We start from the raw sequence: 100,812 nt of genomic DNA, 5'->3' as shown, positions 1-100,812 counted from the left end.
AGCGCGGCCCTGCGGCTGGCCGAGGAGCGCGGGCTCGACCACGTGACCGTGGAGGAGATCAGCGAGGCGGCGGCCCACCGTCCACGACCCGCCGTCCGCGGCCCGCCGCCCCCGGTCCGCCCACCGTCCACGACCCGCCGTCCGCGGCCCGCCGCCCGCCGTCCGCGGCCCGCCGCCCCCGGTCCGCCCACCGTCGCAGCCCGCCGCCCCCGGTCCGTCCACCGTCCACCGTCCACCGTCCACCGTCCGCCGCCTGCCGCCTGCCGCCCCGGTCCGCCCACCGTCCGCGACCCGCCGCCCGCCGCCCCCGGTTCGCCCACCGTCCGCGGCCAAGCGCCCGCCACCCACCGTCCGCGGCCAAGCGCCCGCCACCCACCGTCCGCGGCCAAGCGCCCGCCACCCACCGTCCGCGGCCAAGCGTCCGCGGCCAAGCGTCCGCGGCCAAGCGTCCGCGGCCCGCCGCCCACCACCCGCGGCCCGCCGCACGCTGCACGTCGCGCGCTGCTCGTCGCCTGGTGGTTGCTGCTGATTGGGTGGGCTTGGTGGTGGGCTGTTGTAGCGGTCCGGGCCCGGCGGCGGTGGGGCGGGGGTGCGTACAGGGCTGGGATTTAAGGTTATTTAAGGGTTTGACCTGCCACGGAGGCTGCCGAGGCATCGATGGGTGGCTTTATTGTTAAGCGTCTTGCCAATCCCCCTGAGGCAAAGGTGCTTCTCATGAACAGACGCAAGCTGCTCGCCGGTGTGGTGTCCACGGCTGTGGTCGGGACGCTCGGTGTTCTCGGTATCACGAATGCGAGTGCGGCCGCCCTCGATCCGGCGCTGCCGCCTGGTGGGAACTTCAATCTGGCGGTGTGGCAGCTGCAGCTGCCTGTCGGGTCGCCGGGTAAGCCGGACACGATCTCGCCGGCGCAGCTCAAGGGTGCGAACGGGTACAGCAACCCGGCGTACTTCTGGACCGACAAGAATGACGGCTCGATGACGTTCTGGGCGCCGGAGAAGGGTGTCACGACGCCGAACTCGAACTATGCGCGGTCCGAGCTGCGGGAGATGAACGCCAACGGCTCGGCCGCCGACTGGCCGCTGGCGGGCAATCACACGCTCAGCGCGCAGCTGCGGATCCCGCAGGTGACCAAGAACGTGGCGGTCGGGCAGGTGCACCTGGGCTCGGGTGGCAGCTCGACCAAGCCGCTGCTGGAGCTCTACTACCGGCCCAACGGCGACATCTACCTCGGTACGGAGAACTCGCCGGCCGGCGGTCAGACGCTGCACAAGGTCGGCAACGTGGCGCTCGGCGTGAAGTGGACCTACGTCATCAACGTCAGCGGCAACAAGATCAACCTGACCGTGAACGGGTCGAAGACGACTTACACGATTCCGTCGTCGTTCAACCCGTACAAGCAGTATTTCAAGGCCGGCTCGTACAACCAGTCGTCCTCGAACAGCACCACCAACGGCGCCAAGGTCAAGTTTTACAGCCTGGTCGTCTCGCACAGCTGAGGGCCTCGGCGCCGCCGTTTGCCTACGACGGCGGCGCCGGGCCGTACGCGTGTTACGCGCCGGAGTTGCGCTTGTCGGCATCCAGGTCGGCCTCGCCGACCGGGGTGCCGTCGGTGTCGCGGCTCGGGTTGGTGAGATCGGCGTCCGCGCCCGAGCGGGCCGCGTCGGCCTCCGCGTCCGAGGCCCCGACGGCGGGACCGGTCGCGTCCGTGCCGCCGCCGGCGGCTTCGTCCCTCGTCCGTTCCGCGGCCAGCTCGGCGGCGACGGGCAGTCCAGGCACCTGAGGATTGGTCATGGCGGTTCCTTTCGTCCACCATGGGATACCCGGAATCGTCAGACTTGAACGAGTCAGGCCGACGGCGCCCGCAGCAGCAAGGTCGCCCAGACGACCTTGCCGCCGTAGGCCGGCAGTGTTCCCCAGCGCAGAGCCATGGAGTCGACCAGAGCAGGCCGCGGGGCGCCGCCGGGCCGGGGGAGTCGGGGGGCGACATCACCGGCGGGTCGGTGCTGCCGTCGCGTACGGCGATCACCAGGTAGCGCCGTCCCCGGGTGAGCCGCAGGTCGGCCATGGTCTCGGCGTGCGACACGGCGTTGTCACCAGCTCGGCCGCGATCAGGCCGGCCGGCCCGATCAGATGGGGGACGTCCCAGCGGGCGCAGGCCTCGGTGGCCATGTCGCGGGCGTGCCGGGCGGCCCCGCTGACCGGCAGCAGCGTGTCGCTGAGGGACGGCATGCGCGGGCGGGGCGGGGTGGCGAGGGCTTCCTCGACCGAGTCGACCACCGCGACCCGCTCGTAGCCGGCGGGCAGGAGCCGGGCCAGGGCCGGGTCGGGCGCCACGACCAGCAGGGGTGTGCCGGGCCGGACGGGCGCCTGACGGGAGGCCGCGGCGAAGACCAGGGCGGCGGGCGGCTCGGCCACGACCGCGCCGGCCAGGTCGACGACCACGGCGTCGGGTTCCTCCAGCATGCATTCGAGGAGGGTGGCGCGGATCTTGGCTCGGACGACATCGACAGCTCACCGAGGACGCGGACCAGCAGGCGCGTCCCGGCCGCTTCGACGTCGCACCGTACGCCGGGCATTCCGGATTGTCACGCCGGGCGACGGCTCGGCGCCAGCTGTGGCGCCAGCAGGCCGGCGATGCCGGCGGCGATCAGCGTTTCCCGGACGATGCCGTCGGCGTTGACGATGCTGAAGGCGTTGCCCCGGCGGAGGGTGGCCTGGCGACCGTCGAGCAGGCTGCGGATGCCGGCCGCGGTGATCAGGCCGAGCCGTTCGAGGTCGATGACCACGGCCGTGACGCCACTCTGGTCGGCGGCGTTGAGCAGCATGAGGGTGAGAGCGTTGCTGACGTCGGCGTCGACCTCGCCTCCGAGCGCGACGCGGACAACCCCGGAACCGTCGTCGTGCTTACTCATGGTGAAGGGGCCGTTCATGGTGTCCTCTCGTCCCGGCGCAATCTAGATTGTGCGGCACGATCGGCGGCTGCAGGTTTCGAATCACTCGGAGGATGTCAGGAGCAGTGCCTGGTGACGGGCGTCAACCATTCTTTCAGGCTGGGGCCGAGGATGGTGGTCACGTCCTTCTCCGTACGGATGCCGGCGAAGAACTTGGCGTCGGCCGACTTGGTCCGCAGCTGCTCGGCCGTCTTCTGGCCGTCGGCCCGCAGGGCGGCGTCGCCGCTGGCCTTGGTGGCCTCGTCGACGGCGGTGGCGAAGGCGGCCAGCGACTCCTGGGCCCGCTTCTGGGTGGCGGCGTCGCGCTTGCCGATCATCGTGGTCAGCGACTGCGCGAACGGGGCCATCTTCTCCCCGTAGGCCTTGCCCAGCGCGTCGCACGTGGTCTTCAGCTCGGTGTCGACGCTCGGGGCGGGCGTGGAAACCGTGGCGGCTGTGCCGCACCCCGCTAGCAGGAACACAGACAGCAGTACGGCTGCTCGCACAGGACACCTCCCGAGTGGGAGCGCTCCCAGGCGTTCCCTAGGGTCGTGACGATACGTCAGGAAGCGAAGCGTGTCGATGCCCGTACAGCAAATAGACGCCGAGGCCGACCACCAGCCAGGCGAGGAACCGCAGCCAGGTCTCCACCGACAGGTTGGTCATCAGATAGAGGCAGGCCAGGGCGGAGAGCACCGGTACGACCGGCGACAGCGGCACCCGGAACGGCCGCTCGAGCTGGGGCCGTGTCCGCCGCAGCACCGGCACCGCGAGCGACACCGTCACAAAGGCGAACAGCGTCCCGATGCTGACCAGGTTGGCCAGCGAGGACAGCGGCACGAACCCGGCCAGCAGCGCCACGCCCGCCGTCACGCCGATCGTGATCCGGTACGGCGTACCCCACCGGGGGTGTACCCGGCCCACCGCCGGCGGCAGCAGCCGGTCGCGGGACATGGCGAAGCCGATCCGGCCGATGGCCACGATGTCGACCAGGATCACGCTGGTCAGCCCGGCCACGGCGGCGATCGACACCAGGTGGGCGGCCCAGCCCGCGCCCACGCTCTCGAAGGCCGAGGCGATCGGCGCGCCCGGGTCGATCGACCGGTAGTCGACCATGCCGACCACCACGAACGACACCGCCACGTACAGCACGGCCGAGACGCCGAGCGTCCCGAACAACCCCAGAGGCAGGTCGCGGCTGGGCTTGCGGGTCTCCTCGCCCAGGTTCGCCACGGCCTCGAAGCCGGTGTACGCGAAGAAGACCACCGCCGCCGCGGTGAGCACCCCGGTCATCCCGAAGGCCGACGGCTCGATCCCGAACAGCAGCTGCGACAGCGGCTGGGTCAGCCCCGACGCGCTCTCGTCGGCGGGCCGGGCCGGCGGCACGAACGGGGTCAGGTTGGCCGCCTTGAGGAAGAACAGCCCGGCCACGACCACGAACAGGCAGATGCCGACCTTCACCACCACGAGCACGTTGGTCACCCGCGACGACTGCTTGATCCCGACCGTGGCCACCGCCCCGAGCAGCAGCGTGATCACGATGGCGCCCACGTTGACCACGCTGTCCTCGCCGAACAGGCTCGTCGGCAGGTCGAACAGCGAGGCCAGATAGCCCGACCACCCGCGCGCCACCACGGCCGCGCCGAGCGCGAACTCGAGCACGAGATCCCACCCGATTATCCAGGCGAAGACCTCACCCATGGTCGCGTAGGCGTATGTGTAGGCGCTCCCCGCGGTCGGCACCGACGACGCCAGCTCGGCGTAACAGAGCGCGGCCAGCAGACTCGCCACCCCGGCCAGCGCGAACGACACGATCACGGCCGGCCCGGCGTGATCACGCGCCTCGACCCCGGTCAGCGTGAAGATCCCGGTCCCGATCACGATCCCGATGCCGAACCCCATGAGGCTGAACGGCCCGAGCCGCCGCCGCAGCCCGCCCTCGCCCGCGAGCACGTCCTCGACGGCTTTAGTTCGCAGTATCGACATGATGGCGGCCGGTCTACCCAGCGGCTCGCGGATTAATCAGCGCCGGGTCGCGCGTTGAACCGGGGGTGACTCTCCGCTTCGCCGTTCTCGGCGACTCCATCGCGTACGGCCAGGGCGCCTCGGCCCCGGCCGACACGGTCGCCGCCCGCCTGTCGGCCGACCTGAGCGCCCACGGCGTGCCCAACGAGCCCCGCGTCCTGGCCGTGCCCGGCGCTCAGAGCCGCGACCTGCCGGCCCAGGCCGAGCGGGCGCGGGCCTGGCCGCCCGACGTGGCCCTGATCATCATCGGGGCCAACGACCTGACCCGCTTCGTGCCGCCCCCGCAGGCGGTGGCCCACCTGACCACCGCCGTACGGGCGTTGCGCTCCGTGGGCGCCGAAGTGGTCGTCGCCCCCGCCCCCGATCTCAGCGTGGTGCCCTGGGTGCCGCCGGAGATGCGGGCCCTGGTCCGCGCCGGCAGCCGGGTGCTGCACGACGCGCAGACCGAGGCGGTCCGGGCCGAGGGCGGCCACGTGGCCGACATCGGCATGACCTCGGCCGCCGGCTTCGCGGCCGACCCCAGCCTGTTCAGCGCCGACCGCTTCCACCCGTCCAGCGCCGGTTACGCCGTCATCGCCGCCGCCCTGGCCCCCGCCGTGCGCACCGCCGCGTCCTACTCCCGGTTGGGGAGGCGCTGAGTGATCTCCTGCAGCAGCCACACGTTGCCGTCCGGGTCGCTGAACTCGGCGTAGCTGCCGTACGAGCCGCGGTCGGGCGCCAGGCCGGGCACCCGCTGGCTGGTGTCGAGCCCGCGCAGGCCGTGCCACACCTCGCCGACCTCGGCCCCGAGCGACTGCAGCTCCTTGCGGGCCGCCTCGACGTCGTCGACGATCAGCATGAGGTCACGCAGCGAGCCGGGCTCCTGCGCGCTCAGGCCGGTGCCGAACTGGATCGAGGCCGGTGAGCCGGGCGGGGTCAGCTGCACGATCCGCAGGTTGTCGTTGATCGGGAAGTCGGCGTCGAGCCGCCAGCCGAGACCCTGGTAGAAGGCCTTGGCCCGGTCGACGTCGCTGACCGGGATCACGGTGACCTCGAAGCGGAAATTCATGACGGACCTCCATCGCTGTTTTTCGGTGACCCCAGACTGGCCCGGCCGGGCCCCCGGGCGAGCCAGGGAGACTCCCTGGTCCCCGTCCGCCCGTGCCTGGGCCGGCCACCCCTGGGGGCGTACCCCGGGGTTCAGCCAGGGTTTTGCCCGGGTGCGGTGAACCCCCTGGTGGCGCGAACGTTGAGGACAACGACGGCAGCGGCATCTGGGGGGATCGACCGTGGTGATTCAACTTCGAGTGGACCGCAATCGGCATCCGTTGCGGATCGGCACGCACGAGATCGACGTGGACGGTATCGCGCAGCGCTACCACGTCCGGGGCAGTGGGGCCGAAGTCTGCGTGGCCGTTCCGGGCGGCCCGGGGCTGTCCTGGGAGTACCTGCGGATGCCCGCGGTCGAGCGGCGGGTCCGGGTCGTGTACGTGGAGCCGCTCGGCACCGGCGCGTCGGGCCGGCTGCCGTCCCATCCGGACGGTTACACCCGGGCGGTCTACGCCGAGGCCCTGGATCGCCTCCTCGACCGGCTCGGCCGGGAGCGCGTACATCTGCTCGGCCATTGTCATGGCGGCCTCGTCGCGCAGTACTACGCGCTGCGCCACCCGGAGCGCCTGGCCGGGCTGATCCTGCACATGAGCTCGCCGGTCACCGGCCCCGAGCAGACGGCCGAGACCGGCCGGCAGGTCGACCGCTTCGTGCGGCGCAACCAGTGGAACCCGGCCCTGCCCGCGGTGCTCGACGCCCTGCACGCGATCCAGGACGCGCACGACGACCGGGCGCTGACCGCGGCCACCCGCGACGCGCTGCCCACCCAGTTCGCCCACTACTGGGCCCGCCGCGACGAGCTGGCCGGGCTGCGCCCGAAGTTCCGCCGCTCCTACCTGAGCGCCCCGGAGCTCATCGACGACCGGGCCGAGCTGCCCGGCCTGAGCGTGCCGACGCTGGTCACGGCGGGCATGTACGACATCGTCGGCGGCACCCGCTGGGCCCGGGAGCTGCACCAGCTGATTCCGTACGCCCGGCTGCTGCTCCTGGCCCGCAGCGGGCACCTGGGCCACATCGAGGAGCCGGAACGCTTCGCCGAGGGCGTCCTCGATTTCGTGGCGGCCACCCCGGCTGTGCACGGCGGGAAAATTGCCGCCTAGTGATTTCGGCGGATCCGAATCGGTTTCGGGAAGATGATTCGTGCTACGGTCCTGAGGATTTACGACGATTCTTCCGTCTGCGGCGGCCGACTGATGCAGCGGTCGTCGCAGACGGGAACCATCACGCCCGCACGGAAATATCGAGGAAGAAATGATCGTTCCCCGGCAGCTCGTCGTCGACGAACTGCGCCGGCGAGGTCTGGGCGTGCGCGCCGACTTCGTCGAGAAGCAGCTGCCCGAGCAGGTCGATTCCACCCGCCACGGCGGCCTGCTGGCCACCCTGCACATCAATCTGGACGAGCTGGTGTCCCACGGCGAACGGCGCACGGACGATTGACAATCGCAGCGGAATTGTTTTCCTGTGCTACGGTGGCCGCGTTGCGGTCTTGATTTTCCCTGAGCGTCTCTCCATTCTTCATTTCGCCAGCTTGATCAATTCAGTGACGCGCGGGGGCGGCACGGTGCGGCCCCTCGATGTCGGCAAGGAGAAAAGATCGTGGCTACCGGTACCGTCAAGTGGTTCAACGGGGACAAGGGATTCGGCTTCATCACCCAGGATGGTGGCGGCGCCGACGTCTTCGCCCACTTCTCGGCCATCCAGACCTCCGGCTTCCGCAGCCTCGAGGAGAACCAGCGCGTCGAGTTCGACATCGCGCAGGGCGCCAAGGGCCCCCAGGCGGAGAACATCCGCCCGCTCTGACCACACGCTTCGACGACGGCCGGCCCTCTGCACGGGCCGGCCTTCGCCGTTGGCAGCGGCCATGATCGAACGATGACCGTCGACATCGTCTACGAGACCCACTCGATCACCACCGACAACGAGGCCGGCCTCGCCACCGGCTGGCGGCCCGGCCGCCTGTCGGAGAACGGCCGCCGGCTGGCCCGGGACCTCGGCCGGCGCCGCCGCGACGACGGCTTCGCGGTCGTCTTCACCTCCGACCTGGCCCGAGCCGTCGAAACCGCCGACCTCGCCTTCGGTGACACCGGCATCCCCATCCGCCAGGACCCCCGGCTGCGCGAATGCGACTACGGCACCCTGAACGGCATGCCCGTCAGCGAGCTGGCCCGGATCCGCTCCCGGCACATCCGGAAACCGTTCCCGGGCGGCCAGAGCTACCAGGACGTCGTCGACCAGACCCGCGACTTCCTGGCCGACCTGGCCCGCGACTTCGACGGCCACAAGGTCCTGCTCATCGCCCACTCGGCCAACCGCTGGGCCCTGACCACCCTCCTGACCGGCGTCCCCCTCGAAGCCCAGGTCGACGCCCCCTTCGCCTGGCAGGAGGGCTGGCCCTACACCCTCCCGACGGGTTGGAGCGACCGCCAGACCCGCTGAGCCCACGCCAGATCGCCGACGTCGTCATACATGCACGTGACGCAGGCGATGCCGGTCGACGTCGCCGCATAGCCGTAAAGCTCGTGATGCGAGGGCTTCAACCAGAAGGCATGCCGTAGAACGTCGCCGTCACGCTCGGACAGCTCGCCGTCCCGATCTCGGGGCGAACCCTGCGTCATCGCCGCGATGGCGGCATCGGCTGTGCGGCCGGGCTGGAGGCCGAACACCTCGACATGCACCGTGCGACCGGGCCCGGCGAAGATCATGATGCCGTCGCTCACCCGCGGCGCGAGGCCGGCCGTCCGCTCGACCGACCAGTCGTCCGTGACCGGCTGGCGCACGGCTGTGGGCAGCGCATGCCAGATCCGGCTGAGCACCTCGTCACGGTCCCACTCCTCGGTCAGGACCCGGCTCAGCAGGCCGCCGACGGCGACCAGGTACGGCAGAGTCCCGTCATCCCGGACCTCGGCCCGTGCCGCCTCACCCAGCAGGCCGGGCCAGGGTTTGACGGCGTTGGCGACCGTGCCATGCAGGGAGAGTTCCGCGTACGCCGGCGTGGTCCAGACCGCGTTCGCGTGGCGCAGTTGGTCGTCGTCGACCTTCAGCCACACCGAGTAGGTCACGCTCCCCCCGCCGGTCAGCCGGACGGGCATGAGGCAGCGCACGAAGCCACCCACATCCGCAAGCCGCTGCATGTCGCTGTTGCCCCAGGCCGCCGCCCGCTGCTCGGCCGGCAACGCCAGCATCGCGTCCGGCAACGCCGACCGGATGTCGAGATCCACCGAATCGAGCGGCCCGCCACAACAAGAACAGCCAGGAAGATGATCATCCACGCCGGCACTGTACGCGGCTCACGAGACGTCCTGGTCGAAGATCTCTGACCGCCGCCACCAACCGCCAGGAAGGCGTCCCCGCACTACTGGCCTCCGCTCGCCCGCGGCCCCGCCGGGCTCGTGCTCGTCCTGGAGTGACTGCGTGGATGCGGTACTGCCTCTTCAACGGAAGCAATCACGGCGAGTGCCGGAGGCCGTTGTTCTGCTGACAGGGGTGGTTCGGGCGTGGGAGGAAGCATGATCTGGGCGCGTGGGGCCGGGCTTATCGTCGGCTTGATCGTGGTCGTTGTCGGCTTGGGTGGAAGCGGGCGGGACGCGGCGACCGGGAACTATGACGTCACGGCGGAGAGCTTCGCGGTGTGGCGGATCGGCGACGTCGTGTGGGTGAAACTGACGCGGATGCCGCGGAGCGACTGCTCGTTCAAGGGCGTCTCGCCTCGTCAGCCTCGGGTGAAGGAAGGACACTTCACCGCCGAGATGGACCAGGCCGGGCGCCTCGTCCGCGTGAGTCAAGGGATCGAGGAGTCGCCGGACGACTTCTGCGTGGATCGAATTCTCGGACTTCGGCCTTCCGGTGAGCGTGGAGCCGCCGCCCGCGGCTGACGTGGTCGAGAAGGAGTACCTCGACACGGCGGATGCCGGCATCTTCTCCAGATGCCGGCATCCGCGTGGTGCAGGTCAGGCGGCTGGGGTGCCGGTGACGGTGAAGTTGCGGGTGCGGCCGACGTTGTCGAAGGAGCCGAAGCCGACTCGGCCGGAGGTGAAGGTGGTGTCCCGGGCGGTCATGACGGGGTTGCGGTTGTGGTCGACGTAGACGGCTATCTCGCCGGTGGCGGGGATGTGCTTGAGGCGGACGTTGTGCCAGGCGGTGTCGACGATGGCGGGGTTGGCGCCGCGGGAGCGGCCGTTCCACTGGTAGTCGATGCGTTCGCGGTCGGCGTTGTTGACTTTGAAGATGCCGTTGTGCGGGTAGATCGTGTTGTCGGTGGAAAGGTGCGCGTAGTAGAAATCCGTGTCCGACTTGTAGCCGAAGACGATGATCACGTCGCGGTTGGTGATCTCGACCGGCTCGTCGAGGCGGACCTGAGCGTTGATCTCGACGCTGGAGAAGGCGGGGCCCTTGGTCAGGACCGCGTACTCGAACGGGCGGCGCGGGCCGGGACGCTCCGCGCCCGGTGAGGCCAGGATGACCTGGCCGTTCTCGAAGCGCCACTTGGACGGGGTCACCGGGGCCCAGTTGGCGGCGGCGGCGGTGTGGGTCACGCGGGTACGGCCCACGGGCGAGGCGGCGAATTGCCGGGTGCCGGTGACCTTCCAGATCTTGCCGTTGGCCTTGGCCAGGATGTAGAGCTCACCGCGCGCGTCGGTGCCGAAGCGCAGGTCGACCCGGTTGGGGTCGCCGGGCGCGCCCGGCGAGGACAGCTCCTGCATCCGTACGGACTGGCCGGCCGGGGTGAACAGGTGCAGCCGGTGGATGGTGGCCGGCGGGCCGCCGCGGCGCATCTCGCTGACCTCGGTGTAGAAGACCGTGCCGGCCACGAGGTCGCCGAAGACGTATTTGCCGCGCAGCTGCGGGATCTCGGTGCCGCGGTAGACGAAGCCACCCGCGACCGCCACACCGACGTCGTCGGTGCAGTTCCAGCCCGGGGCCGGGTTGTGGTCGTACGAGGCCACGGGGTAGGTGTAGCCGTATTTGGCGTCGTCGGCCGGCAGCGGGTAGAGCCGGTCGCACACGTTGGTGGCGTCGCGGTCGAAGACGAGCCGGCCTTCGCGCTCGCTCCAGCCCATGTTGTCGCCGGCCCGGACCTCGTAGATGGCCTCGGTGGACTTCTCGCCGATGTGCCCGAGGTACATCCGGCCGGTGGCCCGGTCCCAGCTGAAGCGGTGCGGGTCGCGGAAGCCGATCGCGTAGATCTCGCCGAGCGCCCCGGCCCGCCCAACGAACGGGTTGTCGGCCGGGATGCCGTACTTGCCGTTGGGGGCGTTGGTCCCGCGCGGGTCGATCCGCAGCAGTTTGCCGTGCGGCAGCGCGAGGTTCTGCGGGTCGGTGTTGCGGTAACCCTGGCCGCCGTCGCCGACCGCGAGGTAGAGCCGGCCGTACTCGGCCGAGCCCTTCCGCGCCGTCGGGTTGAAGTTGATCTCCTGGATGCCGTGGATCTGGCCGGCGAAGCCGATCCGCAGGATCTCGCGGTGGGTGCCCGAGAACGTCTCCGCCGCCGGGTCCGTGGCCTTCCACTCGTTGATGATGCCGTGGAAGAGCGTGTTCGGCTGCTGGTAGTCCGGCACGGCCGTGGTCTGCGCGGCCTGCTCGGTGTGGATCGTGTAGAACAGGCCGTTCCTGGCGAACTCCGGGTGGAACGTCACGTAGCCGAAGCCCTGCCCGAGCCCGCGCCCGGAGAAGAAGGCGGGGAACTGCGCGCGGACGTCGAGGTAGACGTGCGGCACGCCGTTCTTCACCAGGTAGAGGTTGCCGTTCAGATCCGGCACCGCGCGGCGGCCCGAGCCGTCCGGCAGCTCGAGGATGGTGTTGATCCGCGCGATCCGGTTGAGCCGCTGGTCGGTCAGGGCCGGCACCGTGAACGACTGCGGGAACGACGCGTACTCGGTGAGCTCGAGCCCGAGCGACGAGGCGACCGGCTCGACCGGGATCGGGTCGTCGATGGGCTCACCGGCGGGAGCGGCCAGCGCCACGGTGGGCGCGGCCACCAATGTGGACAGAACTATCGCGGCGGAAAGCAGAAACCGTCTCATTCAGATCATCCCCGTTGGAAGTAGTAGCGGTACTGGGCGGCGACCTCACGGGCCGACAGCGACCGGTCGAGGAACGTGAGCGCGTCCATCCGGCAGTCGCACGGGTTGCGCTCGACCGTGTTCTGCGGGAAGCTCCCGCCGATCTTGATGCCGCGGGGGTCGCTCGCCGTCGTCACGTGCGGTCCGGGCCCGGCGACAAGCCAGGGATCGTCCGTACGCGTGTAGAAGCCGTCGACCGGTTTTCCGTTGCGGTACAAGGCCATCGTCCCGGCGTTGAAATCGAACGTGGCCGTGATGTGCACCCACTTGTCCTTGGGCAGGATCGTCTTCCAGTCCTCGCTGGCCGCGAAGGTCTGCGAGTTGCCGCCGTCGAGCCGCCGGCCGAGCGCGACCAGCCGCAGCGTGCCCTCGACGTCGATCAGCTCGAGCAGGGCCCGGACGCCGTGCCCGTCGGAGTCGCCGGTCAGAACGCCGGCCAGGCCGATCGCGTTGTAGACGTCGCTGGGGTCGGCCGTGACCGTGTTCGGGGCCGGGCCGTCCATGGAGCGCTTGAACCAGCCCATGACGGTCGTGCCCCCGACCGCGTTGAAGGCGCGCAACGTCCGTACCCCCGGCTGGGCGTAGATCCCGGCCTTCCAGTCGTCGTTTCCGGATGAGGCCGGGTTCACCTGTTTCGTCTGCAGAGCGCGACGCGAGCCCGGGTAGGCGAAGTCGGGCACCCGCTGCGCCGCACCTCCGTTGATGAGCTCGATCTCCGTGCCGGAGCGGCCTTGATCTCTCTCCAGCGCGATGTCACCGGGCACGGGATGGTCGAAATCGTACAAAGCGACCACGGACGATCGTAGGGACGGGTGGACATCCTGCGGACCGGGAGCGTCCGCGCTGACCGGTGATGCCGCCGCGAGGACCACTACAGCGGCAACAGCGATTCCTCCAGTTCGTCTTCTCATGGACGACCTTTCAGATGTCTGGCACAGGCTCGGCGGGACGGCCGCCGAGATAGAGCTCCCCGAGCTGTGGATCGGCCAGAAGCTGCCGGGCAGGCCCGGAGATGTGCACGCGCCCGAGGTCGAGCACGCACCCGAGGTCGGCGGTCTCCAGCGCACGCCGGGCGTTCTGCTCCACGAGCAGCACCGCCGTGCCGGCGTCGCGCATCCGCACGACCTGTTCGAACACCGTGCTGGTCGCCTTGGGGTCCAGCCCCATCGAGGGCTCGTCCAGCAGGACGACCTTCGGATCCACCATCAGCGACCGGGCGAACTCCACCTGTTTCTGCTGCCCGCCGGAGAGCAGACCGGCGAGCGATCCCCAGCGGTCGGCCACCACGGGGAAGATCTCTTTGACGAACTCGACCCGGGACGAACGAAGACGCGGGTCACGCAGCGTGTAGGCGCCGAGCAACACGTTCTCCTCGACGGTCATCTCGCGGAACACGGAGTGTCCCTGCAGCACCAGCGACACCCCGTGACCGAGCATCTGCTGCGGTCCGGCGCCGGTGACGTCCCGGCCGTTGACGACGACCCGGCCCTCGCGCGGCTTCAACAGCCCGCCGGCCACCTTCAGCACGGTGGACTTGCCGGCGCCGTTCGGCCCGACCAGGCACACGATCGAGCCGGCGGGCACGGCCACGCTGAAACCCCGCAGCACGGGCGCGGCCCGGCCGTAGCCCGCAACCACATCGACGAGTTCAAATTCAAACGCCAAGGTACGCCCCCAGCACTCGTTCGTCGGAGCGGATGACCGAGGGCGGCCCCTCCGCTATCGGGCGTCCCCGGTCGAAGACGACGATGTGGTCGCTGATGCTCATGACCAGGTCCATGTTGTGCTCGACGATGACGAAGGTGCGGCCCTCGGCGTTGAGCTCGCGGATCAGCGTGCCGATCCGGTCGAGCAGGGCCGGGTTGACCCCGCCGGCCGGCTCGTCGAGCAGGACCGTCTGCGGCTCGGCCATCAGCACGCCGGCCAGTTCGAGCAGCTTCTGCTGGCCCCACGACATGTCCCGCGCCTCGCTGGCCGCGAGGTGTTCGATGCCGAGCCGGGTCAGCCAGCTCATCGCCTTCTCGACGTCGGCCCGGCTGGTCGCCGCGCGCAGCCCGCCACGGGGCATGGCCGCGAGCACGTTCTCCAGCGCGGTCATCCGCGGGAAGGTGCGGCACAGCTGGAACGTCCGCCCGACCCCGGCCCGCGCGATCCGGTGCGGCGCCTTGCCGGTCAGGTCGCGCCCGCCGAACGTCACCCGCCCCGAGTCCGGCTTGATCATGCCGGTGACGCAGTTGAAGTAGGTGGTCTTTCCCGAGCCGTTGGGCCCGATCAACGCGTTCACCTTGCCCGGCTGGAACTCCACCGTCGCCCCGTCGAGGGCGGTGACGCCGCCGAAGGCCTTGCGCAGCTCGTGCGTCGCGAGGCTCATACCGCCGCCTTCCGTTGTTCCGCCAGCTCGGCCGCGGTCACCTCGCGGATCGACGAGCGCTTCGTGCGGTCGAAGCGCCGCAGCAGGTCCCCCACCGCCGGCAGGACACCGTCGGGCATGAAGAGCACAACCAGGGCCAGCAGTACGCCCGTGGCCACCAGATGCAGCGGCGTGTCGCCGTACTCGACCTTGAAGTATTCGAGAGCGCTGCCGACGAGAAGCGCGCCGACGACCGGGCCGAACAGGTTGCGGACGCCGCCGAGCAACGCCATGAGGACCAGATAGGACCCGGTGAGGATGGAGAACTGGAAGACCGGGTCGAGGTCGCCGAACCACAGCGCGTACAGCCCGCCGGCCAGCGCGGTGAAACCCGCCGAGACCACGAAGACGATGAGCTTGTACGTGAAGGTGGCCGTGCCCAGCGCCTCGGCCTTGTCCTCGTCCTCCCGGATCGACTTGAGCCCCAGCCCGAAGCGGGACCGGTCGATCAGCCACCAGGCCAGCACCGCGAGCGCGAGCAGCCCGGCGAACAGGAAGTAGAACACCCGGTGGTGCTCGGGCCGGGTCAGGTCGAACGGCCGCGGCACCACCAGCCCGCGTGACCCGCCGGTGAACGAGGCCCAGCTCTGGAAGACCAGCAGCAGGATCAGCACCAGCGCGATCGACACGATCACGAACGACGCGCCCCGTACCCGGAGCGCGGCCATCCCCAGCGGCACCGCGATCGCCGCCACGAGCAGGGCGGCCGCCGCCAGCGCGACGAACGAGGGCAACCCGGCCTTGGTGACCAGCAACGCCGTCGCGTACCCCCCGAGCCCGGCCAGGGCGCCGTGCCCGAGCGAGATGTAGCCGGTGAAGCCGCCGACGAAGTTCCACGAGGTGGCCAGCACCGCGTAGTTCAGGACCAGGACCCCGGAGGAGAGGATGTACGGGTTCGGCGCGATGCTGGGGAAGGCGAGGATCGCGGCCGCCAGCAGCACGACCGCCGCGATTTTCAGGAGCCTAGAAGCGTTGGGCAAGGCGGCCTCCGAAGAATCCCTGCGGCCGGAACGCGAGCGTCGCGAACAGCGCCACGTAGAAGACGGTCTGCGCCCACGTCGTGCCCATCGGGATCTGCAGCAGGCTCTGCGCCATCCCGAGGACCATCGCCGCCGCGGCCGCGCCGGGCACGCTGCCCAGGCCGCCGACCACGATGATGGCCATCAGCGGGCCGATCCAGTGCCAGTGCAGCGACGGGTAGATGGTGGTGTCGAGCGAGAGCGCGGTGCCCCCGACAGCCGCCGTGGCCAGGCCGAGCCCGAAGCCGTAGCCGGCCACCCGCTCGGTGTCGATGCCGAGCAGGCGGGCCGCGTCCCGGTGCTGGATGGTCGCGCGCAGGGCCCACCCGAAGCGGGTGCGCTTCATCACCACGTACAGCCCGGAAAGCGCGACGGCGGCCAGGACGAAGGCGATCAGCTTGACCACCGCGATCCTGGCCCCGAAGAGCTCGAAGCTGGCCGAGCTGTAGCCGAGCTGGATGCGGCGCTGAGTGCCGGTGAAGGCGTAGCCGAGCAGGCCCTCGATGGCCAGCGCGATGGCGAACGTCAGCAGCACCGACATCATCGTCAGGGTGGCCGGCCGGAGCCGCGTGAGCAGCAGGCGCTGCAGCACGACCCCGGCCGCGAAGAAGAGCGGAACGGTGACCACCATCGACAGCAGCGGGTCGATGCCGGCCCGGTCGTGGATCCACCAGGCCAGGTACGCGGCCAGGATGAGGAACGCCGAATGGGCGATCATCACGACCCGCATGATGCCGAAGTAGAGCGTCAGACCCGAGGCGAGCAGGGCGTACAGGCCGCCCAGGAGCAGGCCCAGGATGATGCTCTGGAAGACCAGCATCAGCGTCACCAGGCCGGTTTCGGGTAGACGAAGTCGGCCTCCTTGACGTCCGCGGGCAGGACGATCTTGATGTCGTTGTCCACCCACTGCTGGATCATGTGGGCGCCCTGCGGCTTGCCGGTCTGGTCCCAGCTCAGCGGGCCGACCACGGTGTCCACCTTGTTCGAGTGCAGCCAGTCGACCAGCTTCTTCTGGCACTCGCCCTGCTCGGCGCAGCCGGCCGCGGTGACCGCGGCCGCGACGACCTGGCCGGTGGTGTAGCCGTTGGCCTGGTCCTCCTCGGGCGCCTTGCCGAACTGGGCCTTGAACTTCTCGACGAACTCCTTGTTGCTCTCGTACGGCGCGTCCTGGCTGTACCCGGTGGGCGACAGGATGCCGGTGGTCTTGTTGCCGATGGCCTTGGCGAACTCGGGTGTCGTCGGCGCGGTCGAGAACGCGGCCAGTTTCGGCTGGTAGCCCAGCTGCTGCAAAGCCACGATGAGGTTCACGCCGTCCTGGTACTGCGAGCCGCCGACCAGGATGTCGGCCTTGGCCGAGGCCACCTTGGCGGCGATGCCGCTGAAGTCGGTCGTGTTGGGCGGGTAGACCTCGTTGACGACGGTCTTGATACCGCCGGCTTCGAGCTTCTCCTTCAGGCCGTACGCCGTACCCTGTGCGAACGGGTCGTCCATGGCCGCGTAGGCCGCCGTCTTGGGGCGCTGGTCGGCCGGCAGGGCCAGAATGTGCTCGGCCAGGTGGTTGTAGTGGTCGTTGGCCACGGCCGGGGCGGCGTAGAACAGGTTCTTGAAGCCCTGCTCGAAGACCTCCTTGGCCGCGCCCGCGGGCTCGACGAAGAGCATGTCGTACTCCTCGGCGACGCGGGCCGAAGGCACCACCAGCCGGGTCGAGAACGGGCCGACGACCAGGTCGACCTGGTCCTTGCCGATCAGCTGCTCGTAATCGGCGACGACCCGGTCCGCGTTGGACTGGTCGTCCAGGATCTTGAGCTCGACCTGACGGCCGAGCAGGCCGCCCTTGTCGTTGACGACCTTGGCCCAGGCCTCGTAGCCCTCCTGGACGCCCTTGCCCGGCTCGGAGAAGTCGCCGGTCAGGGGCAAGGAGATGCCCACGGTGATGGGGTCGCTGCTCTTGTCGCCGCCGCCTTGATCGTCACCCGAACAAGCGGCCGTGCCCACTGTCAAGATCAACGCTGCGCTGAGCGCCGCGGCTTTGCTTCGTGACTTCTTCGGCATCCTCGGACGCTCCTCTGCACCGAGTACGAAAGCGCTTCCGAAAGCGCTTACGTACGCTAACCTGTGCCATAGATCACTGGCAATAGTCGGGGAGTTAACGATGCCGAAACCGGGCCCCGGGCTCCGCCTCATCGATGTCGCTCAACGAGCGGGCGTCTCCCTCGCCACCGCCTCCCGCGCGCTGTCCGGGCGCGACGGCGTCAGCGAGGAGGTGGCCGACCGGGTCCGGCAGGTGTCGCTCGAGATGGGGTACGTCGCCAATCCGTACGCCCGCACGCTCGCCGGCGGAGCGAGCTCGACCGTCGGGCTGGTCGTGCACCAGGTGGACGACCCGTACTTCTCCGAGATCGCCGGCGGCGTCATCCAGCTGGCCGGCGAGCAGAGCCTGCTCGTGCAGATCTGCCACTCCGGCCGGGACCCGTCACAGGAGCTGCGGCAGCTGCGCAACCTGATCGCGCAACGGGTCGGGATCATCATCGTGGCCGGCTCCGGCTACAGCGACCCGCGCGTCGAGTCCGAGACCCGCTCCGTGCTCGAGGGCTACGAACGCGCCGGCGGGCGGCTCGCGGTGATCGGGCGGCACTCGCTGGCGGCCGACGCGGTGCTGCCCGACAACGAGGCCGGCGGGCGGGCGCTCGGCGAGCACCTGATCGGGCTCGGGCACCGGAACATCGCGATCGTGGCGGGCACGGCCGAGCTGACCACGGTGACCGATCGCATGGCGGGGGTGGCGGCGGCGATGCGGGCCCACGGCCTGGACCCGGCGGCGATGCCGGTGCTGCACACCGACTTCATCCGCGAGGGCGGGCGGGTGGCGACCGAGCGAATCCTGCGCGAGCACCCCGGCACGACGGCCATCATCGCGCTGAACGACGCGATGGCGATGGGAGTGCTCTCGGCGCTGCGCGAACACCGGATCTCGGTGCCGGGGCGGATGTCGGTGGTCGGCTTCGACGACGTGTCGGTGGCGGCGGATCTGGCGCCCAGCCTGACGACGATCCGGTTGCCGATGACCGACATGGGGCGGATGGCGCTCGATCTGGCCCTGAAACCGCCGGCGGCCCGGCCGCGGCGACGCCGGACCGGGCATCAGCTCGTCGTGCGCGACTCGACCGGGCCGGTTCCCGCGTGACGACGACCTTCGCGCTGGCGGGCTTCGGGTTCCGGGCGGCGGCGTACCACCGCCTGGCCCTGGCCCTGCCGGGTCTCTCCTGCGTGGGCGCGGTGGTGCGGTTGCCACGCGCGCTGCCAGTGCCCGCCTTCGGCTCCCTGGCCGAGTGCGTGCGCGAGGCCCGCCCCGACTTCCTGGTGACGGCCGTCCCCCGCGCGGCCGGCCCCGCCCTGATCGTCGAGGCGGTCGGGCTCGGCCTGCCCGTCCTGGCCGAGACCCCGCCGGCGGACAGCATGCCCGGCCTTCGGCAGCTGTGGGCGGCGGTCGGCGACTCCGGCCGGGTGCAGGTCGCCGAGCAATACCGGCTGATGCCCTCGCATGCGGCCCGGCTCGCCGCGGTGCGTTCCGGCATCATCGGCACACCCACGCAGGTGCAGGTGTCGTCCACTCAGGAGTACCACGCGGTATCCCTGATCCGCGGCTTCCTCGGCGCCGCTCTCCCGTCCGCGACCGTGCGGGCCGTCCGCATGGTCGCACCGCTGCTCAGCCCGCTCGACCGCAGCGGCTGGACCGGCGCCTCCGAGCCATCACCGGCCACGACGACGCTCGCCACCCTCGACTTCGGCGACGGGCGCTCCGCGGTGTACGACTTCACCACCGGCCAGACCCGCAACCTGCTCCGCCACCGCCGCCTGCTGGTCCGCGCCACCCACGGCGAACTCCACGACGACGACATCGTCCACATGCCGGCGCCGCGCACCATCGCCCACACTTCGCTGGTCCGCCGCCAGACCGGCCACGACCTCGACCTGAACGGCTTCGACACCGAAACCATCACCTGCGACGGCCAGGTCCTCTACCGCAACCCTTACGCCGGCCACCGCTTCAACGACGACGAGATCGCCACTGCCACCCTGCTCGACGCCATGGCCGCCTGGGTCCGCGGGGAGGGCCCACCCCCGTACCCGTTGGCCGAAGGCATGCGCGACCAGGCGCTGGCCCTGGCCATCGAAGAGGCGGCCGATACAGGCCGCACGGTGGTCACGACCTGAGCCCTTGGTGGCCGAACAGCGTGCGCACCGCGGCGAAGGCCCGTACCAGGTGCTCCTCCAACCCGGGGGCGGGATCGTCGATCCAGTTCTGGGCCGCATGGTGGAACGTCGCCCATCCGACGTGGGCGGCCAGGCCGGCCTGCCGCTCGTCGACGCCGCGGTGCTGCAGCGCCTCGGCGAGGGCGGCGGCCATGGCCGCACCCTTGGCCAGGTCGCGTTCGCGCAGCGTCGGCGTCTCGGCGATCAGCGCCAGCCTGGGCTCGGAGAACGCCCGGTCGTCCTCCAGCAGGTGCGCGCACTGCCGGAAGGCGTACAGCAGCACCTCGACCGGCCCGAGCCCCTCCGAGGCCTCACTCACGGAGCGCACGAGCGCGGAGCGCAGATCGGCCTCGCCGTCGAAGAGCACCTCGCGTTTGTCCGGAAAGTGCCGGAAGAACGTCCGTGCGTTGACCCCGGCCCGCTCGGCGATGTCGGCCGCCGTGGTCCGGTCGAACCCGCGTTCCCGGTACAGGTCGAGGGCCGCCTGCTGCAGGCGGCGGCGCGCGTCGGCTCCGCTTCGTGGCACCCGTCGATGATATCCGGGTAGCGCCAGTGAGTGGCATCACGTTGCGCCACTCACTGGCGCTACGCGTAGTGTCACTGACTGGCGCCAACGTTGAGGGAGATCGACATGCGTGTTTTCGTCACCGGCGGCTCCGGTCAGACCGGCCCGGCCGTCGTCACCGAGCTGATCGCCGCCGGGCACACCGTCACCGGCCTGGCCCGCTCGGACAACTCCGCCGGCAAGCTGCGCGCGCTGGGCGCCGCGGTACGCCGAGGCTCCCTCGACGACCTCGACAGCCTGCGCCGGGGCGCCGCCGAAGCCGATGCCGTGCTGCACATGGGCTATGGCGGCGACTTCGCCCGGCCCGAGGAGATGATGCGGCGCGACGTCAAGGCGATCGACACCTTCGGCCGGGCCCTCGAAGGCTCCGGCCGGCCGCTGGTCATCACCTCGGGCACCCTCGTCATGCCCCTCGGCCGGACCAGCGACGAGACCGACGAGCCACTCGCCGACGGCATCGCCGGGTTCCGAGTGGCCGGCGAGCGGGCCGCCCTGGCCTTCGCCGAGCGGGGCGTCCGCGCCGGCGTCGTCCGCCTGGCCCCGACCGTGCACGGACCCCGCGACCACGGCTTCATCCCGATGTTGATCGCCACCGCCCGCACGACCGGCGTGTCGGCCTACGTGGGTGACGGATCCAACCGGTGGCCCGCCGTGCACCGGCAGGACGCGGCCGTGCTGTTCCGCCTGGCAGTGGAGGAAGCGCCCGCCGGCAGCGTTCTGCACGGCGTGGCCGAGACCGGCGTCCGCTTCCGGAGCATCGCCGAGACGATCGGCCGTGGCCTGGGTCTGCCCACCGCGTCGCTGAGCGAGCAGGAAGCGGCCACCCACTACGCGAACCCGTTCCTGGGCATGCTCTACGGCGTCGACGCCCCGGCCGACAGTTCACGCACCCGGCGACTGCTCGGCTGGGCGCCGGTCCGCGAAGGCCTGCTGCACGATCTCGAACACGGCGACTACCTTCACGGGTGATCCATCTGCTAACGGCAGATTGGCTTGGAGATGGGGCTTTCCGGCTTTCAAGGTGGGGGCAGAGACTCCGTACGAAAGCTGGGAGATGTCATGCAATCTGCTTCCGGGGTGGCGCCGTGGACCGCCGGCTCGATCGATGACCAGGTCGCGGCGCGGCTGCTGCATCAGCGGATCATCGTGCTGGGGACCGAGGTCGACGACCAGATCGCCAATCGGCTGTGCGGGCAGCTCCTGCTGCTGTCGGCCGAGGACCCGCGCGGTGTCATCAGCCTCTACATCAACTCGCCGGGCGGGTCGGTCAGCGCCGGGCTGGCGATCTACGACACGATGCGGCTCATCCCGAACGACGTCAGCACGCTGGCGCTGGGGCTGGCCGGCAGCATGGGGCAGTTCCTGCTGACCGCGGGCACGCCCGGCAAGCGGTTCAGCCTGCCGCACGCGCAGGTCCTGATGCACCAGGGCTCGGCCGGGTTCGGCGGGACCGCGGCCGACGTCGAGATCTACGCCGAGCAGCTGGAACGGGTCGGCGCCACCCTGCTGCGGCTGACGGCCGAGCACACCGGGCAGCCGATCGAGACCGTCGAACGGGACAGCCGCCGGGACCGCTGGTTCACCGCACCCGAAGCCCTCGAATACGGGCTCATCGACCACATCCTGGACAGCGTCGACGACGTACGCCCGGCCCTGACCCGCCAGCCGATGGGACTCAGCGCATGAGCCAGTACACGATCCCCACCGTCGTCGAGAAGACCCCCAACGGCGAGCGGGCCTACGACATCTACTCGCGCCTGCTCTCGGACCGGATCATCTTCCTCGGCACCGAGATCGACGACGGCGTGGCCAACGTGGTGATCGCCCAGCTGATCCACCTCGAGTCGGCCGGCGAACAGGAGATCGGCCTCTACATCAACTCACCCGGCGGCTCGTTCAGCGCCCTGACCGCCATTTACGACACCATGCGGTTCGTACGCTGTGACATCGCCACCATCTGTGTCGGTCAGGCCGCCTCCGCCGCCGCTGCCCTGCTCGCCGCCGGCACCCCGGGAAGGCGCTCGGTGCTGCCCCACGCCAAGGTCACCCTGCACCAGCCGTCGAGCCAGGCCCGCGGCACCCTGCCCGACCTGGCCGTGGAGGCGAAAGAGGTGGCCCGGGTCCGCGCCGAGATGGACGAGATCCTGGCCCGCCACACCGGTCACCCGCCCACGAAGATCCGCGCCGACACCGACCGCAGCATGACCCTCTCCGCGGCCGACGCGGTCGCCTACGGCCTCGCCGACCAGGTCATCACGAGCCGCCCGGAACGCGCCTACCGCCTCACCGCCGCCAGCTGACCGCCCAGCGGCCTCACTGCCGTCCGCCCCCTCGCCCGCCCGCGCCGATTGCGCCGCGGCGGGTGGGCAGGCGGTGGTTGGGGCGGCCGCACCGCTGTCCGTTCGCCTGCGCCGCGGGTGGGCAGGCGGTGGTTGGGGCGGCCTCGCTGTCCGTTCGCCTGCTCGCGCCGATTGCGCCGCGGGTGGGGAGGCGGTGGTTGGGACGGCCTCACCGCTGGCCGTTTGGCTGCTCGCAGCGTTTTCACCGCAAGCGGTGAGCGGTGGTCGGGCGGCAGGCGAGGGGGAGTGGCGGGGCGGGGTGGATCAGGCGGCCAGCAGCATGACGTCGCCCGAGCCGCGGGGAGGGGCCGGGCGGCGGGCCGGCCGCGCGAGCGGCAGGCGGGCCGGGGGTGCGACCGGGCGGAGGCGCAGGACCGGGGCGCGGTGCTCGACGAGCTCGCGGCCCACCTCGGTCAGCAGGTCGGAGAGCTCGATGCGCAGGGCGTCGCAGACGGCCGCGAGGATCTCGGAGCTGGGCTCCTTGCGGCCGCGCTCGACCTCGGAGAGGTATTGCACCGACACGGCGGCGTCGCGGGCCACCTCGGCCAGCGTGCGCTCCTGATCGAGCCGGTGGCGGCGCAGCACGCGGCCGACCAGCGTGCGCAACAGCGGCCGCACCTGCCGGCCGCCGGGCCCGATGTCCGACCTCTCCGCCATGCGGTCACCGTACCCAGACGGCCCCGCCCGGCGATACCCGTTCCGCCCGCAGCTTAGAAACGCCGCGGCGGCGCTGCGCGCCCCCACGCCCGGATCGGCGTGGTGGCGCTGCGGGGCCCACGGTTCGGGTTGGTGTTGTGGCACTGCGGGCCCACGGTTTGGGTTGGTGTTTGTGACACTGCGGGGCCCACGCCCGGGTTGGTGTTGTGGCGCTGCGCGGCCCACGGTTTGGGTTGGTGGTGGCGCTGCGGGGCCCACGGCTGGGGCCGGTGCGGCGGCACTGATCGGCGGCGGCTTGGAGACGGCTCGTGGCGGGGCGTCGGTGCCGGCTCAGTGGGCGGGGGTCGGCTGGTAGGTCAGTGAGAGCACGTCCTGGCGGCGCTGGTTTAGGTACCAGTCGGCGGTCTCGGTCAGGTCGATGGTGTGGCGGAGCAAGTCGGGGTGGCCGGTGGGGAGTTCGGCGAGCACCTCGCCACGAGGTGAGATCAGCATGGTGGGGCAGTGCTGGTCGGGATGAGGGATGTTGGCGGAGGCGAGGAAGCGCTGGTTCTCGGCGGCTCGGCTGATCAGATGGCTGCGCCAGACGCCGGCGGGCTCGCGGGGGTTGGCGGCATTGGTGAGGTAGACGAACAGCTGCGCCCCGGCGGCGGCCAGATGTTGCCACTGCTCCGGGAAGCGGATCTCGCGGCACAGCTGGACACCCGCCGTGAGGGCGCCTTCCGGGTGCGGGATCGCGATCGTCGGCAGCTCGTCGCCGGGCCGGAGGCGGCCACGCTCGTTCATCGCGAGGTTGATCTTTCGGTAGACCCGGGTCTCGCCGCCCGCCGGGAAGAACAGCCCGGTGTTGCACCATCCGCCCTCGGCCGGCAACAGGGATCCACAGAAGATCAGGACCCGGCGGTACGCCGCCAGGCGGGCCACCTCGTCGACGGCGCCCAGCACCTCGGCCGGGTCGAGCGTGTCCAACGGCGTCAGATCTTCGCCGTAGCCGGACAGCATCCCCTCGGGCAGCACGACGACGTCCCCGGCCCGGCTTTCACCGACCACGTCGCGCACGGTGGCCAGGTTGGCCCCGACGTTCCAGACTGCCGGCACCTGCGCGGCCACGATCGACATTCGCATGCGGTGAGCTTGCCGAACCGGGTCAACCCGGCACCGGATCATCCGTTCCGGAGCCGATCAGGGCGCGCAGCGCGGCCACGTGACGGGCGTACGCCTGCTTGCCGGTCCTGGTCAGGCTGACCCAGGTCTTCACCCGGCCCCGGCCGGTCGGCTTGTCGATGTGGACGTAGCCGGCCTCCTGCAGGACCTTCAGGTGTTTACTGAGGACCGAGTCGGCCACGCCGAGGAGGTCGCGCAGGACGCTGAACTCGGTGCTGGTCGTCGCGTCGAGGAAGGCGCAGATCCGCAGCCGGTTGGGAGCGTGGATCGTCTCGTCGAAGGGTTCGGTCATGACGCCGAGCGCAGCTGGGCCCGCAGGGCGGCGTCGTACCGGCGGCCCAGCACGACGATGCCGGCGAAAGCGATCACCGCGAGGACCGGGATCGGCCAGCGGGCCTCGGCGTACTCCCCGGTGGCCCAGGCGGTGAGCAGAACGGCGCCGATCAGCGCACCCATCGCGAACGCCCAGCGGCGGGCCCGGCCGGTGCCCGGGCCGGTCACCAGGATGCCGGTCTGCTGCCGGTAGGTGTTGGCCAGCCAGAGCGCGGCCAGCACGAAGAGGACACCGCCGGCGAGTTTCACGCCCGTGTTGCCCAGGCTGATGGCGACGACGTCGGCGGCCAGCGCGAGGCCCAGCGCCGGGTGGTACCAGACCGGGGTGACCAGGCGGTCGGCGAGCGAGGAGCGGGCGTCGGAGATGGCGGCGAGCTGAACGGCGGCATCGTTTTCCATGTCGGAAACTCAATCACATTCCAACTCGGAAAGTCAATGGAGTCGTGGCCAGGACAGGCGGTAGCTGCTGACGGAGAAGGTCTCCGGGTCCGGGGTGCTGATGGGTGGGCGGACGAGGCAGCGGTGGCGGATCAGGGTGCGCAGGTCGTCCAGGGGGTCGAAGCCGCCGTTGAGGCGAGCGGCGTGGAGGGCGTCGGCGTCCGGGGCGGAGGGGTCGATGCCGTCGTCGAGGTTGAAGTCGGCGTCGACGTTGAAGTGGTAGGTGTCCGGGGTGAGGTAGTCGCGACGGAAGTCGGTCTTCCACTGGGAGTTGTGGCCCCAGCCGAACGAGCCGTCGCTCGTGTCGCGGTGGCGGCGGAGGAAGACGTCGTGCAGCGTCGAGCGGTCGGCCACGCCCGCCACGGCGTTGTGGGCGCCGGCCCGGATGCGGACGCCGCTGCGGGAGAAGAGCAGATCGCCGAGGAGCAGGCCGGGCCAGACGACCTCGACGATCTCGATGGGGGAGGCGGGGTCGGCGGTCTGCTCGACGGCCACGATCTCGTGGAAGAACGGGTCGAAGGGCGCGGGCGGAATCGGGGTGAGACCCAGCGCGGCGAAGGTCGACAGGTACTGGTCGACGGTGATCCGCGGCCAGTCGGCATCCAGGTGCAGGGTGTGGGCGTAAGGCACGGTGGCGCCGGCCGGCAGGGGCGGCTGGAAGCCGAGCAGCAGCACGTCGCTGAGCCGGCTGAGGGCGTACGCCTGCTCCAAGAGGTCGCCGAAGACGTAGGTCTCCCGCCGCCAGCCGCCGTAGGTGGCCAGGGGAGCGAGGAGGTCGCGCACGGGCGCCCGGTCCCAGGCGGCGAGCAGGCCGGGGTCGGGCCGGGACTGCAGGGCGTGGAAGATCTCGCGCGGGGAGCTCAAGCCGCGACGAGCTCCTCGCGGGCGGCGCCGCGCGTGCGGCCGCAGTTGGTGCAGGTCACGTAGTGGCGGGCCGGGCGGACCGGGAAGAGCGGGATGAAGAACAGGCTGAACTTCGTCGTCCGCCGGACCAAGGTCTGCGCCGCCGTGGCGCCGCAGACCTCACACCGCCCGAGCCGTGACCCGACGATGGCGTCCTTGCTGCGAAACCCGAAGATGAACAACATGCGTCAACAGTAAGGGGGATGCGCCCGCTTCGCCCGATAGCGTCAACCCGCGGGCGGTCAGCTTCCGACGGTGGCCGGCTCGCTCGCCGGGGCCGGCGAGACCGGGACCGGCGGCGTGGGGCGCCGGCGGCCTTGGAAGAAGCCGACCGCGACATCGATGAGCAGGAACGCCGCCAGCGGAATCCCGAACAGCGGCACCACCCAGCCGAGGGCGATGACCACCGGAACGCCCACCACGATGCCCCACGACGGGATCTGCTGCCACGCGCCCCGGGCGCCGAGCGGCGCGCCCACGACGGCGCGGCGGTCGGCCCGCGTCGGCCGGCGCTGCCACCACATGCGGTAACCCCAGACGATCACGCAGAGCAGGCCGATGGCGAGGGCGGCGAGCAGGATCTGGTTGGGCAGGCCGAACAGGATTCCCATGTGGGCGTTGACGCCGAGGCTGGTCAGCTTGGCCAGCAGGGGCCAGTCGGCGAAGTCGGCCCGGTCGGTCACCTCGCCGGTGGCCGGGTTGACGGCCGCGCTGTCCAGCCGGACCGGCCACACGCTGTCGTCCTGGGTCACCGTCCAGGCGGCCGCGCCGTCGCCCGGCACGATGACCTCGACCGGCCCGCCGAGCCCGTTGTCGCGGGCCGCCTTGAGCACGCCGTCGATCGCCGCCGGGTCGGCCGCCGTCGGCCCGGCCGTCCCGCCCATGTCGTGGTGCCCGCCCCCGGACGGCGCCGGCGCTCCGCTGAGGTCGGTGCTCACCGAGGGCCGGCTGCCGTCGAGCGCGTCGAGCGCCTCGGAGAAGTTGCCGCCGGCGTACCGCGACCAGGTCAGTCCGGTGACCGAGAGGATGAGCAGGCCCACCGACAGCCAGACGCCGGTGGCGGCGTGCCAGCTCCGGGTGCGCCGCACGCCCTTCTTGGCCGCCAGATCAGGGGCCAAAAGCTTGCGGGCTGTACGGTTTCCGCGCTGTCGCCGCCACCACAGCAGCAGCCCGCCGAGCACGATGACGGCCAGCCAGCTCGCGGCGAGCTCGGAGTAGTGCCGCCCGGCCACCCCGAGGTGCAGGTTGCGGTGGAAGTCGTCCAGCCACGTCCGTACGGGCGTGTAGGAGAACCAGGTCGTCTGCTGACCGGTCACCTCGCCGCTGTAGGGGTTCACGTACGCGGTCCGCGCGTGCTCGTCGTCCAATGTGGGCAGCGCGAAGTCGACCTGGGTCGTGGCCGTGCCCTCACCCGGGCGCAGCGAGATGAGCGTGCCGCCGGGCACCGCGGCCTGGGCCGCCGCGATCTGCTCGGCGACCGGCTTGGTGGCGCCGCCCGGGTTGTCGACGACCAGCTCGTCGGCGTAGATGACGTGGTCGAGCTGGGGCGAGAAGACGTACGCCAGTCCGGTGAGCGCGGCCACCAGCAGGAAGGGCGCGACCAGAAGGCCGGCGTAGAAGTGCAGGCGTAACAGGAGAGGCGCGAAACTGCGTTTGGGGGATGAGGGCGGCGCGGCGGTGGACATAAGTTCTCCGTCACAGTCGTCGGGGGCGGACCTTCGAAGCGTTGGTCGTCCACCATCGGCGTCTGGTTCCCGCCGATCCACCTCAGGACGCGGCGCTCCGGCGGCCGTGGCCGACGTCGCGCATGGCGACGATCAGGTCCTCGCGGGCCCGGGCCACCCGCGAGCGGATCGTGCCGACCGGGCAGCCGCAGATCTCGGCCGCCTCCGCGTAGGAGAGCCCGGCCACCTGGGTCATCAGGAACGCGTCCCGGCGCTCGCCGGCCAGCTCGCGGAGCAGGTCGTTGAGCGCGTGCTGCTCCTCGAAACGGGGACGGCCGTGCGGATCGGCCGCCTCGGCCCGCACCTGCCAGTCGGGCAGCGCGGCCGTCCGGGGCCGCCGCGTCGCGTACCGCACGTGGTCGGCCGCGACCCGCCGGGCGATGGCGAACAGCCAGGTGCGCACCGAGGAGCGGCCGGCGAAGCCGGGCAGCGCGCGGACGGCCCGCAGATACGTCTCCTGGGTGAGGTCCTCCTCCTCGCCCGGTGAGGCCAGCGGCCGCAGGAACCGGGTCACGTCGCCCTGGGTCGCGCGGATCAGCTCGGTCAGCGCCGCACGGTCGCCGCGGGCGGCGTCGTGCGCGAGCCGGGTCAGCGCGTCCGCGAACTCCTGCGAGGGCGAGGGCGTCTCGACCGAAAGGTTCACGCGAGATGGTCGCGCCGCGGGCCGGAAAAGTTCCCGCGCCGGTAGCGTTGATCCGCACCTGACCAAGGAGATCGACTTGTTGCCCGACCTTTCCGAGTACCGGTTGCACCGCACCGTGGCCGACGCCCCCTTCGAGGGCGTTCCGGTGCCGGGCCTGTCGGCCGAGTTCTACCGCCGCCCCGACGGCGAGCGCGTGGCCAGCGTCGGCCGGTACTCGTACGGCGGCCGGGATCTCCTGCTGGCCTGGGGTTACGTCGACGAGGAGCACTGCCGGCAGTCGGCCGTGCACGACGCCGCCTCGGGCGGGTGGCACCGGCCCACCGACGGCTGCCCGGCCGTGCGGGTCGAGCGGGCCGGCGACGAGGTGATCGGCCTGGCCGTGCGGACGCCGGGCGGCGAGTGGCTCACCGCAGGCTCAGCGGCACCTCGAAAGTAGCGGCGCCGAGCATCAGGTCGGCCTGGACGGAGAGGGTGGCGCCGTCGGTGGCCGGCGGGGCCAGGGCGATGGCCAGGCGGTCGCCGAGCGGCTGCACGGCGAGCGGCACGCTGCGGCCGGTGTTCGTGGTGGCGGTCACGGACCAGCGGCGTACGGCCTCGGTGCCCTCATCCACGCAGAGGTGAATCAGCGTCGTCGACCCGGCCGGGGCGTCCGCGCGTACGCGCAAGGTCTTGTCGCCGTCGGAGGCGACCAGGGACTTGCGGGCGGGGCAGGGGCTCGGGTCGGCCGCGTTCGGCATGGGGGTGCCGGCGAAGAGGACGACGGCGGCGGCGACCCAGGCGATCACGGCCAGCGCCAAGCCGATGATGACGCCGCGCAGTGAGTGGACGCGATCGGCGACCCGGCGCCGAGGGCCGACAGTCAGCCCGTCGCCGCGATGGCGCAGCACCACCGGGGACCGGCCGCCGGCCGCCCGGCGCAGGCAGGCCCGGCCCGTCCCGGTCTTCGAAGCCTCGTCCGCCATGACCCACCGCTCTCGTTCAGAACCCAGAACTGTAGAGGAAGTCGTCCAGAACGCCACCGGAGTTCCCGGGAACCAAACGGCCGCCCGGGGCGACCACCTGGGGTGCGTACGGATGTTCGGGTCGTTCCCCTGATTCTCGGGCCGGCCGTGTTTGTGCTGGTCGGAGCCCTTCTCTTCGGCGGCGCGGTCGATGATTCGGTGCTGGTCGGCATCCCGAGCCCGGGCCCGGCCACCGAGTGGGCGCTGCCGCTGGTGACGTTTCTGGCCGACGCGCTGGGCGTTCTGGTGGCCGGGATCACCGTGACGGCGGCCTTCCTGCTGCCCGGGGACGGCCCGAGCGTGGCCGCGCACGGCTGGCTGCTGCTGCGCCGGGCCACCTGGCTCGCCGCCGGCTGGGCGGTCGCCGCGCTGGCCCTGGTCGTGCTGACGGTCTCGGACGTGCTCGCGGTCCCGGTCGGCAACCTGAGCACGCATGCGGTGTTCAGCTTCGCCTTCTCGATCGGGCAGGGGCAGTCCCTCGTCCTGCAGGCCGGGCTGGCCCTGGTCGTCGTGGTGCTGAGCCGCAGCGGAGTGTCCCGCGGGCTGGCCTTCGCGACCGCCGCGGTGGCGTCGGCCGCCTTGCTGCCGCCGGCGTTCACCGGGCACGCGGCCTCGGCCGGCAACCACCAGATCGCGGTGACCAGCCTCGCCCTGCATGTGCTGGCCGCGTCGCTGTGGATCGGCGGTCTCGTCGGCCTGCTGGTGGTTCGCCGCGTCCGCCGGTTCCCGGAGACCGCGTCGCGCTACAGCCGGCTCGCGCTCGCCTGCTTCGTGGCCACGGGGGTCAGCGGGGTGGCCAACGCGGCGGTCCGGCTTGGTGGCCTTTCACCACTGTGGACCTCGCGGTACGGCGTACTGGTGCTGTTGAAGGTCCTGGCCCTGGTGGTTGTCGGTCTGATCGGGGCGCGGCATCGCACGCGGACGCTGCCCGCGCTGGCCGACGGGCGACCGGGCGCGTTCCTGCGGCTGGCGGTGGGGGAGCTGGTCGTGCTCGGCGCGGCGATCGGGCTCGCTGTGGCCCTGTCGCGATCGCCGACGCCCGAGGCCGTGGTGGAGCCGGATCCACTGGTCGAGCTGCTGGGCTTCGGCATGCCGGCGCCGGCCACCGCTTCGCGGATGCTCGGCCAGCCGCTGCCGGACATGTTCTTCCTGACCACCGCCGTCGCCGGGATCGGCTTCTACCTGGCCGGGGTGGCACGGCTGCGGAGGGCCGGGCACGCCTGGCCGGTCAGCCGTACGGCGAGTTGGGTCGGCGGCCTGCTGGTGCTCGCGGCGATCACCGGTCTCGGGGTCGTCCGGTACTCGTACGTCCTGTTCAGCGTGCACATGGTCCAGCACATGGTGCTCTCGATGGTGGTGCCGATCCTGCTCGTCGGCGGCGCCCCGGTCACCCTGGCCCTGCGGGCGCTGCGGCGGCCGTCGGACCCGCAGGTCCGCGGCGCGCGTGAGTGGCTGCTGATCGCGCTGCACAGCCGGTACCTGCGGTTCCTCAGCCATCCGGTGGTCGCTCTGGGGATCTACGTGGCCAGCCTGTACGGGTTGTACTTCAGCGGGCTGCTCGGCACGTTGATGCGGTACCACCTGGGGCACTTGGCGATGCTCATTCACTTCGTGCTCGCCGGCTACTTGTTGTTCTGGGTGCTCATCGGTGTTGATCCGGGGCGGCGGCGCGTACATCCGGCGTTGTTGACCCTCGTGCATTTCCTGGCCATGGTGTCGCACGCGTTCTTCGGCTTCGTGCTGCTGCAGGCCACCACCGTCATCGGCGTCGACTGGTACGGCGCCGTGCACCCGGCCTGGGCCTCGTCCATGATGGCCGACCAGCGGCTCGGGGCCGGGCTGGCCTGGGCGTTCGGCGAGCTGCCGGCGGCTGTCATCATGCTGCTGCTGGTGCGGCAGTGGATCCGCAGCGACGAACGCGAGCAGGCCCGGCTGGACCGGGCGGCCGACCGGGCCGACGCCTCCGGCGAGGAGGACGATTTGGCCCGTTACAACGCTTTCCTGGCGGCGGCGGCAAAAGACCGGGAACTTTGACGGGCTCACGGGCGACTAACCGTGCAAAGCCCCTCATAAAGGAAGAAAACCATGCAGACCATCGCTCGTCGTTCGTTCGCTTTCGCGGCCGCCGCCGCTTTCACCGTCGCGCTCACCGGCTGTGGCTCGTCCTCTTCCTCCTCGGAGCCGGCCGCGCAAGCCGCCCCGGCCGCCGAGCTGACCGTCAAGGACCCCTGGGTCAAGGCGGTCGACAAGGGCATGACCGCCGCCTTCGGCACCCTGGTCAACTCGACCGGCCAGGATGTGACCGTGGTCAAGGCGAGCACGCCGATCTCGCCGATGGAGCTGCACGAGATGGCCATGCAGGACGGCAAGATGGTGATGCGGCCCAAGGAGGGCGGCTTCGTCATCAAGGCCGGCGGCACCCACGAGCTCTCGCCCGGCGGCGACCACCTGATGATCATGGACCCGTCGGCCCCGATCAAGCCCGGCGACGAGCTGGAGTTCACGCTCACCCTGGGCGACGGCGGCACCGTGCGGTTCAAGGCGGTGGCCAAGCCGTTCAGCGGGGCCGGGGAGAGCTACGCCCCCAGCGCCGCTCCGTCGATGGCGGGCATGTGAAGTTCCGTCGCCGTCATCTGCTCGCCGGGGGCGCGCTGGCCGGGGCCGGCGTCGCCGCGGGTCTGGTCGCCGCCCGGGACGAGCCGGTGGCGGCCGTCGCCGCCGACGTCGTCCCCTCCCACGGCGCACGCCAGGCCGGCGTGACCACCGAGCCGCCGGCGCACGCCTCGTTCGTCGCCTTCACCCTGCCCGCCGGCACCGACCGGCGGGCCCTGGGCCGGATGATGCGGCTGCTCACCGACGACGCGCGCCGGCTCACCCGGGGCGAGCCGGCCCTGGGCGACACCGACGCTCAGCTGGCCGTGCTGCCGGCCCGGCTGACCGTCACCTTCGGCTTCGGGCCGGGCCTCTACCGGGCCGCCGGGCTCGCGTCCCCGGTCCGGGACCTGCCCGCATTCACCATCGACCGGCTCGAGTCGCGCTGGTCGGGTGGGGACCTGCTGCTGCAGATCTGCGCCGACGACCCGCTCACCGTGGCCCACGCCCAGCGCATGCTCATCAAGGACGCCCGGCCGTTCGGGGCGGTCCGGTGGACCCAGATCGGCTTCCGGCGCAGTCCCGGCGTCGAGAAACCGGGCTTCACCCAGCGCAATGTGCTCGGTCAGCTCGACGGCACGGCCAACCCCACCGGGGCCGCCCTGGACACCGCCGTGTGGCAGCCGGACAACAGCACCACGCTGGTCGTCCGCCGGATCCGGGCCGAGATCGAGAAGTGGGACCTGCTCAGCGTCGGCGACAAGGAGAACGCGGTCGGCCGCCGGATGGTCAGCGGCGCGCCGTTCACCGGGACGAACGAGCACGACGAGCCGGACTTCGCCGCCCTGGACGCCACGGGGCTGCCGGTCATGCCGGACTTCGCCCACGTGACCCGGGCCCACGTCACCGACCCGGCGCTGAAGATCCTGCGCCGGCCGTACAACTACGACGGCGCCCCGAACGCGGCCGGGCACCCCGACAGCGGGCTGATCTTCGCGGCGTACCAGAGCTCCGTCGAGCGGCAGTACGTCCCCATCCAGCAGCGCCTGGCCGACCGGGACCTGCTCAACGAATGGATCACCCCGATCGGCTCGGCCGTCTTCGCCGTGCCACCGGGGTCCGCGTCGGACGGCTGGATCGGCGAAAGCGTGCTCGGATGAGATCTGTGCGGACGGCCCTGCTCGGTGTGGCGGCGCTTCTGGCCGTACTGCTGCCCGGCACCCCGGCCTGGGCCCACACCCAGCTGGTGGCCACCACCCCGGCCAAGGACGCCGTGCTCACGACGGCCCCGAAGGCGATCACCCTCGAGTTCAGCCAGCGGCTCAACCCGGACTTCACCACGATCGCCCTCAGCGACGCGGCCCGGCAACGGGTCGCGGCCTCGGCCCCGGCCATCGACCGGGTCAAGGGCACGGTCGTCCCGCAGCAGCCGCTGGGCAACGGCGCCTACACCGTCGCCTACCGCGTGGTCTCGGTCGACGGCCACACGGTCCAGGGCTCGTACGTCTTCACGGTCGACGATCCCGCGCTTCCGCCGGCCCCGGTGGTCCAGGCCGCCGCCGAACCCGCCGGGTCCGGCGGCCTCCCCGCCGGTGTGCTGATCGGCCTCGCCGCCCTGGGCGTGGCGCTGGCCGGCGCCGCGCTGTACCTCTACCGCTCCACCCGGCGACGATCAGCCCCGGGATGATCTTGGGTGGTGGGGGCGGCTATGGTGGGCGGGCCGTGGTGTTCGGGAAGCCGGTGAAGCCGGCGCGGCCCTCGCCACTGTGAACGGGACAGCCGGAAGCCATCGCGAGGTCACTGGGCGTCGAGCCTGGGAAGGCCGGCCGCCGGCGCACTGCCCGTCAGCCAGGAGACCGGCCACGGCACGCAACGACCCGTCCACGAGGTGCTGGAAGGCGGTCCCGATGCGCGTGCGCGCTCGACGATCTCCCGTGTCCTGGCTCGCTGCCGTGCTGGCAGTGGCCCTACTGACCGGCTGCGGCGGCGCGGCCGAGGAGCCGGCGTCCGCCGCCGGCCTGACCAATTGCGGCGTCACCGTGCCCACCGGCCCGCCGCCGGCGCGCATCTTCGCCGCGTTCCACAACGGCATCGAGGCGGTGTACGCGCTCGGGGCCGGCGACAAACTGGTCGGCGCCGCCTACCTCGACAACCCGCTGCTGCCCGAGTACGCAGCGCAGTTCCAGCCCGGGCGGAAGAAGCCGGCGTACTACCCGGAGGAGTACCCGAGCCGCGAGGAGGTTCTGCGCCTCGACCCGGACTTCGTCGTCTCCGGCTTCACCGGCGCGTTCACCGCCGAGGGCCTCGGCACCCGGGCCGAGCTCACCAAGATCGGCATCGGGTCGTACCTGTTCACCCAGTACTGCCCGGCCGCCGACGGCAAGGACCAGAAGGACCTGGCCGACAACGACGTCTCGCTCGACAGCGTCTACCGCGACCTCACCGGCCTCGGCCGTCTGCTCGGCAAGAGCACCGAGGCCCAGGCCCTGGTCGACAGGATGCGCAAGACCGTCGCCGACACGGAGGGCAAGCTGGCCGGGGTCTCGAAGCCGCGGGTGGCCATGCTCAACCGGCCCGGTGGCGGGGAGCTGCGCGTCTTCGGCGGCGGAGACGTGGCCACCACCATCATCGAGAAGGCCGGCGGCACCCAGGCCTTCGGCGACGTGCCGGGCCGGCTCACCCGCATCGGCACTGAGGAGCTGATCAAGCGCCGGCCGGACGTCATCGTCGTACCGGCCTGCTGCGGGGCCGACGTCGGCCCCGCCGGCGCGCAGGAGGTCATCGACGGGCTGCGGAAGGACCCGGCTCTGGCCAACGTCCCGGCCGTGCGGGACGGCAAGGTCTACGCGGTCACCTTCGCTGAGATCACCCCGGGGGTACGCAACGCCGACGCGATCGCCAACCTCGCGCGGCTGCTGCACCCGGAGAAGTTCTGAGCCGCCGCGCCCTGGGCCTGCTCGTGGCCGTCGCCGTGCTGGCGGCGGCCGCGTCCGGTTCCGTCCTGCTCGGCAACCAGACCATCGGCGTGCGGGCGGCCCTGGGCACCTGGCTGCACCCCGACGGCTCGGACGTGCAGCGGATCGTGGAGTACCTGCGGGTGCCCCGCACGCTGGTCGGGATCCTGGCCGGGGCCGCGCTCGGCGTCTCCGGCGTGCTGCTTCAGGGGCTGACCCGCAACGCGCTGGCCGGCCCCGAGGTGCTCGGCGTGAACGCCGGCGCGGCGCTGACCGTGGTCCTCGGCATCACGGTCTTCGGCGTGCACGGCTTCGGCGGCTGGGTCTGGTTCTCCTTCGCGGGCGCGGCCCTGGCCGGCGCGGGCGTGTACACGCTCGGCTCGGCCGGCCGGGGCGGGGCCACACCGGTCAAGCTGGCCCTGGCCGGGGCGGCCGCGACCGCGTTCCTGGGCGGCCTGACGACCGCGCTCACCCTGCTCGACATCAACACCTTCACCGCGTTCCGGTACTGGTCGGTGGGGGCGCTGACCTCGGCCGACGCCGCGGTGATCCGTACGGCCGTGCCGTTCCTCGCGGTGGGTGCGCTGCTCGCTGTCTCGTCGGTACGGGCCCTCGACGCGCTCGCCCTCGGTGACGACCTGGCCCGCTCCCTCGGCCAGGGCCTGATCGCCGGCCGGGTGACGGCCGCGCTGGCCGCCGTCGTGCTCACCGGCACCGCGGTGGCCCTGGCCGGGCCGATCGCTTTCGTCGGGCTGACCGTGCCGCACATGGCCCGGGCGCTGGCCGGGCCGGCACATCGGTGGCTGATGCCGTACGCGGCCGTGCTCGCCCCGATCGTCCTGCTGGCGGCCGACGTGCTCGGCCGGGTCGTCGCCCGGCCCCAGGAGCTGCAGGCGGGCATCGTCACGGCGATCGCGGGGGCGCCGTTCTTCGTCGCGCTGGTCCGTCGCCGCAAGCTGGCCGAGCTGTGAGGGGCCAGTCTGTGCGGGGCCGCGCTGTGCAGGGCCGAGCTTTGTGGGGTCGAGCTGTGCGGGGCCGCGCTGATCGGCGGGCGGTTGTGGTCACCGTGGCCGCGTTGCTCGTGGCGCTGGCGGCGCTGCTGGTCGCGCTGACCCGGGGTGACTATCCGATGCCGCTCTCCGACGTGCTGAGCGTGCTGGCCGGCGGCGAGGGAGCGACCCGGCGCAGCGCCTACGTGGTCCTTTCGCTGCGCCTGCCGCGGGCGCTCGGGGCCATCGCGGTGGGCGCGGCCTTCGGGTTGTCCGGGGCGATCGTGCAACGGGTCGTCCGCAACCCGCTCGCCAGCCCGGACATCGTCGGCATCAACGCCGGGGCGGCCGCGGTGGCCGTGTTCCTCATCGTCGTGCTGGCCGCCGGCCCGCGGACCGTGGCCGTGGGCGCGCTGGCCGGGGCGCTGGCCACCGCGGCCGCGATCTACCTGCTGTCGCGGCGGCGCGGGGTCAGCGGCTACCGGCTCGTGCTGGTCGGCATCGGCGTCACCGCCATGCTCACCTCGGTGACCGCCTACCTGCTCAACACGGCGAACATCTACACCGCCGAGCAGGCCTCGATCTGGCTCACCGGCAGCCTCGCCGGCCGTTCCTGGGCGCAGGTCGCGCCGGTCGTCGTGGCCGTCGCCGTCCTGCTCCCGGTGGCGCTGCGGCTGGCCGGGCCGCTGCGGGCGCTCGAGCTCGGCGACGACCTCGCGCTGGCCCTGGGCGTACGGGCCGAGCGCGCCCGAGCCGCGCTGCTGCTCACGGCCGTCGCGCTGGCCGCGGTGGCGACCGCGGCGGCCGGGCCCATCGCGTTCGTCGCCCTGGCCGCGCCACAGATCGCCCGGCGGCTGGTCCGCGAGCGAGGGCTGGCCCTGGTCAGCTCGGCTGCGATCGGCGCCGCCCTGCTGGCCCTGGCCGACCTGGCCGCCCGGCGCATCCTGGCCCCGGCCGAACTCCCGGTCGGCGTGCTCACCACCGTGCTCGGCGCCCCGTTCCTGATCTGGCTCCTGGCCCGAGCCAACCGCGTCGGGCGCACCGGATGACGGCGGCGGCGCACGAGCGCGCGCGGGGCTGCCCGCCCGAGCCAACCGCCTCGGGCGAGCGCGCCCCGGGCTGCCGGCCCGGGCTGATCGTGTCGGGAGGATCGGATGAGTGATTTGCGGGCAGCCGGGCTCGGGCTTGGCTACGAGGGGCGGCCGGTCGTGGCCGGGCTCGACCTTCAGGTGGCGCCGGGGCGGATCACCGCGATCGTCGGGCCGAATGCCTGCGGCAAGTCGACGCTGCTGCGCGGCCTCGCCCGGCTGTTACGGCCGGGCGCGGGGACGGTGCTGCTCGACGGGGCCGACATCTACCGTCTGTCCACCCGGGACGTCGCGGGCCGCGTCGGCGTGCTGCCCCAGCAGCCGGTGGCGCCGGACGGCATCACCGTCGGCGATCTGGTGGCCCGGGGCCGGCATCCGCACCAGCGCTGGCTGCGCCAGTGGTCGGCGCGGGACGCGGCCGCCCACGCCGCGGCGCTGGCCGCGACCGGGGTGGCCGACCTCGCCGACCGGCCGGTGGACGAACTCTCCGGCGGTCAGCGGCAACGGGTCTGGATCGCGCTGGTGCTGGCCCAGGAGACCGACCTGTTGTTGCTCGACGAGCCGACGACCTTCCTGGACCTCGCCCACCAGCTGGAGGTGCTCGACCTGTTGGCCGACCTCAACGCGGCCGGCCGCACGGTCGTCGCCGTGCTGCACGACCTCAACATGGCCTGCCGCTACGCCCACGAGATCGTCGCGATGCGGGCCGGCGCCGTGATCGCGCAGGGCCGGCCGGCCGACATCGTGGACGCCGCGCTCGTCAAGGACGTCTTCGGGGTGCCGGCCCGGGTCATCACCGACCCGACGACCGGCACCCCGCTGGTCCTGCCGGAGTCCCGCGCGAACCGTTAGAGCATCAGAAGTCGTCGTCGAAGCTGACGGTTCCGGTCACGCCGACCTGATAGGCCGAGACGCGGCGCTCGAAGAAGTTGGACAGCTCCTGCACGTCCTGCAGCTCCATGAAGGCAAACGGGTTGCTGCTGCCGTAGCGCGGAGCAATGCCCAGCGCCGCCAGCCGGCGGTCGGCCACGTGCTGCAGGTACTCGCGCATGTCGCCCAGCGACATCCCGGAGACGCCCTGTTCGAGCAGGTCCTCGGCGAACTGCACCTCACACTCGACAGCTTCCTCGAGCATCTCGGTGACCTGTTTCTCCATCTCCGCGTCGAACAGGCCGGGCTCCTCGGCCCGGACCTGGTCGACCACGTCGAAGGCGAACGCCATGTGCATCGACTCGTCGCGGAACACCCAGTTGGTGCCGGACGCGAGACCCTGCAGGACGCCACGGGAGCGCAGGAAGTACACGTACGCGAAGGCCCCGTAGAAGAACAGCCCCTCGATGCAGGCCGCGAAGCAGATCACGTTGAGCAGGAACGCCCGGCGATCCTCGCGGGTTCTCAACGACCGCAGCTCGTGGACCGAGTCGATCCACTTGAAGCAGAACTCCGCCTTCCGGGCGATCGACGGGATGTTCTCGACGGCGGCGAAGGCGGCCGTCCGTTCGGCGAGGTCGGGCACGTACGTGTCGAGCAGGTTCAGATAGAACTGGACGTGCACGGCCTCCTCGAACAGCTGCCGCGACAGATAGAGGCGGCCCTCGGGCGAGTTGACGTGCTGGTAGAGGTTGAGCACGAGATTGTTGGCGACAATGGTGTCCCCGGTGGCGAAGAACGCCACGAGCCGCGACACGAGATGCTGCTCGGCCGGCGACAGCCGCTGAAGGTCGGCGAGGTCGCTGTGCAGGTCGACCTCCTCGACGGTCCAGGTGTTCTTGATGGCGTCCTTGAACCGGTCGAAGAAGTGCGGGTACTTCATCGGCCGCAGGGTCAGGTCCATTCCGGGATCGAGCAGCATTACTGGCAGGCCTCACATGACTCGGGGTTTTCCAGGGAGCAGGCTTCGGCCGCGGTGAGCGCCGGGGCGACGGAGACCGTCGCCTGCTGGATGCGTGTCGCCGGCCGCGAGCGCAGGTAATAGGTGGTCTTCAGCCCGGCCTTCCAGGCGTAGAGGTACATCGACGACAGCTTGCCGATGGTCGGCGCGGCCAGGAACAGGTTCAAGGACTGGGACTGGTCGATGTAGGGCGCGCGGGCGGCGGCCAGCTCGATGAGGGCCTTCTGGGGCAGTTCCCAGGCCGTACGGAACAGCTCGCGCACGTCCGCCGGCAGCTCGCCGATCGCCTGGACCGAGCCCTCGGCCCGCTTGATCTGCTCCCGGATCGCCGCCGTCCACATGCCGCGCGCCTTCAGCTCCCGCACCAGATACGTGTTGATCTGCAGGAACTCGCCGGACATGGTCTCGCGCTTGAACAGGTTCGACACCTGCGGCTCGATGCACTCGTAGCAGCCGGCGATCGACGCGATGGTGGCCGTCGGCGCGATCGCGATCATCAGCGAGTTCCGCAGCCCGTGCTCGGCGATCCGGCCCTTGAGCGCGGCCCACCGCTCGGTCTGGACCGCGGTGGCGCCCCACAACTCGTGATGCAGCTCGCCGCGGGCCGCGCGGGTCTCCGGATAGGCCGGGTGCGGCCCGAACTGCTCGGCCAGGGCCACGCTCGACTCGAGCGCGGTCAGGAAGATCTCCTCCTGGACGCGCGTCGACAGCTCCCGCGCGGCCGGCGAGTCGAACGGCAGGCGCAGCCGGAAGAACGCGTCCTGCAGGCCCATCAGCCCCAGCCCGATCGGCCGCCAGCGCGGGTTCGACCTCTCGGCCTGGGCCGACGGGTAGAAGTTGATGTCGATGACCCGGTCCAGGAACACCACGGCCGTACGCACGGTGTCCCGCAGCTTCGCCCAGTCGACCCCGGAGTCGGTGAGGTGCGCGCCCAGGTTGACCGAGCCGAGGTTGCACACCGCGGTCTCGTCGTCCGAGTTGACCTCGAGGATCTCGGTGCACAGGTTCGACAGGTGGATGGTGTTGCCGGGGGCGCCGGTCTGGTTGGACAGCGCGTTCGAGCGGTCCTTGAACGTCATCCAGCCGTTGCCGGTCTGCGCGAGCGTGCGCATCATCCGCCCGTACAGCTCCCGGGCCTTGACGGTCTTGACCGCCTTCTTCTCGGCGGCCCGGTAGGCGAGATCGAACTCCTCGCCGAACAGGTCGGGCAGTTCCGGCGCGTCCGAGGGATCGACCAGCGACCAGTCGCCGTCGGCTTCGACCCGGCGCATGAACTCGTCCGGGAGCCAGTTGGCCAGGTTCAGATTGTGCGTGCGGCGCGACTCCTCGCCGGTGTTGTCCCGCAGCTCCAGGAACTCCTCGACATCCGGGTGCCACGGCTCGAGATAGACACAGGCCGCGCCCTTGCGCCGGCCGCCCTGGTTGACCGCCGCCACACCCGCGTCGAGCGTCTTGAGGAACGGCACGATGCCGTTCGACTTGCCGTTGGTGCCGCGGATCAGCGCGCCCCGGCCCCGGATCCGGCTCCACGAGATGCCGATCCCACCGGAGAACTTCGACAGCTTGGCCACCTGGTGGTAGCGCTGGTAGATCGAGTCGAGCTCGTCCCGCGGCGAGTCGACCAGGAAGCACGACGACATCTGCGTGTGGCGCGTGCCCGAGTTGAACAGCGTCGGCGAACTCGGCAGGTAGGCGAGGCTCGCCATCAGCCGGTAGAAACCGATGGCCTCCTCGGCCGTTGTGGACAGTCCGCACGCAACGCGCAGCAGCCAGTACTGCGGGGTCTCGACCACCTCCCGCGACATCGGGTGCCGCAGAAGATAGCGGTCGGCCACCGTGCGCAGCCCGAAGTACTCGAAGCGCCGGTCCGCGCCGGCGTCGATCGCCTCGTCCAGCTCGCGGGCGTGGCGGGCCACGAAGGCGGCCGTGTCGTCGCTGATCAGACCCTGCTGGTGGGCGTAGCGGATCGACTGGCTGAAGCCGGCCACACCCTGCAGCCGGACCTCCTCGTCGACGTACGCGGCCAGCAGCCGGGCGGCCAACTTCGAGTACTGCGGCTCCTCGCCGATCAGCTCGGCCGCCGTCTGAATCGAGAGCTTGTCGAGCTCCGCGGTGGTCGCGCCGTCGTACAGCCCGCTGATGGTCTTCGTCGCCACCCGCAGCGGGTCGACCTCATCGAGGTCGCCGGCCCAGCGCTCGACCGCTCTGACGATCTTGTTGACGTCGACCGTTTCCCATTCGCCGTCGCGCTTGCGCACCCGCATCGAGTGCCGGCGTTGTTCCGGCATGACTGTCATCTCCGCGCTCCCTCGCCCTGATGAAGGCACGCGGGGACACGCCGGCGGACGGGCTCGGCCCAGCCCGCATCGTGGCGTCGGCCGTCCCACGCGGCCGTCAACCGCCGCACACCGGTCGGCGTACGGCACGCTGGCAGGTCTTCGGACTCGCGGGCGCCGTGCACGCTCCTACCGGCCGTCGCTTCCCAGGCTCGCACCCAGTGCTGTGTGACGGCTTTCGTTCCCACTCACCGCTGCGGGGCAGTCCCGGACTCACACCGGGTTCCCTCTTGCCTCGGCCACCCCGAAAACGAAGCGGCCGAACCAGCTGCGTGAGACACCATATATGGGCCTGCCCGCCAAGTAGCAACACCAGATGCTGATACCGGGCGTGTCGTTCCGCCTCACGGTAGGGTCGGCCTGTCGTCTGAACTGGACGGAGGCCTCATCGTGCGAGCAGCGCAGATAGCTCAACACGCGGCGGATCTGCCGCGGGCGACCGCGTTCTACCGGGACCTGCTGGGCGCCGAGCCGGTGGCGACCTTCGATCCGCCCGGGCTGGTCTTCTTCGATCTCGACGGGCAGCGGCTGCTGCTCGATCGGGGCGCGCCTTCGGCGCTGCATTACTACCAGGCCCAGGATGTACGGGCTGTGGTCGAGCGGCTGCGCGCGGCGGGCGTGACGGTCGAGTCCGAACCGCACGTCATCTTCGTCCACGAGGACGACCGGCTCGGGCCCGCGGGCAGCGAGGAGGTCCAGGCCTTCCTGCGCGACTCCGAGGGCAACCTGGTCGGCCTGATCGAGCACCGCCGCCGGGAGGCGTGAGATGGATTTCCGGGACGTGTTGCGCGGGCGGCGGATGGTCCGCAACTATCGGGCCGAGGCCGTGCCGGACGAGGTCGTCGAGCGGGTCGTCCGGATGGTGCACCGGGCGCCCAGTGCCGGCTTCGCCCAGGGGCATCGCGTCGCGGTGGTCACCGATCCGGGCCGGCGGGCCGAGCTGGCCGCGGTGGCCGAGCCGTTCTACCTGGAGCACGGCTTCCACCCCTGGATCTCGCAGGCGCCCGTGCAGCTGGCGCTGGGGATCCGTGAGGCGTCGTACCACGAGCGCTACACGGAGAAGGACAAGCTCGAAGCCAGTGCCGGCGAGGAGATCCCGTGGCCGGTGCCGTTCTGGTGGTTCGACGCCGGGGCGCTGCTCACCCTGCTGCAGCTGGCGGCGGCGAACGAGGGCCTGGCCACCGGGTTCTACAGCCCGGCCCCGCCCGAGGAGCTGGCCGCGCTGGCCGGGATCGTGGGCTTCTCGGCGGACGTCGCGCTGACGGGTGTGCTGACGCTGGGGTGGGCGGCCGACGACCCGGCGGTGCCGACGGCGAAGCTGGCGAGCCGGCGCAAGCCGCTCGACGAGATGGTGACGTGGCTGCGGTGAGCCGTCAGGCCCGCGTGATCCGGCCGACCGCGTCGTCCATGCGGAAGTGGCCCAGGTATTCGTCGGGACCGTCGCCGCGGCATCGGTAGGCGTGCCACTGGTCGCCGATGCCGGCGTGCACGTAGCCGATGTAGTCGCCGCCGACGTGGACGCTGTAGCCGCCCATCGTGCTGACCTCCAGGGTCGCGCCGGCGATCACGCGCGTGCTCAGGGGAACTCGGCGCTCCACGGCCCACCTCCGCATGCCTGAGTGTGTGGCTCACGATGCTGACCGTGCCCACCTCGGAAAACAACGGCCGAACGGCTGGATCGGGCCGCCCAGGGGAGGGGGTGCCCGGCGCCTTCCAGGCATATGGGCAGGTTGTGCGTTCACCGCCGCACCCCGCTGGTCGTGGCGCAAGCTGCCCGGCGCCGTTAGGGTGATCGCGTGACCAACCGCATGACCAACTGGTGGCCCGTCTCGTAGGCGGCCCGCCCTTGCTCATGCAATCCGAACGGCCGCCCTGAGGCGGCCGTTCTTGTTTCCACGGAACTGGCTCGCCTCCGGGCGCCGACCCGTGGAAGGACCCTTGATGAACGATCCCTGGACGGCACTGGTCTCCCGCTTGGTGGCCCGGCAGGACCTGAGCGCCGCCGAGACCGCCTGGATCATGCGGCAGGTGAACAGTGGCGACGCGCCGCCCGTGAAGCTGGCCGCCGTTCTGGTCGGACTCAGGGCCAAGGGCGAGACCGCCGCCGAGGTCGAAGGCTTCGTCGATGCGCTCCTGCGCGCCGCCACCCCCGTACGGGTGCCCGGACCGACCCTCGACATCGCCGGCACCGGCGGCGACGGCACCAACGCGGTCAACATCTCCACCATGGCGGCGATCGTCGCCGCCGCCACCGGCGCCACCGTGGTCAAGCACGGCGGCCGCGCCGCCTCCGCCACCAGCGCCGGCTCGGCCGATGTGGTGGAGCGCCTCGGCATCCCGCTGGACCTCCCCGCCGAGGCTCACGCCGCCGTGGCGGTCGAGGCCGGCATCACCTTCCTGTTCGCACCCCAGGTCCACCCCGGCATGCGTCACGCCTCGCCGGTCCGCCGCGACCTCGGCGTACCGACCGTGTTCAACCTGCTCGGCCCCTTGATCAACCCAGCCGGCCCGACCCACCGGCTGGTTGGCGTCGCGGACGCCCGGTTCCTCCCCACCGTCGTCGAGGTCCTCTGCCAACGCCGCGCCACCGCCACGGTCGTCCGCGGCGACGACGGCCTCGACAAAATCAGCACATCGACCACGTCCCAGGCCTGGACCGTGCACAAGGGCGTCGCCCACCACGAGATCATCGACCCTCGCGCACTCGGCATCGCGCCGCCCGCCCCCGGCGCACTCCGCGGCGCCGACGCCGACAGCAACGCCCGCGTCGTGCACGAACTCCTCGCCGGCCGCCCCGGCCCCATCCGCGACGCGGTCCTGCTCAACGCCGCCGCCGCCCTGACAACGACCCCCTCCGGCGCTCCTGTCGCGTCCCGGCTCCCCGCCGCCTTCGCGCAGTGCGCCCAAGCCATCGACACAGGCGCCGCCGCCGACACCCTGACCCGGTGGATCGCCGCCACCCAGGCCCGGCGGCCTCACCGCGCCGCTTGACCGTCCACCGCCCGGCCCGGCGGCGTCACCGCGCCGCTTGACCGCCCACCGCCCGGCCCGGCGGCGTCACCGCGCCGCTTGACCGCCCACCGCCCGGCCCGGCGGCGTCACCGCGCCGCTTGACCGTCCACCGCCCGGCCCGGCGGCGTCACCGCGCCGCCGGGGTGGTCACGAGACGGGGGCCAGGGCGGCGCGGAGCGTCAAACGGTGCTTGCGGCGGATCTCGGCCTCGTGGAAGGCGCGGCGGTCGTCGTCGGTCTGGGGGAGCAGCGGGGGTACGGAGCGCGGCTTGCCGTCGTCGTCGATGGCGACCATGACGAGGTGCGAGGTGGCGACGGTGGTGGGTGGCACGGCCCGGTCCCAGCGGTCCGCGGTCACCTTGACGGCGACCTCCATCGAGCTGCGGCCGGCCCAGGTGATGCGGGCGGCCACGTGGACCACGTCGCCGACGCGTACGGCCTGCAGGAACAGCGTTTCGTCCATGGCGGCGGTCACGGCCGGGCCGTCGGAGTGGCGGGCGGCCACGACACCGGCCACCGAGTCGATGAGGTTGAGGATGCGGCCGCCGTGGACCGTGCCCATCAGGTTGGTGTGGTGCTGGTCCATGATCTGCGACAGGGTCATCTCGGAGGCCGACGGCGGCCGCCCGGTATCGGTCATTTTCGGGTCCTTTGCGGTTGATCTTGATGGTAGCCACGGGCGGCGGCCGGGTCCGTAGGGTGGGGGCGTGCCAGAGGTCGACGCCACACCCGCGCTGCGGGCGGCCGCCCGGTTCGGTCCCTACTTCATCTGGGAGCCGTACGAGGGTGGGGACGGCTGGCGTCCGTACGGCGACCTGCTCGAACCCGACGTGATCGGGGAACGGGTCGAGGTCGCCCGGGACGTGCTGGTGCGGATGGCGAACCTCGACCGGGACGCCATCGAGGAGCGGGTGGTCGCCTCGGTGACATTCCTCGGCCTGGCCTCGCGCCTGCTGTCCCCGGTGCTCGGCGCGGCCGTGGCGGGTGGGGCGCTGCCCGTCGCCGACCCGGCCAAGCTGTGGTGGCGGCCGGTGGCGGGCGGCCCGATCCCGTTCGCGCAGCGCGGTTTGCAGGCCGTGGAGGCCGGCGGCGCGCTGTCGCTGGAACTGGTCGAGCCGCTGCTGGAGGCCTTCCGCCGCAGATTCGCGCTGTCCGGGCGGGTGCTGTGGGGCAACGTCGCGTCCGCGCTGGGCGGAGCCGCCGGCATGATCGCCAACGCCGGCGCCGCGGCTGGACCGGCTCCGGCCGGGCGGGCGGCGGAGATCGTCGCGGCGACGCTCGATCTGCCGCCGCTGCGAGGCATGGCCTCGTGGAAGCGGCCCGGGGTCCTGGCCCGCAACAACTGCTGCCTGTACTACCGGATCCCCGGCGGCGGCATCTGCGGCGACTGCGTCCTGGCCCGGGTACGCGGATGAGGGCAGCGGTCCCGTTTCACGCCGCGCCGGCAGGTGATTGGATGAGGCATGACCTTCGTGATCACTGACGTGCCCGAGAAGGACCGGTTCGAGGCGCGCAACGAGCAGGGCGAGCTCGCGGGTCTGGTCACCTACCAGATCAGCGGCAACATCATCGCCTACACCCACACCGAGGTGGAGCCGGAGTACGAGGGGCACGGCCTCGGCTCGCAGCTGGCCCGCGCGGTCATGGACGACGCCCGGGCCAAGGGTCGTACGGTCGTGCCGATCTGCCCGTTCATCAGCGGCTGGCTGGAGACCCACCACGACTACGACGCCATCCTGGCCAAGCAGGGCCGGCGCGTGAAGTAGTGATCAACTGATGCCCGTCCGTGATTGGCGGAGCGCCCGTAGGCTCGACCGCGATGAAGACGCTATCGAAGGTCGTCGTCGCGCTCACCGCGGCGGTGATCGGCGCCGGCTCGTACGGCACGCCGGCCCACGCGATCGCCAACGGTGAGGACGTCGCCAACGGGCAGTACGAGTTCGCGGTGAAACTCACCGACCTCGGCATCCCCACCGCCGACGGCGGCCGCCGGGACAGCTCGTGCTCCGGTGGCCTGATCTCGCCGCACTGGGTGCTCACGGCCGGTCACTGCTTCAAGGACGCCAGCGGCAAGCGGGTCTCCCGGCCGGTGGCCGAGCGCACGATCGCCACCGTGGGCCGGGCCGACCTGAAGACCAAGGCCGGCCTGAGCGCCAACGTGGTCGAGGTACGCCAGCACGGCAGCGCCGACGTCGCCCTGGCCCGGCTCGACCGGCCGATCACCGGGATCGCCCCGCTCAAGCTGAACCGCGTCAAACCGGCCGGCGGCCAGCGGCTGCGGCTGGTCGGCTTCGGGCTGACCGACGGCGACGCCAAGCAGACCAGCCCCACCCTGCAGACCGGCCAGTTCCGGATCACGAACGTGGACACGGTCGAGCTCGGCATCGCCGGCGTCGCCCCGAGCAAGAGCACCAGCGCCTGCCCGCACGACTCGGGCGGCCCCTACTTCAGCGGCGGCCCGACCGGCCCGGCCACCGTGATCGCCGTGGTCAGCCGCGGCCCGACCTGCCCCCACACCGGCGCCGACACGGCCACCCGGGTCGACGCGGTCGCCCCCTGGATCCTCGGCGTCATCAAGGCCGACCTGCAGCCCACGGCCAGACCGACCACCAAGGCCCCCGCCGCGCAGAAGCCGCCCGGCCGGAGCGCGACCCCTCAGGCCGAGCAGAAGGCGGCGAACGACCTGCCCCCGTACCTGTGGATCGCCGCCGTTCCGGTGGTTCTGCTGATCGGAGCGGCGGCAATCTGGTTGCGGAAACCCCGCCGGGGAAGTCACCGCCGGTAAGCCGGCCGGGAGGAGGGATCCCGGCGCACACGCGTGAAACCGCCGATGAGGGAACTTGTGGTTGGCGGAAAACATTATTCGTCAATCGAATTCGGTCGCCAGGAATCAGCAACGCCTCGGTGCGAAATGGCCGTCCGCGCCGGTGATGCCGGCGATGCGATCGAGCACGTGGGCGGCGTCGCCGGCCCGGGACTCATCGGGCCGGCGAAACGAGAAAAGGTCAGGGCCGGCGCATGGTTGAGCTCTGATTCGCCGGGCCGGTGACGCGGCCCGTCGGGGAGCGAGGGGGGATGGGCGGAGGCTCATCCGGGCACGACTGCTGAAAATTCAGGTATATTCGCCGAGCGTGGTGTTGCGCTTTGCCGTGGTCGCGGCGGCGTTTGTGATCACGGCGGAAGGCCTTTTCTCCCGGCCAATAGTTGCGGCGCTTTGTCGGGTCGCGCATTGCAGTCAATTCGGCGCGGCTGAAGAAAGAGAGTTGCGACATGCCGATATTCTTTCACGCGCCGATATCGGGATGCCAGCAAAGGATCACCGTAAAATCTTTTCGCCGCCGACAATTTATGGCGTCGGGAGGATGCGCCGTCCGGCGATCAGATCGTCGTCCCGGGATCTGTCGGATGGGGCGTGGTCTGTGCTGGACTGGGTGACGTGCAGATGCGTCCTGCGGAGTTGGCGGCCATCCGGGCCGGGGATGTCGATGTGGCGTTCCGGCGGTGGGAGCGGCCCCGGGTCCGCGTCGGTACCCGGATGCGTACCGCGGCCGGGCTGGTCGAGGTCACGTCCGTCGAGCGCGTGCCGGTGCGGGCGCTGACGGCGGCGGACGCGCGCCGGGCCGGGGCGGCTTCGCTGGCGGCGCTGCGGCAGGGGCTGGAGCAGGTGCATCCCGAGCGGCCGGTTTACCGGATCGGGCTGCGCTACGCCGGCGCCGATCCGCGGCAGGCGTTGCGGGAGGAGATACCCGGAGCGGCGGAGATGGACGAGATCGGGGCTTGGCTCGACCGGCTCGACCGGGCCTCGCCGAGCGGGCCGTGGACCCGGGCGACGCTGCTGCTGATCGATGAGCTGCCGGCTACGCGGGCCCCGGATCTGGCCCAGCGGATGGGGCGCGACACCCTCTCGTTCAAGCAGAACGTGCGCAAGCTGAAGGAGCGCGGGCTGACCGAATCGCTGGACATCGGGTATCGGCTCTCGGCGCGTGGCGCCGCGGTCCTGGACCACGAGGGCCATCCCCGGGCGTCCCGCGGCCGGTCTACACCGCAGCCAGGTACCCCGTTGCCGCACCTCGGGGCGGGAGCGACCCGTGCGCTCACCGATCGCGGCGTGGTGCGGCTCGAGCAGGTGGCCGCCCTCAGCGCCGCCGAGGTGCAGGCGCTGCGCGGGGTCGGGCCCTACGCCCTTCGTCTCCTGCGGTCGGCGCTGGACGCGGCCGGGCTAGCCTTCCGCGACGATCCGGGCGCATCCCCACCAAACGGGTCCAAGACGTCAGCCGGGCGGGAGGCGCCGGCCGGGCGGTAGACGCCGACTGGGATGGAGGCGTTGGCCGGGCGGGGGGCGTCGGCCGGGCGGGAGATGTCGGCGGGGCGGGAGGCGTCGGCGGGCGGGGGCGTCGGCTGGGCGGGAGATGTCGGTGATGCCGAAGGCGTCGGCTGAGCGGGGCAGGTCGGCTGGGCGGGAGATGTTGGCGAGGCGGAGGGGGTCGGCTGGGCGGGAGACGTCGGGCGGGCGGGAGATGTCGGTCGGGCCAGGGGTGCCGGCCGGGCCGGGGGCGTCCTGATCAGTTGCTCGCGTCGGGTTGACGCCTGTCTGTGTTGCTGCGCCGGCGGCGGGCGGCCAGCACCGGTGGGAGGGCCAGGGCCAGCGCCACCACGACCCACAGGAAGATGGTCAAGGGGCTGGAGATCAGGGTGGACCAGTCGCCGTCGGAGAGGGCGAGGGCTCGCCGTAGCTGCTGCTCGGCCAGGGGGGCGAGGATCAGGCCGACGATGGCGGGGGCGACGGGGACGCCGGCCTGGCGCATGAGCAGGCCGAGCAGGCCCAGGACCGTCAGGACGAGCAGGTCGGCGATGGTGCCGCCGGTGGCGAAGGCGCCCAGGCAGGCGAAGACCAGGACGCCGGCGTAGATGCCGTAGGCGGGGATGGTCAGCAGGCGGGCCCAGGCGCGGACCAGGGGCAGGTTGAGCACCAGCAGCAGGACGTTGCCGATGTAGAGGCTGGCGATGAGAGCCCACACCAGGTCGCCGGATTCGGTGAACAGCTGGGGGCCGGGCTGCAGGCCGTACGACTGGAAGGCGGTCAGGATGACGGCCGCGGTGGCCGAGGTGGGCAGTCCGATGGTCAGCAGCGGGACCAGGACACCGGCGGCCGCGGCGTTGTTGGCGGCCTCGGGCCCGGCCACGCCCTCGATGGCGCCGTGGCCGAACTCGGCGCGGTGCTTGGAGAGGCGCTTCTCGAGGCTGTAGCTGAGGAACGTGGGCACCTCGGCGCCGCCGGCCGGGAGGCTGCCGATCGGGAAGCCGAGGGCGGTGCCGCGCAGCCAGGCCGGCCAGGAGCGGCGGAAGTCGTCGCGGGACAGGACGGCGGCGCCGCGGACCGGTTCGACACGCGAGGCGCCGGTGCCGGACACCAGGTGCCAAAAGGTCTCGCCGAGCGCGAAGAGCGCGACCACGACGATCACCACGTCGATGCCGTCCAGCAGGGACGGGATGCCGAAAGCGAGGCGGGGCTGGCCGGTCAGGGTGTCGATGCCGGCCAGGCCGATGGCGGCGCCGATGACCAGGCCGGCCGCGCCCTTGAGCAGTGACGGGCCGAGCAGCGCACTGACCGTCACGAAGGCGACGGCCATCAACGCCACGTATTCGGGCGGGCCGAAACCGACCGCGACGTCGGCCACCGCGGGGGCGGCCACGGAGAGCAGGATGGTGCCGATCGTGCCGGCCACGAAGCTGCCGATCGCGGCCGTGGCCAGGGCGGCCGCCGCCCGCCCGGCCCGGGCCATCTTGTTGCCCTCCACGGCGGTGGCGACCGACGAGCTCTCACCGGGCGTGTTCAGCAGGATCGAGGTGGTCGACCCGCCGTACATCCCGCCGTAGTAGATGCCGGCGAACATGATCAGAGCCGCCGCCGGCTCGAGACGGAACGTGACCGGCAGCAGCAGGGCCACGGTGAGCGCCGGGCCGATGCCGGGCAGCACCCCGACCGCGGTGCCGATCGTGACGCCGACCAGCGCCCACAGCAGGTTTCCGGGGGTCAGCGCGTCGGCGAAGCCGGTCAGCAGGTCACCCACGTCAGAACCCCCACGGCCCGGCCGGCAGCGACAGCCCGATCAGGCGGTCGAGGACGAGGAAGACCACCGCGGCCAGGGTCCAGCCGTACGCCACGACACGCCCGGGATGCGGAGCGCCGAGCAGCAACGCCGCCGCCGTGAAGAGGCCGGCCGAGCTCACCACGTACCCCAGCAGTGGCAGCAGAAGGGCGAACGCGATCAGCGTGACCACCATGGCCGTCAGGCGCCAAAGGCCTTTCCCGGAGGTACGCGGAAGCGTGCGCGACGACAGCACGAGCGCCCCACCCAGAAGGCCGAGCAGTACGCCGATCACCGTCGGCGCGGCCGCCGGCCCGACCGGATCGTCCGACCCGCGCAGCCGGGCCGCGTCGACCAGCACCACCACCCCGAGAACGATCATCACCAGCCCGAGCAGCCCGGACGCCGCCGCCTGCGACCGCTCCTCGCCGGCGGCGGTCATGCCAGCCCCATCTTCTTGAGCACGTCCGTCACGGTCTCCCGCTCCTGGTCGATGAACTGCTCGAACTCGGGCCCGGCCAGCGTCGCGTCGCCCCAGCCGCGACGTTGCAGCGTCTCCTGCCACGCCGCGCTCCGCGTCATCCGCAGCAGGAGGTCCTCGAGTTCCTGCTCATCGCCGTCGCTGATGCCCGTCGGCGCCACCACCCCGCGCCAGTTGGCCAGCTCCACGTCGACGCCCTGTTCCTTCAGCGTCGGCACGTCGGGCAGGGCCGGCAACCTTGAAGCGCTGGACACCGCGATCGGCCGTACCGTCCCGGCCTCGATCTGGGCCTCGAGCTCGGAAACCCCGGAGACCCCGGCCGTGGCCCGCCCGGACAGCAGCGTGGCCAAAGCCTCCCCGCCGCCCGAGTGGGCCACGTAGTTGACCTTCCCGGGGTCGGCGCCGATCGCGTCGGCCACGAGACCGGCCAGGATCTGCTCCACGCCGCCGGCCGAGCCGCCCGCGAACGACACCCCGCCCAGGTTCTGCTTCATCCGGGCCACCAGCTCGGGCATCGTCCGCACCGGGGACGAGGCCGGCACCACGATCACCTCGTAGTCGGTGACCAGCCGGATCAGCGGCGTCGTGCGGTCCAGGCCGATCGGCGCGTCGTTGCTCTCGATCGCGCCCAGCATGATCAGGCCCATCACCATCAGCTCGGTCGGCTCGCCGTCGTGCCGGACGAACTGGCTCAGCCCGATCGTCCCGCCGGCCCCGGTGACGTTGTAGACCTCGGTCCGCCCGGACAGGTCGCGCAGCGCCGCCTGCATCTCGCGCGCGGTCTGGTCCCAGCCGCCGCCGGGCGCGGCCGGCGCCATCAGCCGCAGCTGCCGCCCGTCCATGAAGTCGTCGTCGCCGCCGGCCCAGGCCCCGCTGACGACCAGCAGGACAGTGGCCAGGGCGGCCGCGACGTACGGACCCCATCTCCGCATTCCGTCCCCCACGTGTGACGTACGGTTACATCGATGCTCCTAGTTTGTTACAGGAGGCGGCATGGCGCACGTCGTGGTGGTCGGGGGCGGCAACGCCGGGTTCAGCGCGGCCCACGCGGCGGCGGCCCGTGGCCGGGAGGTCGTCCTGCTCGAACGGGGTGAGCCGGGCGAGTCGGGCGGGAACAGTTTCTACACGGCGGGCGCGTTCCGGATCGCCCACGACGGGCTGGCCGATCTGGCCCCGGTGCTCGACCCCGATCCCCGGCACCCGGCGACCGTGCTGCCCGCGTACCCGCCAAGCTCCTTTGTGGACGACCTGCGCAAGGTGACCGCGGGCCGCACCGACCCCGGGCTCTCGGCCGTTCTGGCCGAGGAGAGCGGCGACGGGTTGCGCTGGTTGCACAGCCTCGGCCTGCGATTTCGCCTGATGTACGAGCGGCAGGCGTACGCGGACAGCGAGGGGCGGCACGTCTTCTGGGGCGGCCTGGCCGTGGGCAGCACCGGCGGCGGCAAGGGCTTGATGGCGCAGCACACGCGGGCCGCCGCTTTCGACGTGCGGTACGGGCATCGCTGCACCTCGCTGATCGTCGAGGACGGGCGGGTGACCGGCGTCCGCTGGGCCGGCGGCGAACAGCGGGCCGAGTCGGTCGTCCTCGCCGCCGGCGGTTTCGAGGCCGACCCGGTGTGGCGGCGCGAGCATCTCGGCCCGGGCTGGGAACGGGCGCTCGTCCGCGGCACGCCGCTGAACACCGGGGACATGCTGCGGGCGGCCCTCGACGCGGGCGCGGCCCGGGGCGGCGACTGGGGCTCGTGCCACTCGGTCGCGTGGGACGCCAACGCGGCCGCCACCGGGGACCGGGAGCTGACCAACCGGCTGACCCGGCAGAGCTACCCGCTCGGCATCGTGGTCAACGCCGAGGGCCGGCGGTTCCTCGACGAGGGCGCCGACTTCCGCAACTACACGTACGCCCGCTACGGCGGTGAAATTCTGCGGCAGCCGGGCGGCATCGCCTACCAGATCTTCGACGCTTCCATCCGGCCCATGCTGCGCACCGAGGAGTACGACGCCCCGGGCGCCAGCGTCGTCACCGCCGACAGTGTTTTCGCACTGGCCGAGCTGTTGAAGGCGCCCGAACTGCCGACCACAGTGGACGCTTTCAACGCCGGCATCGACGAGTCGGTGCCCTTCGACCCCTCGGTGAAGGACGGCCGAGCCGCACGCACCACGCCACCGAAGAGCAACTGGGCGCTGCCGATCCGTACGCCGCCGTTCTACGCCTTCCCGGTCACCTGCGGCATCACCTTCACCTTCGGCGGCCTGCGCGCCGACACCTCCGGCCGCGTGCTCCGGCCGGACGGTTCGGCGATCCCCGGCCTGTTCGTCTGCGGCGAGATGCTGGGCGGCCTCTTCAGCGGCAACTACCCGGGCGGCAGCGGCCTGACCGCCGGCACCGTCTTCGGCCGCCGCGCCGGCAATCTCGCTTAGTGCGGTGTCCATGAACGTTCACCGGGTTGGTCACGGTGGTGTTGTGGATCCTCGCCCATAACTCTGGACGAGCGACTCCCCACGAGCGGCGGCCACCGCACTAGCTTCGCCCGGCCTCTGCGATGCTGGGGGCGTGGAGTACGTGTCCAGAGTGCCTCGACCGCCGCTGGACGGGTTGATCGACGACCTTTACTACTTGGAGGGCGTGCCGCCGTACGCCCGGCTGACCCTGCCGCCGGCGCCGGCCGCGTTGCTCATCGTCAACCTCGGGGCGCCGTTCCGCATCCGCGGCGCCACGTACGCCGACGGCTGTGTGATCACCATGCCGACCCGCGCGTACGAGTTCAGCTACCCGCCCCGCACCCGGTCCGTCGGCGTGCATTTCAAATCGTGGGGGCCGGCGCCGTTCCTGCCGATGCCCGCGGCCGAGCTGTGCGACCGGCCGGTGACCCTCGAGCAGGTCTGGGGCCGTTCCGCCGTGGCCGGGCTGCGGGACCGGCTGGCCACGGCGGACGGACCGCACGCGATGCTGACCGTGCTCGAGGAGGAGCTGAGGCGACGGCTGGGTGAGACCGCCGGGCTGGGGCTGGTCCGCCGGGCGAGCAGCGTCATCGCGGCCACCGGCGGGGCGGTGCCGATCGGCGACCTGGCGGTGGCCGCCGGGGTCAGCAGCACCCACCTGGCTCAGCGGTTCAAACAGATCGTCGGCGTCACGCCGAAGCGGCTGGCCCGCACCCACCGCTTCACCGCCCTCGTCTTCGCGATGGACCCGGCCGGGCCGGTCGACTGGGGCGCGCTCGCCGGTGGCGCCGGCTACTTCGACCAGGCGCACTTCGGCCACGAGTTCCGGGCGTTCACCGGGCTCACGCCGACCCGCTACGTCGAGGCCCGGCGGCGCTTCCAGCTCGAACATCCCGGCCACACGTTCGACGGATGGCCGCTGCCGGCCGATTGATTTCTTACAAGAACCGGCGCTCACGACCCGTTAACTTGGGGGCACCGGAAAGCAGAGGGGTGCGTCGTGGGCCAGGTCGTCATATACAGCTCGGTGTCGGTGGACGGTTTCATCGCCGACGAGAAGGACCAGCCCGGGCCGCTGTTCGACTGGTTGACCGGCGGGGACGTCCCGCTGGACGAGAGCGGCGCGCTCAAGGTGTCGCAGGCGTCCTACGACTACACCCGGGCGTACTGGGACCAGATCGGGGTGACCGTGGCCGGCCGCCGCGTGTTCGACATGACGGACGGCTGGGACGGCAAGCCGCCGAGCGGGATCGAGCACGTGGTCGTCGTGACGCACAGGCCGGCGCCCGAGGGCTGGGATCCCCGGGCGCCGTTCCACTTCGTCGGCGGCGTCGAGGCCGCCGTGGCTAAAGCGCAGGAGCTGGCCGGCGACCGCATCGTCGAGATCGCCGCGGGCGACGTCGGTGGCCAGGCCTTGGCGGCGGGCCTGGTCGACGAGGTACGCATGGACGTCGTGCCCGTCGTCCTCGGGTCCGGCAAGCGGTACTTCGGCTCGGTCGATGCGCAGCACCTACTGGAAGATCCGGACTTGGTGATCCAGGGCCGGCGGGTGCTCCACCTGCGCTATCCGGTGCGCCGCTGACGGTCAGCCGTTCGCCGCGGCGCGGACGGCATGGTCCTCGTCGGGGCCCGCACCCCACGCCACGTGCCCGGCGACGGTGCACTCCGCGTACACCCAGAAGTTGTCCTTGTGGACGGAGAGGACCTCGGCCGGCCTGGTCGGCGGCGTCGCGCCCGGGGAGACGTACGTGTCGTGGAAAAGCTCCCACAGCTCGGCCGGGCGTAGCTCGCGGCCCGTGCGATCGGTGACCCGCTGGACGGCGCGGGCGAAGACGGGGCGCATCGCGGCGGGCAGGTCCAGGCCGTGGTGGGCCTGCAGGATGTGCGCGATGCCGCCCTTGCCGGACTGCGAGTTGATCCGGATGACCTCCTCGTAGGTGCGGCCGAGGTCGCCCGGGTCGATCGGCAGGTAGGGGACGTTCCAGGGACCGTCCGCGGTCTGGCGGGCCAGGCCTTTGGCGATGGCGTCCTGGTGGGTGCCGGAGAAGGCCGTGTGGGTGAGGCTTCCGGCGTACGGGTGGCGCGGGTGCAGCGGCAGACGCGTGCAGTGCTCGACCGTGGCGGCCACCGCGTCGATGTCCGAGAAGTCGATCATCGGGTCGACGCCCTGCGCGTAGAGATTGAGGGCCAGGGTGGCCAGGTCGACGTTGCCGGTGCGCTCGCCGTTGCCGAAGACGCAGCCCTCGACGCGCTGGGCCCCGGCCAGGACGGCCAGCTCGGCGCAGGCGACACCGGTGCCGCGGTCGTTGTGCGGGTGCACCGAGAGGATCACCGAGTCGCGGCGGGGCAGGTTCCGGTGCATGTACTCGATCTGGTCGGCGTAGACGTTGGGGGTGGCGACCTCCACGGTGGCCGGCAGGTTCAGCACGACCGGGTTGTCCGGGCTCGCCTCCCACAGCCGGGTCAGGGCGTCGCAGATCTCCAGGATGAAGTCGGGCTCGGTCAGGTTGAAGACCTCGGGCGAGAACTGGAACCGCCGCCCGGGCGCGCGGCGGGCCAGGTGGGTGGCGGCCGCGAGGATCAAGGTCAACAGCTCGGGCCTCGTACGCTGAAGGACCACCTCCCGCCACAGCGGGGCGGTGGCCGTGTAGAGGTGGACCATCGCTCTGTCGATGCCGTCGATGGACTCGACGGTGCGGTCGATGAGCTCGGCCCGCGCCGGTGTGAAGACGACGACCGTGAAGTCGTCGGGGAGCTCGGTGGCGGCCAGGTCCCGGACGAAGTCGAAGTCGTCCCGGCTCGCCGAGGGGTAACCGACCTCGATCTCCTTGTAGCCCATCGCGACGAGCTGGTCGAAGAAGCGGCGCTTGCGGGTCGGGTCCATCGGCTCGGGCAGGGCCTGATTGCCGTCGCGCAGGTCGACGGGCACCCAGAGCGGCGCCCGCGTGATCTGGGCGCCGGGCCAGTCGCGGCTGTCCGGCTGGGGAGGCTCGACGGGTCGGTACCGGTGGTACGGCATGCCGCTGCTCCGTTGCGGATTCCAGTGCATCTCGGTCTCTCCTTGCGGTCGTCCATCGGGGATGACCGGCGCGCGTTGGCACCCGCTGCGGGGAGCCGGCCGTGTCAGGCCCCGCAGCGGCAACCAAGAAGAAGGAACGCCATGCCGCCACGATAGGACTTGTCAGGTTGTATGACAAGTTAGGCTTCAGGAATGAATCCGGTCAGCCCGTCGCCGCTGGTGTCGCAGGTGGCGGAGAGAGTGCGCGACCGGATCACCTCCGGCGAGTGGGGAGTGGGCACCAAGCTGCCCGGGGAGCACAAGCTGGCGCTGCTGCTGGGCGTGAGCCGCCCGACGCTGCGCGAGGCCATGCGGATCCTGGCCGGGGCCGGCCTGGTCGAGTCGCGGCAGGGGGCCGGGGTCTTCGTCGTGGCGGCCGAGCCGCGTGTCGCGTGGGCCGTCCAGCTGCGCCGGGCCAAGATCACCGACGTGTACGAGGCGCGGGTCGCCCTCGAGGTGGAAGCCGCCCGGCTGGCCGCCGGGCGCCGCACCGACGACGACCTGGCCGCCCTGGACGCCGCCATGGCACGCCGGGTGGTGGCGGCCGGTGCGGACGACGCCACGTTCGTGGACGCCGACATCGCGCTGCACGCCGCGGTGGTCGACGCCGCCCACAACCCCGTCCTGCGAAACCTGTTCGCCGAGTTCGTACCCGTGCTGCGGGCGGCCCTGATCGACCTGGTGCAGCTGCTGGGCCTGCGCGTGCAGCGCCCCAACCCGGGCGAGGACACCCACGCCGCCCTGGTGGCCGCCGTCCGCCGGCAGGATCCCGAGGCCGCCGAGCGGACCCTGCGCCGGGAGCTGCAGAATACACTTGCCCTGATTCGACGGGAGGGAAGCGGGTAGTCGGCGCGCCATGCACGACTACCTGACCGCGCACCGCGCGGAGTTCACCGAGCAACTGGTCGAATGGTTGCGGGTGCCGTCCGTGGCCGGCGTTCCCGACCACGAGATCGACGTCCTACGCTCGGCCAACTGGCTCGCCGGCGCGCTGAGGCAGGCCGGGTTTCCGACGGTCGAGGTCTGGGACGCCGACGGGGCGCCCGCCGTCTACGCCGAGTGGTGCGCCGCGCCCGAGGCGCCGACCGTGCTCGTCTACAGCCACCACGACGTGCGGGCGGCCAAGGACGAGGAGTGGAAGGAGACCGCGCCCTTCGAGCCGATCGTGCGCGACGGCTACGTCTACGGGCGGGGCGCCTCCGACGCGAAGGGGCAGGCTCTGGCCCACGTGTGGGCGGTGCGGGCCCTCGGCACCCCGCCGGTCACCATCAAGATGTTGGTCGAGGGTGAGGAGGAGACCGGCTCGGCCGGCCTGTCCGACCTGATCGAGAACAATCGCGAGCGCCTCGCGGCCGACCTGGTCGTCTTCTCGGACACGCTGCTGTGGCATCGGGAGCATCCGGCCGTCTGCACGAGCATGCGCGGCATGATCCTGGCCCAGCTGGAGGTACGGGGCCCGTTGCGCGACATGCACAGCGGCGCCGTGTCCGGGCCCGCGCCGAACCCGGTCGTCGAGCTCGGCCGGCTGCTCGGCGCCCTGCACGACGACAAGGGCCGGATCACCCTGCCCGGCTTCTACGACGACGTGGCCGAGCCGACCCAGCGCCGCCGGGCCGAACTGGCCGCCCTGCCCTACTCGGACGAGGACTGGCTGGAACGCTCGCAGACCCGCACCATCGGCGGCGAGGCCGGCTGGACCGTGCTCGAACGCTTGTGGCTGCGCCCGCAGGCCGAGGTCATCGCCATCATCGGCGGCGACCCGGTCGGCCCGTCCCGCGGCGCCGTGCCGTCACAGGCCGAGGCCATGCTCAGCATCCGCATCGTGCCCGACCAGACCCCCGAAGCCGTCGGCGACCAGCTACGCCGCTGGGTCGCGGAGAATCTCAGCGACCGCGTCGACTACGAGCTCACCGTCTCCGAGGAGACCGGCCAGAAGCCGTACGCGACCCCACCCGACCACCCCGCGGTGACCGCCCTGGCCGCCGCGATGGAGGACGGCTTCGGCGCCCCCGCCGGCCGGATGGGCAACGCCGGCGGCGGCCCGGCCGAACTGCTGGCCCGCCTCATCGACGCCCCCGTGGTCTATTTCGGCACCGGCCTGCCGGAGGACCGCTGGCACGACAGCGACGAGCGCGCCTCCATCGACGTGCTCCTCTCGGGCGCGTCCACCCTGGCGTCGTTCTGGCCCCGCCTGGCCGGGCTGCGCCCGGAGGAGTTCAAGTAGCCGCGCTCATTCCCACTCTTCGGCGGCCGTAGGCGGCTATCACGGCGGTCTTCGGGCAGGCGGGCGGCTGTCACGGCGGTCTTCGGGCAGGCGGGCGGCTGTCACGGCGGTCTTCGGGCAGGCGAGCGGCTATCACGGCGGCTTTCGGCGCGGCGGACGGCTGTCACGGCAGCAGCTCCGCGCAGAGGCTCACCCGCAGATAGGCGTCCGCCCACGCCTCGGCCGCGTCGTCGCCGGGATCCGGCGCCAGCCGTGCCGCCAGCACGGCCAGGTCCGCTCCCGCCCGCCGCAGCCCGACGGCCTCCAGGCGCTTACCCGCGTCGCGCAGCCGCCCGGTCATCGGCGACGGCAGGTGCAACAGTCCGCGATGGGCCACCTCGGCCAGCAACCCGTGCGCCTCGGTCACGGCCAGCCCGAGCGGATCGGTGACGTCGCCGGGCCGGTCCCGCGGATCCGGCGCACGCCCGGCCTCGGCCAGGTCCGGCACGACCACGCCGTCGTCCGTCGCGAACCCGATCGGGTCGATTATTAGCCCGCTCCCGCCTCTTCCGCTCCTACCGCTCCCGCCGCCGCCCGCGCCGCTTGCGTTCCCGCCGCCGCCCGCGCCGCTTGCGTTCCCGCCGCCGCCCGCGCCGCTTGCGTTCCCGCCGCCTCTGGCCGGGCCGCTCCCGTTGCCGCCCGTGCCGCCCGTGCCGCCCGTGCCGCCCGTGCCGCCCGTGCCGCCCGTGCTCCCGCCGCGCCCGACCACGCCGCGCCGCACGCTGCCGGCCACGAACCGGGCGCCGCCCTCGAGCGCCGCCACCACCGCGTCCAACCGTCCCGGTGCGCACGCGGCGTGGGTGGCCGTCACGGTCGCCAACACCCCGGCCGCGTCGGCGATCTCCGCGTCGACCCGTTGCGCTCCCGGCGCGTACGTCACGGATCTGACCTCGGCGATCGGCACCACCCGGACCAGCTCCGCCTCGATCCGGGCCCGGACCGGCCGCGGCGGCAGCGCCGCCAGCTCCGCCGACAGACCCGCCAGGTCCGGCACGAGCAGTGACCGCGGCAGGTGCTGCCAAGCGTCCCGCGTCGTCATCGCCTCCGTCCGGCTCAGCCGCCGCGTCCCCAGCCGCACCTGCCGGCTCGCACTCCGCGCCGCCGACTCGGTGATCACCGCCCCGGCCGCCAGCGCCCCCACGCTCACCCCGGCCACCCGCCGCTTCCCGAGCGCCGGCCCAGCCTCATCGGTCGCGTACTGCCGCCGCAACACCAGCACGGCCGAGCTGTCGGCATGGGCGAGAAAGACCTCGACCGTACGCTCGTCACCCGCCGCCGAGACGCGGGCCCCGAGACCGTCCAGCCGCGCCCGCCGCAGCGGCGTCTCCGACGCCTCGTCCGTCCCGAGCACCCGCGACGCCAGCGAACTCCCGCCCCGCGTCACACTGCGGTGCCGCGCGAACAGCTCGGCCACATGGTCGGCCAGCGCCTCCGGCCGATAACGGGCACTGCGTTCCCGGTACGCCTCGAGCTGCCCGACCAGATCCTCGACCGCCAGCAGCGGCCACCGCATCCGCCCCGCCTCGAGCTCCGCCCGTACGGTCGCCACCTCACCACCCATCCCCACCCCGAGATGAACCGCCCCCTCCCGCACCACCGTCGCGGCCAGCCCGACCGCCCGCCCGAGCCCTTGCGACCCCGCCCCCGGCGCCCCACCCACCTGCACCTGAACATCGGCCTCGCCCGGCGCCCGCTCATCCGCCACCCGAAACGCCCACACGGCCAGCGCGAGCACGTCATCCCGGCTCCCGGCCACGGCGTCACTACGGGCAAACCCCAGATCGTGCGGTACGAGAAACCGCACGCTCGCCGTCGGAAGCTCCACCATGGGCACCGGATCCGCGGCCCGCCCCCGATGGACCCGCGCCACATACCCGGCCCGGAACACCCGCCGCGCCGCCGTCATCATGCGCGCCCCGACCCGCGCCAGCAGCTGCTCATCGGTGAAGTTCCCGGGCGACCACCGCCCCGCAACGCCTGTCGCGCCTTCCGCGCTGGCCCCGCTAGCTGCGCCCGCATCTGCCGCGCTGGCCCCGCTGGCCGCGTGTGCCCCCGTCGCGCTGGCCCCGCTGGCATCCGCCGCGCTGGCCCCGGCCGCGTTTGCCGCGCCGACCCCGCCGGCGGTGCCTGCTCCCGTCGCGCTGGCCCCGCTGGCCGTGCCTGCCCCCGCCGCGCCACCGCGAGGGGCGCGGTTCTCCTCGGCGGACTGCTCGGAGGCCGGATCGGCTTCTCCGGCATCGCCTTGCGGGCTTGCCGCGTCGCCGGGCGAGTCCTCTGCTTGTTCGGCGCCCGGCCATCGCTGGTAGGCCAGCACCAGACCGAGGACGTGCCGGCAGACGCCGGGTGCGCCGCACGAGCAGGAGCCGGCGTCGAGCCCGCCCGGCGGCAGGTCGGTGGCCGCGCCGTCGGGGAAGACCGCGTGGACCGCCCCGTCGGCGTCCTCCGACAGCTTCGGCGCTTCGCGTTCCAGCTCGCGCGCGGCCCGCTTGACCAGCCCCCGGTTGGTCAGCTCGGCCAGCGTCTCCGGTGTCAGCGCCCGCAGATCAGCGCGCACAGCAACCTCCCCATCGGCGGCCCGTCGGCCGGCTCTCTCATCGGGTCACCTGCTCGGCGATGAACTGGGCGAGCTGTCCCGGGGTCATCGCGCCGACCGGGGCGCCCACGTTGGCCAGGCGCTGGGCGGTGGCGCGGTCGTACACCGGGTTGGCCTGGTCGTCGAGGGCGGCCAGCCCCAGCACCTTGGTGCCCTGCTCGACGAGGTCGCGGACCGTGCGTACCAGCAGTTGCTCCGAGCCGCCCTCGTAGAAGTCGCTGATCAGCGCGACGATGGCGCGCCGGGGTTGTTCGATCAGGCCGGCGCCGTAGAGGACCGCCTTGGCGATGTCGGTGCCCCCGCCGAGCTGGACCTTCATGAGCAGCTCGACCGGATCGTCGACGTCGCTGGTCAGGTCGACCACCTCGGTGTCGAAGGCGACCAGGTGCGTCCGCACTCCCGGCAACCCCCACAGGCAGGCCGCGGTCACCGCCGAGTGGATGACGGAATCGGTCATCGAGCCGGACTGGTCGACGAGCAGGATGACCTGCCATTGGTAGACCTGCTTGCGCGTACGCGAGAAGAAGTGCGGCGTCTCGATGTAGAGCCGCCGCTCGTCCGGCCGGTAGTGCCCCAGGTTGGCCCGCAGCGTCCGGGTGACGTCGAAGTCGCGCGCCTGCTTCCACCGGCTCGGCTTGCGGGCCCGGGTGCCGGTGAAGGCGGCCCGTACCTCGGTCGCCATCCTGGCCATGAGGTCCCGGACGACGGCCTCGACGATCCGGCGGGCCAGCCGCAGCACTTCCGGGTTCATCAGGTGCTTGGTCTGCAGAACCGCGCGGAGTAGGGCCGGGTTCGGCTCGATCGTGCGCAGCACTTCGGGATCGGTGACCACATCGGTGATCTCGTAGATCTCGACCGCATCCCGCTGCAGCCGCTCCACCGTCTCCTTCGGGAACAGCTGCGTGATGTCATCGAGCCAGTCCACGGTGGTGAGCGCCGACGGCCCGTCCCCGCCGCCGCGCACATCACGCTTGGCGTGTTCCTCGTCCCGCCCGTAGAGCCAGCGCAGCGCCGCATCCCGCCGCAGGCTCTCAGCGCTGAGATCACCCATCGCGGCGGCGGGCTCACCCAGCACCAGCCGCCACCGCTCGAGATCAGAATCGGTCACAGCACATCTCCGATCGAGGCGGCGTCGGCGTCGGGGTTGGCGGTCGGAAGGGTCGCGGCATCGGGGGTCGCGCTGCGGTGGGTCGCGGGGCCGGGGGTGGCGGTGGGGAAGGTCGCGGCGTCTGGGGCCGCGGTGGGGAAGGTCGCGGCGTCTGGGGCCGCGGTGGGGAAGGTCGCGGCGTCTGGGGTTGCGGTGCGGAGGGTCGGGGGGTCGGAGGGTTCGGGGTCGGTGAGGATCAGGGCCTCGCGGCAGAGGACGGTGTCGACGCGGTCGTCCAGGAGGAGGCCGGCGGCGATCACGGCGGGATCGGGGCCGGCGGTACGGAGCAGGGCGCGCCCGGTGCCGGTGAGGCCCCGGCGGGCGAGGACCTGGCCGGCGATGGTTTCGCGTTCGCGGGGCGGGAAGAACTCGAACGCCTGCCGGAGCGCGGGCAGCGAGATGAGGAAGTCGTCGGCCGACAGTCCGGAGAGCAGCTCGTCGAGCAGGCCGATCACCTCGGGGGAGTGCAGCACTTCCTCGCGCGCCACCGCGAACAGGCCGGCCAGCCAGTCGCCGGCCGAGCGGGGCACGAAGGCGCCGCGTACCCCGCGCACCGCGTCGATGGTGGACGGGTCGTCGTGCAGCGCCCAGCGGACGCCGAACGCGGCCCCGCGCAGGTCGGGCGGGGCCTCGCGGTCGGTGGCGATCCGGCCGGCGACCTCGAGGGCGGCCGCCCGGTCGAGGCCGAGCGCCCGGCCGGCGTGCCGGAGCCCGTCGCGGCAGGCGGCCAGCGCGCCGATGCGGCCCGGGTCGGCCGGGGCCTCGTCGCCGCGTACGCCCTCGGCCAGCCAGAGGATGCGGCGGACGGCCGCGGCGATGACCGTGGCCAGGGTGCTGCTGCGGGCGGTGCCGAACAAGCCGTCGTGCCGCCACATGGTCAGCACCACGGCGAGCATGCGGCCGAGCGGCCCGAGCTCGGGAGCGGCGCCGACGGCCGCCTCGATGTCGGCCAGGGTGCGGTCGGAGACGTCGGCGGTACCGGAGAGCGCGGCGTCGAACAGCACGAGGGCCAGCGCGTCGACGTCCCGCCCGGCCGCGGCGGCACGCTCGGCCAGCACCGCCGCGCAGGCGTCGGTCAGCGTGGCCCCGTACGCCCCGGCCTCGATCACCGCCGTCAACCGCTCGGGTCCCGGGCGCAGGGTCCAGCGTTCCCGCAGCGCCGGGTCGAGCCCGGTGGCAGGGCCGCTGTCGCGGTGAAAGCCGGGCACGCCGAGCAGCCGGACCCGGTGCAGCACGCGGCTGCGATCCCGGTCGGCGGCCCGGGTGAGGTCGAGCTCCAGCCGGGCCGCCCCGTCCAGCCCGGCCCGCTCCAGCTCCGCGTCGAGGTTGTGCACCAGCGGCGGCGCCGGCGTGTCCGGATGCAGCCGCCCGACCCGGTGCCCGCTGAGCGCCGCCACCATCTCCACGACGACCGGATGGCTGCCGGCCTCGAGCGTCCCCCGCCGCGCCCACGGCAGCGGCACGTCGATGGCCTCCTTGACGAGCGCCGACGCCAGCCCGTCGAGCACATCGGTCCGCCCCGGGCGGTGATGCCCGCGTACGGTCGCGAGCCCCTCCGCCGTGGCCCGCGCCGCGATGAGATCCGCCGTCGAGACCGGCTGCCGCTTCTTCCGCAGCCGCTCCGCCACCGCCTCGACGAGGTGGCGCGCCGCCCCGCCCGCCCCCGACTCCCACAGCTCCTGGTAGTAACCCGGCGACGGCATCCCGGACTGATAGCCGTCAAACGCATCGAGCCGCCGAAACGAGTACGGCACAAGAAAGCTCCCGCCGATCGCCCCCTCCGGCATTTCCGGAATGTCCGGCCAGATGGGCTGTTCGCCAACCGCGCCGGCGCCGTCCTCGCCCGCACCCGCGCCGCTTGCGCCAGGGCCGTCCGCCTGGGCGTCGCCCACGCTGAGGCCGGCGTGCGCGCCCACGCTGAGGCCGGCGTGCGCGCGCACCAGAGCGGGCCGATGAAAGCCACCAGTCACGACCACCACATGCCCATCGCCCGCGGCCGCGGCCGCCGCCGCGACCCACGACGCCATGTAGGCCTCGCGCGCCGTGTCCGACTCCCCGGCCGCCGCCTCGCCGCGGACCAGGTCGAAGTAGGTGGCCAGCCGGTCGAACAGGCCCTCGGCCGGCGCGATCTCGACCAGGTGGTCCCACAGCGCGTCGACGTTGTCCACCTCGAAGGCGCGGCACAACCGTTCCATCACGTCCGCGTAGCGGAGCTCCGCGTCCGCGTACCGGTTGCTGCGTCCCTCGAAGGCCGGATGCCACGCCGGCAGATCGATGAAGCGCAGCGCGGACCCGACCTCGGCCCCATGGGTCAGCGCCGCCCACTCCGGCGAGTAGTCGCAGAACGGCGCCCAGGACGCCACCCGCCGCGTGTCGTCGCGGTAGCTGCTGAACAGCGCGACCGGCAGCTCATGCCCGAGCAGCAGCTCGCCGATCCGCCCGTTGACGTCGGCCGGGCCTTCGACCAGCACCCACGCCGGCCGTAGGTCGTCGATGACGGAGGCCACCAGCCGGGCGCAGGCGGGGCTGTGGTGGCGGACCCCGATGAAGGTGACCGGCACGGCTCAGCCCGGCAGCAGGTGACGGGCCTGGTGCAGCGCCCGCCACTGGGTGCCGTCGCGCCAGGTGATCTGCTGGGCCAGGTAGCGCCGCAGCTTGGCCAGGTCGTCCGCGTTGTCCTTGGCCGCCGTGCCGGCCAGGCAGGCCACGATGTCCTCGGCGTTGCCGGGCTCGCCGCGCAGGAACCAGCCGCGCAACCCGACCGCGTGGGCCACCGACACCGCCTCGGCCGTGCTCATCACCGCCGACAGCTTGTCCATCGAGTCGCCGCGGCCGGTTTCGCCGCTGCGCAGCTCCCGGAACGTGGTCACCAGGACTTCGAGCACGTCCCGGCGCGGCTCGGCGGTCACCCCGGAACGGGCCAGCAGCCGGGCCGCCTCGTCGGCCACCAGGGTGAGCTCGGTGGCGAAGTCGGCGATCGGGAACACGGTCTCGAAGTTGAAGCGGCGTTTGAGGGCGGAGCTCATGTCGTTGACGCCGCGGTCGCGGGTGTTCGCGGTGGCGATGATGTTGAACCCGTCGCGGGCGAAGACCATCGACTCCGGCCCGGTCAGCTCGGGGATGGCCAGCACCCGGTCGCTCAGCGGGGAGAGCAGGCAGTCCTGCACCTCGAGCGGGCAGCGGGTGATCTCCTCGAACCGGACCGTGCGGCCCTCGGCCATGCCGCGCAGCAGCGGCGCCGGCACCAGCGAGCGGGTGGACGGCCCCTCGGCGACCAGCAGCGCGTAGTTCCACGAGTAGCGGATCTGGTCCTCGGTGGTGGCCGCGCCGCCCTGGATGGTGAGTGTGGAGTCGCCGCTGACGGCGGCCGCGATCAGCTCGGACAGCAGCGACTTGGCCGTGCCGGGGTCGCCCACGAGCATCAGCCCGCGGCTGGTGGCCAGCGTGATCAGCGCCCGGTCGATCAGCGACGGGTCGCCGACGAACTTGCGGCTCACCTCGAGCGCCGGGTCGCCGACGACGAAGCGGCGGGCCGCCTGCACGCTGAGCGCCCAGCCCGGCGGCCGGGCCGCGGTGTCGGCGGCCCGGAGCCGGGCCAGCTCGTCGGCGAAGCGCACCTCGGCCGGCGGCCGCTGGACGCTGTCGGCCGGGTCGGTCACCGGGATCTCGGTGAGGCTCATGCGGTCACCTCGGTCAGGTCGCGGATGATCTCGGACGCGACCACGGGGTCGAGCCCGCCCAGCGCGAGCTGGCCGCGCGGGTCGTTGTGCCACCGGTTGCCGGTGCCGTTGTGCAGCATCACCATCGTGATCTTCTGTTCCGTGAACTCGTCGATGTAGCCGATCGCGATGCCGGGCTCGATCTCCACCGCCACCTCGACCCCGGCCGCGACGGCCAGCTCGAAGCGCCCCTGGATGCCGGCGTCCTGCGGGTCCTCGCGCCGCCAGCCGCGCCGTTCGAGCCCGAGCAGCTTGGTCGTGGGCACGGTGATGCTCTCGAAGCGGGCCAGCCGGCTGGTCTGCGCCTCTTCCTCGGTGAGCGTGAACGTCGCCCGGCCGAGCTGGGCGAACGGCTGCAGGATCTCGTAGTCGGCGAACAGCTCGGACCAGACCGCGAGGTCGTCGCCGAGGTGCAGCGGGTGGGCCACGCCCACGGTCGCGTCCTCGGGCAGCGAGGTCTCCTCGTCCTCCACGGTCGAGAACGTGCGGTCCTCGGCCACGCGGATCGCGCCGAGCGGCTCCGACGAGGCGTCCCACACGGCCCAGACGAGGCGCCGCACGATGTGCCACAGCAGCGGATGGCCGACGAACAGCTGCCGGAACTCCCCGGCGCTCCACCGGCGCCCGGTCACCATGGCCCGTTCCAGGCGGCGCACCTGGTCGGTGGCGACCGTCCGCACGTCCTTCTTCAAGGCCGAGAACTGCTTGTACGCCTGCGGGGCGAGCTCCGCGTCGTCGCGCGCGCCCGGTTTGGGCAGCGCCTTGAGCCGCTTGCCGTCGCTGCCGGCCACGAACGGCCGTAGCTGCTCGTCGAAGCCGACCGTGAACGAGCGGGGGCCGTAGTCCAGCCGCAGGCTGCCGGCCTCGTCCAGCCCGAAGTCGGGCACCAGCCGGTCGCCCAGCTGCTCGGCGCTGAGCCCGAGCCCCTGCGCGACCTCGGCCATCTTCTCGTTCGCGGCGTTCTTGAGGCCCTTGAACTTGGCCCGCTGGGCGATGCCGTGCAGCCGCATCAAAGCCACGTCGCTGCCGATCGCGGCCAGGATGGTGATGCCGGTGACCGCCTTGGCGTGCCCGCCCTCACCCGGCCAGGCCAGGATCAGCGGGGTCAGCCGCCGGACCGTCTCGTCGTCGCCGATCAGGCCGAGCGCGGCCAGCGCCCAGTTCTGTTTGGCGTTGGCCCCGGCCGACTGCCAGCGCTGGAACAGCCCCCAGCCGAACTCGGCCAGGCTCGACGGTTCGACGGCTTCCCGGACCAGGGCCAGACCGGCGTACGGGTCGTCGAGCCGGGAGATCGCGAGGATGCTGATCAGATTGGTCACCGCGGCCGCCGGCAGCGCGCCCGAGCCGTCGCGCAACCGCACCGGCGGCAGCAGACCGGGCACGGCCCACGCCGGCACCGGCGGCATCTTGGCCGGCAGCACGGTCAGCGGGTCGGTGTCGAGCAGCGCCCCGACGGCCGTGGCCGCCTCCGATCCGTACATCTCGGCCGTGGCCCTGACGGTCTCGCCGTGGCCGTTGGTGTGCAGCGCGAGCAGGGCCTGCTCGGCCTCGCGACGCGGCGCACCCGGCTTCTGCAGGGCGGCCGGCACCAGCGTCCGGGCCGCCGCGGACGGGTGACGCAGCAGCCACTGCAACGCGTAGGCCCGGGTGGTCTTGAGCCGGGCCAGCCAGCCTGCCATCAGCACGGCCAGATCGGGCGAGACGAACGGCATCAGCAGCGGCGCCGTCTCGGCCGGGGAGTGCCGGGCCAGCTCGATCGCGGCCGGTAGCGCGTCGGCGCCGAATCGTTCGGCCACCACTGGCATCCACGAGTCGGCGTCGTAGGCGTAGCGCGGGCGCCACTGGCGCAGCACCTCGCGGGCCAGCTCCTCGGGCCCGTCGGTGAACAGCCGGACCGGGTCGTTCCACTCCTGCTTGCCCGAGGACATCCGCCGGGCGATCTGCTTCCACGGCTCGGTCGGCGGGCCGTAGTGGCGGATCGGGGTGGCCCGCCAGGCCTCGCGCTCGCCCGGCAGCCACTCCGTCGCGGGCGGGTCGTCGCAGGTCAGACCGGCGATCACGACCGGCTTGGCCGGTTTGACGGGGTGCTCCCACGGCGGGTCGGCCAGGACCGGCGGCACGGCGGAGGCCGGCGCCGTCACGACCGACGCGGCCTCGGTCGTGATCAGCTCGACCCGGGTCGCCGCCGGGACGCTCAGTATCGGCAACACCTGCTCGGCCAGGCCCGGATGGTTGAGCAGGTGGGCCCGGAGCAGATCGTCGTGCCGGCCGGACTCGGCAAGATGGCGCAGCCCGCGACGCGGGTAACGCCCGGCCGCCTCGAGCAGATAGGGCGTGACGTATTTGCGGTCGGCCCGCTCGATCAGGCCGCGCATGACCTCGTCACCCGGCAGGACGGCGACCGTGCCGAGCAGGCGGCGCTGGGCCCCGGCGTCGCCCACCTCCTCGTCGATCCAGCCGAACAGCGCCGGGGCCGCGGCCGCGCCCACCCCGTCGACGAGGGTGGTCAGCATGGCCATCGAGCCCCACACCGTCCAGCCGGTGGCGAAGGGCGCGAGCGCGTCGAGGTGCCGGCCCTGGCCGGCGGCGGCGATGAGCAGGGCCGCGAGGTACGGGTCCTGGGCGGCGACCGTGTCGGCGATGTCCTGCTCGACCCACTCGATCTCGGTGGGCGCGAGCGTGGAGGCGGCGGCCCGCGCATAAAGATGGCCGCGCCGGTGCTCGGACAGGGCGGCGACGGCCTCCGCGTAGTCGTCGCCGGTGGCGGCCGCGAGCGCTGACCGGACCCGCAGCAGGGTCTGCATCTGCGGGTCGGCCTGCCAGCTGTACCGCTTCTCGCCCGGGCGCATGGGCCGTACGCCGTACCGCTGGGCCAGGCCGGGGACGACCGGGCCGCGGCTGTCCGTGGTCTCCATCGACATCAGCTCGACGGCGGCCCGGGCCGCGAAGACCACGCCGTGCCGCGCGATCCACACGTCGGCGAAGGCGGGCAGTTTGTCGCGGATCGCCCAGTTCCCGACGCCGGCGGCCACCGCCACCGCCGCGGCACCGGCCGGCGTCACTCCCGGTTTGCCCTCGACCCAGGCCAGCCCGGCGTCGCGGATGTCGGTGGCGGTCGCGGGCGCCTCGAGAACCGAGCGCACCACCTCGGTCCGCCCGGCGAGCTCCTCGTCGACGAACGCCCGGGCTTTCGCGTCGGGCGTGAACGCCGTGATCCCGGAGCTGCCGCGGCGGGCCCACCGGTGCCGCTGCCAGGCAGCGGGAAACTCGAACGTGTCCTCGGAAGTCTGCATGCGCCAACCTCTTGATCCGGCCCAGCTCGAACGTTGGTGCCGGAGAGGCTAGCGGTGGCGTACGACAGAAACTCAGGCAGCGCTCTTGGCCAGGGCGGATTCCTTCAGCCGGGCGTACTCGGCCTCGGTGATCGCGCCCGAGTCGAGCAGGCCCTTGGCCGACGAGATCTCGTCGGTCACGCTGCGGGCGCCGCCGTTGGCGCCGGCGACCGAGCGGATGTACGTCTCCTGCTGCTGCCGCAACGCGGTCTGACTAGCCGCCGTCCGCTCGGCCATGCCCCCACCACGCACGATGAGGTAAACCAGCGTCCCGACCAGCGGCAGGATGATGATGAACAGCGCCCACACCGTCTTGCCCCAGCCGCCCAGGTCCCTGCTCCGGAACAGATCCCCGAAGATCCAGAACAGGCACATGAACCAGGCGATGAACAGGAAGAACTCGAACAACGCGAGCAGGAAGGAGCCGTTGTCGTCGAACATGGAGGTGCCCTTCCACGAGGGGGATAGATCCGGCTCCCAGTGCACGCCCTCCGGCCGACCCAGTCCTCGTCCGCCAGGGATTAAATCTCAGCCCCGGGTGGGGCTGGTGGGGTCGGGTTTGGCAAGCTCTTGGCCCGTGGAAGCGATTCGGCTCATTCTTCTCTTCATCCACCTGGTCGGCTTCGCGCTGCTGCTGGGTGGGGCAGTCGCCCAGTTCCTGTCGGGGAAGTTCCGGATCAATCCGGCGATCCTCTGGGGCTCGATCATCCAGCTGGTCAGCGGCGTCGGGCTGGCGGCCCCGCTGCGTGGGGGCGGCGATGACGAGCCGAGCCCGGTCAAGCTGGGCGTGAAGCTTCTCATCGCGATCCTGATCTTCATCATGGTGTTCATCCCGCGGAAGCGGGAAGCCGTGAACAAGGGTCATTTCATCGGCATCATCACGCTCACGCTGGCCAACGCGGCCGTGGCCGTCTTCTGGCGGTAACGCGTTCTTAAATGGAACGTGTGTCATTTTCATATGTAATTCATAGGGTGACTCCGTAGCGTTCCGGCCGGTCGATCGAGACGACCGAATCGCTTACGGAGCGCCGCCATGAACGACGTCAGCATCGTCATCCCCACGCACACCGAGCGTCGCTGGGAGTCACTTCAGCGTACGGTCGCCTCGGCCCTCGCCCAGGAAATGGCGCCGGCCGAGGTTATTGTGGTGGTCGACCACAATCCGGGCCTTTTCGCGCGCGCGAAAGCGGAGCTCGGTGTCACCGTGCTGGAGAACGCATCAGTGAGAGGGGCGTCCGGGAACCGGAACACCGGCGCCTTCCACGCACGTTCGGAGCTGATCGCGTTCCTGGACGACGACACCGTCGCCCACCCGGGCTGGCTGGCTCATCTGGCGGCGCCGTTCGCCGACCCGACCGTGGCCGGTGCGGGCGGCAGCATCCGGCCCGCCTGGGAGCGCCATCGCCCGGCCTGGCTGCCGGACGAGCTGCTCTGGACCGTCGGTGTCTCGTACGCCGGAATGCCCACCACCATCGCCGAGATTCGCAATGTCTGGTCGGCGAGCATGATGGTGCGCCGGGCGACTTTTCTGGCTGCCGGCGGTTTCCGCACCGGTTTCGGCAAGCTCGGCGACCGGAACCGGCCCGAGGACACCGAATTGTGTCTGCGGATCAGCGCGGAAACGGGCGGCCGCTGGATGTACGTGCCGGAATCGGTCATCGAGCACGATGTGCCCCTCGACCGCAGCACCTTCCGTTTCTTTCTGCGCCGCTGCTATGCGGAAGGGCGGGGAAAGGTGCAGATGTCGGCTTTACTGCCACGAAACCAGAAACTCGGCACCGAGCAGGAATATCTGCGCCGCACCCTGCCCCGCGCGGTCGCCCGTAATCTGGCCGACGCCACCATGGGCCGCGGCGGTTTCCACGCGCTGCGGGCCGCCACCGTCATCGCGGCCGTCGCGGCGGCCGGTTTCGGCGGGGGAGTGGAGACATTGGCGCAGACGCCACCGCGAGGTTGATCACGCTTAACCCCGGTTCCCTAGCGTCGGCGATCATGAGAAAGACGGCTACTAATATCCTCGCCGCCTCCGGCGTCCTTGCCCTGACCCTCACGCTGGCCGGCACCGCGAACGCCGGCGGCCACAGCGTCGCCAAGCCCACCCTCACCGGGTTCGCGTCGCTGCCGGCCGCGACCTTCGTGCCCGGCAGCGAGCCGTCCGGCGCGCAGGCCTCGGGCACCACCAACGGCTTCGCGCTGCCCTTCGCCGACCAGCCGGTTCAGGGCTTCTCCGGGATCGCCGGCAACGGCGACGGCACGTACGACGTGCTCTCCGACAACGGGTACGGCACGCAGGTGAGCTCGGCCGACTTCCTGCTCCGCGTACAGCGTCTGGCCCCGGTCTTCAAGACGAACAAGGTCGACGTGCTCGGCGGCGTCAACCTGACCGACCCGAACAAGTTCGTGTCCTGGAAGCTGACCCGCGAGGACCGCGTCCTGACCGGCGCCGACTTCGACCCCGAGTCGATCGTCAAGGGCGCCGACGGGTCGTACTGGATCGGCGACGAGTTCGGCCCGTACCTGCTGAACTTCGACCGGGCCGGCCGCCTGCTGCGCGCCCCGATCCCGCTCGAGGGTGTCGTCGCCCCGGAGACCGCGGCCCGTACCGGCGTCACCGCGACCGCCCGCAGCAGCAAGGGTTTCGAGGGCATGGCCGCCTCCCCGGACGGCCGTTACCTTTACCCGCTGCTCGAGGGCACCGTCACCGGTGACCCGGCCGGCCAGCTGCGGCTGAACGAGTTCGACCGCCGCGCCGCCAAGTACACGGGCAAGCGTTTCGCCTACCAGCTCGACAACCCGGACAACGCCATCGGGGACGCCATCGCCGTCGACCAGGACCGCTTCCTGGTCATCGAGCGCGACAACGGCCAGGGCGCGACAGCCGCCTTCAAGCGGATCTACATCGCCGACAAGCGTGACCGCAACCGCGACGGCCTGATGGACAAGACCCTGCTGGTCGACCTGATGAACATCGCCAACCCGCGCAAACTCGGCGGCTTCGGCACCACGTTCACCTTCCCGTTCCAGACCATCGAGGACGTCGTCATCCTCGACGACAAGACCATCGCCGTGCTGAACGACAACAACTTCCCGTTCTCCAGCGGCCGCACGGCCGGCGTCGCCGACAACAACGAGTGGATCACCATCGCTCTGCCGAAGCCGCTTCACGCGGACAAGCGCATCCTCAAGTGATCCCTCGCGCCGGGCGGGCCCGTCACGGCCCGTCCGGCGCTTTTGGCTGTACGCAATCAGCGCCCGACCGCCGCTGAGTCCCGCACCGGCCGCGTGTAGACCTTCGAAATGCACGCCGGCACCGCCGCGCCATCGCCATGGGCCCGCGCCTTGTACCCACTGGGGCTCTCCCCGACCAGCTCACTGAACCGCGAGCTGAACGACCCCAGCGACGTACACCCCACCGCGAAACACACCTCGGTCACCGACATGTCCCCGCGCCGCAGCAACGCCTTCGCCCGCTCGATCCGCCGCGTCATCAGATAGCTGTACGGCGTCTGCCCGTACGCCGCCCGAAAGCTCCGCGAGAAGTGCCCCGGCGACATCAGCGCCACCCGAGCCAGCCCCGCCACATCAAGCGGCAGCGCAAAGTCCCGGTCCATCACATCCCGAGCTCGCAACAGCCGCCGCAGATCCCCGACCTCCACCCGCCCACCATCGCACAGCCACCGCCACCGCCCCATCATCCTGTCGCTGGCCCGCTGGCCCGCTGGCCCGCTGGCCCGCTGGCCCGCTGGCCCGCTGGCCCGCTGGCCCGCTGGCCCGCTGGCCCGCTGGCCCGCTGGCCCGGCCGCCGCCTGCCGCCAGCCCCTCAGCCCTGCCCCGGCAACCAGGCACCTAGCCTCCTAGGAAGCTTGGGGGATGGCGACCGCGGCCACACCAGACGAGCGGCGGGGACTATGCGAACTCGCCTCGTCAGGCTTGGCGGAGGGTTGAGCGTCCGCACGGATAGCCTCGGCGAGGCGGTAAGCCGCCATCGCGGCTCGGAGTTTCCTTCGAAGGCTCGTTTGCCGCCGATGCGGGCTGCATGTCCGGCGCGGATGTCGCTCCATCGGACGAAGTCGGTCACGGGTCGCATTTTCGTCGCGCGAGGGACGGCGGGCCATACCCGTAAGAGGGGAATTCGGGGTGGGTAGGCCGGGGATAGGGTGGGCGCGTGGCTCCTGTGTCTGTGGCGTGGATCGATCGGCAGTACGACCGGGAGAACGGAGGACGGTTCGCCGAACGGGTGCTTGCGAGCGCCAAGGAGTTCGCCGACTGCTGGGGGGACATCTCGCCGGTCGGGTTTGCCTGTGTGGCGTGGCGGCTGGCCACGGCGCCGCAGCTCGATCCGGGATATGTGCGGCTTCACCGGCGTGTGCTGGCGGCCGAGTGTGTGCGCAACGAGTGGGACGGGTCGCTGACTGTCCACGTACGGCTGGTGGCTCCTTGGCCCGAAGCGCTGTCCGGAGATCAGGTGTGGCAGCGGGATCGTGGATGGCGGGGGTGGCCGGAGACGTTCGGGCAGTTCCTGCAGCCGTCGGCCGAGGAGCTGAGCCGGGTGCCGCACGTGCGTTCCACCCTGCAGGTCGACGCGCCGGTCGAGCTCGGCCCGCTGCCCCCGGTGCCGGACGGGCCGGGACCGGCCATGGTGGACCTGGCCGAGCGGGCCGTCACCGTGCTGGCCCGCGAGCTCAACGACCTGATCGCCCCGATCGTCACCAGGCTGGAAGCATGAGACTGCTGAGCGCCCTGCACGACCCGGCCGACCTCGAGGACGCCGTCCGCGACCCCGATCGGAGTCTCTCCCGGCACGAGCTTCTGGGCCGGGCCGCCGGTCTCGCGGCCGAGCTGGCCGGGGCGGAAACCGTTGCCGTGCATGCCACCGCGAGCGCCGGGACCGTCGTGGCGGTCACGGCCGCGCTGCTGGCCGGGGTGAAGGCCGTTCCCGTGCCGCCGGACGCGGGCGAGCTGGAGCGCGCCCACATTCTGCGCGACTCCGGCGCCGAGCTCATGCTCTCCGACGATCCGGCCGCCGCCGGGCACCTGCCGATCGTGCGCATCACGGGCGTACCCCACGGGACCGTCCCAGCGGAACCGGACCCGAAGGCCGCCGCTCTCGTCCTCTACACCAGCGGCACCACCGGCCCGCCCAAGGGCGTCGTCCTCTCCCGCGCCGCCCTGGCCGCCGACCTCGACGCGCTCGCCGAGGTCTGGCAGTGGACCGCCGCCGACACCCTCGTGCACGGCCTTCCGCTGTTCCACGTGCACGGCCTGGTGCTCGGCGTCCTCGGCCCGCTGCGTCTCGGCTCGCGCCTCGCCCACACCGGCAAACCCACACCCCAGCTGTACGCGGCCACGCGCGGTTCGATGTATTTCGGCGTACCCACGGTCTGGTCGCGGGTGTGCGCCGCCCCGGCCGAGGCGCGCGAGCTGCGCCGGGCCCGTCTGCTCGTCTCCGGCAGCGCCCCGTTGCCCGTTCCCGTCTTTGAGGAGCTGAAGGCCCTGACGGGCCAGGCCCCGATCGAGCGGTACGGAATGACGGAAACCCTCATCACGGTGAGCACCCGAGCCGACGGCGAACGCCGCCCCGGTCACGTCGGCCGGCCCGTCCCCGGTGTCGAGACGCGTCTGGCCGACGAGTCCGGCGGCATCGGCCACCTCCAGGTCCGCGGGGCCACCCTGTTCGACGGCTACCTGAACCAGCCGGCCCGCCCGGAGGGCTGGTACACCACCGGCGACGTGGCCACGATCGGACCCGACGGCTGGCACCGCATCGTCGGCCGCGCCTCGACCGACCTCATCAAGACCGGCGGTTACCGCGTCGGCGCCGGCGAGGTCGAGGACGCCCTGCTGCTGCATCCGGCCGTCCGCGAGGCCGCCGTCGTCGGCACCCCGCACCCCGACCTGGGCGAGCAGATCACCGCGTACGTGGTGGCCGACGCGGTCACCGGCCCCGAGCTGACCGCCTTCGTGGCCGAACGCCTGGCCGCCCACAAACGCCCCCGCGTGGTCCACCTGGTCGGCGAGCTGCCCCGCAACGCGATGGGCAAAGTCCAGAAGGCCACCCTGAAAAGGGCCTAGCGGGCCGTCAGAGCCGGTCGAACGGTTCGGCGTACCGGAAACGGCCGGTCAGGCTCTCGTACTGGCTGAGGGTCCGGACCATGAAGTTGTCACCCCATGCCGGGTCGGGCGCGGCGATCCCGAGCGGCTGCGCGGCGACGAAGCCGAACCGGCGGTAGAAGAGCGGGTTGCCGAGCAGCCCGACCAGGGGTTCGCCCAGCGCGTCGGCCGCGCCGAGAACGGCGTGAATCATCGCGCTCCCCACGCCGGCCCGCTGGCGGGCCGGGAGGACGCTCACCGGCCCCAGCCCCAGAACCGGCCGCTGATCGACGTGGGCCCGCGTCGCGACGACGTGCCCGACGACCTGATCGTCCTCGACCGCGACCAGCGACAGCTCCGGGATCCAGCCGTCGTCGTCGCGCAGCCAGGAGACGAGCGCCGCCTCGCCGGGATCACCACCCGGCTCCACCGGCGGCGCGCTGTACGCCAGACCGCGGAAGGCTTCCGCCGTAACCGCACGGATCGCGCCGGCATCCCCGGGCCGTTCACGCCGAATGATCACACGTGAACCCTCCGGCCTCCGCCCCTCGCCGTCAACGGATTTAGCCCCTCAGGCGGAACTTAAGGCATCGCTTAGGTAGCTGTTGACTTTGGTGGGGGCGCGAGGAAGTCTCACCGCGATCGCGGGAGGTGCAGCGTGCAGGTGCCGGCTCCGTTCGAATACGAGCGTGCCACCACTGTGGACCATGCCATCGGGCTGCTGGAACGTCTGGGCAGTTCAGCGCGGCTAGTGGCGGGCGGGCACAGCCTGCTGCCGATGATGAAGCTGCGGTTGGCCAACTTCGAGTATCTGATCGACATCAACCCGCTCCACGAGGAGCTGGGCTATATCCGTTTCCACGGCACAGAGGTACGCATCGGCGCCCTCACCCGGCACCGGGAGCTGCTGGAGTCGGCCGAGCTGGCCGCCGCGTTCCCGATCTTCCGGGATGCCGAGCGGGTGATCGCCGACCCGATCGTGCGCAACCGGGGCACGCTGGGCGGATCGCTCTGCCAGGCCGATCCCTCCGAGGATCTGTCGGCCGTCTGCACGACGCTGGACGCGAGCTGCGTCATTCGCGGGCCGGGCGGCGCCGAGCGGGTCGTGAGCATGGAGGAGTTCCACGTCGGGCCGTACGAGACGGCGGTCGGCGACGACGAGATGCTGACCGAGATCCGTGTTCCCGTGCGGGAAAAGGGCGGCAGCGCGTACGAGAAGGTCGAGCGCCGCGCCGGGGACTGGGCCGTGGTCAGCGCCGGGGCCGCGGTGTGGCTGTCCGGCGACGGGACGATCGCCGACGCCCGGGTCGGCCTGGCCGCCGTGGGGCCGAACACGACCGGCATCCCCGACATCTCGGCCGCGCTCGTCGGGCGGCCGCCGGCCGAGGAGCTCTACGAGCAGGCCGGTGCGATCGCCGCCGGGGCCTGCGATCCGGTCACCGACCAGCGGGGCAGCGCCGAGTACAAGAGGCACCTCGCCAACGAGCTGACGAGGCGGACGTTGCGCAAGGCCGTCGAGCGGGCGAGGAGCTGACAAGCATGCAGGTCACGATGACCGTCAACGACGTCGAGGTCACCCGGGAGATCGAGGGGCGCCTGCTGCTCGTGCACTTCCTGCGCGACACCCTCGGCCTGACCGGCACCCACTGGGGCTGCGACACGAGCAATTGCGGTACGTGCGTGGTCTGGCTGGACGGCGAGCCCGTGAAGTCGTGCACCGTGCTCGCCGCGATGGCCGGCGGCCACGAGGTGCGTACGGTCGAAGGCCTGGCGAAAGGCGCCGAGCTGGACCCCGTCCAGGAGGGTTTCCGGCAGTGCCACGGACTGCAGTGCGGCTTCTGCACGCCGGGCATGATGATGACCTGCCGGGCCTTGCTCGACAAGAATCCCGACCCGACCGACGCCGAGATTCGTGAGGCCATCTCCGGCCAGATCTGCCGGTGCACGGGCTATTCCACGATCGTGCGCTCGGTGCGCTGGGCGTCCGTCCACGAGGCGGCCGCCAAGGAAGGTGCCGACGCATGACCGCGGTGCAGGAACCGAAGCTGAGCACCTTCGACGACAACGACCAGAAGCCGGTCGGCTACGGCCGGATGCTGCGCAAGGAGGATCCGCGGCTGCTGCGCGGCCGGGGCCGGTTCACCGACGACGTGCAGCTGCCCGGCATGCTGCACCTGGCCATCCTGCGCTCGCCGTTCGCCCACGCGCGGATCGTCAGCGTCGACACCAGCGCCGCCGAGGCCGCGCCGGGTGTCATCGCCGTGGTCACCGGGGCCGCGCTGGCCGAGCAGGGCCTGGCCTGGATGCCGACGCTCTCCAACGACGTGCAGGCCGTGCTGGCCACCGACAAGGTGCGCTTCCAGGGCCAGGAGGTCGCGTTCGTCGTCGCCGAGGACAGGTACAAGGCGCGTGACGCGCTCGAGCTGATCGACGTCGAGTACGACGTGCTCGACCCGGTCATCGACGTGCGCAAGGCGCTCGAGCCGGACGCGCCGCTGATCCGCGACGACCTCGAGGGCAAGACGAACAACCACTGCTTCGACTGGGAGACCGGCGACGAGGCCGCGACCGAGGCGGTCTTCGCGAAAGCGGATGTCGTGGTCAGCACCGACGTCGTCTACCCGCGGGTGCACCCGGCGCCGATGGAGACGTGCGGCGCGGTGGCGGATTTCGACGCGGTCGAGGGCAAGCTGCGGCTGTGGTCGACCACCCAGGCCCCGCACGCCCACCGCACCCTCTACGCGATCGTGGCCGGCCTGCCCGAGCACAAGATCCAGGTGATCGCGCCCGACATCGGTGGCGGCTTCGGCAACAAGGTGCCGATCTACCCGGGCTACGTGTGCGCGATCGTCGCCTCCATCGTCACCGGCAAGCCGGTCAAGTGGATGGAGGACCGCTCGGAGAACCTCATCAGCACCGGGTTCGCGCGGGACTACATCATGCGGGGCGAGATCGCGGCCACCCGCGACGGCCGGATCCTGGGCATCCGGACCAACGTGCTGGCCGACCACGGCGCCTTCAACGGCACCGCGGCCCCGGTGAAGTACCCGGCCGGCTTCTTCGGGGTCTTCACGGGCAGCTACGACATCGAGGCCGCGTACTGCAAGATGACCGCCGTCTACACCAACAAAGCCCCGGGCGGCGTCGCGTACGCCTGCAGTTTCCGCATCACCGAGGCCGTCTACCTGGTCGAGCGGATCGTCGACACGCTCGCCTACGAGCTCGGCATGGACCCGGCCGAGCTGCGCCTGAAGAACTTCATCCAGCCCGAGCAGTTCCCGTACGAGACGAAGACCGGCTGGGTCTACGACTCGGGCGACTACGAGCCCACGATGCGCCTGGCCATGGACATCGCCGGCTACGCCGAGCTGCGCCAGGAGCAGGCGGAGAAACGGGCCCGGGGCGAGCTGATGGGCATCGGCATCTCCTTCTTCACCGAGGCGGTCGGGGCCGGCCCGCGCAAGAACATGGACATCCTCGGCCTCGGCATGGCCGACGGCTGCGAGCTGCGGGTGCATCCCACGGGCAAGGCGGTCGTACGGCTGTCGGTGAAGACCCAGGGGCAGGGCCACGAGACGACGTTCGCGCAGATCGTGGCCGAGGAGATCGGCATCCCGCCGGCCGACATCGAGGTGGTGCACGGCGACACCGATCAGACCCCGTTCGGGCTCGGGACGTACGGCAGCCGCTCCACCCCGGTCTCCGGCGCCGCGGCCGCCCTGGTGGCCCGCAAGGTGCGCGACAAGGCCCAGATCATCGCCTCCGCCATGCTCGAGGTGACCGTGGCCGACCTCGAGTGGGAGAAGGGCAAGTTCCAGGTCAAGGGTGACCCCGGCAAGGCGGTGACCATTCAGGACATCGCCATGCGGGCGCACGGCGCGGGCGACCTGCCGGACGGCATCGAGGGCGGCCTGGAGGCCCAGATCTGTTACAACCCCTCGAATCTCACGTACCCGCACGGGGCGTACATCTGCGTCGTCGACATCGATCCCGGCACCGCGCAGGTGAAGGTGCGGCGCTTCATCGCGGTCGACGACTGCGGCACCCGGATCAACCCGATGATCATCGAGGGCCAGGTGCACGGCGGGCTGACCGACGGGGTCGGGATGGCGCTGATGGAGATGATCGCGTTCGACGAGGACGGCAACTGCCTCGGCGCCTCGCTGATGGACTACCTCATCCCGACCTCGCTCGAGGTGCCCGACTGGGAGACCGGCTACACGGTCACCCCGTCGCCGCACCACCCGATCGGGGCCAAGGGCGTGGGGGAGTCGGCCACCGTCGGCTCGCCGCCGGCGATCGTCAACGCGGTCGTCGACGCCCTCAAACCCTTCGGTGTCCGCCACGCCGACATGCCGCTGACCCCGTCGCGCGTCTGGGACGCGATGCGGGGCCGGGCCACACCGCCGATCTGAGGTCTCCCATGAGCATCACTGACTTGACGCGCTCGCTGGAGAAGGAGCGCCGCCCGTTCGTGCACGCCACCGTCGTCCGGGCCCAGGAACCCACCTCGGCCCGGCCCGGCGACGACGCGGTCATCCTGGCCGACGGCTCCATCGAAGGATTCGTCGGCGGGGTGTGCGCCGAAGGTTCGGTCCGGGCGGCCGCGCTCGACTCGCTGCGCGACGGCAACACCGTGCTGCTGCGGGTGCTGCCGGAGGAATCGGCGCCGTTCCCGGAGACGCCGGGGGCGCTGGTCGTGGTCAACCCGTGCCACTCGGGCGGCGCGATCGAGATCTTCCTGCGCCCGGTGCTGCCCAAGCCGCTGGTCGGCGTGGCCGGCACGACCCCGATCGGCACAGCCATCCGCGAGCTGGCCGCGTTCCTCGACTTCGAGGTGGCCCCGGCCGGTTCCTACGCGGGCGCGTCGGCCGTGGTGGTCGCGGGTCTCGGCCGCGACGAGGAGCAGCAGATCCACGCGGCGCTCGACGCCGGAGTTCCGTACATCGGGCTGGTCTCGAGCCGGACCCGCGGCGCGGCCATGCTGGAGTCGATGCGGCTCACCCCGGCCGAGCTCGAGCGCGTCCACCCGCACGCCGGGATCGACATCGGCGCCCGTACCCCCAAGGAGATCGCGCTGTCGATCCTGGCCGAAGTCGTCCGGGGTGTCCGTCGCGACGGCATCGTCGCCGCGCCGCTCAGCGGCGTCCCCCGGCAGGCCACCGATCCGGTCTGCGGGATGACGGTCCTGATCGGGGAGAACACGCCGCACGCGGTCGTCGACGGGCAGGACTACTGGTTCTGCTGCCCGGGCTGCCGGGACAGGTACGCGGCTTGAACTCACCCGAGGACGTGCGGCGCCGGCTCGACGCGGTCGACTACCTCGTCGACGACGGCCTCGCCATGGCGGTCCATCTGGCCCTGCGCCTGGGAAAGCCGCTGCTGCTGGAGGGCGAGCCCGGCGTCGGCAAGACGGCCGCGGCCAAGGCGCTGGCGGCCGCCCTCGGCACGGAGTTCATCCGCCTGCAGTGCTACGAGGGCCTGACCGCCGGCGAAGCCCTCTACGAGTGGAACTACCAGCGCCAGCTCCTGGCCATCCGGCTGGCCGAGGCCCGGCAGGAGAAGCTCACCGACGCCGACCTGTTCACCGCCGAGTTCCTTCAGGAACGGCCGATCCTGCGGGCCGTACGCCACGAAGGCCACACGCCACCGGTGTTGCTCATCGACGAGATCGACCGGGCCGACGACGAATTCGAGGCGCTGCTCTTCGAATTCCTCGGCGAGGCCGCCATCACCGTGCCCGAGCTCGGCACGTTCACCGCGGCCCGGCCGCCGGTCGTCGTGCTCACCTCCAACCGCAGCCGCGAACTGCACGACGCCCTGCGCCGCCGCTGCCTCTACCACTGGATCGAGTTCCCGGCGCCTTCTTACGCGGCCGAGATCGTTCGGCGTTGCGTGCCCGGCGCCTCCTCGCCCCTGATCCGCACCGCCACGGAGTTCATCGGGCGCGTCCGCGATCGCGAGCTCGACAAGGCCCCCGGGCTCGCCGAAACCATCGACTGGGTCTCCGCGCTCTCCACCCTCGGCGTCACCGACCTGGCCCACGGCGACGTCCGGCGCACCATCGGCACGATCGCCAAGACCCCCGACGACCGCCTGACCGTTCTTCAGGAGCTCCCGTGAAAATCACCAACGAGTTCACCGTCCACACCCCGATCGCGCGCGCGTGGCAGGTGCTGACCGACCTCGAGGGCGTGGCCCCGTGCCTGCCCGGGGCCCGGCTGACCGGCGTCGACGGCGACGTCTACCAGGGCAAGGTGAAGGTGAAGGTGGGCCCGGTCATCTCCGAGTTCGCCGGCACCGCCCAGTTCACGGCCAAGGACGAGACGGCCTACCGGGCGGTCATCGACGCCAAGGGCCGCGACGCCCGCTCCGCCGGCAACGCGGCGGCCCTGGTGACCGCCGTGCTGACCTCCTCCGGCCCCGACACCACCCTGGTGAACGTCGACACCGACCTGAAGATCAGCGGCAAGCTGGCCCAGTTCGGCAGCGGCATGATCAAGGAGGTGTCGGGCAAGCTCCTGGCCCAGTTCGTCACCAACCTCGAAGCCAAACTCGCCGCCGACACCACCCCGGACGCCACCACCCCGGACGCCACCGCCCCGGACGCCACCGCCCCGGACGCCACCGCCCCGGACGCCACCGCCCCGGACGCCACCGCCCCGGACGCCACCGCCCCGGACGCCACCGCGCCGGCGGTCGCCCCGCCCACTTCCGCGGTCACCGCAGGCACGGACTCCGTCTCCGATGCGGCATCTCCGTTTGCCTCCGCTTCTCCGTCCGCCTCGGCTTCTCCGTCGGGCTCGGCTTCTCCGTCGGGCTCGGGTTCTTCGTCGGGCTCGGCTTCTCTGTCCGGCTCGGGTTCTTCGCCGGGCTCGGATTCCCTGTCCGGCTCGGATTCTCCATCCGGTTCGGCTTCGTCATCCGGCGCGGGTGAGGCCGCGGCGTCGGTGGCGGCCGTCGCATCCGCCGCCGACAAGGCGATCTCGCCGGCGGCCGTCGAGCGGAGCCCCGCGCCGTACACGGCCGAGGAGCCGGCCGGCGCCGTCCTGAACGGCAAAGGCTCGACCCCTGAAGGCGCGGCGGTCGCCACCCCGGCCCACGAACAAGTCGCCTCGCCCGCGCCCTCGGCGGCCGCGGTGGCATCGGCGTCGGCCCAGTCCCCGGTCGTGGCCCCGGCCACCAGGTCACCGGCCGTCACCGCCGAGGCCGAGCCGCTGGATCTGCTCGAACTCGCCGGCGGGTCCATCTACAAGCGTCTCGTCCCGGTGGCAGTCGGCGTGGTCGTCGTCGGCGCCGTGGTCGCCTGGGTCATTGCCCGCCGCTGACCCCACCCCGCGCCGTCCCGCCCTCACCCCCGCCCGCGATCTTGGGGCTGAGCCGGGTCCGCCGGGCCGGCCCGGCTCAGCACTCGCTGGGGCCGGTGAGCGTCCGCCGGTGCTTTTGCGGGGCACCGACCGGGCGGCGTTCGCCGTGGCCTTCGTCGGGCGGGTGCGGGAGGCGGGGATGGGCGCCGGGCTCAGCGAGACGGGCGATCTGGTGCACGCGCTGGAAGTCAGCCCACCCGTGTCGGTGGACGCTCTGTATTGGACGGTGCGGGTCGCCCTCGTCCGGCGGCACAGCGATCTAGCAGTGTTCGACCGGGTCTTCCGGGCCGTGTTCGCCGACGCACCGCCGCTGCCGTTGACGCGTACATCCGTACCGCCAAGCAAGCGTGACGATCGGCACCTGGCTGTGCCCCAAGGGGGTTTGGAGGTTGCCGCCGGAGGTGGGCTGCCGTGGGCGACCTTGCCGCCGGCGGTGGCCGCCGCCGAGCCCGGCGACCATGCGCTGCACGCGCCCGAACGCCGGCCCAGCGCGCTGGCCGCCCTGGCCGAGCGGCCGTTCGAGGAACTCGACCCGCAGGAGCTGGAACTGCTCGGGGACGCTCTGCGCACGACCCTCACACGCTGGCCGACCCGCCGCAGCCGCCGCCACGCCGTCGACCCCGCCGGGCGGCGGATCGCCCTGCGCCCCACCATCGCCCGGGCCCGGCGTACCGCTTGGGAGGCCGTCACCGTCGTACGGCAGAGGCCCGTCCGCCGCCCCCGCCGGGCCGTGCTGATCTGCGACGTCAGCGAGTCGATGCGCGCGCAGGCCGCCGCCTACCTGCACCTGATGCGCGCCTTCGCGCTGGTGACCGACGCCGAGACGTTCGCCTTCGCCACCTCGCTGACCCGGCTCACCGCCGCGCTGCGCCACAGCTCCGCCCAGGAGGCCATGACCCGCGCCACCCAATCGGTGGGCGACCGCTTCGGCGGCACCCGAATAGCCACCAACCTGACAGCATTGCTCGACTCCCACCACGGCAACACGTTGCGCGGCGCCCTGGTCCTGATCGCCTCCGACGGCTGGGACAGCGACCCACCGGCCCGCATGACCGCCGCCATGGCCCGCCTGCGCCGCCGCGCCCACCGCATCCTGTGGCTCAACCCGCGCGCCGGCGCTGCCGGCTTCAGCCCCCGGGTGGCCGGCATGGCCGCCGCTCTCCCTTTCTGCGACCACCTGCTGCCGGCAGCCACCTTCGCCGACCTCACCGAGGCCGTCCAGCATCTGGGCTGGTAGCCGTCGGCCCGTGTCTGGTTGTTGCCTGGGGTGGTGGTCGTTGGTTCGTGCCTGGCCGCTGCCCGACCTGGTAGCCGCAGCCCGCATCTGTCTACCGCCATCCCTGCGTGACCACTGGCGCGTCTGCTCGCCCTCGTCGTGGTTTCCGTATCATCGCCCGCCCCCCGGTGGCGGCACCTTCCGGCGCACGTGTCATCGGCGAATGCGCTCCTGTCTGCGGCAGATCTGTACACACTTTATCGTGGCCGTGACCAGGGCGGGGTAGGCCTTATTTGCGAATGGTGATGAAGGCTCGACCCGTGAGCCGAGAACCGCATTCTCTGAGGTTGGCATGATCCTAAACTGACGTCACCGGCTCGGGTGCGGGACAATTCTTGTATGCGAGGGCAGATGTCATTGTTCGGCCGGGCCGAGACGGCAGCGATGCGCGATCGGACCAGAGCGAAAAACTATTCTGCCGAGCGCGAGGAATTCCGGCGTGCCCAGAAAAAGCGCCGCGATTGGGGATTAGCGCAACGGTACGCCGAGAAGCAGCGCCGCATGTATGGATCCGTGGAGGCGGCCCGGGCTGAGTTCGCCCGGTGCGCCCGCGAGCGCCGCATGCCCCAGCCCCCGGCCGGCTCGACGAGCGCCGCCGAGCCAGCCGCGGCAAACACCGCCACGGCGCAAGCGCCGCTCGCTTCAGACCCACGCCCACCGCAGCCGGCAACACTCACACCGACATCCGAGCCACCAGCGGTCGAGCCGGCAGTGTCCGTGCCTGCGCCCCAGGAGTCGGCGCCGATCGAGCTGGCGGTGTCCTTGCGCGCGCCCCAGCAGTCGGCGGCGGTCGAGCTGGCGGTGTCCTTGCCTGCGCCTCAGGAGTCGGCTGCGGTGGAGTTGTCGGTGCCCGCGCCCCGACATGCGGCGGCGGTCGAGCCGACAGTGTCCGTGCCCGCGCCCAGGAGTCGGTTGCGGTTGTGCTGGCAGGGCCGTGCTCGTGCCCCAGCTGGCGGCGATAACAGAATAGACGGTGTCCGTGCCCGCGCCCAACATGCGGCGGCGATCGAGCTGGCAGTGTCCTTGCCTGCGCCTCGGGAGTCGGTGGCGGTCGAGCTGGCGGTGTGCTTGCCTGTGCCTCGGGAGTCGGTGGCGGTCGAGTTGCCGGTGCCTGCGCCCCGACATTCGGCGGTCGAGCCAGCAGCGTTCGTGCCCGTGCCGCAGGAGTCGGCGCCGGTCGAGCTGGCAGTGTCCCTGCCCGTGCCCCAGCTGGCGGCGATGACAGGACTGGCGTCGGCCGTTACCGCGTCTGCGGCTGGCGGGTCCGTCACGCCGGAGTTGGCCGGTGGCTGGGTGCGGCGGCGATCAAAGCCGTCCCCGCCCACCAGCCTGATCAAGCGGACCGAGTGTGTTCGGAGACGTGTCCCGCTGTCGCGGGCGAACGCCAAGCTATCGCCTTTTCGATCGGGCCAGGTCCGGCCATCCGCAACTGCACTTAGGCTTAACGGCGGTCGGCACGTTTCAGCAGAACGTTTCCGCTTTACTCAATCGCGCCGCCAGGAAAACGTATCACAACCGGACCAGACTGAATCAGCGGGCGCGCGCGTCCTCGAAGAGACCGGCACCAAAATCTTCGAAAATTAATGGGCCCGGCGCACGCAATTCGGCGACTTCGTGCGCCAGCATCCTGCGACGCGGAGTTACGGGCGGGAATTGTTCGGCCATGTGATGCTGATGAAGGCGGGCCGTCGTTCGTGGGTCGGTTCCTTTATCGCGGGCACAGGACGCGAATGGGCGGTTGTCAGCTCCATAGAGTGACGTGGACCGACGGGCGGAAGTGGCCGACGTTGACGCCGGTGCCGCGCATCATGGCCTGGATCGCCCGCGGGGTGGAGGCGAAGCGGGCCAGTTCCTGGGCGGCCTGGGGGGCGCCTCGTTCGTTCAGGGTCAGGGCGTGCCAGCCGGCCTCCAGGAAGGTGTGGGGGCCGGCGACGCGGACGAGGTGGCCTTTGCGGACGTCCGGGGCTACGGCGAAAGTCAGCGCGGGGGCCAGGCCCTTGCCCCGCTTGGCTTCCTCCAGGGCGGCGGCGTTGCTCTGGTAGATCTGCTGCTTCTCGTCGGGGATGCCGAGGCGGCGCAGCAGGTCGGGGATCGCGCCGAGGTCGGTGGCGGCGGACGGGCCCAGCAGCCAGGTCTGGTCGCGCAGCTGGGCGGGGGAGGGGCGGACCGCGGCGAACGGGTGGTCGGGGCCGACGACGACCTCGATGCGGTAGTTAATGACCGGGCGGGACGTGAGCTCCGGGTCGACCACCGGTGGCAGCGGCCCGATCACCACGTCGACCGTGCGGCTGAGCAGCACGGCGGCGAACGACGCGGGGTCACGCACGCTCAGCTCGACGTCGAGGTCGTCGGCCCGGCCGGCGAACAGCTCGATCAGGCCGGGCGCGGCGTGCTCGGCGAACAGGCTGGACGACCCGACGCGCAGCAGGCGCCGCCCCTGCGACGCGCGGCTCACCTCGAGGACGGTGATGTCCTGCAGGCCCAGCATCTCGGTGGCCCGGCTGGCCAGGCGCAAACCCCCGGGCGTGAAGGCCAGACCGGAGGACGTACGGGAGAAAAGCTGGTCGCCCAGCTCGCGCCGCAACTGCCCGATGTGCAGCGAGACGGCGGCCTCCGAAACGGACAGCTGCGCCGCGGCCAGCTTGACCGACCCCAGCCGGACCACAGCGGAGTAGGCGCGCAGCTGCGCCGGCGTCATCACCGGCACCCACCACGACAAGCCATGATCCGCCCCCTCCGGCCGTGGTCCGCGTCTCACTTCGCAATCTATCGCGCCTCACCGTCCACAATGTCGATCATTCTGCCCGTCGCGACCGCACGTCTCCATCCCGTCATCCACAGCAACTTCCAAGCCACCGGCCGTCCCCTAGTCTGTTGCCGGACTCGCCACATTTGCCCGAATTCGCCACTGGTGGAGAAGCGCTCATCCGGCCGTACCCGTCAAGACCTTCGCCGCGATGGTCATGGTGATACGTCGCCGACCGGTAAGCGAAGGTCGTCGCGGACGCATCCTGCATTCTGCGGTGCCGCCGCCGTGAAGACCGAACCGTGGGGAACCAAGGGCGGCGGGTGAGGAGTGGAGCCTCACCCGCCGCCCTTTGACGTCAGCCGAGCGGAAGAGGCCAGCCGAGCGGAAGACGTCAACCGAGCGGAAAACGCCGTGCTCTAGCCCTCCAAGACATCGACGTCTTAATATCTATGAAATCTTTTCGCGTTCGTGCCGTTCCCCGAAGGGACACTCCATGCGCCGACGCCTTCCCGCTCTGGCGGCCGCCCTCCTGCTGGCCACCGTCATCCTCCAGCCCACGCTCCCGGCCGACGCGGCTGAACAGACACAAGCCGCGATCAGCCCCGACTACTGCCTCGGCGAATGCTCGGACATCCTCCCGCCGGGTCAGAACGGCGACGCCGACCTGCTGCAGATCCTCACCCACCAGGCCTTCGGCACGATGCCACCGCACGCCGACGACCAGCTCGCCCCGTACTCGAACCTGGTCCACAGCTACACCGGCCTGACCGGCCAGCAGATCAACACCTTCTTCAACGACAGCTCGTACGGTGTCAGGGCCACCGACGTCGCGACCACCATCTCCCCGCGCCCGGACGTCACGATCGTGCGCGACAAGAAGCTCGGCATTCCGCACATCACCGGCACCACCCGGGCCGGCACCATGTACGGGGCCGGGTACGCCGGCGCGCAGGACCGTCTTTTCCTCATGGACCTGCTGCGTCATGTGGCCCGTGGCAAGCTGACCCGTTCGCGGGTGGCGCGGCCGGCAACCGGGCCCTGGAGCAGAGCGTCTGGCGCAACTCCCCGTACACCGAGGCCGACCTGCAGGCCCAGATCGACACGTTGCGGACGCAGGGCGCCCGGGGTCAGCAGCTCTACGACGACGTGCAGTCGTACATCGCGGGCATCAACAAGTACATCGCCGACTGCATGGCCGCGCGGGACTGCCCCGGCGAGTACGTGCTGACCGGCCACCTGGACGCCATCACCAATGCCGGTGGTCCTGAGCAGTTCGTCATGACCGACCTCGTCGCGGTCGCCGGTGTCATCGGCGGTCTGTTCGGCGGGGGCGGCGGCGCCGAGATGCGGTCCGCGCTGGTCCGGATCGCGGCCCGGGCCAAGTACGGCACCACGGCCGGTGACCAGGTGTGGCAGCAGTTCCGGTCCCAGAACGACCCGGAGGCCGTGCTCACGCTGCACAACGGCCAGTCCTTCCCGTACGGCCAGGGGAGTCCCTCGGCGGCGGGCGTGGCCATGCCGGACGCCGGGACGACGACGCCCCAACCCCTCGTCTACGACAAGACGGGCTCGGCGGCGACGGGCGTGTCCGGCCGGAGCTCGATCGAGCTGAAGATGGACAGCAACGCCCACAAGGGCATGTCCAACGCCGCCGTCATCGGGGCCGCCCACTCGGCCACCGGGCATCCGGTCGCCGTCTTCGGCCCGCAGACCGGCTATTTCGCCCCGCAGCTGCTCATGCTCCAGGAGTTGCAGGGCCCGGGCATCTCCAGCCGCGGCATCGCCTTCGCCGGCCTCAACCTCTACACCCTGATCGGCCGCGGGCCCGATTACGCATGGAGCGCCACCTCCAGCATCCAGGACATCACCGACACGTACGCCGTGACGTTGTGCAACCCGAGCGGCGGCCCACCCACGGTCGCCTCGACGCACTACCTGTTCCACGGCCGGTGCCTGCCGATGGAGGCCCTTTCGCAGTCCAACGCCTGGAACCCCACCACGGCCGACTCCACCCCGGCCGGCTCGTACCGCCTGACCTCGCTGCGCACCAACTACGGCCTGGTTCAATGGCGCGGCCTGGTCGGCGGCGTGCCCACCGCGTTCACCGGCCTGCGCTCCACGTACCGGCACGAGGCCGACTCGGCGGTCGGGTTCCAGATGTTCAACGAGCCGGCCCAGATGAGCACGCCGGCCGCGTTCACCAACTCCGCGGCGCAGATCGTGTTCGCGTTCAACTGGTTCTACGTCAACAGCAAGGACATCGCGTACGTCACCTCGGGCGCCGAGCCCGTACGCCCGGCCGGCGCCGACCCGAATCTGCCGACCAGGGCCGAGCCCGCCTATGAATGGGCGGGCTGGGACCCGGCGGCGAACACGGCCACCTACCGCCCGACCTCGGCTCATCCGCAGGCGGTGAACCAGGACTACTTCGTCAGCTGGAACAACAAGCAGGCGGCGGGCTACTCGGCGGCCGACGGCAACTTCAGCTTCAGCGCCGTCCACCGGGCCGACCTGCTCGACCGGCCGATCAAGGCGGGCGTCGCGGCCGGGCAGAAGTACGACCGGGCCGGCCTGCTCAAGGTGGTCGAGTCGGCCGCCACCACCGACCTGCGCGGGGCGGAGGTGCTCGACGACCTGCTGCGCGTCATCGACACCGCCCCGGTGACCGACTCCGCCCAGGCGGCCGCGATCGCCAAGCTGCGCGCGTGGCGGGCCGCCGGTTCGCACCGCGAGCAGACCGCGGCCGGCAGCAAGGTCTACCGCGACGCCGACGCCATCCGGATCCTCGACGCGTGGTGGCCCAAGCTGGTCGTCGCGCAGTTCTCCTCCGGGCTCGGCGACGGCCTGTTCGAGGCCTTGGTGGACACGTTGCAGATCAACGAGTCGCCGTCCGGCGGGCAGACCGGGCCCGTCTCCGACCTGCCCAGCTCGGCCAACGAGGCCCAGGCGCACAAGGGATCGTCCTTCCAGTACGGCTGGTGGGGCTGGGTCTCGAAGGACCTGCGGGCCACGCTCGGCGACAGCGTGCCGAACTGGTCGCGGTCGTACTGCGGTGGTGGCGCCGTGGCCGCCTGCCGGACCGCGCTGCTGACCAGCCTCACGGCCGCGCTGGTCGAGCCGGCCGCGACCACCTACCCGGGCGACGAGCACTGCGCGGCGGGCGATCAGTGGTGCGCCGACGCGATCCTGCACTCGCCGCTCGGCGGCATCAACCACGACCTCATCCCGTGGCAGAACCGGCCGACGTACCAGCAGGTGGTGTCGTTCCCCGCGGCCAGCGGCGACGACGTCAGCAACCTGGCCGCGGGCAGGCCGGTCACCGCCTCCAGCACCCAGTTGGGCAATCCGGCGGCCAACGCGGTCGACGGCAACCCGTCCACCCGCTGGGCGAGTTCCTGGTCGGACAACCAATGGCTGCGGGTCGACCTCGGATCCGTACGCCCGGTGGCCCGCGCCGTCGTCGATTGGGAGAGCGCCTACGCCACCGCGTACCGCCTGGAGACCTCGACCGACGGCACCACCTGGACCCAGGCCGCCGCCGTGACCGGAGGGAACGGCGGCACCGACGTCGTCGCCTTCCCCACCACCAGCGCGCGCTACCTGCGGCTGGTCGGTCAGACCCGCGCGACGAGCTACGGCATTTCGGTCTACGAGCTACAGCTGTACGCGTACTGAAGCGCCGTTCACCCCGCGATGACCGACTGCAGCCAGCGGTAAGAGTCGCGGGGTGTCCGCTTCTGGGTGGGGAAATCGACGTGCACGAGCCCGAACCGCTGTGAATAACCCTCGGCCCACTCGAAGTTGTCCAGCAGCGACCAGACGAAGTAGCCGCGCACGTCCACGCCGGCGTCGATGGCCGCGCGCACCGCGCCCAGATGCGCCTGGAGATAGTCGACCCGGAACTGGTCGGCCACGCCCTCCTCGGCCGAGCAGCCGTTCTCGGTGATGTAGACCGGGGGCAGCGCTTCGCCGTACGTGTCGCGCAGCCCCGTGAGCAGCTCGGTCAGCCCGGCCGGCACCACCGGCCAGCCGAACGCGGTCGTCGGGTAGCCCTCGATCGGCCGCATCTCGAACGGCAGCTCGCCGCCGTCGCCCGCCGCGCCCACCAGCGTCGGGTTGTAGTAGTTGATGCCCAGCGCGTCGACCGGCGTACGGATGATGTCCAGATCGCCGTCCCGGATGACCGGCTCGAGCCCCGGCAGCAGGAAATCCGGATAGGCCCCCAGCAGCACCGGATCGTTGAACAGCCGGTTGTGGAAACCGTCGTACACCTTGGCCGCGGCCTCGCCGTCACTCGCCGCCCACACCGGCGTGCAGTTGTTGGTTATCCACACCTCTTGCGCGCCGGCCGCCTTCAGGGCCCGTACCGCCAGGCCGTGCCCCAGCAGTTGGTGATGCGCCACCGGCAGTGCCCCGAGCCCCAGCGTGCGCCCCGGCGCGTGCGAACCCCACGCGTAGCCCTGCGCCATGTGCACGACGGGCTCGTTGAGTGTGATGAACCGGCGGACCCGGTCGCCGAGCCGGGCCGCCACGTGCCCCGCGTACTCCGCGAAGCGCTCCGCCGTCGCCCGGCTGAGCCAGCCGCCGTCGTCCTCCAGCGCCTGCGGCAGATCCCAGTGGAACAGCGTCGGCACCGGCTCGATCCCGCGCGCGAGCAGCCCGTCGACCAGCCGGTCGTAGAAGTCGAGCCCGGCCTGGTTCACCGCCCCCGACCCGGCCGGCTGCACCCGCGGCCAGGCGATCGAGAAGCGGTAGGCGCCCACGCCCAGATCGGCCAGCAGCGCCACATCCTCGGGCCACCGGTGGTAGTGGTCGCACGCCACGTCACCGGTGTCGCCGTCCTTCGTGCGCCCCGGCGTGTGCGAGAACGTGTCCCAGATGGAGGGCCCGCGCCCGTCCTCGGTCGCCGCGCCCTCGATCTGGTAGGACGCCGTGGACACACCGAACAGGAAGCCCGTCATCCGATCAACCTACTCTTCGCTCCGCTGTCCTTGGAGCACTCGGAGCGAGTCGAGGGCGACCGCGGTGAGAACGCCGCGGCCGACACCGGCGCGGCCGAGCAACTCCATTCCCCGGGTGACAGCGACGAAGTAGACCGCGAGCGATTGCACATTCGCGTCCTCCGGGAGATCCCCGTTCTCCCGCGCGTGTTCCAGGCATTGCGCATAGACCCCGGCGAGCTCTTCGATGCCGGCTTTCGTGGCCGTCGAAAGCTGATCCTGATCGCCGGTCGATTCGACCAGCGCCCGCGTGGCGAGCGAGACCCGGCGGTCGCTGCTGCTGAACTCGATCGCCATGCTGAGCATGTGACCGCGAATGCGTTCCAGTGGCGAAGCGTCATCGTGTCCGAGCGACTCCGAAACGGCGCGCGTCGCCTCTTCCCGGTCCTCGGAGAGCGCCCGCAGAAACAATTCCCGCTTCCCGCCGAACGCGTTGTACAAGCTCTGCTTGCCCAGACCGGTCGCCCGCACGAGGTCGTCCAGGGTCGCGGCGGCGAGACCGTGCACGGCGAACACCTCGCTGGCGCTGCTGACGACGTCACTCTCGACGAACTTGCGGGGCCGCGGCATGTGAGCAAGCCTACGTTATTGACCAGATGGTCAAAAACTTGCTAGCTTGGGGCGGACGGCCCACCGAGCAGGGAAGAGTTGACGTGCGAAGTAACGAAGAGATTGTTCGCGAGGCGTACCGGTTGGCCGAAGGCGAGGTCCTCGACGGAGAGGGCTTTCGCGCCTTGTTCACCGATGACGGAACGTTCAACGACATGCCCAATGCGCTGACCTTCCGCGGTGACCAGATCCCGCAGGCATTGTCGGGCTTGGCGAGCGTTTTCCCCGACATCCACCGTGAGCTGCTCGAAGTGCACGCGATCGGCGATGTCGTCGCCGTCGAACTGCGCATTCAGGGAACGCATCGGGGCGGCTACCCGACCCCGATCGGCGTCATCCCGCCCACCGGTAACCGGATCGACGTGCCGACGGCGGATCTCTGGTATCTCCGCGACGGGAAAATCGAGAGGTTCAACTGCTACAACGCGGCCAATGTGCTGCTCGCCCAGATCGGGGCCGCCCCCGACTTCAGGTCGGCCGTCGAGGCCGCCGCCTGACCACTGGATCATGATGGAGGGGATGACCCGCCTCCACGCCGCCGCCTCGGCCCTCGCAGTGACCGCCGGCGCCCTCACGATGCTGCTCTCGCTCGCCGCCGCCCCCGGCTCCTGGCTGACCGGTTACGTCAGCGAGGCCGGCACGGCCACCATGCCGTACGCCATCCCGTACCGCGCCGGCCTGGTCCTCCTGGCCGCCGGAGTGGCCCTGCTGGGCGCCGCCCTGCGCCTCCCGCTGACCTCCCCGGCCCTCTTCGCGGCCGCCGGCCTGGCCGCCGTCTCCGGCCTCGTCCCGTGCAGCAACCAGTGCCCCCTGCCGCCCTACGAACCCACCACTCTCGCCGACGTCGTCCACGCCGGCGCCACCATCCTCGGCATGCTCACCCTGGCCCTGGCCATGACAAGCGTGTGGTACGCCGCCACGCGCCCGTCCGCCGATCCGCCATCCCGCGAGCAGACCCGGTCGACCGCCCCCTCGGGTCCCCCAGCCACCCGTGACGCCCAAGCGGTGGCGCGCTGGTGGCGCTTCGTCGCGCGCCGTGTCTTATCGACGGCGTCCGTACGTCGCCTCGCCGCCCGCGGTGTCGCCCGGCCCGTTCCGCTTCGGCGTCTGTCGGCCGCCGCCGTCCTGCTGACCGTCCCGCTGGGCGCCGCCCTGGGCCTGACGATGCTGATCACCGGCCGGGGCCCGCTGGGCGCCGCGCTGGAACGCCTTCTGCTCGCCGAGTCCGTCCTCTGGCTCGTATCCACCGCGGTAGTGCTCGCCCTTCCCGCCCACGCCCCACCGACCCCGGCCGGCCACCTCTCTGCCGAAGCCCGCGAACACAGCTGATCCCGCCCCGTCCGCAGCCGAAATCGTCCCCGGACGGTTTTGTCCCTGGCCTGATTTGTCCCCGGGCGGTTTTGCTCCTGGCCGGGTTTGTCCCCGGACGGTTTCGTCCCCAGCCCGATTCGTCCCCGGACGGTTTCGTCCCTAGCCCGATTCGTCCCCGGACGGTTTCGTCACCAGCCCGATTTATCCCCGGGCGCGTTGTCCACAGCCGAGTTTGTCGGTTTCTGAGGCCGGCGAGCGGCTCGATTTGTCCGGGTGACGCGGCGCGCTTAGTGAGAGAGCGGCGCGGGCTTGGACGCGGCCCGCTCGCTGACCGGGCACAAAGACACGCCCGGTGATGGCGGGGCCATCACCGGGCGTACCCCCGATGGGTGAAAAGTCACTTGGTGGTGCTGCTCGGCTTGGCGGGGGTGTTGGACGTCTTTCCGCCGTCGGGCCTGATGGCGAACCACTTGCCGTTGAGGCCCTGGCCGTTGAGGTCGCCGGGCTTGGCGTCGGCGACGAAGTAGTAGACGGGCCAGCCGTTGATCGTGACCTGGCAGTGGCCGTCGGCGCGCTCGACGTAGCCGATGATCTTCGGGTCGATGCCGTCGGGGAAGATCTTGCCGGGGGACTTGATCAGCAGGGGCGGCCAGGCGGTGGCGCAGTCGCCGTTGCAGTTGGACTTCGGCGGCTTGTTCGTGTCGTTGTCGAAGCGGTAGAGGGTGCGGCCGGCGCCGTCGGTCACGAAGGTGCCGATCTCGTCGGACTCGGTGGCGTTCAGCTCGACCGTCTTGCTACCGGCGGTGCGCGACTTCGGCGGCGTGATGTCCTGCTGGGACGGGCCGCTGAAGATCTTGACCCACTTCTGGGTCTTGGCCACGGTCGGGGCGGGCGCGGGAGCCTGCTGCTGCTCCTCGGCGGCCTGGTTCTCCTCGGCGGGCTGGTTCTGCTCGGCGGGCTGGTTCTGCTCGGCCGGGTCTTCCTCGGCGGGAGCGGAGGTGGAAGGCGCGACACCCTCGGGCTGCTCGTCGGCCTGTGGGAGGCCCGCGCCGGGGATGTCGGCCTGCTGCGGGTCCGGTCCCTGCGGGTTCAGCGGCGCCGCCGACCCCTGCACCGCCACCGGCACCGCGTCCGCCGCCGCGGCCGGGGCCGCCTTGTCGGCCTGGTTGCCACAGGCCGCCACGCTCGCCAGCCCGGCGATCATGGCGGCGACGTAGATCGTCCTGCTCCGCTTCATCATGGCCGTCTCCCGTTTCCGCAGACATTCGGTGACCTGAATGCCCTCCACACGTCACCCCCTCGGGGAGCGGTTCAACGGGTTGTGCCACTTTCCCGAAAATCTTGATCCGGGTAGGCCGATGCGGACGTACTCCTGGTAGCCGCGGCACAGTACTTTCATCGATGTCGTCCTTCGACAACGACGCGTACGAGGCGGCGAGCGACTGTGCCGCGGGGAGAGAGACGGATGCCGTCCAGCAGATCCAGACCACACCGGGAGGTGGCCGATGAAGCTCTGGTCAGATCCTTGTTCCAGGAACACGGCCGGGCCATGCTCGCGTACGCCACGCAGCTGACCAGGGACCGCGCCGCCGCCGAGGACGTGGTCCAGGAGGCGCTCGTGCGGGCCTGGCGGCATCCGGACAGCCTGAACAACGGGAAGGGCTCGGTCCGTGGGTGGCTGCTCACGGTCGTACGGAACATCGTGCTGGACCAGATCCGGGCCCGGAACCGCCGTCCCCCCGAGGTGGGCGAAAGCCCGCCGGACGCCGCGGTCGAGGGTGACCACGCCGACCAGGTCGTGACCTCGATGGTCGTGGTGGACGCGCTGAGCAAGTTGTCCAACGAGCACCGTGAAGTGCTCGAGCAGGTCTATCTGCAGGGCAACACGGTGGCCGAGGCCGCGGAAGTGCTGGGCATCCCGCCGGGCACGGTCAAATCAAGATCTTTCTACGCGTTGCGGGCCCTGCGCGAGGTCGGCAAAGAACGGTTGGCATCATGACGGCGCCGGAGAGCGCGAACCCCCCGACCAACGACCACGTCGACCTGGCCGGCTATCTGATGGAAATGCTTTCGCCCGAGGAGAAGGCGGCGGCCGACGAGCACCTGGCGGGCTGCGACGAGTGCCGCGCGGAGATCGAGTCCCTGCGCGAGTGGTCGGCCCAGCTCGGCGAGATCCCCGAGGCGATGCTGCTGGACGGCCCGCCCGACGACGCCGACCTGCTGCTGCAGAGGACACTGCGGCAGGTACGCACGGAGTCCGCCGGCCGCCGGCATCGGCGCTGGGCGACCGTGACGTCGATCGCCGCGGCCGCGGTGCTGGTGGCCGTGGGCGGTGGGCTCGTCGTGGGCCGGCAGACCGCGCCCGAACCGGCGCCGGCCGCGCAGGCGACGGCCTCGGTGGCGGCCGGCGCGCGTACGGGCTCGGGCACGGACTCCGCGACCGGGGCCCGGATGGAGACCACGGTGATCCCGGCCGCCGGCTGGGTGCGGGTCAGCGCGACCGTCGCCGGCATCCCGGCCGGTGAGAAGTGCGTGCTGGAGGTGGTCGGTAAGGACGGCACGCCCGCGGTCGCGGGCAGCTGGCTCGTCTCGCCCGCCGGCGAGACCGGCGGGACAACCCTCAGCGGGAGCGCGCTGATCGATCCGGCCGACGTCGCGTCCGTACGCGTCGTGAACACCACCGGAAAGCAGTTCGTGACCGTCCCGGTTTAGCGCGGACCCAGCGTGATCATCGCTTCGGCCAGGGTGTCGGTCGCGTCGAAGATGTCGACCGGGTTGTGCTGGAGTGGGCCGCCCGGCTCGGTGAGCCGGGCGGTCTCGGCCCCGCCGGCGTAGAACGGCGCGAAGCCCATGTCCCGGATGAGCAGGGTGGTCGCCTTGCGCGCGTCCGTGTGGTCGGTGCAGACGAACTCGGCCAGCAGCGGGTCGTGGCCGCGCCGGTAACTGAGGGCCGACACGGGCAGCGTGTTGAGCGCCTTGGCCCAGTGGGCCTCGGGCGCCCACGCCATGAGCTGCTCGAAGCCGCTCGGCATGCCGTCCAGCGGCCCGGTCGGGTTCGTGGCGTCGATGACGATCTTGCCGGCGAGCGAGCCGCCGGCCAGGTCGATCGCCTCGTGCGACGTTTCCCAGTTGGGCGCGAACAGCACCACGTCCGCGAAGTCCACCGCTTCCGCGACCGGCATGGCCAGACCATGCCCGTGGAGGTGGTCGACCACGTCGCCCAGCCGCTCCGGATGCCGTGACGTGACCGCTACGTCGTGGCCGCTCTCCGCGCACCACTCGGCGAGCGTTGCGCCGAGCTGACCTGCCCCGATGACGCCGATGTGCATGCACTCAGGGTGCCTGCTCGCGGCCCCGGGCGAGTGGAGAACCGTCATTTTCGCCCGCGCGGCCGTCGGCTGTGGCAGGCAACCGGCGGCCTACGGGGTTGCGGCGGCTGGGCGGCTACGGCCCAGCGGCCAGCCGGCCCAGCGGCCAGCCGGCCCAGCGGCCAGCCGGCCCAGCGGCCAGCCGGCCCAGCGGCCAGCCGGCCCAGCGGCCAGCCGGCCCAGCGGCCGCCCTTCTCAGGGGCTGGCTTTCTCAGCGGTGCAGACGCCGGATCCCCACTCCGGCGGCGACGAGCGCGGGGACCGCCCAGGCCGGGTCGAGACGCGTGCGGAACGTCGGGGTCCAGCCGGCATCGGGGCTCAGATCCGGGTCGTACGCCTCGTTGTAGGCACCCACAAGATCGACAACCTGGGGCGTACGGCCGGAGACCTGCACCAGATTGCCGCGAGTGGTGATCCGCGTGCCCTTCCAGTACGCGATCACGTCGGCCGGCGGGACGTCGGCGCTCAGCCGGAAGTAGTTGTTCTCGGCGTAGATGCTCGACTCGACGCCCACCCCGAGCGAATAGATGTACTCGTCCTCGTCGGTGGCCACGTACAGGTTGTCGTACACGTCGACCTGGCCGAAACGGACCCGCGGGGCCCGCTGCCCGACATTGCCGAACCGGTTGTGGTGCACGGTGACGCGCAGCTTGCCGACGTCGACGCCGGGCGTGTCGGTCGAGCCGATCAGCATGGTCTTGTCGTGGTCGTAGTAGTCGTTCCACGAGACGGTGATCAGGTCGGAGCCGCGGATGAAGTCGGTCGCGCCGTCGTGCACCTGGTAGGGCCGGCCGAAGTACAGCGGCTGGTCGCGGTCGTGGTTGTTGCCGTCGCTGAACGTGTTGTGGTCGAGCCAGACGTTGGTGGCCCCGCTGAGCGAGACCAGGTCGTAGAGCGAGTTCCAGTTGCCGGCCGAGCCGTCGGTCGGATCCCACGCCGGGAAGCAGTCGGCGGCGTCGGTGACCTCCACGTTCCGGACGATCACGTTGCTCACGGTGGTCAGCACCAGGCTGCCGTGGTCGAGCCGGGCCCCGTTGATCCCGATGATGGTCGTGTTGCTGCCGACATTGATCTTGACCTGCTCGCCTTGGGCCTTGGCCGACCTGACCCGCGCATCCTCCAGCGGCCCCGACGGCTTGGCCGCGCGCCCCCAGACGGCGGGGTCGTAGGCGGCGAGGAAGGCGTCCAGGTCGTACGCCGGGTCGGCGAACTCGTCGCAGCTCTTGCCCTCACGCAGATCGATCCGCCCACTGACGAACACGATCTTCGGCGTCGCGTTCTGCCCGTTCGTGGCCGCATCCCCGCCGAGCGCGGCGATCAACTCGGCCCGGTTCCGCGCGACGGCGACATGCGCGTCGTCGGCGGCCGACCCACCCGTGGTGCCGGCCCCGGCCGCCGCCCAGCCGTCATCGGCGGCCAGAGTCTGCCGGCCCAGCCGGAGCGCGGAGCTCGGCACAGTCCCGCTGGCAGCCGCTTGCGCCGCGGCTTTTTGTCCCGCCGCTTGCGCGCCACCGCTGCTTCCCGCGACCGCTTGCGCCGCGCCGCTTCTCCCCGAGGCCGGTTGCGCTGCGCCGCTTTGTCCCGCGGCCGGTTGCGCTGCGCCGCTTTGTCCCGCGGTCTGCGCGGCGCCGTTGCTTCCCGCGGCCGCTTGCGCCGCGCCGCTTCGTCCCGCGGTCTGCGCGGCGCCGTTGCTTCCCGCAGCCGCTTGCGCCGCGCTGCTTCGTCCCGCGGTCTGCGCGGCCCCGCTGCTTCCCGCGGCCGCCTGGGCGGTGTCGTGCGTGGTGGTGGCGGTCGGTGGTGGGGCGCCGGCGGCGGTCGCGGGCGTGGCGGCGGTGAGGGTGGTGAGGAGGGCGAGGCCGGCGACGGCGGTGTGTCTGAGCATGGCAACTCCCGGGAAGCGGCCGGTGGGACCGCACTGAACTGCAGGAAAGCGCTTGCCCTGCGACGCTTCCACGGGTGCTGACGGGCGTCAATGGATGGAGCAACGCAGGTTATTTGCAGTCCGGGGACCAGCCGTCGGCGCCGCGCAGGAACGCGGCCGGGGTGTAGGCGGCGGCCTCGCTCCAGGTCAGCTGTGGACGGCCGGGGCCCTCCAGCGCACCCGGCCCGTAGTTGCGGAATTCGCCGAATCGGGCGTCCGCCCACGGCCAGGTGCCGAAATCGCTCCAGCCTGCCGGGCCGATGTGGGGGCCGATATACGAATCGCGGATGACGGTCTGGCCGATCGCGGCCGGGTCGTTGCTCGGATGCCACGGGCGGCCCAGGAAGACCGAGGCGGCCGGGGCGTCCGAGGTGAAGCGGCAGCGCGTGAAGAGGAACCCGTGCGGGTTGGTGATCGAGGTGCTGGGCGCGGTGACATAGCCGGCGGGGGTCGAGGCGCGGTCGAGTGAATGGATCCGGCAGCGCTCGAAGACCGCGGTGGCCCGGCCGAAGATGAAGTCGACGTCGCCCTCGACGTAGCAGTCCCGGAAGTAGGCGCGGGCGATCGTCGCGGCGTCGGAGCTGTTGACGTAGAGCGTGTCCTGGTTGCCGAGGAGACGTACGTCCCGGAACTCGACCCGATCGGCCCGGGTGAGCACCGCGACCGCCTGCCGGTTGGTGATCTCCGGGTGGGCCGCCTCGTCGAAGAGGTTGGCCAACGTCAGATTGCGCGCCTGGAAGCCGGCCCCGTCGATCGTGACCGAGGCGCTGCCGCTCGTCCCCCAGGTGCCGCCGTCCGGCTTGGGCGTCCCGTTGGCCCGGTCGTCCGCGATCACCACGTCCTGCGGCCGCCGGCCAAGGCCGACGAGCCGGATTCCCGGCTTGCTCGCCGGGATCACGACCTGCCCGTGATAGACCCCCGGCCGTACGGCGATGAGCACCTCCCCGGTCGCCGCCGCGTCGACCGCCCCCTGGACCGAGTCGAAGTCCCCGCTCCCGTCGGCCGCCACCACGAACCGCGCCTGGGGCGGCCCGGTGAGCGAGTCGCTCGAGAGCGGATCGTTCGACAGCGTGGTGACCGAGCCGTTCGGTCGAGGGGCGGCGAGGGCGCCGCTCGGGTCGATGGCCACCGCGGCGGCCGAGGTGGCCGTGATCGCGCCGGCGGATAGCCGAAGGAACGTTCGTCTGCGCATGGTGCACCTTCCAGATCGCCCGAGGTAAGGCCTTTCCTGGCGCACGCTAGGTAGTGAGATAGGCGAACGTCAATGAAAAACGACAATCCTGCAAACGATCGGGAGCGCTCCCGCGAGTCGCCGCAGATGGTGCCCATGATCTGCAACTGACCGCGCCCGGCCGGCGTGGAGAGCGGCTGGCTTGGAGGCTGCTAGCCGGGGAGGGGCGGCCCGGGGGGTCGGCTCGGAGGGTGGCTCAGCCCGGAAGGAGGCCACGCCTGCGTGGCGTGGGTGGGAGCGCGTGGGCGGCGGGGTGCGCGGCGTGGCGTGGGTGGAGCGCGTGGGCGGCGCGGGGTGTGGCGTGGGTGGGAGCGCGTGGGCGGCGGGGTGCGCGGCGTGGCGTGGGTGGAGCGGACG

96 protein-coding genes, 2 pseudogenes and 2 riboswitches are annotated in these 100,812 nt (G+C 71.6%); of the genes and pseudogenes, 50 read left to right on the top strand and 48 right to left on the bottom strand.

The features are described from left to right. Positions 1 to 222: hypothetical protein (locus tag AB0J66_RS43760; protein ID WP_364673607.1), on the bottom strand; the 222-nt coding region annotated here is incomplete at its 3' end. Positions 223 to 714: 492 nt separating this feature from the next. Between AB0J66_RS43760 and AB0J66_RS43755 the strand changes: the two genes are divergently transcribed. Continuing rightward, positions 715 to 1,497, top strand: coding sequence for a polysaccharide lyase family 7 protein (locus AB0J66_RS43755; protein ID WP_364673604.1), 783 nt, complete (start codon positions 715 to 717; stop codon positions 1,495 to 1,497). Between the two features lie 52 nt (positions 1,498 to 1,549). On the opposite strand, the gene AB0J66_RS43750 is transcribed toward AB0J66_RS43755, so the two are convergent. The 5 genes from AB0J66_RS43750 to AB0J66_RS43730 form a co-directional block, all read right to left on the bottom strand. Continuing rightward, positions 1,550 to 1,792: a hypothetical protein gene (locus AB0J66_RS43750; RefSeq protein WP_364673602.1), complete on the bottom strand. Its 243-nt coding sequence runs from the start codon at positions 1,790 to 1,792 to the stop codon at positions 1,550 to 1,552. A 231-nt stretch (positions 1,793 to 2,023) separates the two neighbouring features. Beyond that, a complete protein-coding gene (locus AB0J66_RS43745) occupies positions 2,024 to 2,464 on the bottom strand; it encodes a hypothetical protein (protein ID WP_364673601.1) in 441 nt (146 codons plus the stop codon). Between the two features lie 122 nt (positions 2,465 to 2,586). Next, positions 2,587 to 2,913: an STAS domain-containing protein gene (locus tag AB0J66_RS43740; RefSeq protein ID WP_364673599.1), complete on the bottom strand. Its 327-nt coding sequence runs from the start codon at positions 2,911 to 2,913 to the stop codon at positions 2,587 to 2,589. A gap of 95 nt (positions 2,914 to 3,008) precedes the next feature. Further along, the gene (locus AB0J66_RS43735) at positions 3,009 to 3,437 is read right to left on the bottom strand and encodes a hypothetical protein (RefSeq protein WP_364673597.1); all 429 of its coding nucleotides are present in this window, start codon (positions 3,435 to 3,437) and stop codon (positions 3,009 to 3,011) included. Between the two features lie 37 nt (positions 3,438 to 3,474). Continuing rightward, complete coding sequence (locus tag AB0J66_RS43730; RefSeq protein WP_364673594.1) at positions 3,475 to 4,917, bottom strand: amino acid permease; 1,443 nt, start codon at positions 4,915 to 4,917, stop codon at positions 3,475 to 3,477. A gap of 65 nt (positions 4,918 to 4,982) precedes the next feature. Between AB0J66_RS43730 and AB0J66_RS43725 the strand changes: the two genes are divergently transcribed. Further along, positions 4,983 to 5,594: an SGNH/GDSL hydrolase family protein gene (locus AB0J66_RS43725; protein ID WP_364673593.1), complete on the top strand. Its 612-nt coding sequence runs from the start codon at positions 4,983 to 4,985 to the stop codon at positions 5,592 to 5,594. On the opposite strand, the gene AB0J66_RS43720 is transcribed toward AB0J66_RS43725, so the two are convergent. Further along, positions 5,570 to 6,004, bottom strand: coding sequence for a VOC family protein (locus tag AB0J66_RS43720; RefSeq protein ID WP_364673592.1), 435 nt, complete (start codon positions 6,002 to 6,004; stop codon positions 5,570 to 5,572). The genes AB0J66_RS43725 and AB0J66_RS43720 overlap by 25 nt on opposite strands. 220 nt (positions 6,005 to 6,224) lie before the next feature. Here AB0J66_RS43720 and AB0J66_RS43715 point away from each other — a divergent pair, with 220 nt between their 5' ends. From AB0J66_RS43715 to AB0J66_RS43700, 4 genes are all read left to right on the top strand, one after another. Then, entirely contained in the window at positions 6,225 to 7,145 is a 921-nt protein-coding gene (locus AB0J66_RS43715; protein WP_364673590.1) for an alpha/beta hydrolase, read from the top strand. A 151-nt stretch (positions 7,146 to 7,296) separates the two neighbouring features. Beyond that, positions 7,297 to 7,482 carry a hypothetical protein gene (locus tag AB0J66_RS43710; RefSeq protein WP_364673587.1) on the top strand — a complete coding sequence of 62 codons (186 nt, stop codon included), beginning with the start codon at positions 7,297 to 7,299 and terminating at the stop codon, positions 7,480 to 7,482. 159 nt (positions 7,483 to 7,641) lie between these two features. Further along, the gene (locus tag AB0J66_RS43705; protein WP_097323584.1) at positions 7,642 to 7,845 is read left to right on the top strand and encodes a cold-shock protein; all 204 of its coding nucleotides are present in this window, start codon (positions 7,642 to 7,644) and stop codon (positions 7,843 to 7,845) included. Positions 7,846 to 7,917: 72 nt separating this feature from the next. Further along, positions 7,918 to 8,481 (top strand): histidine phosphatase family protein, encoded by a 564-nt coding sequence (locus AB0J66_RS43700; RefSeq protein WP_364673585.1) that lies wholly within the window; start codon positions 7,918 to 7,920, stop codon positions 8,479 to 8,481. On the opposite strand, the gene AB0J66_RS43695 is transcribed toward AB0J66_RS43700, so the two are convergent. After that, positions 8,439 to 9,314: a DUF2199 domain-containing protein gene (locus tag AB0J66_RS43695; protein WP_364673583.1), complete on the bottom strand. Its 876-nt coding sequence runs from the start codon at positions 9,312 to 9,314 to the stop codon at positions 8,439 to 8,441. The genes AB0J66_RS43700 and AB0J66_RS43695 overlap by 43 nt on opposite strands. A 237-nt stretch (positions 9,315 to 9,551) precedes the next feature. Here AB0J66_RS43695 and AB0J66_RS43690 point away from each other — a divergent pair, with 237 nt between their 5' ends. Next, a complete protein-coding gene (locus tag AB0J66_RS43690; RefSeq protein WP_364673582.1) occupies positions 9,552 to 9,917 on the top strand; it encodes a hypothetical protein in 366 nt (121 codons plus the stop codon). A 75-nt stretch (positions 9,918 to 9,992) separates the two neighbouring features. On the opposite strand, the gene AB0J66_RS43685 is transcribed toward AB0J66_RS43690, so the two are convergent. From AB0J66_RS43685 to AB0J66_RS43655, 7 genes are all read right to left on the bottom strand, one after another. Further along, on the bottom strand, positions 9,993 to 12,065 hold the full coding sequence (locus AB0J66_RS43685; protein ID WP_364673580.1) for a PQQ-dependent sugar dehydrogenase: 2,073 nt from the start codon (positions 12,063 to 12,065) through the stop codon (positions 9,993 to 9,995). Between the two features lie 5 nt (positions 12,066 to 12,070). Next, a complete protein-coding gene (locus AB0J66_RS43680) occupies positions 12,071 to 12,898 on the bottom strand; it encodes a LamG-like jellyroll fold domain-containing protein (protein ID WP_364673578.1) in 828 nt (275 codons plus the stop codon). A gap of 127 nt (positions 12,899 to 13,025) precedes the next feature. After that, positions 13,026 to 13,769, bottom strand: a complete 744-nt coding sequence (locus AB0J66_RS43675) for an ABC transporter ATP-binding protein (RefSeq protein ID WP_364673576.1) — start codon at positions 13,767 to 13,769, stop codon at positions 13,026 to 13,028. Next, positions 13,759 to 14,475, bottom strand: coding sequence for an ABC transporter ATP-binding protein (locus AB0J66_RS43670; protein ID WP_364673575.1), 717 nt, complete (start codon positions 14,473 to 14,475; stop codon positions 13,759 to 13,761). Before AB0J66_RS43670 ends, AB0J66_RS43675 begins: the two co-directional genes overlap by 11 nt. Beyond that, the gene (locus AB0J66_RS43665; RefSeq protein WP_364673573.1) at positions 14,472 to 15,494 is read right to left on the bottom strand and encodes a branched-chain amino acid ABC transporter permease; all 1,023 of its coding nucleotides are present in this window, start codon (positions 15,492 to 15,494) and stop codon (positions 14,472 to 14,474) included. The genes AB0J66_RS43670 and AB0J66_RS43665 overlap by 4 nt, the downstream gene beginning before the upstream one ends. Continuing rightward, a complete protein-coding gene (locus tag AB0J66_RS43660) occupies positions 15,478 to 16,353 on the bottom strand; it encodes a branched-chain amino acid ABC transporter permease (RefSeq protein WP_364673616.1) in 876 nt (291 codons plus the stop codon). The genes AB0J66_RS43665 and AB0J66_RS43660 overlap by 17 nt, the downstream gene beginning before the upstream one ends. Positions 16,354 to 16,358: 5 nt before the next feature. Beyond that, positions 16,359 to 17,585, bottom strand: a complete 1,227-nt coding sequence (locus AB0J66_RS43655; protein WP_364673572.1) for an amino acid ABC transporter substrate-binding protein — start codon at positions 17,583 to 17,585, stop codon at positions 16,359 to 16,361. 100 nt (positions 17,586 to 17,685) lie between these two features. Here AB0J66_RS43655 and AB0J66_RS43650 point away from each other — a divergent pair, with 100 nt between their 5' ends. Both AB0J66_RS43650 and AB0J66_RS43645 read left to right on the top strand, forming a co-directional pair. After that, complete coding sequence (locus AB0J66_RS43650; RefSeq protein ID WP_364673570.1) at positions 17,686 to 18,717, top strand: LacI family DNA-binding transcriptional regulator; 1,032 nt, start codon at positions 17,686 to 17,688, stop codon at positions 18,715 to 18,717. Beyond that, positions 18,714 to 19,748 carry a gfo/Idh/MocA family oxidoreductase gene (locus AB0J66_RS43645; protein ID WP_364673568.1) on the top strand — a complete coding sequence of 345 codons (1,035 nt, stop codon included), beginning with the start codon at positions 18,714 to 18,716 and terminating at the stop codon, positions 19,746 to 19,748. The genes AB0J66_RS43650 and AB0J66_RS43645 overlap by 4 nt, the downstream gene beginning before the upstream one ends. On the opposite strand, the gene AB0J66_RS43640 is transcribed toward AB0J66_RS43645, so the two are convergent. Continuing rightward, positions 19,738 to 20,313, bottom strand: coding sequence for a TetR family transcriptional regulator (locus AB0J66_RS43640; RefSeq protein ID WP_364673566.1), 576 nt, complete (start codon positions 20,311 to 20,313; stop codon positions 19,738 to 19,740). The genes AB0J66_RS43645 and AB0J66_RS43640 overlap by 11 nt on opposite strands. A 105-nt stretch (positions 20,314 to 20,418) precedes the next feature. On the opposite strand from AB0J66_RS43640, the gene AB0J66_RS43635 reads away from it, so the two are divergent. From AB0J66_RS43635 to AB0J66_RS43625, 3 genes are all read left to right on the top strand, one after another. Beyond that, positions 20,419 to 21,321, top strand: a complete 903-nt coding sequence (locus AB0J66_RS43635) for an SDR family oxidoreductase (RefSeq protein ID WP_364673564.1) — start codon at positions 20,419 to 20,421, stop codon at positions 21,319 to 21,321. 90 nt (positions 21,322 to 21,411) lie between these two features. Next, on the top strand, positions 21,412 to 22,038 hold the full coding sequence (locus AB0J66_RS43630) for an ATP-dependent Clp protease proteolytic subunit (protein ID WP_364673562.1): 627 nt from the start codon (positions 21,412 to 21,414) through the stop codon (positions 22,036 to 22,038). Then, positions 22,035 to 22,652, top strand: coding sequence for an ATP-dependent Clp protease proteolytic subunit (locus AB0J66_RS43625; RefSeq protein WP_364673560.1), 618 nt, complete (start codon positions 22,035 to 22,037; stop codon positions 22,650 to 22,652). The genes AB0J66_RS43630 and AB0J66_RS43625 overlap by 4 nt, the downstream gene beginning before the upstream one ends. Positions 22,653 to 23,099: 447 nt before the next feature. Here the strand turns inward: AB0J66_RS43625 and AB0J66_RS43620 are convergent. The 8 genes and pseudogenes from AB0J66_RS43620 to AB0J66_RS43585 form a co-directional block, all read right to left on the bottom strand. Continuing rightward, positions 23,100 to 23,348 (bottom strand): annotated as a pseudogene (locus tag AB0J66_RS43620) (helix-turn-helix transcriptional regulator); the annotation flags it as partial. Between the two features lie 330 nt (positions 23,349 to 23,678). Further along, on the bottom strand, positions 23,679 to 24,470 hold the full coding sequence (locus AB0J66_RS43615; protein WP_364673558.1) for a carbon-nitrogen hydrolase family protein: 792 nt from the start codon (positions 24,468 to 24,470) through the stop codon (positions 23,679 to 23,681). Positions 24,471 to 24,492: 22 nt separating this feature from the next. Then, the gene (locus tag AB0J66_RS43610) at positions 24,493 to 24,801 is read right to left on the bottom strand and encodes a transcriptional regulator (RefSeq protein ID WP_364673556.1); all 309 of its coding nucleotides are present in this window, start codon (positions 24,799 to 24,801) and stop codon (positions 24,493 to 24,495) included. Beyond that, positions 24,798 to 25,241 carry a hypothetical protein gene (locus AB0J66_RS43605; protein ID WP_364673555.1) on the bottom strand — a complete coding sequence of 148 codons (444 nt, stop codon included), beginning with the start codon at positions 25,239 to 25,241 and terminating at the stop codon, positions 24,798 to 24,800. Before AB0J66_RS43605 ends, AB0J66_RS43610 begins: the two co-directional genes overlap by 4 nt. A 33-nt stretch (positions 25,242 to 25,274) precedes the next feature. Beyond that, a complete protein-coding gene (locus AB0J66_RS43600) occupies positions 25,275 to 26,144 on the bottom strand; it encodes a hypothetical protein (RefSeq protein ID WP_364673553.1) in 870 nt (289 codons plus the stop codon). Beyond that, positions 26,141 to 26,368: a zinc ribbon domain-containing protein gene (locus AB0J66_RS43595; protein WP_364673551.1), complete on the bottom strand. Its 228-nt coding sequence runs from the start codon at positions 26,366 to 26,368 to the stop codon at positions 26,141 to 26,143. The genes AB0J66_RS43600 and AB0J66_RS43595 overlap by 4 nt, the downstream gene beginning before the upstream one ends. 57 nt (positions 26,369 to 26,425) lie before the next feature. Further along, positions 26,426 to 27,868, bottom strand: coding sequence for a PepSY-associated TM helix domain-containing protein (locus tag AB0J66_RS43590; RefSeq protein ID WP_364673549.1), 1,443 nt, complete (start codon positions 27,866 to 27,868; stop codon positions 26,426 to 26,428). An 82-nt stretch (positions 27,869 to 27,950) separates the two neighbouring features. Next, positions 27,951 to 28,499: a sigma-70 family RNA polymerase sigma factor gene (locus AB0J66_RS43585; RefSeq protein WP_364673614.1), complete on the bottom strand. Its 549-nt coding sequence runs from the start codon at positions 28,497 to 28,499 to the stop codon at positions 27,951 to 27,953. A gap of 127 nt (positions 28,500 to 28,626) precedes the next feature. Here AB0J66_RS43585 and AB0J66_RS43580 point away from each other — a divergent pair, with 127 nt between their 5' ends. Next, positions 28,627 to 28,986, top strand: a complete 360-nt coding sequence (locus AB0J66_RS43580; RefSeq protein WP_364673547.1) for a hypothetical protein — start codon at positions 28,627 to 28,629, stop codon at positions 28,984 to 28,986. On the opposite strand, the gene AB0J66_RS43575 is transcribed toward AB0J66_RS43580, so the two are convergent. After that, positions 28,955 to 29,512: a hypothetical protein gene (locus AB0J66_RS43575; RefSeq protein ID WP_364673545.1), complete on the bottom strand. Its 558-nt coding sequence runs from the start codon at positions 29,510 to 29,512 to the stop codon at positions 28,955 to 28,957. The two genes, AB0J66_RS43580 and AB0J66_RS43575, sit on opposite strands and share 32 nt — an antisense overlap. Positions 29,513 to 29,659: 147 nt before the next feature. Between AB0J66_RS43575 and AB0J66_RS43570 the strand changes: the two genes are divergently transcribed. From AB0J66_RS43570 to AB0J66_RS43535, 8 genes are all read left to right on the top strand, one after another. Next, complete coding sequence (locus tag AB0J66_RS43570; protein ID WP_364673543.1) at positions 29,660 to 31,585, top strand: cytochrome c oxidase assembly protein; 1,926 nt, start codon at positions 29,660 to 29,662, stop codon at positions 31,583 to 31,585. A 51-nt stretch (positions 31,586 to 31,636) separates the two neighbouring features. Beyond that, positions 31,637 to 32,167, top strand: coding sequence for a copper chaperone PCu(A)C (locus tag AB0J66_RS43565; protein ID WP_364673541.1), 531 nt, complete (start codon positions 31,637 to 31,639; stop codon positions 32,165 to 32,167). 35 nt (positions 32,168 to 32,202) lie between these two features. Further along, positions 32,203 to 33,303, top strand: a complete 1,101-nt coding sequence (locus AB0J66_RS43560; protein ID WP_364673611.1) for a Dyp-type peroxidase — start codon at positions 32,203 to 32,205, stop codon at positions 33,301 to 33,303. Then, entirely contained in the window at positions 33,300 to 33,830 is a 531-nt protein-coding gene (locus tag AB0J66_RS43555; RefSeq protein WP_364673540.1) for a copper resistance CopC family protein, read from the top strand. Before AB0J66_RS43560 ends, AB0J66_RS43555 begins: the two co-directional genes overlap by 4 nt. Before the next feature lie 19 nt (positions 33,831 to 33,849). Next, positions 33,850 to 34,023: riboswitch (cobalamin riboswitch) on the top strand. A 54-nt stretch (positions 34,024 to 34,077) separates the two neighbouring features. Further along, on the top strand, positions 34,078 to 35,079 hold the full coding sequence (locus AB0J66_RS43550; protein ID WP_364673539.1) for an ABC transporter substrate-binding protein: 1,002 nt from the start codon (positions 34,078 to 34,080) through the stop codon (positions 35,077 to 35,079). 23 nt (positions 35,080 to 35,102) lie between these two features. After that, positions 35,103 to 36,068, top strand: a complete 966-nt coding sequence (locus AB0J66_RS43545) for an iron ABC transporter permease (protein ID WP_364673538.1) — start codon at positions 35,103 to 35,105, stop codon at positions 36,066 to 36,068. 95 nt (positions 36,069 to 36,163) lie between these two features. Next, positions 36,164 to 37,135 (top strand): iron chelate uptake ABC transporter family permease subunit, encoded by a 972-nt coding sequence (locus tag AB0J66_RS43540; RefSeq protein ID WP_364673536.1) that lies wholly within the window; start codon positions 36,164 to 36,166, stop codon positions 37,133 to 37,135. Positions 37,136 to 37,240: 105 nt separating this feature from the next. Beyond that, positions 37,241 to 38,026, top strand: coding sequence for an ABC transporter ATP-binding protein (locus AB0J66_RS43535; RefSeq protein ID WP_364673535.1), 786 nt, complete (start codon positions 37,241 to 37,243; stop codon positions 38,024 to 38,026). Positions 38,027 to 38,030: 4 nt separating this feature from the next. Here the strand turns inward: AB0J66_RS43535 and AB0J66_RS43530 are convergent, their stop codons facing one another. Both AB0J66_RS43530 and AB0J66_RS43525 read right to left on the bottom strand, forming a co-directional pair. Next, a complete protein-coding gene (locus AB0J66_RS43530) occupies positions 38,031 to 39,026 on the bottom strand; it encodes a ribonucleotide-diphosphate reductase subunit beta (protein ID WP_364673533.1) in 996 nt (331 codons plus the stop codon). Further along, positions 39,026 to 41,362, bottom strand: a complete 2,337-nt coding sequence (locus tag AB0J66_RS43525; protein WP_364673531.1) for a ribonucleoside-diphosphate reductase subunit alpha — start codon at positions 41,360 to 41,362, stop codon at positions 39,026 to 39,028. Before AB0J66_RS43525 ends, AB0J66_RS43530 begins: the two co-directional genes overlap by 1 nt. Positions 41,363 to 41,476: 114 nt before the next feature. After that, positions 41,477 to 41,685: riboswitch (cobalamin riboswitch) on the bottom strand. A 106-nt stretch (positions 41,686 to 41,791) separates the two neighbouring features. On the opposite strand from AB0J66_RS43525, the gene AB0J66_RS43520 reads away from it, so the two are divergent. Together AB0J66_RS43520 and AB0J66_RS43515 are read left to right on the top strand one after the other, a co-directional pair. Continuing rightward, positions 41,792 to 42,166 carry a VOC family protein gene (locus tag AB0J66_RS43520; RefSeq protein WP_364673529.1) on the top strand — a complete coding sequence of 125 codons (375 nt, stop codon included), beginning with the start codon at positions 41,792 to 41,794 and terminating at the stop codon, positions 42,164 to 42,166. Between the two features lies 1 nt (position 42,167). Then, the gene (locus tag AB0J66_RS43515) at positions 42,168 to 42,770 is read left to right on the top strand and encodes a nitroreductase family protein (RefSeq protein WP_364673527.1); all 603 of its coding nucleotides are present in this window, start codon (positions 42,168 to 42,170) and stop codon (positions 42,768 to 42,770) included. Positions 42,771 to 42,774: 4 nt separating this feature from the next. Here AB0J66_RS43515 and AB0J66_RS43510 read toward each other — a convergent pair whose 3' ends face one another. Continuing rightward, complete coding sequence (locus tag AB0J66_RS43510; protein ID WP_364673526.1) at positions 42,775 to 42,999, bottom strand: hypothetical protein; 225 nt, start codon at positions 42,997 to 42,999, stop codon at positions 42,775 to 42,777. A 343-nt stretch (positions 43,000 to 43,342) separates the two neighbouring features. Here AB0J66_RS43510 and trpD point away from each other — a divergent pair, with 343 nt between their 5' ends. Then, entirely contained in the window at positions 43,343 to 44,392 is a 1,050-nt protein-coding gene (gene trpD / locus AB0J66_RS43505) for an anthranilate phosphoribosyltransferase (protein ID WP_364673525.1), read from the top strand. A gap of 168 nt (positions 44,393 to 44,560) precedes the next feature. Here the strand turns inward: trpD and AB0J66_RS43500 are convergent, their stop codons facing one another. Beyond that, positions 44,561 to 45,052 (bottom strand): acyl-CoA thioesterase, encoded by a 492-nt coding sequence (locus AB0J66_RS43500; protein ID WP_364673523.1) that lies wholly within the window; start codon positions 45,050 to 45,052, stop codon positions 44,561 to 44,563. A gap of 67 nt (positions 45,053 to 45,119) precedes the next feature. On the opposite strand from AB0J66_RS43500, the gene AB0J66_RS43495 reads away from it, so the two are divergent. From AB0J66_RS43495 to AB0J66_RS43480, 4 genes are all read left to right on the top strand, one after another. After that, positions 45,120 to 45,827, top strand: coding sequence for a (2Fe-2S)-binding protein (locus AB0J66_RS43495; RefSeq protein ID WP_364673522.1), 708 nt, complete (start codon positions 45,120 to 45,122; stop codon positions 45,825 to 45,827). A gap of 48 nt (positions 45,828 to 45,875) precedes the next feature. Beyond that, a complete protein-coding gene (locus AB0J66_RS43490) occupies positions 45,876 to 46,178 on the top strand; it encodes a GNAT family N-acetyltransferase (protein ID WP_364673520.1) in 303 nt (100 codons plus the stop codon). 53 nt (positions 46,179 to 46,231) lie between these two features. Next, positions 46,232 to 47,197 (top strand): trypsin-like serine protease, encoded by a 966-nt coding sequence (locus AB0J66_RS43485; RefSeq protein WP_364673518.1) that lies wholly within the window; start codon positions 46,232 to 46,234, stop codon positions 47,195 to 47,197. A 657-nt stretch (positions 47,198 to 47,854) separates the two neighbouring features. Then, positions 47,855 to 48,715 (top strand): hypothetical protein, encoded by an 861-nt coding sequence (locus tag AB0J66_RS43480; protein ID WP_364673609.1) that lies wholly within the window; start codon positions 47,855 to 47,857, stop codon positions 48,713 to 48,715. Between the two features lie 259 nt (positions 48,716 to 48,974). Here the strand turns inward: AB0J66_RS43480 and AB0J66_RS43475 are convergent, their stop codons facing one another. Genes AB0J66_RS43475 through AB0J66_RS43465 form a run of 3 tightly spaced genes read right to left on the bottom strand, consistent with a single transcriptional unit; the run spans position 48,975 to position 51,914 of the window. Beyond that, on the bottom strand, positions 48,975 to 50,483 hold the full coding sequence (locus AB0J66_RS43475) for a tripartite tricarboxylate transporter permease (protein WP_364673517.1): 1,509 nt from the start codon (positions 50,481 to 50,483) through the stop codon (positions 48,975 to 48,977). Position 50,484: 1 nt separating this feature from the next. After that, positions 50,485 to 50,943 carry a tripartite tricarboxylate transporter TctB family protein gene (locus AB0J66_RS43470; protein ID WP_364673516.1) on the bottom strand — a complete coding sequence of 153 codons (459 nt, stop codon included), beginning with the start codon at positions 50,941 to 50,943 and terminating at the stop codon, positions 50,485 to 50,487. Then, positions 50,940 to 51,914: a tripartite tricarboxylate transporter substrate-binding protein gene (locus AB0J66_RS43465; protein ID WP_364673514.1), complete on the bottom strand. Its 975-nt coding sequence runs from the start codon at positions 51,912 to 51,914 to the stop codon at positions 50,940 to 50,942. Before AB0J66_RS43465 ends, AB0J66_RS43470 begins: the two co-directional genes overlap by 4 nt. A 61-nt stretch (positions 51,915 to 51,975) precedes the next feature. Here AB0J66_RS43465 and tcuA point away from each other — a divergent pair, with 61 nt between their 5' ends. From tcuA to AB0J66_RS43450, 3 genes are all read left to right on the top strand, one after another. Beyond that, on the top strand, positions 51,976 to 53,400 hold the full coding sequence (gene tcuA / locus AB0J66_RS43460) for an FAD-dependent tricarballylate dehydrogenase TcuA (RefSeq protein ID WP_364673512.1): 1,425 nt from the start codon (positions 51,976 to 51,978) through the stop codon (positions 53,398 to 53,400). Positions 53,401 to 53,551: 151 nt separating this feature from the next. Continuing rightward, positions 53,552 to 54,355, top strand: coding sequence for a helix-turn-helix domain-containing protein (locus AB0J66_RS43455; protein WP_364673511.1), 804 nt, complete (start codon positions 53,552 to 53,554; stop codon positions 54,353 to 54,355). Positions 54,356 to 54,421: 66 nt separating this feature from the next. Beyond that, positions 54,422 to 55,003 (top strand): dihydrofolate reductase family protein, encoded by a 582-nt coding sequence (locus tag AB0J66_RS43450; protein ID WP_364673509.1) that lies wholly within the window; start codon positions 54,422 to 54,424, stop codon positions 55,001 to 55,003. A 3-nt stretch (positions 55,004 to 55,006) separates the two neighbouring features. On the opposite strand, the gene AB0J66_RS43445 is transcribed toward AB0J66_RS43450, so the two are convergent. Continuing rightward, complete coding sequence (locus AB0J66_RS43445) at positions 55,007 to 56,440, bottom strand: 2-isopropylmalate synthase (protein ID WP_364673507.1); 1,434 nt, start codon at positions 56,438 to 56,440, stop codon at positions 55,007 to 55,009. Positions 56,441 to 56,632: 192 nt separating this feature from the next. Between AB0J66_RS43445 and AB0J66_RS43440 the strand changes: the two genes are divergently transcribed. Beyond that, complete coding sequence (locus AB0J66_RS43440; protein WP_364673505.1) at positions 56,633 to 57,325, top strand: FadR/GntR family transcriptional regulator; 693 nt, start codon at positions 56,633 to 56,635, stop codon at positions 57,323 to 57,325. A gap of 10 nt (positions 57,326 to 57,335) precedes the next feature. Continuing rightward, positions 57,336 to 58,703, top strand: coding sequence for a M20/M25/M40 family metallo-hydrolase (locus tag AB0J66_RS43435; protein WP_364673504.1), 1,368 nt, complete (start codon positions 57,336 to 57,338; stop codon positions 58,701 to 58,703). A gap of 163 nt (positions 58,704 to 58,866) precedes the next feature. Here the strand turns inward: AB0J66_RS43435 and AB0J66_RS43430 are convergent, their stop codons facing one another. The 6 genes from AB0J66_RS43430 to AB0J66_RS43405 all read right to left on the bottom strand — a co-directional run bounded on the left by AB0J66_RS43430 (position 58,867) and on the right by AB0J66_RS43405 (position 69,974). After that, entirely contained in the window at positions 58,867 to 61,296 is a 2,430-nt protein-coding gene (locus AB0J66_RS43430; protein WP_364673503.1) for a hypothetical protein, read from the bottom strand. A 37-nt stretch (positions 61,297 to 61,333) separates the two neighbouring features. Then, positions 61,334 to 62,443: a VWA domain-containing protein gene (locus AB0J66_RS43425; protein ID WP_364673502.1), complete on the bottom strand. Its 1,110-nt coding sequence runs from the start codon at positions 62,441 to 62,443 to the stop codon at positions 61,334 to 61,336. Beyond that, the gene (locus AB0J66_RS43420; RefSeq protein WP_364673500.1) at positions 62,440 to 65,043 is read right to left on the bottom strand and encodes a DUF5682 family protein; all 2,604 of its coding nucleotides are present in this window, start codon (positions 65,041 to 65,043) and stop codon (positions 62,440 to 62,442) included. Before AB0J66_RS43420 ends, AB0J66_RS43425 begins: the two co-directional genes overlap by 4 nt. Before the next feature lie 3 nt (positions 65,044 to 65,046). Further along, positions 65,047 to 66,162: an AAA family ATPase gene (locus AB0J66_RS43415; protein ID WP_364673499.1), complete on the bottom strand. Its 1,116-nt coding sequence runs from the start codon at positions 66,160 to 66,162 to the stop codon at positions 65,047 to 65,049. Next, a complete protein-coding gene (locus AB0J66_RS43410; protein ID WP_364673498.1) occupies positions 66,159 to 69,494 on the bottom strand; it encodes a DUF4132 domain-containing protein in 3,336 nt (1,111 codons plus the stop codon). Before AB0J66_RS43410 ends, AB0J66_RS43415 begins: the two co-directional genes overlap by 4 nt. Positions 69,495 to 69,566: 72 nt before the next feature. Beyond that, positions 69,567 to 69,974: an SHOCT domain-containing protein gene (locus AB0J66_RS43405; protein ID WP_364673496.1), complete on the bottom strand. Its 408-nt coding sequence runs from the start codon at positions 69,972 to 69,974 to the stop codon at positions 69,567 to 69,569. A gap of 136 nt (positions 69,975 to 70,110) precedes the next feature. Between AB0J66_RS43405 and AB0J66_RS43400 the strand changes: the two genes are divergently transcribed. The 3 genes from AB0J66_RS43400 to AB0J66_RS43390 all read left to right on the top strand — a co-directional run bounded on the left by AB0J66_RS43400 (position 70,111) and on the right by AB0J66_RS43390 (position 72,722). Beyond that, positions 70,111 to 70,458 carry a hypothetical protein gene (locus tag AB0J66_RS43400; RefSeq protein WP_364673495.1) on the top strand — a complete coding sequence of 116 codons (348 nt, stop codon included), beginning with the start codon at positions 70,111 to 70,113 and terminating at the stop codon, positions 70,456 to 70,458. Between the two features lie 108 nt (positions 70,459 to 70,566). Beyond that, positions 70,567 to 71,490 (top strand): glycosyltransferase, encoded by a 924-nt coding sequence (locus AB0J66_RS43395; RefSeq protein ID WP_364673493.1) that lies wholly within the window; start codon positions 70,567 to 70,569, stop codon positions 71,488 to 71,490. A 35-nt stretch (positions 71,491 to 71,525) separates the two neighbouring features. Continuing rightward, a complete protein-coding gene (locus AB0J66_RS43390; protein WP_364673491.1) occupies positions 71,526 to 72,722 on the top strand; it encodes an esterase-like activity of phytase family protein in 1,197 nt (398 codons plus the stop codon). A gap of 56 nt (positions 72,723 to 72,778) precedes the next feature. On the opposite strand, the gene AB0J66_RS43385 is transcribed toward AB0J66_RS43390, so the two are convergent. After that, positions 72,779 to 73,228: a helix-turn-helix transcriptional regulator gene (locus tag AB0J66_RS43385; protein ID WP_364673489.1), complete on the bottom strand. Its 450-nt coding sequence runs from the start codon at positions 73,226 to 73,228 to the stop codon at positions 72,779 to 72,781. 470 nt (positions 73,229 to 73,698) lie between these two features. Here AB0J66_RS43385 and AB0J66_RS43380 point away from each other — a divergent pair, with 470 nt between their 5' ends. Together AB0J66_RS43380 and AB0J66_RS43375 are read left to right on the top strand one after the other, a co-directional pair. Continuing rightward, positions 73,699 to 74,259 (top strand): hypothetical protein, encoded by a 561-nt coding sequence (locus AB0J66_RS43380; RefSeq protein WP_364673488.1) that lies wholly within the window; start codon positions 73,699 to 73,701, stop codon positions 74,257 to 74,259. Next, on the top strand, positions 74,256 to 75,605 hold the full coding sequence (locus AB0J66_RS43375) for an AMP-binding protein (RefSeq protein ID WP_364673487.1): 1,350 nt from the start codon (positions 74,256 to 74,258) through the stop codon (positions 75,603 to 75,605). Before AB0J66_RS43380 ends, AB0J66_RS43375 begins: the two co-directional genes overlap by 4 nt. 7 nt (positions 75,606 to 75,612) lie before the next feature. Here the strand turns inward: AB0J66_RS43375 and AB0J66_RS43370 are convergent, their stop codons facing one another. Beyond that, positions 75,613 to 76,146 (bottom strand): N-acetyltransferase, encoded by a 534-nt coding sequence (locus AB0J66_RS43370; protein ID WP_364673485.1) that lies wholly within the window; start codon positions 76,144 to 76,146, stop codon positions 75,613 to 75,615. Positions 76,147 to 76,281: 135 nt separating this feature from the next. Between AB0J66_RS43370 and AB0J66_RS43365 the strand changes: the two genes are divergently transcribed. From AB0J66_RS43365 to AB0J66_RS43335, 7 genes are all read left to right on the top strand, one after another. Then, the gene (locus AB0J66_RS43365; protein ID WP_364673484.1) at positions 76,282 to 77,157 is read left to right on the top strand and encodes a xanthine dehydrogenase family protein subunit M; all 876 of its coding nucleotides are present in this window, start codon (positions 76,282 to 76,284) and stop codon (positions 77,155 to 77,157) included. Positions 77,158 to 77,162: 5 nt separating this feature from the next. Beyond that, on the top strand, positions 77,163 to 77,648 hold the full coding sequence (locus AB0J66_RS43360) for a (2Fe-2S)-binding protein (protein WP_364673483.1): 486 nt from the start codon (positions 77,163 to 77,165) through the stop codon (positions 77,646 to 77,648). After that, positions 77,645 to 80,038, top strand: a complete 2,394-nt coding sequence (locus AB0J66_RS43355) for an aerobic carbon-monoxide dehydrogenase large subunit (RefSeq protein WP_364673482.1) — start codon at positions 77,645 to 77,647, stop codon at positions 80,036 to 80,038. Before AB0J66_RS43360 ends, AB0J66_RS43355 begins: the two co-directional genes overlap by 4 nt. Before the next feature lie 8 nt (positions 80,039 to 80,046). Continuing rightward, a complete protein-coding gene (locus AB0J66_RS43350) occupies positions 80,047 to 80,901 on the top strand; it encodes an XdhC family protein (protein WP_364673480.1) in 855 nt (284 codons plus the stop codon). Continuing rightward, entirely contained in the window at positions 80,898 to 81,746 is an 849-nt protein-coding gene (locus AB0J66_RS43345) for a MoxR family ATPase (protein ID WP_364673478.1), read from the top strand. The genes AB0J66_RS43350 and AB0J66_RS43345 overlap by 4 nt, the downstream gene beginning before the upstream one ends. Continuing rightward, positions 81,743 to 82,951 carry an SRPBCC family protein gene (locus AB0J66_RS43340; protein WP_364673476.1) on the top strand — a complete coding sequence of 403 codons (1,209 nt, stop codon included), beginning with the start codon at positions 81,743 to 81,745 and terminating at the stop codon, positions 82,949 to 82,951. The genes AB0J66_RS43345 and AB0J66_RS43340 overlap by 4 nt, the downstream gene beginning before the upstream one ends. Positions 82,952 to 83,060: 109 nt before the next feature. Continuing rightward, on the top strand, positions 83,061 to 84,227 hold the full coding sequence (locus tag AB0J66_RS43335) for a VWA domain-containing protein (RefSeq protein ID WP_364673474.1): 1,167 nt from the start codon (positions 83,061 to 83,063) through the stop codon (positions 84,225 to 84,227). Positions 84,228 to 86,007: 1,780 nt separating this feature from the next. On the opposite strand, the gene AB0J66_RS43330 is transcribed toward AB0J66_RS43335, so the two are convergent. Next, positions 86,008 to 86,964: a LysR family transcriptional regulator gene (locus tag AB0J66_RS43330; RefSeq protein ID WP_364673472.1), complete on the bottom strand. Its 957-nt coding sequence runs from the start codon at positions 86,962 to 86,964 to the stop codon at positions 86,008 to 86,010. A gap of 544 nt (positions 86,965 to 87,508) precedes the next feature. Between AB0J66_RS43330 and AB0J66_RS43325 the strand changes: the two are divergent. After that, positions 87,509 to 90,690: pseudogene (locus AB0J66_RS43325) on the top strand (penicillin acylase family protein). A gap of 8 nt (positions 90,691 to 90,698) precedes the next feature. On the opposite strand, the gene AB0J66_RS43320 reads toward AB0J66_RS43325, so the two are convergent. Together AB0J66_RS43320 and AB0J66_RS43315 are read right to left on the bottom strand one after the other, a co-directional pair. Beyond that, positions 90,699 to 91,976, bottom strand: coding sequence for a GH1 family beta-glucosidase (locus AB0J66_RS43320; protein ID WP_364673470.1), 1,278 nt, complete (start codon positions 91,974 to 91,976; stop codon positions 90,699 to 90,701). 9 nt (positions 91,977 to 91,985) lie between these two features. Further along, a complete protein-coding gene (locus AB0J66_RS43315) occupies positions 91,986 to 92,585 on the bottom strand; it encodes a TetR/AcrR family transcriptional regulator (RefSeq protein ID WP_364673468.1) in 600 nt (199 codons plus the stop codon). 26 nt (positions 92,586 to 92,611) lie between these two features. On the opposite strand from AB0J66_RS43315, the gene AB0J66_RS43310 reads away from it, so the two are divergent. Together AB0J66_RS43310 and AB0J66_RS43305 are read left to right on the top strand one after the other, a co-directional pair. Continuing rightward, a complete protein-coding gene (locus AB0J66_RS43310; protein WP_364673466.1) occupies positions 92,612 to 93,121 on the top strand; it encodes a nuclear transport factor 2 family protein in 510 nt (169 codons plus the stop codon). 22 nt (positions 93,122 to 93,143) lie between these two features. Further along, on the top strand, positions 93,144 to 93,953 hold the full coding sequence (locus AB0J66_RS43305; RefSeq protein ID WP_364673464.1) for a DUF998 domain-containing protein: 810 nt from the start codon (positions 93,144 to 93,146) through the stop codon (positions 93,951 to 93,953). 379 nt (positions 93,954 to 94,332) lie between these two features. Here the strand turns inward: AB0J66_RS43305 and AB0J66_RS43300 are convergent, their stop codons facing one another. Further along, positions 94,333 to 95,175 (bottom strand): hypothetical protein, encoded by an 843-nt coding sequence (locus AB0J66_RS43300; protein ID WP_364673463.1) that lies wholly within the window; start codon positions 95,173 to 95,175, stop codon positions 94,333 to 94,335. Positions 95,176 to 95,400: 225 nt separating this feature from the next. Between AB0J66_RS43300 and AB0J66_RS43295 the strand changes: the two genes are divergently transcribed. Both AB0J66_RS43295 and AB0J66_RS43290 read left to right on the top strand, forming a co-directional pair. Then, the gene (locus AB0J66_RS43295; protein ID WP_364673461.1) at positions 95,401 to 95,934 is read left to right on the top strand and encodes a sigma-70 family RNA polymerase sigma factor; all 534 of its coding nucleotides are present in this window, start codon (positions 95,401 to 95,403) and stop codon (positions 95,932 to 95,934) included. Then, entirely contained in the window at positions 95,931 to 96,647 is a 717-nt protein-coding gene (locus AB0J66_RS43290; RefSeq protein ID WP_364673459.1) for a zf-HC2 domain-containing protein, read from the top strand. Before AB0J66_RS43295 ends, AB0J66_RS43290 begins: the two co-directional genes overlap by 4 nt. Here the strand turns inward: AB0J66_RS43290 and AB0J66_RS43285 are convergent. From AB0J66_RS43285 to AB0J66_RS43275, 3 genes are all read right to left on the bottom strand, one after another. After that, positions 96,644 to 97,264, bottom strand: a complete 621-nt coding sequence (locus AB0J66_RS43285; RefSeq protein ID WP_364673457.1) for an NAD(P)-binding domain-containing protein — start codon at positions 97,262 to 97,264, stop codon at positions 96,644 to 96,646. The genes AB0J66_RS43290 and AB0J66_RS43285 overlap by 4 nt on opposite strands. Positions 97,265 to 97,514: 250 nt before the next feature. Next, a complete protein-coding gene (locus tag AB0J66_RS43280) occupies positions 97,515 to 99,185 on the bottom strand; it encodes a polysaccharide lyase family 1 protein (RefSeq protein ID WP_364673455.1) in 1,671 nt (556 codons plus the stop codon). 109 nt (positions 99,186 to 99,294) lie between these two features. Further along, positions 99,295 to 100,416, bottom strand: a complete 1,122-nt coding sequence (locus tag AB0J66_RS43275; RefSeq protein ID WP_364673453.1) for a pectinesterase family protein — start codon at positions 100,414 to 100,416, stop codon at positions 99,295 to 99,297. Positions 100,417 to 100,812: the final 396 nt, after the last annotated feature.

This window comes from Actinoplanes sp. NPDC049598 (assembly GCF_040675435.1).
Classification (GTDB): Bacteria; Actinomycetota; Actinomycetes; order Mycobacteriales; family Micromonosporaceae; genus Actinoplanes.
The sequence above is the reverse complement of the archived record's forward strand: the minus strand, read 5'-3'. Positions and strand labels throughout refer to the sequence as shown.

Bases quoted from the DNA above. Each gene is read 5' to 3' on its own strand.
- AB0J66_RS43755 (WP_364673604.1), top strand. From the start codon at position 715: ATGAACAGACGCAAGCTGCTCGCCGGTGTGGTGTCCACGGCTGTGGTC.
- AB0J66_RS43750 (WP_364673602.1), bottom strand. From the start codon at position 1,792: ATGACCAATCCTCAGGTGCCTGGACTGCCCGTCGCCGCCGAGCTGGCC.
- AB0J66_RS43745 (WP_364673601.1), bottom strand. From the start codon at position 2,464: ATGCTGGAGGAACCCGACGCCGTGGTCGTCGACCTGGCCGGCGCGGTC.
- AB0J66_RS43740 (WP_364673599.1), bottom strand. From the start codon at position 2,913: ATGAGTAAGCACGACGACGGTTCCGGGGTTGTCCGCGTCGCGCTCGGA.
- AB0J66_RS43730 (WP_364673594.1), bottom strand. From the start codon at position 4,917: ATGTCGATACTGCGAACTAAAGCCGTCGAGGACGTGCTCGCGGGCGAG.
- AB0J66_RS43720 (WP_364673592.1), bottom strand. From the start codon at position 6,004: ATGAATTTCCGCTTCGAGGTCACCGTGATCCCGGTCAGCGACGTCGAC.
- AB0J66_RS43710 (WP_364673587.1), top strand. From the start codon at position 7,297: ATGATCGTTCCCCGGCAGCTCGTCGTCGACGAACTGCGCCGGCGAGGT.
- AB0J66_RS43700 (WP_364673585.1), top strand. From the start codon at position 7,918: ATGACCGTCGACATCGTCTACGAGACCCACTCGATCACCACCGACAAC.
- AB0J66_RS43690 (WP_364673582.1), top strand. From the start codon at position 9,552: ATGATCTGGGCGCGTGGGGCCGGGCTTATCGTCGGCTTGATCGTGGTC.
- AB0J66_RS43685 (WP_364673580.1), bottom strand. From the start codon at position 12,065: ATGAGACGGTTTCTGCTTTCCGCCGCGATAGTTCTGTCCACATTGGTG.
- AB0J66_RS43670 (WP_364673575.1), bottom strand. From the start codon at position 14,475: ATGAGCCTCGCGACGCACGAGCTGCGCAAGGCCTTCGGCGGCGTCACC.
- AB0J66_RS43660 (WP_364673616.1), bottom strand. From the start codon at position 16,353: ATGCTGGTCTTCCAGAGCATCATCCTGGGCCTGCTCCTGGGCGGCCTG.
- AB0J66_RS43655 (WP_364673572.1), bottom strand. From the start codon at position 17,585: ATGCCGAAGAAGTCACGAAGCAAAGCCGCGGCGCTCAGCGCAGCGTTG.
- AB0J66_RS43650 (WP_364673570.1), top strand. From the start codon at position 17,686: ATGCCGAAACCGGGCCCCGGGCTCCGCCTCATCGATGTCGCTCAACGA.
- AB0J66_RS43635 (WP_364673564.1), top strand. From the start codon at position 20,419: ATGCGTGTTTTCGTCACCGGCGGCTCCGGTCAGACCGGCCCGGCCGTC.
- AB0J66_RS43630 (WP_364673562.1), top strand. From the start codon at position 21,412: ATGCAATCTGCTTCCGGGGTGGCGCCGTGGACCGCCGGCTCGATCGAT.
- AB0J66_RS43625 (WP_364673560.1), top strand. From the start codon at position 22,035: ATGAGCCAGTACACGATCCCCACCGTCGTCGAGAAGACCCCCAACGGC.
- AB0J66_RS43615 (WP_364673558.1), bottom strand. From the start codon at position 24,470: ATGCGAATGTCGATCGTGGCCGCGCAGGTGCCGGCAGTCTGGAACGTC.
- AB0J66_RS43610 (WP_364673556.1), bottom strand. From the start codon at position 24,801: ATGACCGAACCCTTCGACGAGACGATCCACGCTCCCAACCGGCTGCGG.
- AB0J66_RS43605 (WP_364673555.1), bottom strand. From the start codon at position 25,241: ATGGAAAACGATGCCGCCGTTCAGCTCGCCGCCATCTCCGACGCCCGC.
- AB0J66_RS43595 (WP_364673551.1), bottom strand. From the start codon at position 26,368: ATGTTGTTCATCTTCGGGTTTCGCAGCAAGGACGCCATCGTCGGGTCA.
- AB0J66_RS43590 (WP_364673549.1), bottom strand. From the start codon at position 27,868: ATGTCCACCGCCGCGCCGCCCTCATCCCCCAAACGCAGTTTCGCGCCT.
- AB0J66_RS43575 (WP_364673545.1), bottom strand. From the start codon at position 29,512: ATGGCGGACGAGGCTTCGAAGACCGGGACGGGCCGGGCCTGCCTGCGC.
- AB0J66_RS43565 (WP_364673541.1), top strand. From the start codon at position 31,637: ATGCAGACCATCGCTCGTCGTTCGTTCGCTTTCGCGGCCGCCGCCGCT.
- AB0J66_RS43555 (WP_364673540.1), top strand. From the start codon at position 33,300: ATGAGATCTGTGCGGACGGCCCTGCTCGGTGTGGCGGCGCTTCTGGCC.
- AB0J66_RS43535 (WP_364673535.1), top strand. From the start codon at position 37,241: ATGAGTGATTTGCGGGCAGCCGGGCTCGGGCTTGGCTACGAGGGGCGG.
- AB0J66_RS43530 (WP_364673533.1), bottom strand. From the start codon at position 39,026: ATGCTGCTCGATCCCGGAATGGACCTGACCCTGCGGCCGATGAAGTAC.
- AB0J66_RS43525 (WP_364673531.1), bottom strand. From the start codon at position 41,362: ATGACAGTCATGCCGGAACAACGCCGGCACTCGATGCGGGTGCGCAAG.
- AB0J66_RS43515 (WP_364673527.1), top strand. From the start codon at position 42,168: ATGGATTTCCGGGACGTGTTGCGCGGGCGGCGGATGGTCCGCAACTAT.
- trpD (WP_364673525.1), top strand. From the start codon at position 43,343: ATGAACGATCCCTGGACGGCACTGGTCTCCCGCTTGGTGGCCCGGCAG.
- AB0J66_RS43500 (WP_364673523.1), bottom strand. From the start codon at position 45,052: ATGACCGATACCGGGCGGCCGCCGTCGGCCTCCGAGATGACCCTGTCG.
- AB0J66_RS43490 (WP_364673520.1), top strand. From the start codon at position 45,876: ATGACCTTCGTGATCACTGACGTGCCCGAGAAGGACCGGTTCGAGGCG.
- AB0J66_RS43485 (WP_364673518.1), top strand. From the start codon at position 46,232: ATGAAGACGCTATCGAAGGTCGTCGTCGCGCTCACCGCGGCGGTGATC.
- AB0J66_RS43480 (WP_364673609.1), top strand. From the start codon at position 47,855: ATGCGTCCTGCGGAGTTGGCGGCCATCCGGGCCGGGGATGTCGATGTG.
- AB0J66_RS43470 (WP_364673516.1), bottom strand. From the start codon at position 50,943: ATGACCGCCGCCGGCGAGGAGCGGTCGCAGGCGGCGGCGTCCGGGCTG.
- AB0J66_RS43465 (WP_364673514.1), bottom strand. From the start codon at position 51,914: ATGCGGAGATGGGGTCCGTACGTCGCGGCCGCCCTGGCCACTGTCCTG.
- tcuA (WP_364673512.1), top strand. From the start codon at position 51,976: ATGGCGCACGTCGTGGTGGTCGGGGGCGGCAACGCCGGGTTCAGCGCG.
- AB0J66_RS43445 (WP_364673507.1), bottom strand. From the start codon at position 56,440: ATGCCGTACCACCGGTACCGACCCGTCGAGCCTCCCCAGCCGGACAGC.
- AB0J66_RS43440 (WP_364673505.1), top strand. From the start codon at position 56,633: ATGAATCCGGTCAGCCCGTCGCCGCTGGTGTCGCAGGTGGCGGAGAGA.
- AB0J66_RS43435 (WP_364673504.1), top strand. From the start codon at position 57,336: ATGCACGACTACCTGACCGCGCACCGCGCGGAGTTCACCGAGCAACTG.
- AB0J66_RS43415 (WP_364673499.1), bottom strand. From the start codon at position 66,162: ATGAGCCTCACCGAGATCCCGGTGACCGACCCGGCCGACAGCGTCCAG.
- AB0J66_RS43410 (WP_364673498.1), bottom strand. From the start codon at position 69,494: ATGCAGACTTCCGAGGACACGTTCGAGTTTCCCGCTGCCTGGCAGCGG.
- AB0J66_RS43405 (WP_364673496.1), bottom strand. From the start codon at position 69,974: ATGTTCGACGACAACGGCTCCTTCCTGCTCGCGTTGTTCGAGTTCTTC.
- AB0J66_RS43395 (WP_364673493.1), top strand. From the start codon at position 70,567: ATGAACGACGTCAGCATCGTCATCCCCACGCACACCGAGCGTCGCTGG.
- AB0J66_RS43390 (WP_364673491.1), top strand. From the start codon at position 71,526: ATGAGAAAGACGGCTACTAATATCCTCGCCGCCTCCGGCGTCCTTGCC.
- AB0J66_RS43385 (WP_364673489.1), bottom strand. From the start codon at position 73,228: ATGATGGGGCGGTGGCGGTGGCTGTGCGATGGTGGGCGGGTGGAGGTC.
- AB0J66_RS43375 (WP_364673487.1), top strand. From the start codon at position 74,256: ATGAGACTGCTGAGCGCCCTGCACGACCCGGCCGACCTCGAGGACGCC.
- AB0J66_RS43360 (WP_364673483.1), top strand. From the start codon at position 77,163: ATGCAGGTCACGATGACCGTCAACGACGTCGAGGTCACCCGGGAGATC.
- AB0J66_RS43355 (WP_364673482.1), top strand. From the start codon at position 77,645: ATGACCGCGGTGCAGGAACCGAAGCTGAGCACCTTCGACGACAACGAC.
- AB0J66_RS43350 (WP_364673480.1), top strand. From the start codon at position 80,047: ATGAGCATCACTGACTTGACGCGCTCGCTGGAGAAGGAGCGCCGCCCG.
- AB0J66_RS43330 (WP_364673472.1), bottom strand. From the start codon at position 86,964: ATGACGCCGGCGCAGCTGCGCGCCTACTCCGCTGTGGTCCGGCTGGGG.
- AB0J66_RS43320 (WP_364673470.1), bottom strand. From the start codon at position 91,976: ATGACGGGCTTCCTGTTCGGTGTGTCCACGGCGTCCTACCAGATCGAG.
- AB0J66_RS43315 (WP_364673468.1), bottom strand. From the start codon at position 92,585: ATGCCGCGGCCCCGCAAGTTCGTCGAGAGTGACGTCGTCAGCAGCGCC.
- AB0J66_RS43310 (WP_364673466.1), top strand. From the start codon at position 92,612: ATGGTCAAAAACTTGCTAGCTTGGGGCGGACGGCCCACCGAGCAGGGA.
- AB0J66_RS43305 (WP_364673464.1), top strand. From the start codon at position 93,144: ATGACCCGCCTCCACGCCGCCGCCTCGGCCCTCGCAGTGACCGCCGGC.
- AB0J66_RS43300 (WP_364673463.1), bottom strand. From the start codon at position 95,175: ATGATGAAGCGGAGCAGGACGATCTACGTCGCCGCCATGATCGCCGGG.
- AB0J66_RS43295 (WP_364673461.1), top strand. From the start codon at position 95,401: ATGCCGTCCAGCAGATCCAGACCACACCGGGAGGTGGCCGATGAAGCT.
- AB0J66_RS43290 (WP_364673459.1), top strand. From the start codon at position 95,931: ATGACGGCGCCGGAGAGCGCGAACCCCCCGACCAACGACCACGTCGAC.
- AB0J66_RS43285 (WP_364673457.1), bottom strand. From the start codon at position 97,264: ATGCACATCGGCGTCATCGGGGCAGGTCAGCTCGGCGCAACGCTCGCC.
- AB0J66_RS43280 (WP_364673455.1), bottom strand. From the start codon at position 99,185: ATGCTCAGACACACCGCCGTCGCCGGCCTCGCCCTCCTCACCACCCTC.
- AB0J66_RS43275 (WP_364673453.1), bottom strand. From the start codon at position 100,416: ATGCGCAGACGAACGTTCCTTCGGCTATCCGCCGGCGCGATCACGGCC.